Source organism: Roseateles sp. FW301-B2 (assembly GCF_058788955.1).
On the sequence record NZ_JBYTBE010000008.1, the window covers coordinates 79034 to 160672 of the forward strand.

The following is an 81639-nucleotide window of genomic DNA, read 5'->3' on the forward strand; positions in this document are numbered from 1 at the left end:
CAACGAGTGGGCGCCTTTGGGGGCCTCACCCGGTGGGGGCGGGGGGCGGGGGGCGACGCCGCGCGGCGGTGAATTAGTTCACGCCACGGGCGCTCGCATCGGCGCCCTCCCCCGCGCCTGGGGGGCGGTTCGTGGGTTTCGTCACTGAGATAGGGCGCACGCGGCGACGATACTCGCGCCAATCTTCAACACCAGACCACACACCATGAAGCGCCGCCTGCTCGCCATCGCCTCGTTCGCCATCGCCTGTGGCGCCCAAGCCAGCGTCATCAGCTTCGAGACCGCCACCTCGGGTGCCGGAGCGCAGGCCAGCGCGGCGGCCTATCTCAGCGTCGTGAGCGGCGCGATGGCCGATGCCAGCCATCAGCAAACGGTGCTGAGCCTGTATGACGGCGTGAGCAACCACTCGGTGTTCGGCGGCAGCGTCAGCAACGTGGCCTATATGTCGACCATCGACTTCGGCGTCAGCGATGCCCTGGCCGGCCTGTGGTCGCTGCGCGCCGGGGTCGACTTCGGCCACGGCGGCGCCATATTCCTGGACGGCGTCGCCTTGGGCTACAAGAGCACCGATATGTGGTGGGGCGGCAGCTACGCCGATGTGAACCAGTCCTTCCAGTTCAGCAACGTCAGCATCGCCGCTGGCAATCATCAGCTCAAGATCGTGGGCCTGGAAGGCTGCTGCGATGGCGGCACGCAGGCGCAGTTCGCCACCAACGGCCGCAGCTTCCAGACCTTTGGTGCCGACGACGGCCTGGTGCAGCGCCTGCCCGAGCCCGGCACCCTGGCTCTGTTGGCGGGCAGCCTGGGAGCCTTTGGCCTCAGCCGCCGCAAGCGCTGAAGCGCGGCGCTTTCGCCTAGATGCCCTTCGCCACCAGGCGCAGCAGCTGGAAATGCACGCCCGCGCTCTTGGGCTGCACTGAGACCATGCGGAAGTCCTTGTCGGTGCCCACCTTGTAGACGCGCGAGCCGGGCTTGGGCGTTTCGTCGCCACAGCTCAGGGCATCGTCATCGCCGCGCTTGTGCTTCGCAGCGCGCCTGGGCTGAGGCTTGCTGCAATCCAGCACCTCGCCGTACTGCGCCAGGGCGTCCTGGTAGAACGCCGCCACCGTCTCCAGTGCATCGCCGCTGGCGAATTTGCGCACCTGCAGCTTGAAGCCGAGGCTGCCACCCCACAGGCCCAGGGTCACGGCCGCCTTGTCGTCGGCCTTGTCGCGCTGCTCGGTCGCGCCCGGGTAGGCGGGCAGACCGATCTCGCTCAGGGAGGCCTGCTCGCGCAATTCCACCCCGGCCTTGAAGCCCTCCGCCTGGGCCGGCAGGGCCACCAGGCAGGCGGCGCTGAGCAGGGCAAGGCCGAGGGTGGGGGCAAACAGATGGCGGCTGGCGCTTGGCATGGTGAGTCTCCTTGGCGGGCCCCGCCACCAAGCGGCTGCCCATGGCTGCGCACTCTAGGGAAGATGGCGGCTGGCAGCAGCCGGCTTGCGACCAGTTGCACGCTGCGCGGCATGAGCGGCATGGACGTCGCACGGCGCGGCGTCCCTACAATGGCGCCAGGCCCCGCTTCGGGGCTGAACTCATTTGTGCGCCATGCAGCTGCCCCTGATCTCCCCCGGCAAGAAATTCAACCAGCCCCGCCCCACCGGCTCGGCCGATGCCCTGCTGCTGGCGCGTTTCATCCGCCAGCAGCGCGAGGCCGGCCGGCTCAGCGCCATCGTCACCGCCGAACCGGGCGATACCCAGCGCCTCGAAGACGAGCTCAAGTTCTTCGCCCCCGAGCTGCGCGTGGCGGTGTTCCCCGACTGGGAGACCCTGCCCTACGACACCTTCAGCCCGCACCAGGACCTGATCTCCGAGCGCCTGGCCACGCTCTGGCAGCTGCTGCAGTCGCAGGGCAAGCCCATGGACCAGCGCGAGGTCGATGTGGTGCTGCTGCCCGCCACCACGGCCCTCACGCGGCTGGCACCGCCGAGTTTCCTGGCCGCCACCACCTTCAATTTCAAGCTCAAGCAGCGCCTGGACGAGGCCAGCCTGAAGTCCCAGCTGACCCTGGGCGGCTACAGCCATGTGAGCCAGGTGGTCTCGCCGGGCGAGTACGCGGTGCGCGGCGGCCTGATCGACCTGTTCCCGATGGGCTCGCCGGTGCCCTACCGGGTGGACCTGTTCGGCGACGAGGTGGACTCGATCCGCACCTTCGACCCCGACAGCCAGCGCAGCCTCTATCCGGTGCCCGAGGTGCGCCTGCTGCCCGGCCGCGAGTTCCCGATGGACGAGGCGGCGCGCCAGGCCTTCCGCGCGCGCTGGCGCGAGAAGATGGACGGCGACCCGACCAAGTCGCGCCTCTACAAGGACATGGCCCAGGGCATCGCCACCGCCGGCATCGAGTACTACCTGCCGGTGTTCTTCGAGCAGACCGCCACCATCTTCGACTTCCTGGGCAGCGACTGCGCGCTGGCCCTGCATGGCGAGGTGGACGAGGCACTGAAGCGTTTCTGGACCGACACGCGCGAGCGCCATCGCTTCCTGCAGCACGACCCCGAGCGGCCGCTCTTGCCGCCCGAGGAGATCTTCCTGCCAGTGGAAGACTTCTTCAGCCTCACCCATGCGCATGCGGTGCTGGCGCTGCGCGGCAGCGAGCCGGTGGACTATGCCCGGCCCCTGCCGGATGTGAGCGTGGAGCGCGGCGCGCAGGAGCCGCTGGCGCGCCTGGCCGCGCACCTGAAGAGCACGCCGCACCGCGTGCTGCTGCTGGCCGAGAGCGAAGGCCGGCGCGAGAGCCTCTTGGAGCTGCTGCGCGACAACAAGATCGATCCGCCCTCGGTGTCAGGTCTTGCCGAGTTCGAGGCCTCGGACGAGAAGTTCGCCATCACCGCCGCGCCGCTGGCGGCCGGCTTCTTCTGGTACGAGCCGGAGGGTGGCAACGTCATCCAGCTCTTTACCGAGACCGAGCTCTTCGCCACCACGCCGACGACACGCCGGCGCCGCAAGCAGGAGCAGGTGAGCGACGTCAACGCGCTCATCAAGGACCTCTCCGAGCTCAAGGTGGGCGACCCGGTGGTGCATGTGAACCACGGTATCGGGCGCTACCAGGGCCTGATCAATATCGACATCGGTGACGGCGCTTCCGAGTTCCTGCACCTCGAGTACGCCGACAAGGCCACCCTCTATGTGCCGGTGGCCCAGCTGCACCTGATCAGCCGCTACACCGGCGTGAGCGCCGAGGAGGCGCCGCTGCACCGGCTCGGGTCCGGCCAATGGGAGAAGGCCAAGCGCCGCGCCGCCGAGCAGGTGCGCGACACCGCGGCCGAGCTGCTCAACCTCTACGCCCGCCGGGCCGCCCGCGAGGGCCATGCCTTCCGCTATTCGCCGCACGACTACGAGGCCTTTGCGGCCAGCTTCGGCTTCGAGGAAACACCCGACCAGCGCGCCGCCATCCATGCGGTGATCCAGGACATGATCTCGCCCAAGCCCATGGACCGCCTGGTCTGCGGCGACGTGGGCTTCGGCAAGACCGAGGTGGCGCTGCGTGCCGCCTTCGTCGCGGTGATGGGCGGCAAGCAGGTGGCGCTGCTGGCGCCCACCACGCTCTTGGCCGAGCAGCATTACCAGAACATCGCCGACCGCTTCGGCAAATGGCCGGTGAAGGTGGCGGAGATGAGCCGCTTCCGCTCGACCAAAGAGATCAAGGCGGCGATGGAGGGCCTGGCCGACGGCACCATCGACATCGTCATCGGCACCCACAAGCTGCTCTCGCAGGAGGTCAAGTTCAACCGCCTGGGCCTGCTCATCATCGACGAGGAGCACCGCTTCGGCGTGCGCCACAAGGAAGCGATGAAGGCGATGCGCGCCGAGGTCGACGTGCTGACGCTCACCGCCACGCCGATCCCGCGCACGCTGGGCATGGCGCTGGAAGGCCTGCGCGACCTCAGCGTGATCGCCACCGCGCCGCAGCGCCGCCTCGCCATCAAGACCTTTGTGCGCGCCGAGAGCAGCGGCACCATCCGCGAGGCGGTGCTGCGTGAATTGAAGCGCGGCGGCCAGGTCTACTTCCTGCACAACGAGGTCGAGACGATCGAGAACCGGCGCCAGAAGCTGGAGGAGCTCTTGCCCGAGGCGCGCATCATCGTCGCCCACGGCCAGATGCCCGAGCGCGAGCTGGAGCGGGTGATGCGCGAGTTCGTGGGCGGCAAGCACAACGTGCTCTTGTGCTCCACCATCATCGAGACCGGCATCGACGTGCCCACCGCCAACACCATCGTCATCAGCCGCGCCGACAAGTTCGGCCTGGCCCAGTTGCACCAGCTGCGCGGCCGCGTCGGCCGCTCGCACCACCAAGCCTATGCCTATCTGATGGTGCCGGACATCGAGGGCCTCACCAAGCAGGCGGCGCAGCGCCTGGAGGCCATCCAGGCGATGGAGGAGCTGGGCTCGGGCTTCTACCTCGCGATGCACGATCTGGAGATCCGCGGCGCCGGCGAGGTGCTGGGCGAGAACCAGAGCGGCAACATGATGGAAGTCGGCTTCCAGCTCTACAACGAGATGCTCTCGGAAGCGGTGCGCTCGCTCAAGGCCGGCAAGGAGCCCGACCTGCTCTCGCCGCTCTCGGCCACCACCGAGATCAATCTGCACGCCCCGGCCCTGCTGCCCGACGCCTATTGCGGCGACGTGCATGTGCGGCTCTCGCTCTACAAGCGCCTGGCCACGGCCGACAAGCCGGCGCAGATCGACGCCATGCTGGAAGAGATCACCGACCGCTTCGGCAAGCTGCCGGCGCAGGGCCAGACCCTGTTTGACACGCACCGCCTGCGCGTGCTGGCCAAGCCCTATGGCGTGGCCAAGATCGATGCGGCGCCCACGGTGATGAACATCAACTTCCGCCCGAATCCGCCCATCGACGCGATGCGCGTGATCGAATTGGTGCAGAAGAACAAGACCATCAAGCTGGTAGGCAACGACAAGCTGCGCATCGACAAGGCGCTGAGCGACCCCAAGGACCGCGCGCAAGCGATCCGTGAGGTGCTGCGCCTCCTCGGCAACCCGATCAAGCAAGACTGACAGATATGCAAGACCTGACCCTCGTGACCCAGGGCTTCACGCCCCCGCTGCGTTTGAGCGACTACAAGCTCGCCGCCTTCGACATGGACTCGACCCTGATCAATATCGAGTGCATCGACGAGATCGCCGATGCCGCCGGCCGCAAGGCCGAGGTGGCGGCCATCACCGAGGCCGCCATGCGCGGCGAGATCAGCGATTTCAAGGACAGCCTGCGCCGCCGCCTGGCCCTGCTCAAGGGAGTGCCCGTCGCGGCGCTGGAGGCCGTGCTGAAGGAGCGCCTGCGCTTCAACCCGGGCGCACGCGAACTCTGCGCCGCGCTCAAGGCCGCCGGGCTCAAGCTGGTGCTGGTGTCGGGCGGTTTCACCTTCTTCACCCGTTACGTCGCCGCCGAGCTGGGCATGGACTGGGTGCGCAGCAATGAACTGGAGATCGTCGAAGGCGCCCTCAGCGGCGGCCTGTTGATGCAGGCCTGGGGCGAGATCTGCGACGGCGAGGAAAAGCGCCGCATGCTGCTGCAATGCGCGGCCGAGATCGGCGCCCTGCCGGGCGAGTGCATCGCGGTGGGCGATGGCGCCAACGACCTGCCCATGATGGGCGCAGCCGGTCTCTCGGTGGCCTACCACGCCAAGCCCAAGGTGCGGGCGCAGGCCATGGTGGCGATCAACGAAGGCGGGCTGGACCGGCTGCTGAGCCTGTTCCAGCCCCGGGCCGCCTGACCGGGCTTAACGCCGGCGCCGCGCCAGAAAGCCCACCGCCACCAGACCGGCCAGCAACATCGCATAGCTGGACGGCTCGGGCACCTGCGGTGTGAAGCCGCCGCCGTTGTTGCCGAAGTCCCAGTTGGTGTTCTGCGCATCGACGGTGGCGGAATTGAACACGGTGCCAAAGATGCTCACCCCGCCCAGGCCGTCCTGCTGCGCGCCGGAGTCCAGCGAGGCGCCGTAGGGCAACTCGATCGAGCTGATCTTGCCGGTGTTGAAGAAGTCGGCCGAGCCATTCGACCAGGCCCAGTTGTACTGGTAGAGGTCGATCGAGAACGGCGTGCCGTACTGGAACAGCAGCTTCTTGAACACCGTCCTGGAGCCGCTCCAGTCGGGATCGCCGGCCGCCGCGTTGACGTAGAAATCGCTCTGGTAGCTGACGCCGGCGGTGTCGGTGAAGGACGAGTGCGCACGCGCCGTCAGGCTGGCCGAACTCGACCAGTTCGGATCGCTGAGACCCGGGAAGCTGCCATCCACCGTGAGGCCAACCAGGATGGCGCCATAGCTGCCCAAGGGCCGGTCCGCCGTGGGCGCGATATACATCTGCTGGCTCCACGAGGCATAGGCGTAGGCGCTCAGGTTGCTGTTGGGCGAGTTGGCCAGGTTCGCGCCCGCGTCCACGGTGCTGACCTGTATCGCGGTGCGCAGCTTCAGGCCATCGGCCTCGGCCTTGCCCTGGTAGGCAAAGCCGTACTGGCCGTTGCTGGTGACGATGTCGTAGATCGGATCGCCGGTGCCGCCATTGCCGGCCGGCACGCTGTAGTTGATGCTGGCCACGCCGGTGGAGGTCTGCCCGGCCTGCAGCCCGCGGTAGTCCGCGGGCAGGTTGAGCTGGAAGCTGACGTCGCCCAGCAAGGGGCTGGAATAGCTGGTGTAGATATAGCCGTAGACCTGCGCATAACTGCTGAAGCTCAGCTCGGGATTGGCACTCACGGCCGATGCGCCCAGCAGGATGGCCAGTGGCAGGGCCACACGCAAGTTCGAACGAGCCGCCATCGAGACCGCGCGCAATGCGCCGCAAATGTGCTGCATGCTGAACTCCCTGAGTTTGGTAGGTGCCGGCGCATCCTATGCCTCTTTGCAAGCCGCACGGGCCCCTAAGGCGTGGGACCGACGTCCCCTGTGCGGGCGACGGCTGCAGCGCTGGCGCGCGACCGATCGAGGCCGGCATGCGCCCAGTGCGGCCGGCTTCGCGCCGGCGCAGCACCTTGCCGCTATGCTGGCAGGGCGATGCCAGCCCTCGGAACTACTCGTTTGCGGCCCTGGCGCCCGGAGCAATGGGTGCTGGCAGGCTTGCTGTTCGCGGCCATCGGCGGCGCGACGTGCCGGGCGCAGGCGCCCGAGCGGCCCGAGCTGGTGTTCATCGCGCCCACCAGCAACACCCTGCCGCTGGCGGAATTCGAAGGCAACCGGCTGCGCGCCGGCATTCTGAAGGATCTGGGCGAGGCCATCGCCGCGCGCCTGCAGCGGCGCGCACGCTTTCTGCCCCTGCCCAGCCGGCGCGTGCGCGCGGCCCTGCGCGATGGTGAGGCCGATGGCCTCTGCTATGTGATTCCGGGCTGGCTCGATGGCCAGCACGACTGGAGCAGCGTCGTCATTCCGGACGCCGCGCTGCTGGCCGGCACGCAGCAGGCGCCCGAGCTGGCGCAGTTGCAGGAGCTGGAGGGCCAGGCGATCGGCACGGTGGTGGGCTACCGCTACCCTGAGGTCGAAGCCCTGCTGGGCGCGGGCTTTGTGCGCGACGACGCCCCCACCATGCTGGCCAATCTGCGCAAGCTGGCGGCGCAGCGCCTGCCCTACGCCCTGGCCGAGCGCACCTCGCTGGCCTACTTCCTGCGCCAGCACCCCGAGGCCGGGCTCAGGACCGTGCTGACGCTCGGGCGCATCGACGCGCGCTGCGCCTTTTCACGCAAGGCCAGGCTGCCATTCGGCCAGGTCAACCAGGCCATCGACGACTTGCTCGCCGATGGCTCGGTGGAGCGCATCCTGTCGCGCTATCGCTGAGGGTGGGTCAACGCAGCGCCCGCGCGCTGATCACCACCCCGTCGGCATCGGCATACAGCCATTCGCCCGGCCGTATCCAGCAGCCGTGCAGTTGCAGCGGTAGGTCCGCCGAGCCCTGGCCCTGGCGATCGGTGGGCATGGGCACATGGCCCAGCGCCAGGATGCCAGTCTGGGCCTGGCGCAGCTCGGCCAGGTCGCGCACGCAGCCATGGATCAGCAGGCCGGCCCAGCCGTTGCGCGCGGCCGCCGCCGCCAGATTGCCGCCCAGCAGGGCGCGCTGCATCGAGGCGCCGCCGTCCACCACCAGCACGCGGCCCTGGCCGGGGCTTTCCACCGCGGCCTTCACCAGGCTGTTGTCGTCCAGGCAACGCACCGTGCTGATGGGGCCCGCAAAGCTGTCCAGCGCACCATAGCTGCGGTACAGGCCGCCAGGGATGACGCGGAAGTCGCCGCTGGCATCGTTCTTGTGCGCATCGCAGAAGTCGCAGGTCGAGAATGGCTGCGCCATGGGCAGGCCTCCAGATAGGTCAAGCTTGGGTCGGATCGGCCAGCACGCGCACCTGGGCGCCATGCAGGCTCACCACCTGGCCGGCGCGGATCTTGGCGGTCTTGCGTGCCTCGGGCCGGCCATCCACCTGCACCATGCCCTCGGCCACCATCATGCGGGCGCGCCCGCCGCTCTCGGCCAGGCCGGTGGCCTTGAGCAGGCTGTCCAGCGGGATGAACTCGCCGCGCAATTCGAAATCAATCTTTTCCATGCCCCGATTGTCCCAGACGCTGGCGCGCCGCCTCGCGGATGCTGCTCAGCGTGGCCCGGCTGGTCGAGACGTCGGTGGCCAGGCGCAGATGGATCAGCGTCGGCTTGCCGGCCTGCAGTGCCGCATCCAGCGCCGCCGCGAACTCCTCGGTGCGATCGACGCGTGCGGCGGCCCAGCCATAGGCCAGCGCCAGGGCGGCGAAGTCGGGGTTGAAGAGATCGCTGCCCGAGACCCGCCCGGGGTACTCGCGCTCCTGGTGCATGCGGATGGTGCCGTAGGTGCCGTTGTCCACCACCACGCTGATGAGCTTGCGCGCGCCATAGCCGGTGGCGGTGGCGAGCTCCTGCCCATTCATCAGGAAGTCGCCGTCGCCGGCGATATTGACCACCCAGCGCTGCGGATCCAGCAGGCTGGCTGCCACCGCGGCCGGCAGGCCATAGCCCATCGCGCCGCTGGTGGGCGCGAGCTGGGTGCGGCCATGCTGCTGCAGCGCCGGGTATTGATGGAAGCGGTGCAGCCAGCCGCTGTAGTTGCCGGCGCCATTGGTGAACACCGTGCCCTCGGGGCAGCGGCTGGACAGCAGCTTCACCACCTCGGCCATGTCCAGCGGGCTCACCGCCTGCGGCACGAGATTGGACTGGTAGTCGGCATGGGCCTGGGCGGTCCAGTCGCCCCAAGGCAGCGAGGGCGGCGCGGCCAGGGTTTCGAGCGCCTGGGCGGCACAGGACATGCTGGCATTGATGAGCAGATCGGCCGCATAGACGCGGCCCAGCTCCTCCGCGCCGGCGTGGATGTGCACCAGGGTCTGGGCCGGGCGCGGCGCCTGCAGCAAGGTGTAGCCGCCGGTGGTCATTTCGCCCAGGCGCGGGCCGATGGCGATCACCAGGTCGGCCTCGCGCACGCGCGCCGCCAGCTTGGGATTGATGCCGATGCCGACGTCGCCGGCGTACTGCGGATGGCGGTTGTCGAACAGGTCCTGGAAGCGGAAGGCGCAGCCCACCGGCAACGCCCAAGCCTCGGCAAAGCGCTGCAGCGCGGCGCAGCTCTCGGGCGTCCAGCCGCCGCCGCCGGCCAGCACGAAGGGGCGCTTGGCGGCCAGCAGCTTCTCGCGCAGATCGGCCAGGGCGGCCGGCGCGGGCCAGGCCTGGGCGGCCTCGGCGCGCGCCAGCACCGGGGCGCTGGTGCTGCGCGTCAGCATGTCCTCGGGCAGCACCAGCACCACCGGGCCGGGCCGGCCCTGCATGGCGGTATGGAAGGCGCGCGCCACATACTCGGGCAGGCGATCGGGGTCGTGCACCTCGCCCACCCACTTGGCCATGCCCAGGGTGCCGGGGCCGAACATCTGGCGGTAATCGACCTCCTGGAAGGCCTCGCGGTCGCGCTGGTCGCTGGCCACCTGGCCGATGAACAGCACCATGGGCGTGGAGTCCTGGAAGGCGGTGTGCAGGCCGATGCTGGCATTGGTCGCGCCGGGGCCGCGCGTCACGAAGCAGATGCCGGGCCGGCCCGTCAGCTTGCCCTGGGCCTCGGCCATGAAGGCCGCCCCGCCCTCCTGCCGGCAGGCGATGAAGCGAATCTGTTCACGATGCTCGTGAAAGCCGTCCAGCACGGCCAGATAGCTTTCGCCGGGCACGCCGAAGGCGCTGTCCACGCCCTGGGCGATGAGGGCCTCGACCAGCGCATGGCCGGCCAGTCGGGACGAGGGGGTGTTGGGGGTAGTCGTCGTCATGCCGGCGACTGTAGCGCCGGCTTCAGGCGCTTTTCCTGCGGACAAGCCCCACCATGCTGGCCGCCATGATGCCCATCAACAAAGCGATCGCCGCGCCGTAGAAGATGCCGCCCGCCAGGCCGCGGTCCATCAGCGCGCCGAAGATCGGCGCGGCCACTGCAAAGCCCACGTCCAGGCCCGAGTACACCGTGCCATAGACCCGGCCGGTGGCGCCGGGCGGCGCCGCGCGCTTGATCAGCATGTCGCGCGAGGGGCCGGCCAGGCCGGTGCCAAAGCCCGCGAGCGCGGCGACGCCGGCGGCCAGCAGGGGCGGCAGCAGGCCGGTGGCGGCCAGCACCAGGGCCAGGGCCGCGCCCGCCATCGCGATCGAGATATTGCGCTCCAGGCTGGCCGAGCGCGCCACCCAGAAGCCGCCGATGAACATGCCCAGCGCGCCGCTGAGCATATAGCCCGTCACCACGAAGGCGGTGGCCTTGATCGGCAGGCCGTAGAGGCTGGCCAGGGCCGGGCTGGCAAAGCTCTGGATCGCGCTCAGCGCCGCGGTGGTGAAGAAGAAGAAGGAGAAGCACAGCCACACCGAGGGCAGGCGCAGAAAGGCCATCGGGTGCTCCTCCTTGAGCGCCGCGGCGCCGGCCTTCTCATGCGCCCACTCGCCCTGGGCATCGTCGATGGCGTCGCGCTTGAGCGCCAGCAGGCCCATCACCGCCAGCGCCACCAGGGCCGTGCCCAGGTAGGCGACACGCCAGTTGCCGCTCAACTCGGCAATGCCGATGGAGAACACCGGCGCGATGGCCCAGCCCAGATTGCCCGAGATGCCGTGCACCGAGAAGGCATGGCCCAGGCGCGGCGGCGAGACGCGCTTGTTGAGGATGGTGAAGTCCACCGGATGGAAGGGTGAGTTGCCCAGGCCGGCCAGCGCCGCGGCCAGCATCAGGCCCATGAAGCCGCCGGCCAGGCCCGCCGCCACCGAGGCGAGCACGAAGCAGCCGAGCGCGGCGAACAGCACCGGGCGCGCGCCGGTGCGGTCCACCAGAAAGCCGGCCAGGGCCTGGCCGATGCCGGAGATCACGAAGAAGGTGGTGACTAGGAGGCCCAGCTCGGAATAGCTCAGGCCGAAGTCGCGGATGAAGGCCGGGAACAGCGGCGGCAGCAGCATGTGGAAGAAATGCGAAGTGCCATGCGCCAGACCGATCAGGACTATGGTGCTGAAGTCCTTGCGCGCGGCCTCGGCCGCGGCCGGCAGGGAGAGGGTTGCGGTATGCGTCGTCATGGCCACGATATTGGCAGGATGAACGCGGCCGGGTTGCGATAGTTCGCCAATTTCTGTTGAAATCCGGCCATGAGCCCAGTCAAGCCCCGCCCCGCCCCGCCGCGCGCGCGCACCAGCGTGCCGCCCCTGGACCCGCTGCGCTATGCCCCCAGCACGGAGCGGCCGGTGCGCGCCAAGGCCCGGCTGATGGCGCACCACATGGACATCCAGGCCCATCACCACGACTGGGGCCAGCTGGTGTTCTCGATCAATGGCGTGGTGCGTGTCAACACGGCGCACGCCACCTTTCTGGTACCCCCCTCGCGCGCGGTGTGGATACCGCCGCGCGTGGTGCACGCGGTGACGGCGGTGGAACGCTGCGACCTGCGCACGCTCTATCTGCATGGCAGCGCGGGCGAGGCCGGCGGGGCCCAGGGTGTCTGGGCCGACTCTCGCGTGCTGGAGGTGTCGCCGCTGCTGCGCGAGCTGGTGTTGCAGCTGGCCATACACCCGGAGGATCCCGAGGGCCCCGCCACCACGCCGCAGGACCAGGCACGCGAGCGCTGCATTGCCAGCCTGGTGCTGGACGAGCTCGGCCGCGCCAGCAGCCTGCGCCTGGGCGTGGACCTGCCGCAGGACGCGCGCCTGCGCAAGCTCTGCGAGGCCGTGCTGGCCAACCCGGTGCGGCATGCCGCGCTGGCCGACTGGGCCGCCGAGGTGGGGGCCAGCGAGCGCACCATCTCGCGCCTGTTCCGCGAGCAGCTGGGCAGCAGCTATGCGCAATGGCGCTCGCAGGCGCTGCTGGCCCATGCCCTCGCGCTGGCGGCGCGCAAGCGCCCGATGAGCCTGATCGCGGCCGAGCTGGGCTATGGCAGCGCCAGCGCCTTCACCGCCATGGTCAAGCGCACCGTCGGCATGCCGCCGAGCCGCTTCTTTGCCGAGGCCTGAATCAATCGTGAGCCCCCACGCTCACTTCGTTTCACTGCCCCCCACGGGGGCTTCAGCCGCCTTGAGGCGGCTCGGCGGCGGCTGCGCCGCGGCGCTCAGCGATAGCGCGCCTGGGTGTCGCGCCAGGCCGCGCTCTTGGCCACCCGGTTGACCGCGCCCAACAGCCGCTCGGCACTCAGCTGGGTACGCTCGGCCAGCAGGCAATGCGTGCTCACCGAGTCCACCGTCTGCAGCACGCGCAGCTGCTTGTCGGCCGGCAGGCTTTTGTTGAAGGCCACCGCCGTGTAGCGGTTCGCCACCGCCAGCGCGGTACGGCCGCGCAGCAGCTTTTCCAGCACGCTTTCCTGCGTGGGCGCCTCGTCGGCCTGCAGATGGCCCTTGGCCAGCCAGGGCGCCAGGCTGGGGTAGTGATAGTCCACCACCACGCCCAGGCTGAGCTGTCGCGCGGCCTCCAGGTCGACCTGGCCGTTCTTGAGCGGGCCGGCAAAGGTCGGGCCGGCCAGCAGCACATCGTCCAGCGCCAGCAGCGGCAGGCTCCAGCGCGCCGCCGGCGGCACCTTGGCGAACCAGCGCGGGCTGACGAAGCAATGCATGTCGATCTTGCCCTCGGCCAGCGCCGCGTCGACGCGGCGTGGCGGCAAGGGGATGTAGACCGCCTCGGCCTTGGCCTCGCGCGCGATCTGCTCCATCAGCTCGTAGAGAAGGCCGCCGCGCAGCTCGCCGTCCTGCACCAGCGAGAACGGCGGCGCCCAGGCCTGGCCCAGCGCGAAGCGGATCTGCTCGGCCGCCTGGGCTGCCGCGCCCAGGCAGAGCAGCAGCAGACAGGCGCACAGACGCAAGGGCCATGAGCGGCTTGGGCGCATGCCTGGCTTCGACGGTATGGGCTCCCCCTCACTTCGCATGGGCGACAGTCTAGCCTGACGCCAGGGTTTGCCCTGCTGGGCTACCATGGCGACCCGGCCCCGCAGGGCTCAGAGTGCAAGCGCAAGCGCAAAGACGATGGATCAGGTTCTCTACGACTACACCCGCCAGGACGCCGAAGGCCAGAGCTGCACGGCCCATGCCTGGGCCAAGGTGCCCGCCCCGCTCAACAAGCCGCAGCGCGAGGCCCTGAAGCAACGCGCCGCCGAACTGCTGCGCGCCCACAACGCCGTGCTGGTGGCGCATTTCTATGTGGACGGCGACTTGCAGGACCTGGCCCTGGCGACCGGCGGCTGCGTGTCCGATTCGCTGGAGATGGCGCGCTTCGGCCGCGACCATCAGGCCAGCACCCTGGTGGTGGCGGGCGTGCGCTTCATGGGCGAGAGCGCCAAGATCCTCAGCCCCGAAAAGCGCGTGCTGATGCCCGACCTGGACGCCACCTGCTCGCTCGACCTGGGCTGCCCGGCCGACGACTTTGCGGCCTTCTGCGACGCCCACCCCGACCGCACCGTGGTGGTCTATGCCAACACCAGCGCGGCGGTGAAGGCGCGTGCCGACTGGATGGTCACCAGCTCCTGCGCGCTGGACATCGTCAGCGAGCTGAAGGCGCGTGGCGAGAAGATTCTGTGGGCACCGGACCGGCACCTCGGCCGCTACATCCAGGAGCAGACCGGCGCCGACATGCTGATGTGGAACGGCGCCTGCATCGTGCACGACGAGTTCAAGGGCCTGGAGCTGGAGCTGCTGCGCGAGAAGCACCCCGGCGCGCTGATCCTGGTGCACCCTGAGTCGCCGCAAAGCGTGGTGGCCCAGGCCGATGTGGTGGGCTCGACCTCGGCGCTGATCAAGGCGGTGGTGGAAGGCAAGGCGCAGGAGTACATCGTCGCCACCGACAACGGCATCCTGCACCGCATGCGCCAGCTGGCACCGGGCAAGACCCTCATCGAGGCTCCCACCGCCGGCAACAGCGCCACCTGCAAGAGCTGCGCGCATTGCCCCTGGATGGCCATGAACGGCCTGCAAGGCCTGGTGGATTGCCTGGCGCATGGCGCGGGCGAGATCCTGGTGGACGAGGCCACGCGCGTGAAGGCGCTGACCTGCATCACCCGCATGCTGGACTTCACCGCTGCGCGCCGCGCGCAGGCGGCCGGCCTAGTGCCGGGCATCGGCGCCGCCTAGCGTTCGCTCGCCCTAGGACAAGCCCCCAGCGAATAAGCCCGTCGGGGGCTTTCTTTTTGTCCGCTAGGGCGGCTATAAACGTTCTATCGTTCCTGCCCACAACCCTGGGGACAACACCATGCAGACGGTCGACTTCACCTCGCTCTACAACCACCACGAACGCGAGGTCTTCGCCGCCGTGATGCAAGAAGCACCCCGCTTCCCGGCCATCGAGGCCGACGACGATCTGCTCTGCGACGTGGCCTGCGTGGCGCTGAACCGCCTGCCGCCGCGCTACATCCGCCATGCGGTGGATTTCTCCTTCTACCTCACCGAGCCCGAGCGCCTCGAGACCGACGCCGCCATCGCCGAAGCGGTGAGCTATGCCTTCAACTTCGTGCAGGCCCGCACCGCGCTACGCGCCAAGAAGCGCTAGCCCGCGCGGCGTGCCAGCGCTGCGCACCGCGTCATGGCTGGTGGCGGCGCTCATCTGCGCCGCGGCGCAGGCACAGCAGGCGCGCATCGTCTACGCCGACTACCGCCCCTACAGCTGGCCGGAGGCCGGCCGGGCGGCCGGCATCGAAGTGGAGATTGCCGAGGAGCTGTTCGCGCGCCGCCTGGGCCTCAAGACCCAGCATCAGATCCAGCCCTGGGCGCGCGCCCAGGCCGAGGTGGCCGCCGGCAAGGCCGACGCCTTCTTCGCCAGCAGCACACCGGAACGGCTGGAATACGCGCGCCGGGTGGGCGAGCCGCTGCTGGCCTCGCAGGTCAGCGCCTTCATGCGCCAGGATGCCGAGCCTCCGCCCGCGGGGGTTTCGCTCACCCCCACCCGGCTGTGCGCCTACCGGATCGCCGCGGTGCGCGGCAACAGCTGGGTCAAGACCCACCTGGGCTGCGGCGACTACAGCCCCGCCAGCAGCACCGAGGGCCTGGTGCGCATGCTGATGCTGGCGCGCATCGACATGGTGATCGAGGACCGGCTGGTGTTCCTGGATGCGACGCAGCGCCTGCAGCCGGACGTGCAGTTCCGCGAGCATGCGCTGGGTTTCGGCAGTGCCCCGATCTACCTGCTGCTGGGCAAGCGCTCGTCCCTGCTGCCGCTGCTGCCGCGCATCGAAGCCGCGCTGGCCGCGATGCAGAAGGACGGCAGCCTCCAATCGATCCTGCTGCGACACAGCGCCGCGCCCTGATGCCCCGGCTCAGAGCTTGCGCAGCCCGCGCTCGGCGATCAGCACGGTCGGGAAGCTGACCGGCAGGGTGCGCGGGTAGTCGCGACTGAAATGCAGGCCGCGGCTCTCGTGCCTGAGCAGCGCCGAGCGCACGATCAGCTCGGCGCAGTCGACCAGATTGCGCAGCTCCAGCAGATCGCGGTTGACGCGGAAGTTGGCGTAATAGTCGTCGATCTCGCTGCGCAGCAGGGCAATGCGGTGCAGCGCGCGCTCCAGGCGCTTGGTGGTGCGCACGATGCCCACGTAGTTCCACATCAAGAGGCGCAGCTCGTCCCAGTTGTGGGCGATCACCACCTGCTCGTCGGCGTCCTCCACCTGGCTCTCGTCCCAGGCCGGCAACGGCGCGGGGTCAAGTCTTGCCTGGCCGAGGATGTCCTCGGCGCAGGTCTGGCCCAGCACCACGCATTCCAGCAGCGAATTGCTGGCCAGGCGGTTGGCGCCGTGCAGGCCGGTGTAGGCGGTCTCGCCGACCGCGTAGACGCCCGGCAGATCGCTGCGGCCCAGCAGGTCGGTGACCACGCCGCCGCAGGTGAAGTGCACCGCCGGCACCACGGGAATCGGCTCGCGCGCGATGTCGATGCCCAGCGCCAGGCAGCGCGCATGGATGGTGGGGAAATGCTCCTTCAGGAAGGCCTCGCCCAGGTGGGTGGCGTCCAGCCACACATGGTCCAGGCCATGCTTTTTCATCTCGAAGTCGATGGCGCGGGCGACGATGTCGCGCGGCGCCAGCTCCAGGCGCTCGTCATGCGCGGCCATGAAGCGGGTGCCATCCGGCAACTTCAGATGCCCGCCCTCCCCGCGCAGCGCCTCGGTGATCAGAAAACTGCGCTCCTGCGGGTGGTAGAGGCAGGTCGGGTGGAACTGGATGAACTCCATGTTCGCCACCCGGCAGCCGGCGCGCCAGGCCATCGCGATGCCGTCGCCGGTGGAGGTGTCAGGGTTGGTGGTGTAGCGGTAGACCTTGCCGGCGCCGCCGGTGGCCAGCACCACGGCGCGCGCCGCCAGCGTCTCGACGCGCTTGGTGTCGATGTCCAGCGCATAGATGCCGTAGCAGCGCGGTTCCTCCTCGCGCTGCACGTGGCGCGAGGTGATCAGGTCCAGCGCCATCCAGCGTTCGCGCAGGCTGATGTTGGGATGGGCCTTGGCGGCGGCCAGCAACTGGTCGTGGATGGCCTTGCCGGTGGCGTCGGCGGCATGGGCGATGCGGCGCACCGCATGGCCGCCCTCGCGCGTCAGGTGCAGGCCCAGCGGGCCGTCGTCGTCGGGGGTGAAGGGCACGCCCTGCTGCACCAGCCACTCCACCGCCTGCGCGCTGCGCTCGGCGATGAAGCGCGCCGTGCCCTCGTCCACCAGGCCGGCGCCGGCGTCCCGGGTGTCGCGCACATGGCTCTCGATGCTGTCGTCGCGCCCCAGCACGCCGACGATGCCGCCCTGCGCCCAGGCCGTGGCGGCCTCGGTCAGCTCGCGTTTGGCCAGCACCACCACGGGCACCCGGTCGGCCAGATGCAGGGCCACCGTCAGACCGGCCAGACCGGCCCCGACGATCACCACCGGGGACGCATTCGTATCAGCAGCATGCATGAGAAGGGCTTCCTGGCCAGCCGGGCCGCGACAACAAGAGGGCCTGATTCTATGCAGCGCTGCTCTCAGTAACCGGACAGCACGTCATCCTGCACCTTCTGGATGAAGCGCTCTTGTTCCAGCTCACGCATCACCGCCGTGAGTCGCGGCAGCAGGAGCTCGTGCTTCTTGTTCAGGTAGTGGAACACCGGGAAGGCCGCCAAGGCGGGCTGCAGCACGCGCACGCCGTTGAACTGATGCTGGCGCAGGCTGGCCAGCCCGGATATGCGGTTGGCCAGCACGAGCTCGGTGCGCCCCAGCTCCAGCTTGGTAAACGCCTGCTGCAGGGTGGCCACCGTCTCGATCTGCATGCCCACCGTGTTCTCTTCGATGACCTTGATGCCCTTCACGAAACCCAGCTTGTAGGGCCGCAGGCTCTCCCAGCCGCGCACATTGAACTGGCGCGCCTTGCTGAACACCACGATCTCGTACTGCTGCAGGGCCACCGGCACCATCAGCAGATTGGGATAGGCCTTGTCGATGCCGGCGCGGCGGTAGAGCTCGCCATCGGTATCGCCGCTGTTGGCGCTCAGCAGCGAGCGCTCGCCGGGCATCGCCTTCACCTCCAGCTCGCGGCCGATGCGCCGGTAGGCCTCGCGCAGGATGCGCTCGGCGACGGTGGTGGCCGGGTCGGGATCCAGCAGCGTGGACACCTGCATCAAGACCTGACCCCAGGCCGGCCCCAGGGGCAAACCGAGCGTCATTGCGGCGAGGGCTGATCTGCGATTGAGCATGCTGGCTGCCTATGGGAGACAGCCTAGCACAGCGCCGCCGCGCCGCAACTGCGCGGTGCCGCGGCGGTGCTCAGGCCGCCTTCTTCGCCACCAGGGTCAGGATGTCGTAGCTCGCCACCAGCTCGCCGCGCTGGTTCAGCACCTGCACGTCCCAGGCCACCACGCCCTGCGGCGGCTGGTCGGGGCGGTTGCCGCGGTCGATGCGGCGCTTGCAGGTCAGGCGCGCCTGGATGGTGTCGCCGATCGCCACCGGATTGACGAAGCGCAGGGTGTCCAGGCCGTAGTTGGCCAACACCGGGCCGGGTGCGGGCGAGACGAACAGGCCGGCCGCGGCGCTGAGCACGAAGTAGCCATGCGCGATGCGCTGGCCGAACTGCGTGTCCTTGGCCGCGATCTCGTCGAAGTGCATGTAGAAGAAGTCGCCCGAGATGCCGCCGAAGTTGACGATGTCGGCCTCGCTCACGGTGCGGCGATGCGTCAGCAGCGAATCGCCGATCTGGATCTCTTCGAAGTACTTGCGGAAGGGGTGGACCGCGTCTTCCTGCACCTTGGCGCCACGCTGGTATTCGCCGGTGATGGCCGTGATCATGGTGGGCGAGCCCTGCACCGCACAGCGCTGCAGGTAATGCTTGACGGCACGGATGCCGCCCAGCTCCTCGCCCCCGCCGGCGCGGCCCGGGCCGCCATGCTTGAGCTGCGGCAGCGGCGAGCCGTGGCCGGTCGATTCCTTGGCGGCTTCGCGGTCCAGCACCAGCAGGCGGCCGTGGAAGGCGGCGGCGTGATAGACCGCCTGGGCGGCGATCGCCGGCGTCTTGGTGACCACCGAGCCCACCAGGCTGCCGCGGCCCTTGGCGGCCAGCTGCAGCGCCTCGTCCAGCTCGGTATAGGGCATCAGGGTGGAGACCGGGCCGAAGGCCTCGACGTTGTGCACCGTCTCGTTGGCAAAGCCGTCGCGGCACAGCAGCAGGGTGGGCGCGAAGAAGGCGCCCTCGGCCACGCCCTCGCCCACCGGTGCAAAGCCGTCGCGCTCGCCCAGCACGATCTCGTTGCCGGCCGCCAGCAGCGCCAGGCGCTCGGCCACATCGCTCTGCTGGGCCTTGGAGGCCAGCGCACCGATGCGCACGCCCTCCACCGCCGGGTCGCCGACCTTGAGCTTCTTCAAGCGATCGCGCAGCGCCGCGGCCACCGCGTCGATGTGCTGCGCCGGCACGATGGCGCGGCGGATGGCGGTGCACTTCTGGCCGGTCTTGGCGCTCATCTCGCGCGCCACTTCCTTGATGAAGAGCTCGAACTCGGGATCGTCCGGCGTCACGTCGGGGCCCAGGATGGCGCAGTTCAGGCTGTCGGCCTCGCCGTTGAAGGGCACCGAGCGACGCACCAGGTTGGCGTTCACGCGCAGCATCGCGGCGGTGTCGGCCGAGCCGGTGAAGGTGACCACATCGGTCTCCTCCAGGCGGTCCAGCAAGTCGCCAGAGCCGCCCACGATCAGCTGCAACGCGCCGGCCGGCAGCAGGCCCGACTCGTGGATCAGGCGCACGCAGGCCTCGGCCACATAGGAGGTGGCGGTGGCCGGCTTGACGATGCAGGGCATGCCCGCCAGGAAGCTGGGCGCGAATTTCTCCAGCATGCCCCACATCGGGAAGTTGAAGGCGTTGATGTGCACCGCCACGCCGCGCTTGGGCACGAGGATGTGCGAGCCGATGAACTGGCCCTCCTTGCCGAGCTGGATGGCCGGGCCCTCATGCACCACATTGCTGGAGGGCAGCTCGCGCCGGCCCATGCTGGCGTAGGCGAACAGGGTGCCGATGCCGCCCTCGATATCGATCCAGTTGTCCGAGCGCGTGCCGCCGGTGTGGGCCGAGATCGCGTAGAGCGTCTCCTTGCGCTCCATCAGATGGGTGGCCAGCGCCTTCAGCAGGGCCGCGCGCTGCTGGTAGTCCAGCTTCAGCAGTGCGGGCAAGGCCTGACCCCGGGCATAGGCCAGGCTCTCGCCGAAGTCGATCGCGTCGGCATGGGTGAGCGCCACCGGCCGGCCATTCACGGCGCTGTGCAGGGTACGCGCGGCGGTCTGGCCGATCCAGCGGTTGGCAATCAGGCTTTGCAGGATGGGAGGGGTGGCGCTCATGGCAAACCTCGTTCGTTTCGGAGTCAGGATGAAAGGCGGGCCCTCGCGGGCCCGCTCAGACAGGCGCAGCGCGCGGGAGGGATCAGGGCTGGTATTTCCAGCCGCCGTTCTCGATCTTGACCATCACGCGGGCGCGCTGGTCCAGACCCAGGTGGTCCTTGTCAGACATGGTGAACACGCCATGCGCGCCGGGCAGTTCCTTGACGGCCTCGAGCGCGTCGCGCAGCGCCGCGCGGAAGGCCGGCGTGCCGGGCTGGGCCTTCTTCACCGCGGCGGGAATGGCCGCCTGCAGCAGCAGACCGGCATCCCAGGCATGGCCGCCGAAGGTCGAGACATTGCCCTTGCCGAAGGCGGTTTCGTACTTGGCCACATAGTCCAGCGCGCTCTTCTTCACCGGGTGGTCGGCCGGCAGCTGATTGGCCACCAGCACCGGGCCCGAGGGCAGCAGCGTGCCTTCCACATCCTTGCCGCCGACGCGCAGGAAGTCGTTGTTGGCCACGCCATGGGTCTGGTAGTACTTGCCGGCGTAGCCGCGTTCCTTGAGGGTCTTCTGCGGCAGCACGGCGGGCGTGCCCGAGCCGGCGATCAGGATCGCATCGGGCTTGGCGGCCACCAGCTTCAGCACCTGGCCGGTCACCGAGGTATCGGTGCGGTTGTAGCGCTCGGCCGCCACCACATTGATGCCCTTGATGGCGGCAATCTTGGTGAACTCTTGGTACCAGCCCTCGCCATAGGCGTCGGCAAAGCCGATGAAGCCGGCCGTCTTCACGCCGCTGGCGGCCATGTGCTGGACGATCGCCAGGGCCATCATGATGTCGTTCTGCGGCGTCTTGAAGACCCAGCGCTTCTTCGCATCCACCGGCTCGACGATGCGCGCCGAGGCGGCCATCGAGATCATCGGCGTGCTGGCCTCGGAGACGGCGTCGATCATCGCCAGCGAGTTGGGCGTGACGGTGGAGCCGATCACCACGTCCACCTTGTGCTCGGTGATGAGCTTACGGGTGTTGGCCACCGCGGTGGTGGTGTCGGAGGCATCGTCCAGCACGAAGTAGTTGACCTTCTGGCCGGCGATGGTGGCGGGCAGCAGGCTCAGCGTGTTCTTCTCGGGAATGCCCAGCGAGGCGGCCGGCCCGGTGGCCGAGACCGTCACGCCCACATTGATGTCCGCCCAGGCCTGGCCCAGCAGGGTCAGGCCGGCCGCCAGGGCCAGCAGGGACTTCTTCAGAATCAGCTTGCGTTGCATCGTCTTGTCTCCGTTGTCGTTGAAATTTCGCGTGAGGGAAAGCATGCGCATATTCGGGCCGCCAGCCTTCACGAGGCTTGCACGGCGCCCAGGCCGCCGAAAAACAGATCCGCCACCATCGGCGCCAGCGCTTCGTAGGTCAGCTCGCCGTCGGGCTTGAGCCAGGTGAAGGTCCAGTTGATCATGCCAAACAGCAGCATGGTCAGCGGCTTGTGCAGCTTGGCCGCCTGCAGCTCGGGGCGCACCGCGGCCACCGCGTCGGCAAAGGCCGCCACCACGCCGCGCTCGATCGCCAGCAGGCGCTCCTGATCTTCGGGGTTGAGGAACTTGGTGTCCTCGGTAAGTACCCGGTGCTGGTTCTGCGCCTCGCCATAGGCCTGCATGAAGCGGGCGATGAGCGCGCGCAGATGCGCCTGGGGGGCCAGGTCTTGCTCGCGCACCTCTTCCACCAGCGCGGCAAGGTCCTCCACATGGCTCTCGCAGATCTGCACCAGCAGCTCGTGCTTGTCGCGCACATAGTGGTAGAGCGTGGGCTTGCTGACCTCGCAGGCCTCGGCCACCTGGTTCATCGAGGTGCCGGGGTAACCCTGGTTGGCGAACAAGCGCGCCGCCTGCACGAGGATGGCCTCACGCGTTGCGTCGAATCCGGGAGCTCTGCCTCTGGCCATTTAGCGGTTCTTCTTAGCGTTCATCGAAGGAGATCACCACGCGCGGCGTCAGCGCATGGGCTTGGCAGCTGAGGATAAAGCCTGCCGCGACCTCGTGTTTCTCGAGCGCGAAGTTCTTGTCCATGCGCACCTGCCCCTCGACGAGCTTGCAGCGGCAGGTCGAGCACACGCCGCTCTTGCAGGAGAACGGCACCTCCAGACCGGCGCGCGCGGCAGCGTCCAGCAGGCTGGGGTCGCTCTTGCTGAATTCGAACTCGCGCGCCACGCCGTCGCGGATCAGCGTCACGCGGGCGCTGTCGGCGTCCTCGGCACGCACCTCGTGCGGCGCCGGCTTGCCCTGCTGCATCTCCACCGTGCCGAAGCGCTCGATATGGATGCGCTCTTGCGCCACGCCGGCCGCCAGCAGCGCGGCCTCGGCCTCGTCGTTGACCTGGTAGGGCCCGCAGATGAAGGCCTCGGAGACGCTGGCCGGGTCCACCAGGGCGCCGAGGAATTCGGCGATCTTCTCGCGGTTGAGCATGCCGGCCATCAGCGGCGAATCGACCTGCTCGTCGCTGAACACATGGTGCAGCGAGACGCGCGTCAGGTACTGGTTCTTCAGATCCTCGATCTCCTCCTTGAACATGGTGGAGGCCTGGCGGCGGTTGCCGTAGATCAGCGTGAAGCGGCTGGCCGGCTCGCTGGCCAGCACCGTCTTCATGATGGAGAGGATGGGGGTGATGCCCGAGCCGCCGGCGATGCCCAGGTAGTGGCGCTCGGCCTTGGGGTCCAGCGGCACGAAGAAGCGGCCCTGCGGCGGGAACACCTGGATCACGTCGCCGGCCTTCAGGCTGGCGTTGACCCAGTTGGAGAACTTGCCGCCATTGACCTTGCGCACGCCCACGCGCAGCTCGCCGTCGTCGATGCCGGCGCAGATGGAGTAGGAGCGGCGCAGGTCCTCGCCGTTCACGTCGGCACGCAGGGTCAGGTATTGCCCCTGGGTGAACTTGAAGGTGTTGGCGTCGGCGGCCGGCACATCGAAGCTGACGATCACGGCTTCGTCGGTGTCGGGACGGACTTCGCGGACACGCAGCGGATGAAAGTGGAGGCTCATGATTCAGATGGGCTTGAAGTGTTCGAAAGGTTCCAGGCAGGCCAGGCAGCGGTACAGCGCCTTGCATGCGGTGGAGCCGAAGGCCGAGAGCTTTTCGGTGCGCTCGGAACCGCAGCGCGGGCAGGCCAGCTTGGTGAGCGAGGCGCGGTGCACCAGGCGGACGGGCTGGGCCCGGTCCGGACCGGCCGGCCCCGGCGGCGCGATGCCATAGGCCTTGAGCTTGGCTTTGCCGGCCTCGCTGATCCAGTCGGTGGTCCAGGCCGGCGCGCGCTGCATGGTGATCTGGATCTCACCGAAGGCGGCCAGCGCCGCGCGCACATTGTCCTGGATCAGCTCGGTGGCGGGGCAGCCCGAATAGGTGGGCGTGAGCACCACCTCCAGGCCGCCGGCGGTTTCCTTGAGGTCGCGCACGATGCCCAGCTCGTCCAGCGAGATCACCGGCACCTCGGGGTCGGGGATCTGGCGCAGCACTTCCCAGGCCGCCTCGAGGCGCCCGCAGCTGTTGGCGATCGGCAACTCGCTCATGGCGCTCACCAAACTCCGTTCGGATAGGCGCGCTGCAGGTACTGCATCTCGGCCAACATATGGCCCATGTGCTCGCTGTGGATGCCGACGCGGCCGGCCGGCACATAGGCGCTGGCCTTGGGCTGGGCCAGGCCGGCCTCGCCGAGGATCTCGTCCATCGCGGCCTGCCAGCCGGCCTTCAGCTCGCTCCAGGCCGGGCCCAGCTTGCTGCCCACGGCGGCGGCGTCCACCGCGTCGTCGGCGAACAGCTCGTTGAAATAGGGCCACAGCGTGGCCAGCGCCGCTTCCAGGCGCGCCCTGGACTCGGCCGTGCCATCGCCCAGGCGCAGCACCCAGTCGGCCGCATGCTGCTGGTGGTATTGCGCTTCCTTGACGGCCTTGCCGGCAATCGCCGCGACCTCGGCATCGCTGGACGACTGCAGGCGCTGCCACAGCCCCAGCAGCCAGCTCGCCACCGCGAAGTTGCGCAGCGTGGTGAAGGCGAAGTCACCGCGCGGCAGCTCCATCAGCACCGGGTTGAAGTACTGGCGCTCGTCGCGCAGAAAGGCCAGCTGGTCCTCGTCGTGGCCCTGGCCATCGAGCTGGCCGGCGCGGGTCAACAGGCCGCGCGCCTGGCCCACCAGGTCCAGCGCCATATTGGTGAGCGCCAGATCCTCTTCCAGGATGGGGCCATGGCCGCACCACTCGCCCAGGCGCTGGCTGAGGATCAGGCAGCTGTCGGCAATGCGCAGCAGGTAGCGGACGTCGGCCTTGTCGCCGACCTTGATCGATTGAGTGCTCATCGCCCTGCCTTACATGTGGTTCACGGATTCGGGCAGCTCGTAGAAGGTCGGGTGGCGGTACACCTTGTCTTCCATCGGATCGAAGTACATGCCCTTCTCGCCCGGGTCCGAGGCCACGATCTGGCTGGACAGCACCACCCAGATGCTGGTGCCTTCCTGGCGGCGCGTGTAGACCTCGCGCGCCAGCTGCACGGCCATCTTGGCGTCGGCGGCATGCAGGCTGCCGCAATGCTTGTGGTCCAGGCCGGCCTTGCTGCGCACGAAGACCTCCCACAGAGGCCATTCGTTCTTCGGGGCTTGTTGTGCGTTGCTCATGGTGTCGTGCTCCTCGGGGCTCAGGCGGCTTGCGCCTTGGTGGCTTGTTTGCTGGCATGGGCGAGTGCGGCTTCGCGCACCCATTCGCCCTCGTCCCAGGCCTTCACGCGGGCGGCCAGGCGTTCGCGGTTGCAGGGGCCGTCGCCACCCACCACGCGCCAGAACTCGGCCCAGTCGATGCGGCCGAACTGGTAATGCTCGGTCTCGGCGTTCCATTTCAGATCGGGGTCCGGCACGGTCACGCCCAGCACCTCGGCCTGCGGGATCGTCGCGTCCACGAACTTCTGGCGCAGATCGTCGTTGGAGATGCGCTTGATGCCCCAGCGCATCGACTGCTCGGAGTTCGGCGAGTCCTTGTCCTCGGGGCCGAACATCATCAGAGACGGCCACCACCAGCGGTTCACGGCGTCCTGCACCATCGCCTTCTGCTCGGACGTGCCGTTCTGCATCATCACCAGCAGGCTCTCGTAGCCCTGGCGCTGGTGGAAGCTCTCCTCGCGGCAGATGCGGATCATGGCGCGTGCATAGGGCGCATAGGAGCAGCGGCACAGCGGCACCTGGTTCATGATGGCCGCGCCATCCACCAGCCAGCCGATCACGCCGATGTCGGCCCAGCTCAGCGTCGGGTAGTTGAAGATCGAGCTGTACTTGGCGCGGCCGGTGTGCAGGGCCTCCAGCATCTGGTCTCTAGAGGTGCCCAGGGTCTCGGCCGCCGAGTACAGATACAGGCCATGGCCGCCCTCGTCCTGCACCTTGGCCAGCAGGATGGCCTTGCGCTTGAGCGTGGGCGCGCGCGTGATCCAGTTGCCCTCGGGCAGCATGCCGACGATCTCGGAATGCGCGTGCTGGCTGATCTGGCGCACCAGGGTCTTGCGGTAATGCTCGGGCATCCAGTCCTTGGCCTCGATGAAGTCGCCCGCATCGATGCGCGCCTCGAAGGCCTCGCTGCGCTGCTTGTCCTCGGCGCTCTGGACTTTCGCGGCGGTCTCCTGCGGGCCGACGCTCATGGCTTGGGTGTACATGCGGGTACTCCTTACTTAGGTCTTTGGTCGATGACCCGGCGGGCCTTGCCCACCAGCGTGCGTTCAATCGATTCCGGCGCCCCGATCACCACCTTGGTGGAGACGCCGATCAGGGTCTTGATGCGGTGCTGCAGCGATTTGGCGATCTCGCCCACATTGGCGCTGTTGACGGCCACCGGCTGCAGCTCGCAGCGCACCTCCACCGCGTCCAGTGGGCCGTCGCGCGTGATGACGATCTGGTACTGGCCCGAGAGCTGCGGCTCCTGCAGCACCAGCTCTTCCACCTGGGTGGGGAACATATTGACGCCGCGGATGATCAGCATGTCGTCGCTGCGGCCGACGATCTTGCCCATGCGGCGCATGCTGCGCGAGGTGGGCGGCAAGAGGCGCGTCAGGTCGCGGGTGCGGTAGCGGATGATGGGCAGCGCTTCCTTGGAGAGCGAGGTGAACACCAGCTCGCCCTCCTCGCCGTCGGCCACCACCTCGCCGGTCTCGGGATTGATGATCTCGGGATAGAAATGGTCTTCCCAGATCACCGGGCCGTCCTTGGACTCCACGCATTCGCTGGCAACACCTGGCCCCATCACCTCGGAGAGGCCGTAGATGTCCACCGCGTCGATGCCGGCCTTGCCCTCGATCTCGCGGCGCATCGCCTCGGTCCAGGGCTCGGCGCCGAAGATGCCCACCTTGAGCGAGCTGTCGCGCGCGTCCAGGCCCTGGCGCGCGAACTCCTCGATGATCACCTGCATATAGCTGGGCGTGACCATGATGGCGTCGGGCCGGAAGTCCTGGATCAGCTGCACCTGCTTCTCGGTCTGGCCGCCCGACATCGGGATCACCGTGCAGCCCAGCTTCTCGGCGCCGTAATGCGCACCCAGGCCGCCGGTGAAGAGGCCGTAGCCGTAGGCGATGTGCACGATGTTGCCGGGGCGCACGCCGGCGGCGCGCAGCGAACGCGCCACCAGGCCGGCCCAGGTGTCGATGTCCTTGAGCGTGTAGCCCACCACCGTCGGCTTGCCGGTGGTGCCCGAGGAGGCATGGATGCGCGCCACGCGCTCGCGCGGCACGGCGAACATGCCGAAGGGGTAGTTGTCGCGCAGGTCCTTCTTGGTGGTGAAGGGGAACTTCGCCAGATCGGCCAGGGTCTTCAGATCGCTGGGGTGCACGCCCTTGGCGTCGAAGGCCGCCTTGTAATGCGGCACGTTGTCGTAGGCCTGCTTGAGCGACCATTGCAGGCGCTGCAGCTGCAGGGCCTGCAGCTCGTCGCGGCTGGCGGTTTCGATGGCTTCCAGATCGCCGGGGGCGGGGGACTTGACGGACATGGGGGCTTACTCCTGAGCGCCCGAGGCAAGACCTGGCACCACGGGCTTCCCCTTGATGCGATAGGACTTGCCGCGGAACACGGCCACCAGCTGCTGCTGCTGGTTGCGAATGGTGATGTCATAGACGCCGGTGCGGCCGGCAAGCGAAATCTCGCTCGCCACCGCGGTCAGCGTGTCGTTCAAGCGGGCCGGCGCGACGATGTCGATCGCGAAACCCGAGGCCACCGTCAGCTCGTTGTACGAGTTGCAGGCGAAGGCAAAGGCCGAGTCGGCCAGGGTGGTGATGAAGCCGCCATGGCAGATGTCGAAGCCATTCAGCATGTCTTCGCGCACCCTCATGGTGAGCGTGGCGGCGCCCGGCGCCACCGCAGTGATTTCCATGCCCATGCCCTTGGAGGCACGGTCATTGGCGAACATGCCGTCGCGCACCGCTTCGGCGATTTGTTGAGGCGTCATGGGATTCAGCGGTCGGTGAACTGCGGGGCGCGCTTTTCCATGAAGGCCTGCACGCCTTCCTGGTAGTCGGCGGCAAAGCCCAGATGGCTCTGCATCACCGCCTCGAGCTTCATGGCGTCTTCGTAATCCAGGCTCATCGCCTCGTCGAAGGCGCGGCGCGTCTCCACCAGGGCGCGCGTCGGCAGGGCGGCCAGCTTCAGCGCCACGGCCTGCGCGGTGGCGGCCAGGTCGGCGTCGGGCACGCAGCGGGCGATCAGGCCCATCTGCACCGCCTCGGTGGCGCTGAGCTTCTCGCCCATGAGGGCCAGCTGCAGGGCGCGGGCGCGGCCCACCAGGCGCGGCAGCAGCCAGGTGCCGCCGCAATCCGGGATCAGGCCGATCTTGGCAAAGGCCTGGATGAAGTTGGCCGACTGGGCCGCGATCACGAGGTCGCAGCCCAGCGCGAAATTGGCGCCCGCCCCGGCCGCCACGCCGTTCACCGCGCACACCACCGGCACCGGCATGGAGCGCACGCGCAGGGCGAGCGGGATGTAGTAATGGTCCAACAGGGTGCCGATGTCCTTGGGCTTGCCGCCGGGCTCGAACTCCGGCTTGATCATCGCGTCGGAGAGATCCTGGCCGGCGCTGAAGGCGCGGCCGGCGCCGGTGATCACCACCGCGCGCACGCTGTCGTCGCGCGCCGCCTCGTCCAGCGCCGTGCGCAGCATCGAGAGCAGCTGCGTCGTGAAGGCATTCAGGGCGGCCGGCCGGTTCAGCGTCAGGGTGCGCACCGCGTCATCCTGGGTGATCAGCAACGGCGACTCGGCGTTTTCTAGCGTCATGGGCACAAACCTCAAACACGAAGAACAGGGAGATGCTTTGATCAGTCACAAACACTCTTGACCGACCGGTCGGTAGATCGTAAGGTCCAGCTTGATTCAACACAAGACCTATTCACGTCGGGGTAAACCCTTGACGCATATCAGGAGAGCGAAGCCATGCCCTGCTACTCGATCGACGGCGTGATCCCCGTCGTCCATCCCGACGCCTTCGTCCATCCCACGGCCGTGCTGATCGGCGACGTGCATGTGGGGCCGGGCTGCTATATCGGCCCGCTGGCGTCGCTGCGCGCCGACTTCGGCCGCATCGTGCTGCACGAGGGCGTGAACGTGCAGGACAGCTGCGTGATCCACGGCTTCCCGGACTCGGAGACCCTGGTCGAGCGCAACGGGCATATCGGCCACGGTGCGGTGCTGCATGGTTGCGTGGTGCGCCACGACGCCCTGGTGGGCATGAACGCGGTGGTGATGGACGAGGCCGAGGTGGGCGCCTACAGCATCGTGGCCGCCTGCGCCTTTGTGCGCGCCGGGCTCAAGCTGCCCGAGAAGTCGCTCATCGCCGGCCTGCCGGCCAAGGTCATGCGCCCGCTCAGCGAGGACGAGATGCGCTGGAAGCTGGAAGGCACGCAGACCTATCAAGACCTGACCCTGCGCTGCCGGGCCACGCTGCAGGAGGTCAGCCCGCTGGCCGCGCCCGAGCCCGGCCGCGCCCGCCTGCAGGTGCGCGGGCCGCAGACCCTGGTGGCCAGCAAGCGCGGCGAGAGCGCCTGAGCCGGGTCGCTAGCCTTACAGTGCGGCCATGGATGGCGCGCCTGTACTCATCAGCTTTCTCAAGGCCCTGCTGATCGGCGTCTCGATCGCCGCCCCGGTGGGGCCGATCGGCCTGCTGACGATCCAGCGCAGCCTGCAACTGGGGCCGCGCGCCGGCCTGGCTACCGGCCTGGGGGCGGCGGTGGCCGATGCCCTCTATGGCGCGGTGGGCGCCTACGGCGTGCACACGCTGATCCAGGCGCTGACCGCCGCGCGCCTGCCGCTGGCCCTGGGCGGCGGCGCCTACCTGCTGTGGATGGCGCTGCAGCTGCTGCGCGCGCCGGTCGGCAGCGCGGCGGCCCAGGCCGGCAAGCCGGCATCGGCCTGGCGCCATTTCGGCAGCACCCTGCTGCTGACCCTGGCCAACCCCGCCACCATCTTCTCCTTCATCGCCATCTTCGGCGCGCTCGCCGGCAGCGGCGCGGCGGCCAGCCCGGCGGCGATGGTGGCGGGCGTGTTCATCGGTTCGGCGCTCTGGTGGCTGCTGCTCAGCAGCGGCGTGGGCCGGCTGCGCGGCCGCTTCGACGCGCGCTGGCAGCGGCGCGTGAACCGGCTCAGCGCCGCCGTCCTGGGCGGTTTTGCGCTCTGGCAGCTGGCTCAGGCGGCCCAGACCTTGACCTGCGGCGCCAGCTGTTCCAGCTGAGTCAGGCTGGGCGGCGCGGCACCGGCCGCGGTGCAGGCCGCGGCGCCGGCCGCCACCGCCCAGCGCAGATGCTGCTCGGGCGCGGCCTCGGCATGGTGCATCAGGCTGTAGAGCAGGCCGGCCATCGAGGCATCGCCCGCGCCCACGGTGTCCACCACCGCCACCGCGGGCGGCTGGGCATGGAAGTCTCCGCGCGCATGGAACAGGCTGGCCCCCTCGGCGCCGCGCGTCAGCATCACGGTGGCGAGCGGGTTCCAGGCGCTGATCTGGGCCAGGCCGGTGTGGTAGTCCGGGCTGCGGAACAGGCCGCACAAGTCCTCGTCCGACACCTTGATGACGTCGGCAATGCGGCACATGCGCTCCAGCGTCTCGTCATAGCTGGAGTCCATCAGGCTGCGATAGTTCGGGTCGAAGCTGATGCGCTTGCCCTGGCTCTTGAGCTTTTCGGCCAGCTCCAGCAGGCGCCGCGCGAGCGGCTCGCGCACCAGGCTGATGCCGCCGAAATGCGCCCAGCGCAAGGCCCTGCGCCAGCCCGAGGGCAGGCCGTCGGGCTGGAAATGCAGGTCGGCGCTGTCGTCGCCGATGAAGAAATATTGCGGCGGTTGGGTCTCGTGCACCACCGCCAGCAGCGGCGACTTGGCGAACTGCTGGATGAAGCGGGGGTCCAGGTTGGCATCGGTGCTGGCCTGCCAGAGCTCCTGGCCGAACACATCGTTGCTGATGCCGCCGGCAAAGGCGCTCAGCTCGCCCAGGCGCGACATCGCCGCGGCCACGTTCCACGGGGCGCCCCCGCAGACCGAGCGCCAGGTGTCGGGGCCGGTTCGTATCAGGTCGGTGAGTGCTTCGCCGAAGGAGACGAAGCTGGGAAGGTCCGGGTGCAGGACCGAGGTAATCACTGTCATGCCCGCATTCGACCCGCTGCCGGCCTCGACCGCAAGCCCCTCTAAGGTGGCCCCACACTTGATCTAGGGCAAAACCGACCAACCCCAGGCCCGCCAGGGACGAGCGCAGAGGGCACAATCCGCCGCATGACAGACGGCGTGATTCCCCTGATCGACCAGCGCTTGGTGGCGCTGGTGCCGGCCGTGCCGCGCGAGCTGCCCGCCGCCACCGGCCTGCTGGCCGATGCGCTGGGCCGGCCGCTGCGCGATCTGCGCATCTCGGTCACCGACCGCTGCAACTTCCGCTGCAGCTACTGCATGCCCAAGGAGGTGTTCGATCACTACCACGAGTTCCTGCCGCATGCCGAGCTGCTGAGCTTCGAGGAGATCACCCGGCTGGCGCGCATCTTCGTGGCCCAGGGGGTGCAGAAGCTGCGCCTCACCGGCGGCGAGCCCTTGTTGCGCCGCCACCTCGAACGCCTGATCGAAATGCTGGCCGGCCTGCGCACCGTCGAGGGCGCGCCGCTGGACCTGACCCTCACCACCAATGGCTCGCTGCTGGCCAAGAAGGCGCGCGCCCTGAAGGATGCCGGGCTGCAACGCGTCACCGTGAGCCTGGACGCGCTGGACGACGCGGTGTTTCAGCGCATGAACGATGTCGGCTTCCCGGTCGCCGAGGTGCTGCGCGGCATCGAGGCGGCGCAGGCCGCGGGCCTCACGCCCATCAAGGTCAATATGGTGGTCAAGCGCGGCAGCAACGACGACCAGATCCTCGCCATGGCGCGGCATTTCCGCGGCACCGGCGTGGTGCTGCGCTTCATCGAATACATGGACGTGGGCGCCAGCAACGGCTGGCGCATGGACGAGGTGCTGCCCTCGGCCGAGCTGCTGGCGCGCTTGCGGGCCGAGTTCGCGCTGCAGCCGCTCTCGGCCAGCGCGCCGGGCGAGACCGCCGAGCGCTGGGCCTATGCCGACGGGGCGGGCGAGATCGGCCTGATCTCCAGCGTCACCCAGGCCTTCTGCGGCGACTGCAACCGCGCGCGCCTGTCCACCGAGGGCAAGCTCTACACCTGCTTGTTCGCGCACCGCGGCCACGACCTGCGCGCGCTGCTGCGCGAGCAGGGCCGCAGCGATGCCGAGATCGCCGGCGCGCTGGCGGGCGTGTGGGCCGGCCGCAGCGACCGCTATTCGCAGCTGCGCGGTGCCAACGCGGGTGATGCCGGCGGCGAGGCGCGCGGCGAGCGCCGTATCGAAATGCATTACATCGGAGGCTGAGCATGAGCCCGGCGCTGCCGCCCCTGCCCTCCGAGCCCTTCACCGCCTGGTTCACCGCGCGCCTGCGCCGCCGCCTGGCCTGGGCGCTGGCGGCTTCCCTGGCCCTGCCCTGGGCCGGCAGCGAGTTTGCCAAGCAGTTCGTGCAGCCCGGCCTGCACAACGACGCCGCCCGCGCGGCCCTGCTGATCGACTACATCGCGATCGGCACCGCCCTGTTCGGCCTCAGCATGGTGCTGACCTGGCTGGTGGGGGCCTGGGTCACCGCGGTGATGAAGGGGCCCACCCATCTGGGCGACGCCTTCCCGCCCGGCAGCCACCGGCCCAGCCCGCGCGACGATGACCAGCAGCAGCGCCGCTGACATCACCGGCCTGCTGCTCTGCGGCGGCCGTGGCAGCCGCATGGGCGGGGTCGACAAGGGCTTGCAGCCCCTGCAAGGGCGGCCGTTGGTCGAGCATGTGCTGGAACGCCTGGGCCCCCAAGTGGGCACGCTGCTGATCAATGCCAACCGCAACCTGGCGCGCTATGGCGCCTATGGCCATGCGGTGCTGGCCGATGCCTCCGCGGACTATGCCGGCCCGCTGGCCGGGCTGCTGGCCGGCCTGCAGGCCTGCCGCACGCGCTGGCTGCTGGCCGTGCCCTGCGACGCGCCACGCCTGCCGCTGGACCTGGCGGCTCGGCTGCTGCGGGCCGCCGAGCGCGAAGGCGCGACCGTCGCCCTGCCCGTCACCGAGCGCGTCCAGCCGGTGTTCTGCCTGCTCAGGCAAGACCTGGCCCCGAGCTTAAGTACCTACCTGGCGGGCGGCGGCCACCGCGTCGAGGCCTGCCTGCGTGCCCAGCCGCATGTGCTGGTTCCCTTCGACCGCGACGGCGATGCCGCCGCCTTCTTCAATGCCAACAGCCTCCATGAACTCCAGCGCCTTGCCGCAGACTGAGCAAGCGCAGCTGCGCCTCATGCAAGCCGCCGACCTGGCGGACTACAAGGCGCTGCGCGATGCCATGCTGCTGCGCCACGAGGACGCCTTCACCTCCGACGCCGCCACCGAGGCCACCCGCCCCGCCGCCAGCTACCAGCCGCGCCTGCACGCCAGCGTGGGCGGCAGCGCCCTCTTCACCCTGGTGGCCTGGCAGGGCGGCCGCATGGTGGCGGCGCTCACCTGCGAGCGCGAGCCGCGCCAGAAGGTGCGCCATGTGGCGCATCTGGTGGGCATGATGGTGGCCGACGCGAGCCAGGGCCAGGGCCTCGGCCGGCGTCTGCTGACCCAGGCCCTGAGCCTGCTGCGCAGCGAGCCCGAGCTGGAGCTCGTGACGCTCAGCGTCAGCGCCGGCAATGTGGCGGCGCTGCGCCTTTACGAAGGCGCGGGTTTCACGCGCTACGGCCTGCTGCCGCGCGCCATCCGCCTGCCCGACGGCCGCTACATCGACAAGGCCTTGATGGTCTGCCCGTTACGCAAGCCATGACGCACCTCATGACACTCAGCCTCCAAGACATCGCCAGCGGCCTGCCCGGCTACGAACCCAATGACCTCGAAGTGGGCCTGGCCCAGGCCTTCATCGCCCGCCTGCTGCCGCGCGTGCAGGCGGTGGAGAAGTTATCGCTGCGCAGCGCGCTCGGTCGCGTGCTGGCGGCCGACCAGATCTCGCCGATCGCCGTGCCCGCGCATGACAACTCGGCGATGGACGGCTACGCCCTGCGCGGCAGCGAGCTGAATGCCGCCGGCCCGACCCGCCTGCGCGTGGCCGGCACCAGCCTGGCCGGCGCCGGCCAGGCGCAAGACCTGCCCCCCGGCTGCTGCCAGCGCATCATGACCGGGGCCCTGATGCCCGCGGGGCTGGATACGGTGGTGCCGCAGGAGCTGAGCGCACGCGACGGTGATGCGATCGTGATCGCGGCCGGCAGCCTGCAGCCCGGCGCCAACCGCCGCCGCGCCGGCGAGGACCTGGCCCTGGGCAGCGTGGCCCTGCCCGCCGGCCGCATCCTGCAGCCCGCTGATCTGGGCCTGCTGGCCTCGCTGGGCCTGGCCGAGGTGCCGGTGTTCCGCCGCCTGCGCGTGGCCTTCTTCTCCACCGGCAACGAGCTGCGCTCGCTGGGCGAGCCGCTGCCGCCCGGCTGCGTCTACGACAGCAACCGCTACACCCTCTGGGCCATGCTGCAGCGCCTGGGCGTGGACGCGCTGGACCTGGGCGTGGTGCCCGACGATCCGCAAGCGCTGCGCAGCGTTTTCGCCCAGGCCGCCGCCTGTGCCGACGCCGTCATCACCTCGGGCGGCGTGGGCGTGGGCGAGGCCGACCACACCAAGCGCATCATGAGCGAACAGGGCGAGGTGCTGTTCTGGCGCCTGGCGATCCGCCCGGGCCGCCCGATGGCGATCGGCCGGCTCGGCAAGAGCCCCGACGCCCCCCTGCTGTTCGGCCTGCCCGGCAACCCGGTGGCGGTGATGGTGGCCTTCTACGCCTTCGTGCGCGAGGCCTTGCTGGTGATGGGCGGGGCAAGACCTGCCCCCCTGCCCCTGCTGCGCGCCGCCAGCACGCGCGCGCTGCGCAAGCGCCCGGGCCGCACCGAATACCAGCGCGGCATCGTCAGCCGCGGGCCCGACGGGCGCTGGCAGGTGGAGATCACCGGCGACCAGGGCTCGGGCATCCTCTCCAGCATGAGCCGCGCCAACGGCCTGGTGGTGCTGGGCCACCGGCAGGGCGAGGTGGCGGCGGGCGACGAGGTGGACGTGCTGCCCTTCGAGGGCCTGATCTGAGCAAACACGCTCTAGGCCCTGCCTCGCCGGACGCATAAGCGTCTGCGCATTGCGCATTTGGGGCCGGGGCAGCGGCCGCCTAGAGTCCGGCCACCCCCATTGCCGGACCCACCCATGAGCCCCTACCGCCTTGCCGTCGTCGTCGGCAGCCCCAGCCCCGCCTCGCGTACCAAGCTGCTGGCCCAGGCCCTGGCCGACGCCGTGGCCGCCGCCCTGCCGGTGCGCGTGCAACTCATCGAGCTGGCCACGCTGGCGCCGCAGCTGCTGGCCGGCGGCGAGGCGCGCGCGCTGGCGCCAGCGGCGCAGGCGGCCCTGCAGGCGCTCGCGCAGGCCGACCTGGTGATTGCCGCCACGCCGGTCTACAAGGGCTCGTACACGGGCCTGTTCAAGCATCTCTTCGACCTGCTGGACCCCGAGGCCCTGGTGGGGCGGCCGGTGCTGCTGGCCGCCACCGGCGGCAGCGATCGCCACGCCCTGGTGCTGGATCACCAGCTGCGCCCGCTGTTCGCCTTCTTCCGCGCCCTCAGCGTGCCCTCGGCGGTCTATGCCTCGCCAGCCGATCTGAGCGAGGCCGGCCTGGCCAGCGCCGCCCTGCAGGCCCGCATCGGCGAGGCCGCGGCGCAGGCGGTGGCATTGCTGCGCACGCTGCGCCCACGCGCGCCGGCGGCGCCGCAGCCCGGCCCCGCCAGGGCAACGGTCAGCGCATAAGCAAACCCGCTTTGCTTCGTTCGCAGCGGCCGCGCGCTTGCCTATCGTGCGGGCAGTCCCTTCAACCCGAGCCCCACCATCATGAAGACTCACGCATTGCTCCGCTCTCTCACTCAACGGCTGGGCGCCCTGGCCCTGGCCTGCGCCATGCCGCTGGCGCAGGCCCAGGGCGGCGATCAGCTGCGCATCGGCTACCAGAAGTCCGCCAGCCTGCTGGCCCTGCAGAAGGCCCAGGGCACGCTGGAAAAGAAGCTCGGCGGCCAGGGCGTGAGCGTGAAATGGGTGGAGTTCCCGGCCGGCCCGCAGCTGCTGGAGGGCCTGAACGTGGGCGCGGTGGACGTGGGCTTCGTCGGCGAAGCACCGCCCATCTTTGCCCAGGCCGCGGGCGCCAACTTCGTCTACATCGGCAACGACCCGGCCGCGCCCGAGGCCGAGGCCATCGTCGTCCCCAAGGATTCGCCCATCAAGAGCGTGGCCGATCTGAAGGGTCGGAAGGTCGCCCTCAACAAGGGCAGCAATGTGCACTACCTGCTGGTGCGCGCGCTGGAAAAGGCCGGCGTGAAGTACAGCGAGATCCAGCCGGTGTTCCTGCCGCCCGCCGATGCGCGCGCCGCCTTCGAGCGCGGCGCGGTGGACGCCTGGGTGATCTGGGACCCCTTCCTCGCCGCGGTGGAGAAGCAGACCGGCGCGCGCATTCTGGCCGATGGCCGGGGCGTGGTGCACAACTACGCCTACTACCTGGCCGAGCGCGGCTACGCGCAGAAGAAGCCGCTGGTGATCAAGGCACTGTTCGATGACAGCGTCGAGCAGGGCCAGTGGCTGAAGGCCCATCTGAAGCAGGCCGCCGGCCTGATCGCGCCGCTGCAGGGCCTGCCGGTGGAGGTGGTGGAACTCGCCCTGCAGCGCTACCAGTTCGGCGTGCAGCCCCTCACCGCCGCGGTGGCCGCCGAGCAGCAGAAGATTGCCGACGCCTTCCTCGAGCTCAAGCTCATCCCCAAGCCCATCCGCATCGCCGACGCCCTGCCCGGCGCGCCCCTGCACACCGCTGCCAAGTGAGCCGGAGGCCCCATGTCACTGAAGATCTTCTGGTTCATCCCCAGCCACGGCGACAGCCGCTATCTGGGCACCACCAAGGGCGGCCGCCAGGCCGACTTCAACTACTTCAAGCAGGTGGCCGTGGCCGCCGACTCGCTGGGTTATGAGGGCGTGCTGATCCCCACCGGCCGCAGCTGCGAAGACCCCTGGACGGTGGCCACCAGCCTGATCGACGCGACCCGGCATCTCAAGTTCCTGGTGGCGCTGCGGCCGGGGCTGGTGACGCCGGTGCAATCGGCGCGCATCGCCGCCACCTTCGACCGCCTCTCGGGCGGCCGCCTGCTGGTGAACCTGGTGACCGGCGGCGACGCCGACGAGCTGGAGGGCGACGGCCTGTTCCTGCCCCATGCCGAGCGCTATGAACTCTCCGCCGAGTTCCTCGACATCTGGCGCGAGACGCTGGCACGCAGCCACCGCGGCGAGGCCCTCGACTATGTGGGCAAGCACCTCCGGGTGAAGGGCGCCAAGCTGCTCTACCCGCCGCTGCAGCGGCCCTATCCGCCGCTGTTCTTCGGCGGCTCCTCGCCGGCCGCGCATGAGCTGGCCGCACAGCAGCTCGACACCTACCTCAGCTGGGGCGAGCCGCTGCCCGCGGTGGCCGCCAAGCTGGCCGACATCCGCAGCCGTGCCGCCGCCCATGGCCGCACGCTCAAGTTCGGCATCCGCCTGCATGTGATCGTGCGCGAAACCGAGCAGGCCGCCTGGGCCGCCGCGGCCGAGCTGATCCAGCATCTCGAGCCCGAGACCGTGGCCGCGGCACAGCGCAAGTTCGCGCAGATGGACAGCGTGGGCCAGCGCCGCATGGCCGAGCTGCACGGCGGCCGCTACGACCCCAGCGATGTGCGCAAGGGCCTCGAGGTGGCGCCGAATCTGTGGGCCGGCGTGGGCCTGGTGCGCGGCGGTGCCGGCACCGCCCTGGTGGGCAACCCCCAGCAGGTGGCCGATCGCATCCAGGAATACGCGGCGCTGGGCCTGGAGTACTTCGTGCTCTCCGGCTATCCGCATCTGGAGGAGTCCTACCGCTTTGCCGAGCTGGTGTTCCCGCTGCTGCCGCTGGCGCTGCGCGAGAAGCTCAGCCAGCCGCAGCTCACCGGCCCGTTTGGCGAGATCGTCGCCAACAGCTATGTGCCCAGGCAGACGGCCGCCAGCTGAGGCCGCCATGCAACTGCTCTTGCGCTCCAACTGGCGCGCCCGCCTCACGCCCTGGTTGCTGCCGCTGCTGATCCTGCTGGGCTGGGAGCTCGCCGCCAGCCAGGGCTGGCTCTCCAGCCGCGTGCTGCCCGAGCCCCTGGCGGTGCTGCGGGCCCTCGTGAACCTGGCCGACAGCGGCGAGCTCTGGACCCATGTGGCGGTGAGCACGCGCCGCGCCGCGCTGGGCTTTGCCATCGGCGGCGGCCTGGGCCTGCTGCTGGGCCTCTTGACCGGCAGCTTCCGCGGCGCCGAGACCTTGCTGGACTCCAGCCTGCAGATGCTGCGCAACATCCCGCCGCTGGCGCTGATCCCGCTGGTGATCCTGTGGTTCGGCATCGACGAAAGCGCCAAGCTCTTTCTGGTCGCGCTGGGGGTGTTCTTCCCGATCTACCTCAACACCTTCCACGGCATCCGCTCGGTGGACCCGGGGCTGGTGGAGATGGCGCGCAGCTACGGCCTCGCGGGCTGGCCGCTCTACCGCCATGTGGTGTTGCCCGGCGCCCTGCCCGGCATCCTGGTGGGCCTGCGCTTCAGCCTCGGCCTGATGTGGGTGATCCTGATCGTGGCCGAGACCATCTCGGCCCAAGCCGGCATCGGCTATATGACCATGAATGCGCGCGAGTTCCTGCAGACCGATGTGGTGCTGCTGGGCATCCTGCTCTATGCGGCCCTGGGCAAACTGGCCGATCTGCTGGCCAAGGGCCTGGAACGCTGGTGGCTGCGCTGGCACCCCAGCCATGGCGCCGGCATCTGACGCGTTAGGAGAATCCCATCATGCATCCGCTCAGCCTTGAATTCGAAGCCGGCGCCTGGCTGGCGCCGCCGGCGCGCGACGGCGCCCAGCGCGGCCCGCGCCAGCAGGCGGGCCTGGGCCTGCGCCTGCAAGGCATCGCCAAGTCCTATGGCGCGCGCCAGGTCCTGCAGGGCGTGGACCTGGAGATCGCGCCGGGCGAGTTCGTCGCCGTGGTCGGCCGCAGCGGTTGCGGCAAGAGCACGCTGCTGCGCCTGCTGGCCCAGCTGGAGAGCGCCGACGGCGGCGCGCTCGCCAGCGACGACGGCCAGCCGCTGGCGCGGCACCGCGAGGACATCCGCATCATGTTCCAGGAGGCGCGCCTGCTGCCCTGGAAGACGGTGCTGGACAACATCGCGCTGGGCCTAGCCGGCCCGGACGCCCGCGAGCGCGCCCGCGAAGCGCTGGCCCAGGTGGGCCTGGCCGAGCGCGCGCAGGACTGGCCGGCCCGGCTCTCGGGCGGCCAGCGCCAGCGCGTGGCGCTGGCGCGCGCCCTCGTGCATGCGCCGCGCCTGCTGCTGCTGGACGAGCCCCTGGGCGCGCTGGATGCGCTCACCCGCATCGAGATGCACCGCCTGCTCGAGTCGCTCTGGCAGCGCCACGGCTTCACCGCCCTGCTGGTCACCCACGACGTGGCCGAGGCAGTGGCGGTGGCCGGGCGCGTGCTCTTGATCGAGGATCGCGGCGTGGCGCTGGATCGCCGCATCGAGCTGCCCCGGCCACGCCAGCATGGCGCGCCGGCGTTTGCACGCCATGAGGCGGCGATTCTCGGGCGCGTGCTGCAGCGGCCCGCCGAACCGGCCGAGCCACCGCCGCTGCGGCTGGTGTCGGCGCGCTTCGCGACTTAGGGCCTCAGCCAGAGATCCGCCTCGATGCGCAGCTCGTCCTGCACCGCCAGCAGCCCACCCAGCACGCTGAAGGGCTGGATGCCGAAGTCGCTTTGCTTGATGGCAAAGCGCGCGCGGGCGCGCAAGCTGTGCGCCTGCAGGTCCAGCTGCAGCGGCACGCTGATGGAGCGCGTCTGGCCGTGCAGCGTCAGGTCCAGCTGCAGGGTTTCGCCGTCCCGGCCCCGGGCCTGCAGCCGCACCAGCGGGAAGCGCTCGGCCTCCAGCGCGATCAGCATGTTCCGGCGCGTGGCGGCGATGCTGTCGGCATCCGGCACCGAGGCGAAGTCCGGCCCCAGCGCGGCGCGCCAGGCCGGCCGGTCGAATTCCAGCTCGTCCAGGCGAAAGCTCAGCTCCAGCAGCGCAGCGGGCATTTGCACCCCGCCTCGCAGCGGCGGCAGGCCCAGCACATGGTTGTGGCCCAGGGCCGCCAGGCGGCCGCCGCGAAGCACCAGGATGCGCAGCTGCGAGGCGCTGGCGTCCACCGACCACAGGCCCGGCGGCGCCGGCACGACAGCCTGGGCTGGCAGGTCGACCACCGGGCCGGGTGCACGCGCGCAGGCGGCCAGGACAAACACGAGCAGCAGCGCCAGCGCGCGCCTCACGGCCGGCCCTCGGCGGCCAGCGCGTCCAGGCCCGCCAGGTCCAGCAGCTCGATCTCGGCATAGTGCAGGGCCAGCAGGCCGCGCTCGGCCAGGCTCTTGAGCGCCTTGTTGACGGTCTGCCGGCTCACGCCCAGCATCAGCGCCAGCTGCTCCTGCGGCAGGCGCAGGCGCGACTTGGGCAACTGCATGGCGGCGCTGTCGAAGCCGCGCGCCACCAGGGCCAGGCGCTTGGCCAGGCGCTGCTCCAGCGGCAGGTGGGCAATGTCTTCGAGCACCTCGAAGCTGGCGCGCAGCTTGGCGCAGGCCAGGCGCGCCAGGTCGCGCCAGCAGGCCGGGTGGGTGTTGAGCCAGTCCTGCAGCTCGCGCTGCGGCAGCAGCCAGACGCTCGCCGGGCCGTCCGCCACCGCATCGTGGGTGCGCGGCAGGTCGTCCAGCAGCGAGATCTCGCCGAACCACTGGCCCGGCTCCAGATAGGTCAGCGGCCGCTCGCTGCCATCGCGGCCCAGCGAACCGACGCGCAGCGCGCCGGCCAGCACAAAGCACAGGCCCTCGGGCTGGGCGCCGCGCGCGAACAGGGTCTGGCCGGCGGCCAGGTGCACGCGCCGCCCCGCCTCGCACAGCTGCTGCTGCAGCGCAGCGGCGCAGGCGCGGAACCAGGGGTTGGCCTGCAGGAGGGCCAGTTCGCTGGGATTCAAAAGAAAGGCGGACATGGGCTGACTCAGGGTTTGCGCGCGCCGCGATTGTCGGCATTTTGACAGTCATCAAGGCCACCATCGTCCTACCATGGGGCCATCGACAGCAATGGAGACATCATCATGGCAGCCAGCCCCTTCCGCTCCGCCACCGACCTGATGGCCCAGTACGCGGCCTACCACCGCGACCGCCGCAATATCGCCACCCATTTCGTCGGCATCCCGCTGATCGTGTTCGCGATCGGCATCCTGCTGGCGCGCGCCCAGTTCGGCATCGCCGGCCACGCCCTCAGCGCCGCCTGGCTGCTGTGGGGCGCCAGCACCATCTGGTACCTGACGCGCGGCAATCTGCCGCTGGGCCTGGCGGTGAGCGCCGTCAACGCCCTCCTGATGGCGCTGGCCGAGCCGCTCGCCGCGGGCAGCAGCGCCAGCTGGCTGGGCTGGGGCGTGGGCAGCTTCGTGCTGGGCTGGATCATCCAGTTCGTCGGCCATTACTACGAGGGCAAGAAGCCCGCCTTCGTGGACGACCTGGTGGGCCTGCTGGTGGGCCCGATGTTCGTGGTGGCCGAGGCGATGTTCGCGCTCGGCTGGGGTCAGGCCTTGCTGCGCGAGATCGAGCAGCGCGTCGGCCCCACCATCATCCGCGACCTGACCCACCCCGTCGCCTGAGGTGGCCGACCCCGCGCAAGCCCCGGTGCTCGTGATGGGCGCCGGCGCGATCGGCTGCTTTCTGGGCGGCAGCCTGCAGCGCGCCGGCTGGCCGGTGCTCTATGTGGGCCGGCCGCGCGTGCTGGACGAGCTGGCCACGCATGGCCTGCGCCTCAGCGACCTGGACGGCCGCGACGCGCACATCCCGGCGGCCGAGCTGCAGCTGGCCAGCTGCATCCCGCCCGGCCTGCGCCCCTGCCTGACCCTGCTCTGCGTGAAGACCGGCGGCACCGTGGCGGCGGCCCAGGCGCTGCAGTCGGCCCTGCCCGCCGGCAGCCCGGTGCTCTCGATGCAGAACGGCCTGGGCAATGCCGAGCGCGCCCAGGAGGCCGCGCCCGCGCTGCGCCTGCGCGCCGGCATGGTGCCCTTCAATGTGGCGGCGCTGGCGCCCGGCCATTACCACCGCGGCAGCACCGGCGCCCTGGCGGCCGCGCGCGACGACGCCCTGCCGCCCCTGGTCGAGGCCTTCGCCAGCCAGGGGCTGACGCTGCAGCTGCATGCCGATCTGCGCCCGCTGCAATGGGGCAAGCTGTTGCTGAACCTGAACAACCCGGTCAACGCGCTCTCGGGCCGCCCGCTCAAGGCACAGCTGCTGGAGCGCGGCTACCGCCGCTGCCTGGCCGCCCTGCAGGACGAGGCGCTGGGCCTGCTGCGCGCCGCCGGCCTGGCGCCCGCCAAGGTGGCGGCGGTGGCACCGGCGCGCCTGCCGGCGCTGCTGCGCCTGCCCTCGCCGCTGTTCCGCCTGCTCGCCACGCGCATGCTGCGCATCGATGCCAAGGCGCGCTCCAGCATGGCCGACGATCTGGCGCTGGGCCGCGCCACCGAGATCGACGCGCTGTGCGGCGAGGTCGTGCGCCTGGCCCACCAGCTCGGCCGCCGCGCACCGCTGAACCAGCGCATGTGCGAGCTGGTGCGGGCCTGGCCCGAGCGCCCGCTGCCCTACGCGCCGCGCGAGCTGGAAGAGGCGCTGGGCATTCTCTAGCCGAACTGATAGGCCGAGAAATCGGGCCGCCGCACGCGCCGCTGGTACTCGGCCGTGAAGCCCGGGAAGATCGCCGCGACGCGGCCGTCCGCGCCCTGGTACCAGCTGTGGCATTGCGTCCAGACCGAGCCGCGCAGGCGCGCCTGCAGGCCCTCGTTGTAGGCGCGCTGCGCCTCGGGCCGCACGGCGATCCATTGCTGGCCGCGCTGGCGCAGCTCGCGCATGCAGGCCAGCGCATGCTGCACCTGGGGCTCGATATAGAGCAGGGTCGAGGTGTGGCCGGTGGCGGTATTCGGGCCCAGCATCAGGTAGAGATTCGGAAAACCCGCCACCGTGCAGCCCAGATAGGCCTCGGGGCTGGCGCGCCAGACCTCGCCGAGCAACTGCCCCTGCTGGCCGCGGATCTGCAGCGAGGCGAGCAATTGCTGGGTGTCGAAGCCGGTGGCGCAGACCAGCACATCCAGCGGCCGCTCGCGCCCGTCGGCGGTGACGATGCCGCGCGCGGTGATGCGCGCGATCGCCTCGGTCACCAGCTCGGTATTGGGGCGGCCGAGCGCCGGGTAGTAGTCGTTGGAATAAATGATGCGCTTGCAGCCCAGCGGGTAGCTGGGCGTGAGCCTGGCGCGCAGCGCCGGGTCGGCCACCTGACGCTGGCGGTGCGCGGCCGCCGTGGCCAGCATGCCGCGGCGCGCCAGCGTGCCCTCGTCGAAGCCGCGCCGCCCCCATTCCAGCGCCTGCACCCAGGCCCAGCGCACCGCGGCGCTGTAGGGCGGCAGGCGCGCCAGCAGGCGGTCGATGCCGAAGTAGCGGCGGTCCAGCCGCGGCAGCACCCAGTTGGCGGTGCGCTGGAACACATGCAGCTGCCCCGCCTGCGCGGCGATCGGCGCCACCAGCTGCGAGGCGGTGGAGCCCGTGCCTATCACCGCCACGCGCCGGCCCTGCAGCGGCACCGTGGCATCCCAGCGCGCCGAATGCAGGCGCTCGCCCTGGAACTCGGTCAGGCCGGGGATGTCGGGCCAGCGCGGCTGGTTCAGCGGCCCGGTGCTGCAGACGAAATGGCGCGCGCGGTAATGGTCGCCACGGTCGGTGCGCAGCGCCCACTGGCCGCTGGCCGCGTCGAAGCCGGCCTCCTGCACCGCCGTGCCCAGGCGCAGATGCGGCAGCAGCCCATGGCGCAGTGCCAGGTCTTGCATATAGCGGTGGATCTCGGGCGCGGAGGCAAAGCGGCGCGTCCAGCGCGGGTTGGCCGCGAAGCTGAAGGAATAGGCGGGCGCCGGCACGTCCACATGGGCGCCGGGATAGCGGTTGTCCCACCAGGTGCCGCCCAGGCCGGTCTGCTTCTCCAGCAGCACGAAGTCGTGCATGCCGGCCCGCTTGAGCTGGATCGCCATGCACAGGCCCGACATGCCGGCGCCCATGATGACGACCTCGTGCGTGGCTTGCACCGGCGCGCGCGCGGCCGCCATCGGCGGGGCGATGAAGGCGGCGGCGCGCGCCAGCGCCGCGTCGGCACTCGCCAGCACGCCGCCATGCAGCTGGAACACATGCCAGCGCGCCTGGTCCACCTCGCAGCGCACCGCCACGCCGGCGGCCCGCAGCGCGGCCTCCAGCGCCAGCGCCTGGCCGTGCAGCATCTCGTCGGTGCCGGCCTGTATCAGCGTGGGTGGCAGGCCGCGCAGATCGGCCAGCAGCGGCGAGCACCAGGGGTGCTCGGGCGCGGTCTTGCCCAGGTACTTGGCCGCGCAATCCAGCACCCAGGCCGAGCTGAGCATGGCCTCGCCCGGCACCGGCCGCGCGGGCGCGGCCTCGGCGCGCATATCGGCCCAGGGCGAGATCAGGTAGAGCGCGGCGGGCGCGGCATCGCCGGCCTCCCGCAGCGCCAGCGCGCAGGCCAGCGCCAGGCCGCCGCCGGCCGAATCGCCCGCCAGCACCACCGGCCCCTGGGCGCGCAGCGCCCGGTAGGCCGCCAGCGCGTCGTCCAGGCCGGCCGGAAAGGGATGCTCGGGCGCCAGCCGGTAGTCCAGCGCGAACACCGGCAGGCCGGTGGCCAGCGCCAGCCGGCCGGTCAGCGCGCGGTGCGTGGCCGGCGCGCCCACGCAATAGGCGCCGCCATGCAGATAGAGCACGGCGCCGGGCGCGATGGCCGCATCGGGCGCCGCGCTGCGCGCCCGCAGCCACTCGCCGGGCCGGCCGCCCAGTTGCGCGGCCTCGCGCCGCACGCCGCGCGCCGGCAGCGTGCTGTGCGCCAGCCCGCGCAGCCAGCGGCGCTGGAAGGGGATGGAAAAGCGCGGCGAGAACACCGGCTTGAGCAGGGCCTGCAGGGTGCCGCGCAGCATTGCGGCGCTGCAGGCCTGCAGCCAGCCAGGGGAGCTGAATGTTTGCATGTGCGGCCCAGGGTCGCGTGATTCGCAGCGCTCGATTGTGGCGAACTGTGGCCCGAACGGGCCACGGCACAGACCCTTGGCATCGCTTTCGGCATGGGTGGCCCCGGCCATGCGCCGTGGCCCGTTCAGGCGATGCGCGCAGAGGGCGCAATCCCGACACTGGCGTCACTTCATCGCTCAGGGAAACAATCATGAAACTCCGTCACCTCTACCCGCTCGTCACCACCCTGGCCCTGGCCGCCGCCGGCCTGTGCATCGGCAGCAGCGTCCAGGCCGCCAGCTACAACTTCAGCCAGGGCGGCTTCGCCGATGGCGCCCGCATCACCGGCCACTTCAGCGGCGAAGACCTGGACGGCGACGGCTATCTGTACGGTTACGAGCTGAGCGACTTCGAGCTGTTCTTCTCGGGCAACCGGGCGGTGGGCGCCTTCCACCACGGCATGGCCAACCTCAACGGCATCGTCTACGCGCTGGGCGAATACCGTTTCGACGGCGGCTCCGACACCGTCGAGCACATGGCCAGTTCCAACCATGAGGAGGCGCCCTACACCGAGTACGACGCCTTCGGCTGGCCCGGCTACAACCTGCCCGGCCGCGTCAGCGACAACCTCAACAACACCATCTCCTACACCTGGGAGCCGCTGCTGGTGACGCCCGCCGTACCCGAGCCCGCCAGCGGGGCCCTGCTGCTGGCGGGCCTGGCCACCGTGGGCCTGCTGCTGCGCCGCAAGCACTGAGGCCGCGCCCGACGCAGGGCCCCGCCGCCGGGCTTGACCTTGCCCCCATGGCAAGCCCGAACATGCACGGCTTCACTTAGAGTGAGGTCATGTTGTTGAAACGACTCGGATGGATGGCGCTGCTGGGCTGCACCCTGCAGGCGCTGGCGCAGCCCGGCGACCCGGCGGACGCGCAGGCCCGCGTGCCCAGGGCCGAGGCGCCCAAGGCGCTGAGCGCCTACCGCCGCCTCGACGAGGCCCCGGCCACGCCCTGGCGCGAGGCCAATGAGCAGGTGCTGCGCAGCGGCGGCTGGCGTGCCTATGCGCGCGAGGCGGCCCAGCCCACTGCACCGGCCAGCGCGGCCTCAGCGGCCTCAGCGCCGCGCGGAGCCGATTCGCCATGAGGCGCCTGCTCGCGTCTCTGAGCCTGACCCTGCTGGGCGGCTGCGCCGGCTTCAGCGCCGATGGCGGCTTCGGCCCGGTGCAGCAGAGCGCCCGCACCCATCTGGACAAGGAGCTGCGCTGGGCGCGCAGCGACGCCGAGCGCGCGGCGATCCAGCAGCGCGTGGCCGAACTGCTGACGCAGCCGCTGGACGCCGAGGCCGCGGTGCAGCTGGCCCTGCTCAACAACCGCGGCCTGCAGGCCAGCTTCCACGAGCTGGGCATCAGCGAGGCGGACTTCGTGCAGGCCGGCCGCCTGCCCAATCCGGGCCTCAGCCTGGCCAGCCTGCAGCGCGGCGACGAGCATGAGCTCGAGCGCGGCCTGCACCTCAACCTGGCCAGGCTGCTTGCCCTGCCCTGGGCCGGCCAGCTCGAGGCGCGGCGCTTCGAGCAAAGCAAGCAGCGCGTCGCCCTGGAGGTGCTGAGCCTCGCGGCCGAGACCCGCAAGGCCTGGATTGAGGCGGTCGCCGCCGAGCAAGCGCGGCGCTATGCCGCCCAGGTGATGGAGGCCGCCGAGGCCGGCGCCGAGCTGGCGCGCCGCATGGCCCAGGTGGGCAACTTCAACGCACTGCAGCGCGCCCGTGAGCAGGGCTTTTATGCCGATGCCGCGCTCGGGCTGGCGCGCGCCGAGCAGCAGCAGCGCGCCCGGCGCGAGCGCCTCACCCGCCTGCTGGGCCTGTGGGGCGAGCAGGCGACGCGCTTGGCCCTGCCCGAGCGCCTGCCCGAGCTGCCCGCCCAGGCCGACGAGCTGCCCGAGATCGAGCGCATCGGCATGGCCCGGCGCCTGGATGTGCAGGGCGCCAGGCTGGCCAGCGAGGCGCTCGCGCGGCAGCTGGGCCTGAGCCGCGTGACGCGCCTGGTGAACGTGCTGGAGCTGGGCCTGGTGCGCAACAGCTCGAACCAGGCGCCCACCCAGCGCGGCTGGGAGCTGAGCCTGGAGCTGCCGCTGTTCGACTGGGGCCAGGCGCGCGTGCAGCGCGCCGAGAGCCAGTATCTGCAGGCACTGGAGCGCGTCGCCGAGACCGCCATCAACGCCCGCTCGGAGCTGCGCGAGGCCTATGGCAATTACCGCTCCGCCCATGCCATCGCCCAACACCATCTGCAAGAGATCGTGCCGCTGCGCCAGCGCATCGCCGAGGAAAACCTGCTGCGCTACAACGGCATGCTGATCGGCGTGTTCGAGCTGCTGGCCGACACGCGCGCGCAGATCGCCAGCGTGGCTTCAGCGATCGACGCGCAGCGCGATTTCTGGCTCGCCAAGGCCGATCTGGACCAGGCCCTGCTGGGCAAGCCCGGCCTCGCCCAGGCCGGCGCAATCACCGCCACACCCGCCGCCGCTGACAGCGGTGGCCACTGAAAGAAGCCCATGGTTTCCCGCAGAAACTTTCTCGGCGGTGCGGCGCTTGCGGCCGGCACGGTCAGCAAGGTGGCGATGGCCGCCCTGCCCGAACCCGTCATCCAGACCTCGCCCGACACCCAGCCGCCGCTGCAACCCGCCAGCGGCCGCCCCTACAACCCGGTGGTGACGCTGAACGGCTGGACCCTGCCCTGGCGCATGAACGGCGGGGTGAAGGAGTTCCATCTGGTGGCCGAGCCGGTGGTGCGCGAGATGACGCCCGGCTTCAAGGCCCATCTATGGGGCTATAACGGCCAGAGTCCCGGCCCCACCATCGAGGTGGTGGAGGGCGACCGCGTGCGCATCTTCGTCACCAACAAGCTGCCCGAGGTCACCAGCATGCACTGGCATGGCCAGCGCCTGCCCTGCGGCATGGACGGCGTCACCGGCCTGACCCAGCCGCCGATCGCGCCCGGCAAGACCTATGTCTACGAGTTCGTGGCGCGCCGCCCGGGCACCTTCATGTACCACCCGCATGCCGACGAGATGGTGCAGATGGCGATGGGCATGATGGGCTTGTGGATCACCCATCCCAAGGGCAAACATCCGCTCATCGACCCGGTGGACCGCGACTATGTGTTCCTGCTGAACGCCTACGACATCGAGCCCGGCAGCGCCACGCCCAAGATCATGACGATGCTGGACTTCAACCTCTGGACCTGGAACAGCCGCGTGTTCCCGGGCATCGCGCCCCTGGTGGCGCGCCAGGGCGAGAAGGTGCGCATCCGCGTCGGCAACCTCACCATGACCAACCATCCCATCCATCTGCACGGCCATGAGTTCATGGTCACCGGCACCGATGGCGGCCCGGTGCCCAGGAGCGCGCGCTGGCCCGAGGTCACCACCGATGTGGCGGTGGGCCAGATGCGGCAGCTGGACTTCATTGCCGACGAGGAAGGCGACTGGGCCTTCCACTGCCACAAGAGCCACCACACCATGAACGCGATGGGCCACAACGTGCCCACCATGATCGGCGTGGACCACCGCCAGCTGGCGCGCAAGATCACGCAGCTGGTGCCCGACTACATGGTGATGGGCGAGCGCGGCATGCACGACATGACCGAGATGGAAATGCCCCTGCCCGACAATACCGCCGCGATGATGACCGGCCACGGCCCCTTCGGCCCGGTGGGCATGGGCGGCATGTTCAGCATGCTGAAGGTGCGCAAGGATCAGAAGGCGGGCGACTACAGCGACCCCGGCTGGTTCAAGCATCCGCCCGGCACCCTGGCGCATGAATGGCAGGGGCCGCTGGCCGAGCCGGCGCGGCCGGCCGCCAGTGCCGGCACGCCGGCGGTCGAGGTGAACATACGCAAGCCGACGGGAGCACACCATGGGCATTGAAAATAGGCGCTGGCTACTGGCCGCGCTGCTGAGCCTGGGCGCGCTCGGCGGCGCGCAAGCCCATGGCGGCGAAAAGCACGCCGGCCCGCTGCGCAAGGAGCAGAAGGCCTGGGGCATCGCCGCCGAGCCCAGGGCCGCCGGGCGCACGGTGCGCTTCGTGATGAGCGACGACATGCGCTTCACGCCCGACCGCCTCGAGGTGCGGCGCGGCGAGACCCTGCGCATCGTGGTGAAGAACGAGGGCGCGATGCTGCATGAGTTCGTGCTGGGCACCAAGGCGGAACTCGATGAGCACGCCGCGCTGATGCTCAAATTCCCGAACATGGAGCATGACGAGCCCTATATGGCCCATGTGCCGGCGGGCCAGCAGGCCCAGATCGTCTGGACCTTCAACCGCGCCGGCGAATTCGATTTCGCCTGCCTGATCGCCGGCCATTACCAGGCCGGCATGGTGGGCAAGATCATCGTCAAGGAGAAACAGCGATGACAAGATCGCGCGATAGACGCCGGCTGCTGCTGGCCAGCCTGGTCGCGGCCGCCCTGCCAGCCATCCCGGCCCGCGCCGCCAAACCCGCCCTGCCGGTGGTGGAGGTCTGGAAGGGCCCGGCCTGCGGCTGCTGCAAGGACTGGATCAAGCACCTGGAGGCCCATGGCTTCAAGGTGCGCAGCTTCGACAGCGGCAATACCGACGCGCGCGCCCGCCTGGGCGTGGCGCTCGACTATGGCTCCTGCCACACCGCCCAGGTGGGCGGCTACGCCATCGAGGGCCATGTGCCGGCGCGCGAGATCCTGCGCCTGCTGCGCGAGCGCCCGCGGGCGATCGGCCTGGCGGTGCCCGGCATGCCGGTGGGTTCGCCGGGCATGGACGGCCCCGAATACGGCGGCCGCAAGGACCCCTACCAGGTGCTGCTGCTGGGCCACGACGGCGGCAGCCGTGTCTATCAACGCTATTCCTGAGGAACGACGATGAAATCCCTGCTGCTGATGCTGGCCCTGGGCCTGGCGAACGCGGGCGCCGCCCCCACCCTGACCGAGGGCGAGGTGCGCAAGATCGACAAGGAAAACAAGAAGATCACGCTCAAGCATGCGGAGATCAAGAACCTCGACATGCCGCCCATGACCATGGTGTTCCAGCTCAAGGACCCGGCCTGGCTGGACAAGCTCAAGGTCGGCAGCAAGGTCCGCTTCGCCGCCGAGAACGCCGCCACCGGCATGGTGGTGACCGAGCTGGAGGTGGCGCCATGAGGGCCGGCCGAGTGCGGTCGGGTACGCTGTTGGGTACGCTGCTGGGCGCATTGCTGCTGGCGGGCGCGGCGCGGGCCGAGCTGATCGAGCTGGGCTGGAGCGATGCCGGCCGCTTCGAGCGCAAGCTGAGCGTGGCGCCCGGCAAGTTCGCCGAGATCTGCGGCCCCCTGAAGGCCGGCCAGAAGGTCGACTGGGCCTACCAGTCGGACGCGCCGCTGAACTTCAACATCCATTACCACCTCGGCAAGGAGGTGCGCTACCCGGCGCGCGTCGAGCAGTCCGCCCAGGAGCAGGGCAGCCTGACGGTCGAGAGCGCGCAGGACTACTGCTGGATGTGGAGCAACAAGTCCAGGCAGGCGCTGCAGCTGAACCTGCAACTGGGCCTCATCCAGTAAGCCGATGCGCGCGCGTTGCGGCCATGTTGGCCTTGCCGCGCTGTGGCTTGGTCTGTGCTTCGGCCTGGCCGGGCCGGCGCGGGCCGACGATGCGCCGCAGCGCCGCAACTGGTTCGACGACCCCTTCTTCCAGATCGCCGCTGCGCTGCCGGCCTGCCCGGTGCCGCGGGGCCCCTTCATCACCGAGGCCGAGCGGCGCGTGCAAGCCCATCACCGCGCCGAAAAGGGCACGAGCTGCTGGCTGGCCGGGCGCTGCGAGCGCGCCAACTTCTATTCTTATGACCAGGACATCGCCGCCGCGCTGCGTGCCGCCCTGCCGCAACAGGCCGACTTGCTGAGCGGCAGCAGCCTCTGGGTCACGGTGCAGGGCCGGGTGGTCTACCTGGAAGGTTGCGTGCCCGAGGCCGCGCGCGCCGCCGCCCTGGAAGCCTGGGCGCGCAGCCTGCCCCAGGTACAGTCGGCCATCGCCCTGGTGCTGGCCGATCTGCGGCTGGCGCCGCCCTACGCCACCGCACCCTGAGCACGCAAACATGCCAGCCGCCCAGCACGAACGCGCCGCAGTGGATGCCTTCATGGCCGCCCTCGAGCATGCGCACAAGCCGGCCATCGAGGCGCTGCGCCTGGCCATGCTGGCGGCCGACGCCAGCATCAGCGAGGGCATCAAGTGGAACGCGCCGAGCTTCCGCACGCGGGAATGGTTTGCCACCACCCATCTGCGCGCCAAGCTGGGGCTGGGTCTGATCCTGCATCGGGGCGCCAAGGTGCGCAGCGGCCCCGGCCCGCAGCTCGAGGACCCGACCGGGCGGCTGCGCTGGCTGGGCCAGGACCGCGCGCAGCTGCTCTATGCCGATGCCGCCGACCTGCGTGCCGGCACGCCCGCCCTGCAGGCCCTGGTACGCGACTGGATCAAGAGCGTTTGAGGCCGCTCTTGACCAAAAGCAAGCCGCGCACCGAAGCCCGGGCCTAGAGTGACGGCAAAGACCAAGAACAGTACAGGGACTGGCCGCCCGACGCGGACCAGCGTATGCATGACAGCAAGGCGAACAAGGCCCGGGCCGCAAGCCCCAGGGCCGGGCAGGGGCAGCGCCCGGCGCTCTATGCGCTGACGGTTTGCCTGGTCGGCCTGCTGATCCTCGGCCTGGCCGGCCTGGCCATCTGGCAGGCCCGGGCCGGCTATCGCGAGCGTGCCGGCCTGGCGACGCAGAACCTGGCGCGGCTTTATGCACAGCGCCTCGGCGACCGTTTCGACAAGCTGGACCTGAGCCTGCAGCTGCTCTCCAGCGCCCATGCCGAGACGCTGAAGGCGGGCACTAGCCCGGCGGCGCTGCTGCCGGGCCTGCTCAGGCAGCACCAGCGCCTGCATCCGGAACTGCTGAGCCTGCAACTCGCCGACGCTGGCGGCCAGGTGCAATGGAGCAGCCGCGCCCTGGCGCTGCCGGCCCCGCAGGTGGCCGAGCGCCAGTTCTTCGGCAGCGCGCGCGACCAGGCTGCAGCGGCGCTGTGGGTGGACGGCCCGCTGCGTGCCGACGATGGCAAGACCTGGGTGATCGTGCTGGCGCGCCGCCTCAACGCAGCGGATGGCAGCTTTGCCGGCGTGCTCTACGCGAATGTCGCCACCAGCAGCCTGGGCCCGGTGCTGGCGAGCGCCGAGCTCGGGCCGGCCGGCGCCGCCACCCTGCGCAACGCCGAGCTGGCCCTGGTGCACCGCCATCCCGACACCCATGGCGCGGTGGGCAGCAAGGAGGTGTCGGCGCAGCTGCGCGAGGCCGTGCACCGCGCGCCCGCGGCAGGCGTCTACCTGGCCAGCACCGCCATCGACGGCATCGAGCGCAGCAACGCCTACCAGCGCCTCGAGCATTACCCCTTCTATGTGCTGGTGGGCCTGGCCACCTCCGCCGACCAGGCCGCCTGGCGGACCGAGGCCCTGACGTTGGCCGGCCTGGCCTTGCTGGCCCTGCTGGTCACGGCCCTGTCGGCCGGCCTGCTGTACCGCCGCACCGCCCTGCTGGCGGCGCGCGAGGCCGAGCTGCGCAAGGTCCAGCACCTCGCCGGCATGGGCAACTGGACCTGGGACTGCCAGTCCGGCGAGCATTACTGGTCGCCGCAGATCTACCGGCTCTATGGCCGCGCGCCGCAGGCCGGGCCGGCCGTCTACCCCGAGGTGCAGCGCTATTTCTCGCCGCACAGCTGGACCGCGCTGGCCGCCTGCGTGGAACGCTGCCTGCAGGACGGCAAGCCCTACCAATGCGATGCCGAGCTGCAACGCGAGGATGGCGCGCGGCGCTGGGTGCATATCTGCGGCGAGGCGGCCCGCGACGCCCGGGGCCGGGTGCGGCGCCTGCATGGCACGGTGCAGGACATCACCGCGCTCAAGCAGACCCATGCCGAGATGGAGCATTACGCCTACCACGATGCCCTCACCGGCCTGCCCAACCGCCTGCTGCTGATGGACCGGCTGCCGCAGGCGCTGGCGCTGGCCGAGCGACAGGGGCGGCGGCTGGCGCTGTGCTATCTGGACCTGGACGGCTTCAAGCCGGTCAACGACCGCCACGGCCATGCCGCCGGCGACCAGGTGCTGCGCGTGGTGGCCCAGCGCCTGGCGCAATGCATGCGCGGCAACGACACGGTGGCCCGGCTGGGTGGCGACGAGTTCGTCATTCTCATGAACCAGCTCGAGCAGGTGGGCGAGGCGGTGGCCGCGCTGCAGCGCGTGATCGCCCTGCTGCGCCAGCCCATCGAGTTGCACGGGCAACCCAGCGTGCGCATCTCGGCCTGCGCCGGCGTGGCGATCTTTCCCGACGATGCCGGCCTGCCGGATGTGCTGCTGGGCCAGGCCGACCTGGCGCTCTACGAAGGCAAGCGACGCGGCCCCGGCAGCGTCTGCCTCTACAGCGAGCTGGTCGCGATGGCGATCCAGACCTGAGCGGCCTGGCTCAGGCGGCGCTGCGCAGCGCCCGGCCGGCGCGCTGCGTGCCGTCCGCCTGATCGAGCCATTGCAGCAGGGTGGCGAACAGCCGCTCCGGGTCCACCGGCTTGCTGATGAAGTCGTCCATGCCGGCCTGCAGGCATTGCTCGCGGTCCTCGGCAAAGGCATTGGCCGTCATCGCCAGCACCGGCAGCTGCGCGCAGCCCGGCAGCTTGCGCAGCGCGCGCGTCGCCTGCAGGCCATCCATGCCGGGCAGCTGCATGTCCATCAGCACCAGGGCATAGGGCTGGCTGGCCAGCAGGGTCAGCGCCTCCAGGCCGGTCTCCGCCACATCCACCACCAGGCCCACCTCCTGCAGCAGGCCCTGGGCCACCAGCTGGTTCACCGGATCGTCGTCGACCACCAGCACGCGCCGGCCGCCGTGGCGCTGGGCCAGGCGCTGCTCGGCTTGCACGCCAGGCTCGGCGGGCAGCAGCCCCGGCACGGTGTGCTCGGCGAGCGCCAGCCTGGCCGTCATCCAGAAGCAGCTGCCCTGCCCCGGCGTGCTGCGCAGGCCCACCTCGCCGCCCATCAGCGCGGCGATGCGCTGGGTGATGGCCAGGCCCAGGCCGGTGCCACCATAGCGCCGCGCGGTGGACTGCTCGGCCTGGCTGAAGGCGCGGAACAGCCGCGCCTGCTGCTCGGGGCGCAGGCCGATGCCGGTGTCCTGCACCTCGAAGCGCAGCAGGCAGTCCTGCGCGCCCTGCTCCAGCAGCTGGCCGCGCAGCGTGATGCCGCCCGTCTCGGTGAACTTGAGCGCATTGCCCAGGTAGTTCAGCAGCGCCTGCGAGAGCCGCGTGGCATCGCCGCGCAAGGCATTGGGCAGGCCCTCCAGCTGCAGCTCCAGCCGCAGGCCCTTGGCCTGGATGGCGTTGCCGACCACGTCGACCGCCGCCGCCACCGCCTCGTCGAGCAGGAAGTCGCGCTCCTCCAGCTGCAGCTGGCCGGCCTCGATCTTGGAGAGGTCGAGGATGTCGTTGATGAGGCGCAGCAGGTGCTGGCCCGAGCGCAGGATCTTGTCCAGGCGCTCGGCCTGCGCGGGCGGCAGGCTGGCACGCCGCATCAGATGGGCCATGCCCAGGATGCCGTTGAGCGGGGTGCGGATTTCGTGGCTCATATTGGCGAGGAACTCCGACTTGGCATGGGTGGCCGTCTCGGCCTGGCTGGCGCGCTGCGCCAGTTCGGCGTTCAACTCCTCCAGGCGCCGCTCGGCCTGCTTGAGCGCGGTGACGTCGGTCACCATCGCGTAGAAGCCCAGCACCTGGCCCGCCACCACATCGGGCATGTACTCGGCCCAGGCAAAGCCCTCACTGCCATCGGCCTTCACCATGCTGCGCGCGAAGCGCTGCCGCTCGCCGCGCAGCACCGCCTGCACATGGGGCTCGGTGCGTGCGAATAGCTCGGGGCCCAGCAGCTCGGCCATCGGCATGCCCAGCATGTCCTCGGGCGCGCGCCCGTACCAGGCCAGATAGGCGCGGTTGGCAAAGCGGCAGGTCTGATCGGCGTCCCAGTAGCTGAGCATGCCGGGCATGGCGTCGGTGACGGCATGGATGAAGCGCTGCTTGCGGCGCAGCTCGGCATTGCTGGTCTGCAGCTCGGCGGTGCGCTCGGCCACGGTGAGTTCGAGCTGGTCGCGCTCGCGCCGTATCAGCTGGTGCTGGGCCCGCAGGCGCGCCTGCATATGGTTGAAATTGCCCAGCAGCTGGCGGATCTCGCGGCTGCCCGACACCGGCAGGCCGGCATCGAGCTCGCCCTGCTGGGCCAGCGCGCCGATGCGCTGCGTGGCCGCGGCCAGCGGCGCCAGCTCGCGCTGCACCAGCCACCAGATCAGCCCCCCCATCAGCAGCGCGATCAGCAGCGCACCGCCATAGATGCGCTGCTCCAGCGCATGCACGGGCGCAAACACCTCCTGGGTCGGCAGATAGGCCACCACGATCCATTCGGCCTGCTTCAGGCGCGCCGCGGCACCGAGGGTTTCGACGCCGCGCGCGTCCGGCCCCAGCAGCGGCCCCAGCTCGCCCTGCAGCCGGCGCTGCAGCACGCTGCCCTCGTCCGCCGCGGGCAGGGCGTTCATGGCGCGCTTGGGATCGGTGCTGGTGACGTAGAGCTTGTCGCGCAGCGACACCACGTGGAAACCGCCCGTCTCGCCATTGCGCACCTCGCCGGCAAAGTGGAAGGCACTGCCCGGCGCCAGCAGCTCGGAGCCGCACAGCACCGCCACCACCCTGCCCGCGGCGTCCTTCAGCGGCAGTGCCACGATCAGCACCGGCTGCTTGGCAAAGCGCCCCATGCGCGGCTGTATCACCGGCTCGCCGCTGCTCAGCGCCTGCTGGAAGTAGCTGGAATCGGCGTAGCTGGTGCCGATGAAGCCGCGCGCCGGCGCCTCGGCAATGCGCAGGCCCGCGCGCGAGATCAGGTAGATGTCGCGGCTGAAGATGGTGGCGGCGACGGGCTTGTCGGCCAGAAAGGCCGGCAGCGCGGCCGGCTGGCTCTGCAGCAGCGTCAGCACCTGCGGTGCCAGCGCCCTGAGCGCCTGGACCCTGAGCTGCAACTGCTCGTCCAGCGTGCGGGCCACGAACAGCGCGGTGGTGCTCTGCCCCTTGGCGGCCAGGGTCTGGAAGTCCTGGCGCAGGCCCTTCACCACATACAGCGACAGCGCACCCACGCCCAGCGCCGACAGCAGGATGCCGAACAGGGCCAGCTTGAACTTGAGCGTCGCGCGCCGCAGCAAGGCTCCGGCCCGGGCTTGCAAGCGATTTGGCATGACACACCTCTCCTACCCTGAAGCCCCCGGGGAAGGGCTGATCGGGCAGCAGCCAGCGTCTAACGCGCCATGTGGCGGCGGCCCATGGCTAGTAAAGCATGCCCGGCGGATTCTGCAAAGCCCAGCATCTCAGGGGTTTGGCGCGGCGCCGGCGGGGCGAAACAGCCAGCGCAGCGCACGCGCGAACTCGGCGCGCCAGGCCGCCTCGTTGTGCTCGGCCTCGGGGGCGACGTGCAGGGTCAGGGCTTGCGGCGGGTTGCGTCGCAGCAGGGTCTCGTGCATGCGGCGCGCGTCCGCGACCATGTCGCCCTCGCGCCCGCCCACATACAGGTACAGGCGCGCGTCCGGCGCCAGCGCACGGGCGGCCACGTCATCAAACAGCGCCGGCGCCACCCAGTACGAGGGCGAGAACAGCCCCGCCTTGGAGAACACGTCCGGGTAGCGCTGGATCGCGTAATGCGAGATCAGCCCGCCCATCGAGCTGCCCATGATGGCGGTGTGCTCGCGCCCGGGCAGGCTGCGGTAGCGCCTGTCGATCAGGGGCTTGAGCACATCGACCACAAAACTCAGGTACTGCGCCCCTTCGGCCGCACCGATGCGCGGGTGCGCGTAGGGGGCGAGCTCGTTCATGCGGCGCTCGCCGCCGTTGTCTATGCCCACCACGATGGCCTCGAAGCCCTCGCTGCGCGCCAGCTCGTTGAGGGTCTCGTCCACCCCCCATTCGCCGGCGTAGGCGGTGGCGGCATCGAACAGGTTCTGGCCATCGTGCATGTAGATGACCGGATAGCGCCGGCCGGGCGCGCTGGCATAGCTGGGCGGCAGGTAGAGGCGCACCAGGCGCTCGCGCCCCAGGCCGGGCATGGCCAGCGGCGCCAGCACGCTGACATTGGGCTGGGCGGTGGAGGCGACGGGCGCCTCGGCGGTGCAGGCTGGCCCGCAGCAGCACAGGGCCAGGACCATCAAGGCGTTTAGGAGTCGGTTCATCGCGCTCAGCCCTGCCCGCCCTGCCAGTCCTGCAAGGCCACATCCACGCCCGCCTTGCGCGAGGGGCCGCTGGCCCGCTTGGCGGGCGTGCCCAGGGCGATCCAGCCCAGCAGGGTCTCGCCGGGGGCGCAGAAGGCGGCGGCGATGTCGGCATTGCGCACCTTGGCGCCGCTGAGCATCTTGCCGCCATAACCCAACAGATGCGCAGCCGTGAGGAACTGCGCCAGCGCACCGCCCACGGCGGCCCATTGCTCATGCGCCGGCACCTGGGGATGGCCCAGGTCGATGCGCGCCAGCACCGCCACGGTGAGCGGCGGCCTGAGCGCGCGCTCGGCGTCCAGCGCGGCGCCGGCCTCGTCCTTGCCGGCGGCGCGCGCCGCCGCCGCGAACAGCTCGGCCATGCGCTGGCGCGCCGCCCCCCGCACCAGCTTGAAGCGGAAGGGCAGCAGCTCGCCATGGTCGGGCGCGCGCAGCGCGGCCTGCACCATCAGCCGCAACTCGGCATCGCTGGGCCCGGGTTCGACCAGGTGCTTGGGGCCGACGGAATAGCGGCCCAGCAGGGCTTGCAGGGCCAGGTCTTGCGGAGCCAGCGGCGCGTTCATGCCGGCCTCAGGCGAGCAGCTCGCGCGAGCTGATCGTGTACTTGAAGCTGTCGGGCGCCAGCTCGTCGAAGCGGCCGCTGGCGTTCTCGCCCTGCGGATACATCAGGAAGGGCAGGCTGGCCTTGCCGGCGCTGCCGGGCAGCTGCAGATCGTGCGCCGTGTTGTAGCCCACCCAGTTGCCCTCCCAGCCGCCGAACAGGCCCTTGGCCACCGGCGCGGCGAGCGGATGCTGCACGTCCTTGATCCATTCCGGCGTCTCCTGGCGCATCACCTTGAGCACATCGGCCGGGTCCATCGCCACCCAGCCGTACTGGCGCAGGAAGACCTCGGCGCGGCAATGCTGTGCGCCCTTGAGGCTGGCCGGGTTGGCGCCCAGCTCGCGGTAACCGAAGGCCGAGGGCGCCACGCGCAGGCCGTAGACATCGCGCGCCGGCACGCCCACCGAGCGGCACATGCCGACGAACAGCGCGTTCAGGTCGGCGCATTTGCCGCTCAGGTTGCCGGTCTCCAGCATGGTCTTGATATCACCATTGCCGCAGCCGCGCACCTTGGGTTCGCGGTGCGCGTTCACCAGCACCCACTGGTAGAGGGCGCGCACCTTGTCCACATCGCTGCCGGCGCCGCGGATGATCCGCTGCGCGGTCTGGCGCACGATGCCGTCGGTGGGCAGCAGCTCGGTGGGCGCCAGGCAGGCGCGCAGCAGGGCCGGATCCTCACTGGCGCGGCCGGGCTTGGCCCAATCCACCGCGCGGCTGCGCGTCTGCACGCGGCTGCTGAGTTGCAGCGTTGGCTCCTTCACGCCGGCCGGGAACGCCGCGTACAGCATGCGCGTGCCGCGCGCCGCATCCGCCACCAGCCTGGCCTCGCCCGCATTGCCGCTCCAGCTCTGGTCCAGCGTGCGCTGATAGTCGGTCTCCAGATCGGGCAGGGGCAGCCAGAGCTTGACGCCCCCCTGCGGGTCGGCCACCTGCACCGAGAGCGTCAGCTCGAACGTGCGCCAGGGGCCCACCTGGGGTTCGAAGCGGCGCGAGGCCTCGGCGGCCAGCGCCGCTGACGCGGCCATGGGCAGGGCAGCGAGGGCGGCGCCGGATTGAATCAGCAGTTGGCGGCGGGTGCAGGTCATGACGGAATCCTCATCAGGAAAAAAGCGGGGCGATCCACTGGCGGGCCTGCGGCCCGGTCCAGTCGAGCTCGCCCATCACGGTGAACAGGGCCTTGCCATCGCGCCCGAGCGCCACGGTGGTGGGCAGCACGCGCGCACCCCAGGCACGCGATGTGCTGCCGTCCAGATCGCGCAGCACCGGCAGGCTGATGGGCATCAGCTGCAGATAGCGGCGTATCGCGGCATCGGTCTCGCGCTGGTTGACGGCCAGCACCAGCAGGCCCTCGCGCTCGTGGCGTTGCGCCAGCAATTCCAGCGAGGGCATCTCGGCGCGGCAGGGCTCGCACCAGCTGGCCCAGAAATTCAGCAGCACCGGCCGGCCCTTGGCCTCGGCCAGGCTCCAGCCCGGGCCCTCGAAGCCGGGCAAGGCCAGGCCGGGGGTGGCCTGGCCCTTGGGCCAGGGGCGCAGCAGCGCGCCCGCGGGCTGGCTGCGGGCCAAGGCCGGGCTTAGCGCGGCCAGCCCGTACGCCAGCCCACCAGCCAGCATCTCACGGCGCCCGCCACGCCCTTTCGCACACACATCCAGACTCATCATTCCTCGTACTGCTCAAGAAAGCGCAGCGGTCAGTCCGACTGCCGCTGCGAGAGCCAGATGCTACGCGATCTGCCCGGGCCGGCTAGCTCAGGCGGAACACCGCCACCGCCTGCACCAGCTGCGCCGCCTGCTGCTGCAGGCTCTCGGCCGCGGCGGCGCTCTGCTCCACCAGGGCGGCATTCTGCTGCGTGGTCTTGTCCATCTGGCTGACCGCATCGCCCACCTGGTGCACGCCGGCGCTCTGCTCGCTGCTGGCGCTGCTGATCTCGCCCATGATGTCGGTGACGCGGCGGATCGCGTTGACGACGTCCTGCATGGTGCTGCCGGCCTGGTCCACCAGCGAGCTGCCGCGCTCGACGCGCTCGACGCTGTCGTTGATCAGGCTCTTGATCTCCTTGGCGGCCTCGGCGCTGCGCTGCGCCAGGCCACGCACCTCGCTGGCCACCACCGCGAAACCGCGGCCCTGCTCGCCGGCGCGCGCCGCCTCCACCGCGGCATTGAGCGCCAGGATATTGGTCTGGAAGGCGATGCCGTCGATCACGCTGATGATGTCGGCAATGCGGCGCGAGCTGTCGTTGATGCCCTTCATGGTGTCGACCACCTGGCTCACCACCTCGCCGCCATGCACCGCCACCTGGCTGGCGTTGAGCGCCAGCTGGTTGGCCTGGTGCGCGTTGTCGGCGTTCTGGCGCACCGTCGAGCCCAGCTGCTCCATCGAGGCGGCGGTCTGCTGCAGGGCGCTGGCCTGCTGCTCGGTGCGCGAGCTCAGGTCGCTGTTGCCCAGCGCGATCTCGGAGCTGGCGGTGGCCACGCCGTCGGCGCCGCTGCGCACCTGCGACACCGCGGTGGAGAAGCGCTCCACCATGCGCGCCAGCACGCCCATCACGCTGGCGGCGTCGCGGCTGGTGTTGGCGAAGCGATGCGCCAGATTGCCGGCGGCGATGGCCTCCACCACCGCCACCACCTCATGCGGCTCGCCGCCCAGGCGCTGCGCGATCCAGCCGCGCGCATACCAGAGTGAGCCCATCGCGGTGGCCAGCAACAGCAGCGTGAGCAGCACGGTGAGCGCGTACCAGCGGTCCTTGGCGGTCTGCGCAGCCTGCACCGCGCCCTCGGTGCGCTGGTCCAGCATGCGCAGGAACTCGTCCACCGGCTTCATGATCTTGGCCTTGTAGGCGTGGTAGGCCTTGTCGTGCATCATCGCCTGGGCCCTGGGCAGATCGGGCTCGCCCTTGCGGGTGAAGCCGCCCTGGCCGTCCTCGTACAGGCCCTTGACCAGATTCATCGCCACGGTCTCGGTCTTGACCAGATCGTCGGAGTTGGCGGCGGCCTCCTTGAGCTTGCCGAACTCGGCCTCGGTGAAGCCGGCCTGCTTCATGGTGTCCAGCAGCGACTGGCTGCGCCCGCGGCCACCGCTCGTGGCCGGATCCACCCCGGCCGCGCGGAAATCCCAGTAGATCTTCTCGTAGCCCTCGGGCCGCGGGCGCTTGCCGTTGCGGATGTCCAGCACCTCGAAGTACTGCTGCTCCCACATCGCGTCGCCCGTCATCACATAGGTGCGCGCCAGCCGGGTCAGATCGTCGGAGCTCTGGCGCAGCTCATCCGCCAGGCTGGCGGAGAGAAAGCGCGCGCTCTGCGCCTGGGTGAGCGTGTCGGTGGCCGCCCCGACACGCCAGATCGCCATGAACAAAAGGGCAATGACAATGCCCGTCGCGAGCAGTGCTGTCGCGAACAGCTGCTTGATCGTCTTCATCTGTAAGGCTCCCTGATACCGTTATGGTCACGGGCACGCCCAGGAGACTCCATGGGCGCAGCACCATGCCTGGACCGAGTATCGGACGCCGGCGCGCAGACTTAACGATTGTTTTGAGCGTCTTTTGGCCCGCTCATATAAAAAGTCAGCCTAACTGTTCTTGGAGATGTTGATGGTCGGGAACTTGGCCGAGTAATCCTTGGCCTGCGCGGCGATCTTGACCGCCACCTTGCGCGCGAGGTCTTTGTAGAGACGCGCAATCTCGCCGTCGGGTTCGGCCACCACCGAGGGGCGGCCGGCGTCGGTCTGCTCACGGATGCTCAGCGCCAGCGGCAATGCTCCCAGGTAGTCGATGTCGTACTGCTGCGCCATCTTCTTGCCACCATCAGCGCCGAAGATATGCTCGGCGTGGCCGCACTGGCTGCAGATGTGCACCGCCATGTTCTCGACGATGCCCAGGATGGGCACGCCGACCTTCTCGAACATCTTCAGGCCCTTCTTGGCGTCGATCAGGGCGATGTCCTGCGGCGTGGTGACGATCACCGCGCCGGTGACGGGCACGCGCTGCGACAGCGTCAGCTGGATGTCGCCGGTGCCGGGCGGCATGTCGATGATCAGATAGTCCAGCTCCTGCCAGCGCGTCTGGCGCAGCAGCTGCTCCAGCGCCTGGGTGGCCATCGGGCCGCGCCAGATCATGGCCTGGTCCTCGGCCACCAGGAAGCCGATCGACATCAGCTGCAGGCCATGGCTGAGCATGGGTTCCATGTTCTGGCCATCCAGGCTCTCGGGCCGGCCCGAGATGCCCATCATGGTGGGCTGGCTGGGGCCATAGATGTCGGCATCCAGCAGGCCCACGCGGGCGCCCTCGGCGGCCAGCGCCAGCGCCAGGTTGGCGGCGGTGGTGCTCTTGCCCACCCCGCCCTTGCCCGAGGCCACGGCGACGATGTTCTTCACGCCCGGCAGCAGCTGCACACCGCGCTGCACCGCATGGGCAATGATCTTGCTGCCGACCTGCACCTCCACCTTGCCCACACCGGGCAGGCTTCGCGCCGCGGCCACCAGGGCCTCGCGCAGGGCGGCATGCTGGCTGGCGGCCGGGTAGCCCAGCTCCACTTCGAAGCTCACATCGGCGCCGGCGATGCGCAGGTTCTTGATCTGCTTGCCGCTCACCAGGTCTTGCTGGGTGTTGGGGTCGATGACGGTCTGCAGGGCCTGCAGCAGGCTGGCTTCGGTGAGGGTGGACATCTTGTGCTGTGCGGATAGAGGCGCTGGAGTCTAGCCCAGCGCCCAAGGCCCTGGGCGCCCTCAGGCCTTGGCGCCGGCCATGGCCACGCCGAAGCCCACGAAGGTGATGGCGCCCGCGCGGTTGAGCGCGCGGCCGGTGCGCTCGGAGCGCAGCCAGCCACGCGCACGCTGGGCCGTGATCGCATAGCCGGTATGGATCAGCACCACCAGGCTCGCATAGCTGCACACCAGGAGGGCGAACTGGGGTCCATGGGCGGCGCGGGCGTCGACGAATTGCGGCAGCACCGAGATGAAGAAGAAGATCGCCTTGGGATTGGTGAACTGCAGCGCCAGGCCTTCGGCAAAGCGGCGGCGCGCCGACTGCGGCGTGGCCGCCGCGGCATCCTGCCAGCCCAGGCCCGGGCTGCGCCAGAGCTTGACGCCCAGGTACACCAGGTAGGCGGCGCCCACCAGCTTGATGATGCTGAAGGCCAGCGCCGAACTCGCCAGCAGCAGGCCCAGGCCGGTGGCCGAGATGCTGGCCACCACCAGGGCGCCGGCGGCGATGCCCAGAATGCCCGGCAGGCTGGCCCGCCAGCCCAGGCGCATGGCGTTGTTGAGCGTCAGCATCACCCCGGGGCCAGGGCTGAACACGGTGGCCGTGGCCATGGCGAGAAACAGCAGATAGAGCTTCAGCGACATGGCGCCATGGTACTCAGGGCGGGCAGGCCCCGGCGCGCTGAGGGGCAAGAATCGCCCACTCCACCTCCAGCTGCGGCCCGGTCTCGCGGCGCGTCCAGGGGATTTGCAGCTCGCCGCTGCTGCCGGCCTGCGCCAGCAGATCGCTCACGCGCGGGTCCAGTGGGTTGGCCAGGTCGCGCCGGTCCACCACCAGCAGGGCGCCGCAGTCGCGCAGCATGGCCTCGTGGATCCAGGGCGACTTGGCCGGGTTGGCGTCGATGTACACCATGGGCTGGTGGCGCGAGCGCACCGAGACATTGCCGGCCAGCCAGGTCTCGCCCACCACCACGCGCAGCGGCAGGCCCGGCATGCGTTGGGCCCAGATGGCATCGAGCTCGCGGCCCAGCCGCAAGGCCGGGAAATTGGAACGCGCCGGACGGGCACTCAGGTCGACCAGCCAGCCGCTGCCGATCGCCATGCCCGAGGCCAGCAGCAGCTCCATCGCCAGCCCCACCGCCAGCGTGGCCTTGGCCAGCCGCGGCGCGCTCACCTGCGGAATCCAGCGCAAGGCGAACACGCCCAGCAGGATGAAGAAGGTGGCGGCCCAGGCCGAGCCCAGGCGCACGCCCGCCACGCCCAGCAGCGAGGTCAGCACAAAGGGGCCGACCGCCATGAAGCTGACGAAGCGCCACTCGGGCCGCGCCGGCCGCTGTGCCACAGCCTCGCGGCCATCCTTGCGCAGCATCAGGTAGAGCGCACCGAGGCCCAGCAGCATGGGCAGCGCGCGCAACAGCTGGATCACGATGAAATTGCCCAGCCGGGCCCAATGGCCGAGGTTGACCGCGTCGTTCTCGCCATGCACCGCCTTGTCGACATAACCCAGCGTAGGCGCGCCCTCGCGCAACAACCATTCGACATGCGGGCCGACCAGCACCGCCATCACCGCCACGGCAATCAGCGGCCCGCCCCAGGCGCGCCAGGAGCGCATGCGCGGCTCGGCCAACAACCAGGCGGCCAGCACCACCAGCCAGATCAGCGCGCTGTACTTGGCCAGCAGGCACAGCGCCGCCGCGGCGCCGGCCAGCGCCCAGCGCCACCAGCGTCCGTCGCGCACAGCCAGCAGCGTGCACCACAGCAGCAGGCCCACCGGCATCAGCTGCAGGGTGTTGTGGTTGGCCATGATGCCGTGCACGCCGTGGTAGACCAGCAGGCTGGTCATCACCGTCGCGCTGAAGGCGCGCAGCGGCGAGGCCACCAGCAGCGCGATGCGCCAGACGAACCAGAGCATCATCACCACGTTCAGCTGCGCGGCGAAGAAGGTGACCCAGATCGAGCGCCCCAGCAGCAGGGTCCAGAAATGCACCCACCAGGTAGGAAACGGCGGGTGCTTGTAATAGCCCCACTCGAGCGATTGCATCCACACCAGCTGCTCGATGTTGTCCCAAGGTGGCGCGCGGTGGCTGATGGTGGCCAGCAGGGTCCAGAGCAGGAGGTGGAAGGCGAGAAAGCCGAGCGTGAGCCGGCCCATGTCGCGGTGGCTCTCCAGGTCAAGGCTCAGCCCGAGCAGGCGCCAGGGCGCACTTGCGCGCGCCGGCGCGGGCGCCGTGGCGCCACCGAACACAGTCATGGGGGTTCCCTCGTCAGCTCATCTCGATGGACGGTTTGACCGTCCGTCGCGCCCTCCTGCGCCCTCTTTTTCGGGGACTTGCGCGACAAAGCCGCAATGGTATCGAAACGTTTCTTTACAGAACACCCGCAACTCGGGAGGGATTACCAGCAAGACCGTGCAATCCGGCAGGAAAGTGTCCAACGAAAAAAGGACCTGTCTTGCGACAGGTCCTTTCGACGATTCGGGATTTTGGTGGGCCCTGAAGGATTCGAACCTTCGACCAACGGATTAAGAGTCCGCTGCTCTACCAACTGAGCTAAGGACCCACGAAACCACATGACTGGTGGGTTGTGCAGGATTCGAACCTGCGACCAACGGATTAAAAGTCCGCTGCTCTACCGACTGAGCTAACAACCCCCGTTCAGCAGAGCCTCAAATTATAGAAGTTTTTAAACGAGGCCTGCAAGTACTATTTCAAAAATTCTTTCACCAACTCGGCCGCCGCGGCCATGCCGAAACCGGCGGTGACGGCCACGCTGGATCCATAGCCGTGGCAGTTGAGGCTGCCGTCCAGATCGCAGGACTCGGCCGGGCGTTGCACCGGCTCGCGCGAGTAGACGCAGCTGACCCCGATCTTGCCCACGCGCGCGGCGCCGTACTGCTTGCGCAGGCGCTGGCGCAGACTGGCCAGCAGCGGGTCGTGGGTGGTGAGGGCCAGGTCCTGCAGCTCGACCAGATGAGGCTGGCGTTTGCCCCCCGCCGCACCCACGGTGACGAAGGCCGTGCCGGTCTCGCGCGCCCAGCCCGCCAGCTTCGCCTTGGCGCGCACCTGGTCGCAGGCATCGACCAGGCCGTCGATGGCGCGGCCCGCCAGCAGGCCCGGCCAGTTTTGCTCGTCGACGAATTCCTCGACCAGATGCACGCGGCAGGCCGGATTGATCTCGGCAAAGCGTTGCCGCAAGGCCTCCACCTTGGCCATGCCCAGGGTCGAGCTGAGCGCCTGGATCTGGCGGTTGATATTGGATTCGGCCACCTGGTCCAGATCGATCAGGGTGAGCTCGGCCACGCCCATGCGCGCCAGCGCTTCGGCCGCCCAGGAACCCACGCCGCCCAGGCCCACCACCGCGAAGCGCGCGGCGCGCAGACGCAGGTAGTCGCGCTCGCCGTAGAGGCGACGCAGGCCGCCGAAACGGCGTTCGCTATCTGCCTCCATGCCAGCCTCCATGTCCATCAGCGCCGTCATGCCATGCGCTCCAGGCGAGCCGCCTGCCAGCGCAGCGCCAGCACCGCGCCGGCCATGATGCCGGCCAGGGCCAGGAAGCTGCCCAGGCTCAGCGTCGAGATGCCCGAGAGGCCCTGCCCGATGGTGCAACCCAGCGCCACCACGCCGCCCACGCCCATCAGCAGCGCGCCCACCAGATGGTTGGCCAGGTCGTCGACATTGCGAAAGCCTTCCCAGCGGAACTTGCGCGTGGCCAGGGCCGTCAGCATGGAGCCGCAAGCCACGCCCAGGGTGCTGACGATGCCGAGATTCAGCAGCTTGCTCTTGTCGCTGTAGAACAGCAGCCAGTCCAGAGTGTTGGCCACCGGCGCGACAAAGCTCATACCCTCCATGCGCTGCTGGCCGTTGCTGCCGACGAACAATTCCTGCAGCGTGCTGGGATCCTCGGCCACATGACCGAGGCGCCCGCTCACCCACCAGAACGCCAGCACCAGCGCACCGCTGCCAAGCCCTCCCAGCAGGGCCGCGCCTTCACGCGCCTCGCTGCGCCACAAGGCCCAGACCAGCGCCACGGCACCGAACAGCAGACCGCAGGCCAGGGCCAGCCGGCGCGCATCCAGGCCCAGCCGGGCGGCCAGCAGGCTGGGCAGATCCTGCCCCGCGCCGAGCGGCAGCACCAGACGGTCCACCGTCTCCACGCGCAGCACCGCGGTGATGCCCTTCATGGTGGCAAAGGCGGCCAGGCCCATCACCAGGAACACCACCAGGGACTTCAGGTTGCCGGCGCCCAGGCGCACCAGGGTCTTGCTGCCGCAACCCGAGGCCAGCACCATGCCGACGCCGAACAGCAGGCCGCCCAGCAGGTTCGAGGCCCACAGCAGCTGCGGCGCCGCATAAATGCTCTTGCCGGCCTCCAGCCAGCCCAGCCAGACCATGCCGTTGAAACCCAGCACGGCCACGCCCATGGCCATCACCCACATGCGCATGCGCGTCCAGTCGCCCATGTTGACGATGTCGGCGAGCGCGCCCATGGTGCAGAAATGGCTGCGCTGCGCGACGGCGCCGAACAGGCAGGCCAGCGCAAAACCCGCCCACAGCACCTGGCGGTACAGCGCGGCGACATCGAGTTCGGTCAGTTCGGGCATCGTTGGATTCTAGGGTTCAATGACAAAGGCCCCGGGTGCGCGGGGCACCCGGGGCCAGGTCTTGCGCGCGAGGCTTGACTACTTCAGCGCCGCCAGGCGTTCCTTGCCGGCCTGCGCCGCCTCGGTGCCCGGATAGGCCTTGAGCAGGTCTTCCAGGCTGCGGCGCGCGGACTTGAGGTCCTTCAGCTCGATCTGGCAATTCGCCAGCGCCAGCAGGGCCTCCGCGGCACGCGGGTGCTCGGGGTTGCTGGCGATGAAGGCCTTGAAGGTCGCAATCGCGTCCTTGTAGTCGCGCTTGCCGTACTGGGCATTGCCCAGCCAGAAACGCACCGCATCGCTGTAGCCGCTGGCCGGGAAGCGCTTCATAAAGCCGGCGAGCGCGTTGCCGGCCTCGGCAAAATCGCCGCGCCGCACCAGCCCCATGGCAGCGTCGAACTGGCGCTTTTCCTCGGGCTCGACCTGGAACTCGCGGCCGTCCAGCGCCACCTTCTGCGGCTCCAGCGGGCGCAGGCGCGATTCCAGCGCCTGGGCCTGGTCGCTGAGCTTGCGCTGCACCTCGGAGAGCTCGCGTGCGAGCTGCTCGTTCTGGCCGCGCAGCTTGGCGATCTCGCCGCGCAAGGCATCGATCTGGCTGTTCAGGTCCAGCAGGCTGCGGCTGAGCGGCTGCACCTGCTCCTGCAGCTGCTTGCTGAGCTGCTCGAAGCGGGCGCGCTGCGCCTCCTCGTTCTGCTGCGACTTGGCGCGCAGATCCAGGATCGCCTTGCGCGCCTCATCGTCCTCGAACAGGGCCGCGCGCGCCGGCGACGCGGCCGCCGCGCCGAGCGCCAGCAGCAGCGTGACCAGACGGACTCGCGTGAGCCTCATCTCACTTGTCCTTCAGCTCGACGCGGCGGTTCTTGGCCCAGGCGGCTTCGTCGCTGCCCTGCACGGCCGGACGCTCCTTGCCGAAGCTCACCGGCTCGACCTGGGCGGTCTGCACGCCGATCAGCGTCAGGCTCTTGGCCACCGCCTCGGCGCGCTTCTGGCCCAGGGCCAGGTTGTACTCGCGGCCGCCGCGCTCATCGGTATGGCCTTCCAGATTCAGGCGGACCTTGCGGTCGTTGTTGAGGCGCTTGGCATGGGCCTCCACCAGGCCACGGTACTCTTCCTTCACGACATAGCTGTCGAAGTCGAAGTAGACGACGCGCTGGTTGGCCACGGCGGCGGTCAGCTGGGTGCCCAGGTCCACGGTGGCGACCTTGGTCTCGCCGGTGGCGGCGCCAGTGGCACCGCCGTTGCTCGGGGCGGTGACGACAGGCGTGCGGTTCTCGACCGGCGCCGGCTCATCCAGCTTGGTGGAGCTGCAAGCCACCAGGGACGCAGCGGCCAGTGCGGACAGGATCAGTTTGTGCATTTGCATTGTGGAGCTCCTACTCTCTTGCAATATCGGGTGAGACGGGCCGACTCGCGCCGGCCATGGAAAGCATTGTCGACGATCAGCGCCCATCAACGACCAAAGGGTCCCCAGGTCGGCTCGCGCACGTCCGCCAGGGTCGAGACCAGCTTGGCCTTGATCCTGCCGTCCAGGGTGCTGGTCATCAGCACGTCGCGGCCGCCCGAACGGGTGGCGTAGACCAGCAGACGGCCGTTGGGCGAGAAGCTCGGGCTCTCGTCATCGCTGGTGTCGCTGATCTGTTGCACGCTGCCGCTGGCCAGCTCCATCACGCAGACGCGGAAGGCCCCGCCGCCGATGCGCGTGATGTAGGCCAGGCTGCGTCCATCGGGGCTGATGCTGGGGCTGATGTTGTAGGCGCCGCTGAAGGTGACGCGCTCGGCGCTGCCGCCCGCCACCGGCATGCGATAGATCTGCGGGCCGCCGCCGCGGTCGCTCACGAAGAAGAGCGTGCGGCCATCGGGCGCGAACATTGGTTCGGTATCGATCGCCTGCGTCTGCGTGAGGCGCCGCAGGCCATCGCCGCTGCGGTTCATGATGAAGAGCTGCGAGCCGCCCTCGCGCGACAGCGTCAGCGCGATCTGCTGCCCATCGGGCGAATAGGCCGGCGCGCTATTGCTGCCGCGGAAGTCCGCCAGCACGCGGCGCCGCCCGCTGGAGAGGTCCTGCACCCAGACCACCGCCTTGCGCGTCTCGAAGGACACATAGGCCAGCTCCTTGCCGTCCGGCGACCAGGCCGGCGAGATGATGGGCTCGGGGCTGGCCAGCGCCACCTGCCCCCCCTCGCCATCGGCATCGGTGATGCGCAGGCTGTAGCGGCCGCCGGCCTTGGTGACATAGGCCATGCGGGTGGCAAACACGCCGCGCTCGCCGGTGAGACGCTGGTAGATCGAGTCGGCGATGCGGTGCGCGGCCAGGCGCAGATCGTCGGGCACCACGGCATGGCTTTCGCCACCCTGGTCCGCCCCCTTCACCACGTCCCAGAGCTTGTAGCGCACATCCATGCGGCCATCGGCCAGGCGCGTCACCGAACCCGCCGCCAGCGCATCGGCCTGGCGCGCGCGCCAGTCCACAAAGCTCGGCTGGCTCAGCTCGGACAGGCCGGTAGGCCCGTCGACGATGCGGAACTGGCCGCTGCGCTCCAGATCGGCGCGGACGATGGCCGAGACCGGCTGGCCGGCGCGCGCCTCATCGCGGAACTCGGGCACGGCAATCGGCAGCTGGGTGCCGCCCACGCCGGCGATCTCGACCCGGAACTGGGCCCAGGCCGGCAGGCTGAGGGTGGAAACGCCGGCCGCCATGAAGCGGCGGCGCGCGGAAGAGTGCAATGCGGACTTGCGATGCGGGTCGGTCATGTTCTCGACGAATGACTCCTGAGGCCGGAGTCTTGCAGGCGTGATTGTGCATGAGCCCGCAACGCCAATATGAAGGCGGGCCAAGCCGGCTTACAAAGGCAAACCTTGTCGTGCAGCCTGACCCCTCCAGGCCGCCGTTCGTCGCAAGCGGCCGGCCGGCGCCGGCGCGCCGGCGTATGTTCAGAGGCACCGCTGCGCGAGCCCTGACACCGGGAGAGCATGATGCCGAGACTGCTGAAGATCTGCCTGTTGTGGATGATGCTGGCCCTGCCCGGCCTGCCATCGCTGGCCCTGGCGAGTGACGCCGGGCCGCAGGGCCGGCTGGTCAGCGCGGGCTGGCTGGCACAGCGGCTGGGGCGGCCGGACCTGCTGGTGCTGGACGCCTCGCCCGCGCCACTGCACCGCAAGAGCCATATCCCGGGCGCCGTCAACGCCGACCTGTACGCCTACACGCAGGCCGAGGTGACGCCCGCGCAGCTGGAGCAGCGCCTGCGCGCCTGGGGCATCCGGCCCGACCAGCAGCTGATCCTCTACGACCAGGGCGGCACCTGGGCCGCCACCCGCTTGTTCTGGGATTTGCTGCATCGTGGCGTGCCTGCCGAGCAGCTCTACATCCTCGACGGCGGCATGGCCAAATGGAGCGCGCTCGGCCAAACCGTCACCCAGGAGGCCACGCCCGCGCCGCCGGCCGGCACCATCAGCCTGGGCGCGCCGCGGCAAGACGTGCGCGTGCGGTTGCCCGAGTTCCTCGCCGCCACCGGCGACCCCGCCCACCATGTCATGCTGGAGGCGCTGGACCCCAGCTACTACTACGGCGGCGCGGCCTTCTTCGATCGCGCCGGCCATGTGCCGCACGCCACGCTGATGCCGGCCGGCGACTTCTTCAATGCGGACAAGACCTTCAAGTCGCCCCCGGAGCTGGAACGCATGCTCAGGCATCTGGGCGTGCGGCCGGAGCAGCAGATCCACGCCTATTGCGGCGGTGGCGGTGCTGCCGCGGTGCCCTTCTTCGCGCTCAAGTTCATGCTGAACTATCCGCAGGTCAGCTTGTTCCAGGAGTCGCAGATGGGCTGGCTGCAGGACCCGCGCGAACTGCCGGTCTGGACCTATGCCGACCCGCATCTGCTGCGCGACGCCGCCTGGGTGAAGGCCTGGAACAGCCCGATGCTGAAGGCCTTCGGTCTGTCAAAGACCAGCATCGTCGATGTGCGGGCGGCCGACCAGTTCAAGCTCGGCCATGTGCCGCAGGCGCTGAACCTGCCGGCCGCGCAACTCGCTGAACAGCTGCGCAGCCCGGCACAGCTCGCCGGCCTGCTGGGGCGTGCCGGCATCAACGCGGGGCATGAGGCGGTGCTGGTCTCGGAGGGCGGGCTCAACGAAAGCGTGGCCCTGGCCTACCTGATGCTCGACGGGCTGGGGCAGGCCAAGGTGTCGCTGCTGCTGGACAGCATCGAGCGCTGGGCCGAGCAGGGCCAGGACGTGGCCCGGCCGAACCCCAACGCGGCGCCCGGCGCGGCCATCGCCTTTGCAGCCAAGCCGCGCCCCGGCCTGCTGCTGACGCGCCTGGCCGGCGCCCAGGGTCCGCGCGTGTTCGTGGCGTCGGGCCCGCAGCCACCGGCGCAGGTGCCCGATGGCCCCCTGCTGCACCTGCCCTACGCCCAGTTCCTGAACGCCGACGCCAGCCCCAAGCCGGCCAAGGAGATCTGGCGCCTGCTGGAGAAGGCCGGCCTGCCGCGCTACACGGAGATCGTGCTGCTGGGCGACCAGCCGGGCGCCGCGGCCGTCAACTACGTCATCCTCAAGCTGATGGGGCTGCAGAACGTCAAGGTCTGGCTGCGCGAGGGTGCCTAGAGCAGCACGATGTCGTAATGCTCGGTCTGGTTGGCCGGCTCGGCGGTGAGCGAGATCGGCTTGCCGATGAAGTCAGAGAGCCCGGCCAGATGCTGGCTCTCTTCGTCGAGCAGCATCTCCACCACATTGGCGGCGGCGACGACGCGGAACTCCTTGGGCGAGAACTGGCGCGCCTCGCGCAGGATCTCGCGCATGATGTCGTAGCAGACGCTGCGCGCGGTCTTGATCTGGCCGCGGCCCTCGCAGGTGGGGCAGGGTTCGCACAGCATGCGGGCAAGCGATTCGCGCGTGCGCTTGCGGGTCATCTCCACCAGGCCGAGCTGGGTGAAGCCGCCCACCGTGACCTTGGTGCGGTCCTTGGCGAGCTGTTTGCGGAACTCCGAGAGCACCGCGCTGCGATGCTCGTCGCGCGTCATGTCGATGAAGTCGACGATGATGATGCCGCCCAGATTGCGCAGGCGCAGCTGGCGCGCAATCGCGCCGGCCGCCTCCAGATTGGTCTTGAAAATGGTGTCGTCGAAATTGCGCGCCCCGACGAAGCCGCCGGTGTTGACGTCCACCGTGGTCATGGCCTCGGTCTGGTCGATGATCAGGTAGCCGCCCGACTTCAGGTCCACCCGGCGCGCCAGCGCGCGGTCGATCTCGGCATCGATGTTGTGCAGATCGAAGATCGGCCGCTCGCCGCGGTAATGCTCCAGCTTGGCGGTGGCCGCGGGCATATAGGTCTCGCCAAAGCCACGCAGCACGTCGAACTGCATCTTGGAATCGATGCGGATCGAGCCGGTGCGCTCGCTCACCAGATCGCGCAGCACGCGCTCCACCAGGCTCAGATCCTGATGCAGCAGGGTGCCGGGCGGCGAGCGGAAGCTGCGCTCCTTGATGGTGGCCCAGGTCTTCTTCAGGTAGGCGATGTCGGCGCCCAGCTCCTCGTCGGAGGCGTCTTCGGCGTTGGTGCGCAGGATGAAGCCGCCACCGCCGCCCTCCTCCGGCTTGCCCACCAGCGTTTGCATGCGCTGGCGCAGCTGCTCGCGCAGCTCGGGCGAACCGATCTTCTGCGAGATGCCGATGTGCTCGTCCTGCGGCAGATGCACCAGCATGCGGCCGGCGATGGAGATCTGCGTGGACAGGCGCGCGCCCTTGGTACCGATCGGGTCCTTGATGACCTGCACGGTCAAGGCCTGACCCTCGAACACCAGGCGCTCGATCGGCGTAGGCGGCGTGGGCGCGTCGCCATGGTGCGAGCGCGGCGTGGCGCCGTTCACATGCAGATCGGCCACATGCAGAAAGGCGGCACGCTCCAGCCCGATGTCGATGAAGGCCGATTGCATGCCCGGCAGCACGCGCGCCACCCGGCCCGAGTAGATATTGCCCACCAGGCCGCGCTCCAGCGTGCGTTCGCAATGCAGCTCCTGCACCGCGCCGTTCTCCACCACCGCCACGCGCGTCTCCTGCGGAGACCAGTTGATCAGGATGTCTTCCATGGGCTCAGCAATCTATTCCACATTGACGCAGCAACTGCGCGGTCTCGTAAAGAGGCAGGCCCATGATGCCCGAGTAACTGCCCTCCATATGCTCGATCCAGCCGGCGATCTGGCTCTGGATCGCATAGGCCCCCGCCTTGCCCATCGGCTCGCCGCTGGCCACATAGGCGCGCAGCGCGGCCTCGGGGATGGCGGCGAAGCGCACATGCGAGACGCTCACCAGCTGCGCCTCGCGGCCCGCCCAGCTCAGGCTCACCGCGGTGAGCACGCGGTGCGTGTGCCCCGACAGCCGGCGCAGGATCTGCAGGGCATCGTCGGCATCCACCGGCTTGCCCAGGATGGCCGTGCCCAGGGCCACGGTGGTGTCGGAGCACAGCACCGGCAAGGCGCGCAGCCTACGCCGCGCCAGGCGCGCCTGCGCAGCCTTCAGCTTGTTGTGGGTGACGCGCCGCACATAGGCGTCGGGCAGCTCGCCGGGCTCCTGCGTTTCCAGCGCCTCGGCATCCTCGTCGGGCCCCGGCAGCAGGGTCTCGTGGGCAATGCCCAGCTGCTCAAGCAGCTGACGCCGGCGCGGGCTCTGGGAAGCGAGATAGATCAAGGCCATGCGGCCGATGCTAACCCAGGCCCGGGCCCGCTCCGGCGCGCTATTCGCGATGGTAGGGATGACCTTCCATCACCGACCAGGCGCGGTACAGCGCCTCGGCCAGCAGCACGCGCACAAAGGCATGCGGAAGGGTGAGGTCGGAAAGGCGCAGCATCTCGTCGGCCTTGTCCTTCAGGTCCGGATGCAGGCCATCGGGGCCGCCGATGAAGATGGCCACATCGCGGCCATCGCCCTTCCAGCGCTCCAGGCGTTCGGCCAGTTGCTTGGTGGTCTGGCGCTCGCCGCGCTCGTCCAGCACGATGCGGCGCACGCTCTTGGGCAGGGCCGCCTCGAGGCGCTGCGCCTCGGCCGCCATCAGCTGCTCGGCGCTCTTGCCGCCGCGCGGCTCGGCCTTCACGGCCTTGAGCTCCAGCCGCATCTCGGGCGGGAAGCGCTTGGCGAAATCCTCGTAGGCCGCGTCCGCCCAGGCGGGCTGACGCTGGCCCACGGCCACCAGCAACAGGCGCATGCCTGCTTAGGCCTTGCTGCGGCCGGCGGGTCGCTTGGGCGCAGCTTTGGCCGCAGGGCGGGCGCTGCTGACCTTAGGTGCGGCCTTCTTGGCGGCCGGCTTCTTGCCGTTCACGCCGACCTTGATGGTCTTGGTGGCGGGCGCCGTGACGGCCTTCACGCCCACGGTGCGGCTGACGGCCTTCTTGGCGGCGACCTTCTTGGCCGGCGCTTTGGTCGGCGCCTTGGCAGGCGTTTTGGCCGCTGCCTTGGCGGCGGGCTTGGCCGGCGCCTTGGTAGCGGTCTTGCTAGCAGTCTTGGCGGGCGCCTTGACCGCAGCCGTCTTCTTCGCCGCGGGCTTCTTGGCCGCGGCCTTCTTCGCCGGCGCGGTCTCGTCCTCCGAGGCCTTCACCAGCTTGGTCTCGCTGCTGCCCAGCTTGAGCTTGACGGGCTTCTCGCCCCAGATCTCTTCCAGGTGGTAGTACTCGCGGATGGCCGGCTGCATCACATGCACGACGGCGGCGCCGCAGTCCACGATGATCCATTCGCCGTTGTCTTCGCCTTCCGTGCGCATCACCTGCAGGCCACGGCCCTTGACCGTCTCCCGCACGCTGGAAGCCAGCGCCTTGGTCTGCCGGTTGCTGGTGCCCGAGGCGATGATGACGCGCTCGAACAGCGGCGACATATGCTCGGTGTTGAACACCACGATGTTCTGGGCCTTGACGTCTTCCAGACCATCGACGATGGCACGTTGCAGTTTACGAATGTCCATTCAGTACTCGCTGTAAAGATGGTGCTGGGCAATATACCCCGCAACCCTCTCGCCCACCATGGGCTTGATATCCCCGCCACGCAAGACTTGCTCGCGCACGAGGGTGGATGAAATATCCATGGCCGGCATGTCCAGCCGCTGCATGCGGTGGGCCACCAACTCGACTTCGGCCGCGGCACGGATTTCTTGACCCGCCCTCGCCGCCACCGCCAACTCCACCAGGCCCAGCAGCTCGCGCCATTGGTGCCAGGTGGGCAATCTCGCGTACTGGTCCTGGCCGAGGATCAGCACCGGCGTGATGCCCGGCTCGCTCGCCAACCAGGCCCGCACCGTGTCTATCGTGTAGCTGGGGCCGTCGCGATCGAGCTCGCTGCGGTCCAGCTCGAAACGCGGCTCGCCCTCCAGCAGCAGCGCCACCATGGCGGCGCGATGCTCGGCCGCGCTCAGCTGCCGCTGCGCCTTCTGCCAGGGCCGCCCCGCCGGCACCCAGCGCAACCCGTCCAGGCCCAGCTGCCGCAGCGCGCTGCGCGCCAGGGCCAGATGCGCCAGATGAACGGGATCGAAGCTGCCGCCGAACAGCCCGATGCGCCGGGCGCTCAAAGCCATAGATGGGTGGCCGTCTCGTCGGCCCAGTCGCGCGGGCGCAGGAAATCGCTGTACAGCCTGGCTTCGGGTGTGCCCTCCTCGGGCTTCCAGTCATAGCGCCACTTCACCAGCGGCGGCATCGACATCAGGATGGACTCGGTGCGCCCGCCCGACTGCAGGCCGAACAGCGTGCCGCGGTCGAACACAAGATTGAATTCGACATAGCGCCCGCGCCGGTAGGCCTGGAAGTCGCGCTCGCGCTCGCCATAGGCCAGGCCCTGGCGGCGCTCGACGATGGGGCCATAGGCCGGCAGGAAGGCATCGCCCACCGACTGCATCATGCCGAAGGCCGCGTCGAAGCCACCCTCGGCATAGTCATCGAAGAACACCCCGCCGATGCCGCGCGGCTCGTTGCGGTGCTTCAGGAAGAAGTACTCGTCGCACCAGCTCTTGAAGCGCGGGTAGAGCTCGGGGCCATGCGGCTCCAGCGCGCTGCGGCAGGTGCGGTGGAAATGCTGCGCATCGCGCTCGAAGCCGTAGTAGGGCGTGAGGTCCATGCCGCCGCCAAACCACACCACCGGCTCGCGATCGGCCGGCAGGGCCGCGAACATGCGCACATTCATGTGCACGGTCGGCACGAAGGGGTTGTGCGGATGCAGCACCAGCGAGACGCCCATCGCCTCGAAGGGCGCGCCGGCCAGCTCGGGCCGGTGCTGGGTGGCCGAGGGGGGCAAGACCCGACCCTTGACGTGCGAGAAATTGCAGCCGCCACGCTCGAACAGGCCGCCCATCTCGATCAGGCGCGTCAGGCCATCGCCCTCCAGGCGGCCGCCCGGCTCGCGCTGCCAGCCATCGGTGATGAAGGGTTGGCCATCCAGGCGCTCCAGCCCGCTGATGATGCGCTGCTGCAGACCCAGCAGGTAGTCGCGCACGAGTTCTGTGTTCATGTCTTGAGCCTCACCGGGCTGGCCAGTTCGGGCCGCTTGCCGCGGCAGCTGGCCAGGTAATCGGCGAACAGGGCCAGGTCTTGCGCCGGGTCGCCGCTGAGTTGCACAAAGCAGGTCAGGCCCACGCGCTTGCGGCCGAAATCGAAATAGGCCAGGCCCACCGGCACGCCGGCCTGCACCGCCACATGGTAGGCGCCGGAGCGCCAGCCATCCACATAGGCGCGCGTGCCCTCGGGCGCCAGCGCCAGCCAGAACTCCTCGTCGGCCGCCTGGGCCGTGCGGACGCGCGCCACCGTGTCGGCCACCAGGCCGGAAGCGCTGCTGCGGTTCACCGGCACGCCGCCCAGCCAGCGCACCCAGGCGCCGAACAGGGGCACGCGGAACAGGCTGTCCTTGCCCCAGAACTTGACGTTCAAGCCGAAGGCCCATTTGGCCAGCAGGCCCAGCACGAAGTCCCAGTTGGAGGTGTGCGGGTAGGCCATGATGACGCCCTGCTTGCCCGGCAGGCCGTCAAAGGCGAGCTCCCAGCCGGCCAGTTTCAGCAGGCCGCGCGCCAGCTTGCTGCCGCGCGCATGCACCGGCATGGCACCGGTCAGGACACGCGGAGGCAGCTTCATGGGCTCTCGAGGGCTCAACGCTTCACCGCCCGGTAGCCGATGTCCTGGCGGTACTGCTTGCCCTCGAACTGGATGCTGGTGAGGGTGTCGTAGGCCAGCTGCTGGGCGTTGCGCACCGACTCGCCCAGCGCGGTGACGCAGAGCACACGCCCGCCGTTGGTGAGCAGCTGACCGTCCTGCTCGATGGTGCCGGCATGGAACACCATCGCGTCCTCGGCATCCGCCGGCAGGCCGGTGATGGCATCGCCCTTGCGCGGATTGAGCGGATAGCCGCCCGCGGCCATCACCACGCCCAGCGCCACGCGGCGATCCCACTGCAGCTCGACCTGGTCCAGCGTGCCGTCGGTGGCGTGCATCAGCACCTCGAACAGATCGCTCTTCAGCCGCATCATGATGGGCTGGGTCTCGGGGTCGCCCATGCGGGTGTTGAACTCCACCGTGCGCGGTTGGCCGCTAGCATCGATCATCAGGCCGGCGTAGAGGAAGCCGGTGAAGGGATGGCCATCGCGCGCCATGCCATGGATGGTGGGCATGATGATCTCGTGCATTGCCTTGGCATGCACATTGGGCGTTACCACCGGCGCGGGCGAGTAGGCGCCCATGCCGCCGGTGTTGGGGCCCTCGTCCTTGTCGAGCAGGCGCTTGTGGTCCTGGCTGGTGGCCAGCGAGACCACGTTCTTGCCGTCGCACAGCACGATGAAGCTGGCTTCCTCGCCCTGCAGGAACTGCTCGATGACGACGCGCGCGCCGCCTTCGTTGTGCACCACGCCGAGTTTGTTGTCGGCCAGGATCCAGTCGATCGCCTCATGCGCCTCGGCCAGCGTCATCGCCACCACCACGCCCTTGCCGGCGGCCAGGCCATCGGCCTTGATGACGATGGGCGCACCCTGGGCATCCACATAGGCATGCGCCGCCGCGGCATCGCTGAAGGTCTCGTAGGCCGCGGTGGGAATGCCGTGGCGCTGCATGAAGTCCTTGGCATAGGCCTTGGACGACTCCAGCTGCGCGGCCGCCTTGGTGGGGCCGAAGATGCGCAGGCCGCGCGCGCGGAACTCGTCCACCACGCCAGCCGCCAGATAGGCCTCGGGGCCCACCACGGTGAGCGTGATCTTCTCGGCCTGGGCGAAGTCCGCCAGCGCCTTCACGTCGGTGATGGGGATGTTCTTCAGGCGCGCGTCGCGCGCCGTGCCGCCATTGCCGGGGGCCACGAAAACCTGGCTGACCCGCTCGCCCTGGGCCAGCTTCCAGGCCAGGGCATGTTCACGGCCGCCGTTGCCAAGCACCAATACTTTCATTCGCTGACTTTCATTCACCCAGGCTGGCGTTGTGATAGACCTCTTGCGTGTCATCCAGGTCTTCCAGCACGTCCAGCAGCTTCTGCATGCGGACGGCGTCTTCACCGGTCAACTCGATGGTGTTGTCGGCGCGCATCGTCACCTCGGACAGCTCGGGCACCAGGCCGGCGGCTTCCAGCGCCGCCTTCACGCCTTCGTAGGCGGCCGGCGAGCTCAGCACCTCGATCGAGCCGTCTTCGCCGCTCACCACATCGTCGGCGCCGGCTTCCAGCGCCACTTCCATCAGCTTGTCTTCCGAGGTGCCGGGGGCGAACAGGAACAGGCCGCAATGCTTGAACTGGAAGGACACCGAGCCGTCGGTGCCCATATTGCCGCCGTACTTGCTGAAGGCATGGCGCACCTCGGCCACGGTACGGACCTTGTTGTCCGTCATGGTGTCGATCATGATGGCCGCGCCGCCGATGCCGTAGCCTTCGTAGCGGATTTCCTCGTAGCTCACGCCGTCGAGATTGCCCGAGGCCTTGTCGACGTTGTACTTGATGCGGTCGGCCGGCATATTGGCGGCCTTGGCCTTTTCGATCGCCAGGCGCAGGCGCGGGTTGGCGCTCAGATCGGGGCCACCGGCCCGTGCCGCCACCGTGATCTCACGGATGATGCGGGTCCAGATCTTGCCGCGCTTCTCGTCCTGACGGCCCTTGCGATGCTGGATATTGGCCCATTTGGAATGCCCTGCCATTGCCTTGATGCTCCTGCGCGTGCTGGCGAATGCGGGCGCCCGCCGAACGGTCCGCCGCATTCAATCTTGTTGGATAGACTGCGATTTTAGCCGCCGCCCCAGGGCGCGCCCTTTTTGCACCGGAGACCCACCGCATGGCCGACCCCATCCTGCTGGCACGCCACGACCAGATCGAGTGCCAGCTGCTGCCCGCGCTCGCCAATCGCCACGGCCTCATCACCGGCGCCACCGGCACCGGCAAGACCATCAGCCTGCAGAAGCTGGCCGAGGAATTCAGCCGCATCGGCGTGCCGGTGTTCCTGGCCGACGTGAAGGGCGACCTCACCGGCATCTCGCAGGCCGGCAAGCCCAGCGACAAGCTGCTGGCCATCCTGAAGGAGCGCGGCCTCGAGCCCTCCGCCCCGCTGGCCTGCCCCACCACCTTGTGGGACGTGTTCGGCGAGCAGGGCCACCCAGTGCGCGCCACCGTCTGCGACATGGGCCCGCTGCTGCTGGCGCGCATGCTGGCGCTCAACGAGACCCAGCAGGGCGTGTTGCAGATGGTCTTCAAGATCGCCGACGATAACGGCCTGGCCCTGCTGGACCTGAAGGACCTGCGCGCCATGCTGCAGCATGTGGGCGAGCATGCGAGCGACTACACCACCCAGTACGGCAATGTCAGCGCCGCCTCGGTGGGCGCGATCCAGCGCGGCCTGCTGCAGATCGAGGCCCAGGGCGGCGACCAGTTCTTCGGCGAACCGATGCTGAACATCGCTGACTTCATGCAGACCGATGGTGGCGCCGGCGTGGTCAACATCCTCGCCGCCGACAAGCTGATGGCCGCGCCGCGCCTGTACGCGAGCTTCCTGCTGTGGATGCTGTCCGAGCTGTTCGAGACCCTGCCCGAGGTCGGCGACCTGGACAAACCCAAGCTGGTGTTCTTCTTCGACGAGGCTCACCTGCTCTTCAAGGAGGCGCCCGCGGCGCTGGTGGAACGCATCGAGCTGGTGGTGCGCCTGGTGCGCTCCAAGGGCGTGGGTGTCTATTTCGTGACCCAGAACCCGCTGGACATTCCCGACGCGGTGCTGGGCCAGCTGGGCAACCGGGTGCAGCATGCGCTGCGCGCCTTCACCCCGCGCGACCAGAAGGCCGTCAAGGCCGCGGCCGACACCATGCGCGCCAAGCCGGGGCTGGACATCGCCACGGCGATCGGCGAGCTGGCGGTGGGCGAGGCCCTGGTGAGCCTCCTGGACGAGAAGGGTCGGCCCAGCATCACCGAGCGCGTCTATGTGCTGCCGCCCGGCAGTCAGATCGGCCCCATCACCGCGGCGCAGCGCCAGGCCCTGCTGCAGGCCTCGCTGGTGGCCGGCGTGTACGAGAAGACGGTGGACCGCGAGTCGGCCTACGAGAAGCTCAGCGGCCGCGTGGCCGGTGCCGCCGCGGCGCCGGCACCGGCCGGCGGCAGCCTGGCCGACGAGGCCACGCGCGCGGTGAACCACGGCCAGCCCCCGGCGCCCGCCCCTGCGGACGAGGGCGGCGGCCTCGGTGGCGCGCTCAAGGACGTGCTGTTCGGCAGCACCGGCCCGCGCGGCGGCCGCAAGGAAGGGCTGGCCGAATCGGCCGCGCGCTCGGCCATGCGCTCGATCGGCTCGGCGGTGGGCCGCGAGATCATCCGCGGCGTGCTCGGCAGCCTGCTGGGCGGCAGCAGCAACCGGCGCCGCTAGGCAACCGCTGGCGCCAGCCGGCTGCGCTTGGTCGCAGCGCGCTCGGCCGTTCGCTCCCTGGTGGGCACAGTTCGCTCCATACCAACCAGGAGCCCGCCATGAACGCACTGATGATGATCGTCCAACACACGCCCGCCTGGGTCTGGGGCCTGCTCGCAGCGCTGCTGGCGCTTGGCCTGAGCCAGACCCGCACGCAGCAGGTTTCGGAAGGCCGGCTGCGCCTGCTGCCGCTGGCCTTTGTCGGCTTGGGTGTCTGGGGTACCTTGTCGGCCTTTGGTTGGCACAGCGGCGTGGCCCTCGCCTGGGCGGGCAGCTTTGTGCTGAGCTACCGGCTGGTGCGTGGCAGCGGCTGGCCCGGCGCGGCACGCTATGTGCCGGCACAGCAGGGCTTCCATGTCCCCGGCAGCTGGCTGCCCCTGGCGCTGATGATGGCCATCTTCGTGCTCAAGTACGCCGTGGGCGTGACGCTGTCGATGCAGCCCCAGTTGGCACAGACGGCGGACTTCGCCATCGCGGTCAGCGCCGCCTACGGCGCGCTGAGCGCGGTGTTCATGGGCCGCGCCCGCAACATCCTGGCCCGGGCCCCGGCCCAGGCCGGTGCCGCCGCGACACTGGCAGCCTGAGCCCCTCCGCGCACGCGCACAATCCCGCCCCATGCACACCACCC

The 81639-nt window shown here is 69.7% G+C and carries 83 protein-coding genes and 2 tRNA genes; 36 read left to right on the forward strand and 49 right to left on the reverse strand.

Annotated features, from left to right (window positions below):
- Nucleotides 1–205 precede the first annotated feature (205 nt).
- The gene (locus tag AC3WQY_RS07765; RefSeq protein WP_492707198.1) at nt 206–838 is read left to right on the forward strand and encodes a CCXG family PEP-CTERM protein; all 633 of its coding nucleotides are present in this window, start codon (nt 206–208) and stop codon (nt 836–838) included.
- A gap of 16 nt (nt 839–854) precedes the next feature.
- Here AC3WQY_RS07765 and AC3WQY_RS07770 read toward each other — a convergent pair whose 3' ends face one another.
- Nucleotides 855–1391, reverse strand: a complete 537-nt coding sequence (locus AC3WQY_RS07770; protein ID WP_492707200.1) for a hypothetical protein — start codon at nt 1389–1391, stop codon at nt 855–857.
- 193 nt (nt 1392–1584) lie between these two features.
- Between AC3WQY_RS07770 and mfd the strand changes: the two genes are divergently transcribed.
- A complete protein-coding gene (gene mfd / locus AC3WQY_RS07775; protein WP_492707202.1) occupies nt 1585–5049 on the forward strand; it encodes a transcription-repair coupling factor in 3465 nt (1154 codons plus the stop codon).
- Nucleotides 5050–5054: 5 nt separating this feature from the next.
- Nucleotides 5055–5765 carry a phosphoserine phosphatase SerB gene (serB, locus tag AC3WQY_RS07780; RefSeq protein WP_492707204.1) on the forward strand — a complete coding sequence of 237 codons (711 nt, stop codon included), beginning with the start codon at nt 5055–5057 and terminating at the stop codon, nt 5763–5765.
- Nucleotides 5766–5771: 6 nt separating this feature from the next.
- Here serB and AC3WQY_RS07785 read toward each other — a convergent pair whose 3' ends face one another.
- Entirely contained in the window at nt 5772–6842 is a 1071-nt protein-coding gene (locus AC3WQY_RS07785) for a PEP-CTERM sorting domain-containing protein (RefSeq protein WP_492707206.1), read from the reverse strand.
- A gap of 249 nt (nt 6843–7091) precedes the next feature.
- On the opposite strand from AC3WQY_RS07785, the gene AC3WQY_RS07790 reads away from it, so the two are divergent.
- Nucleotides 7092–7814, forward strand: a complete 723-nt coding sequence (locus AC3WQY_RS07790; protein ID WP_285231507.1) for a substrate-binding periplasmic protein — start codon at nt 7092–7094, stop codon at nt 7812–7814.
- Between the two features lie 7 nt (nt 7815–7821).
- Here the strand turns inward: AC3WQY_RS07790 and rraA are convergent, their stop codons facing one another.
- The 4 genes from rraA to AC3WQY_RS07810 are packed head-to-tail and all read right to left on the reverse strand — an operon-like array spanning nt 7822 to nt 11571.
- Entirely contained in the window at nt 7822–8322 is a 501-nt protein-coding gene (gene rraA / locus AC3WQY_RS07795) for a ribonuclease E activity regulator RraA (protein ID WP_492707209.1), read from the reverse strand.
- Nucleotides 8323–8341: 19 nt separating this feature from the next.
- The gene (locus AC3WQY_RS07800; RefSeq protein ID WP_285231505.1) at nt 8342–8572 is read right to left on the reverse strand and encodes an RNA-binding S4 domain-containing protein; all 231 of its coding nucleotides are present in this window, start codon (nt 8570–8572) and stop codon (nt 8342–8344) included.
- Nucleotides 8559–10301 carry a thiamine pyrophosphate-binding protein gene (locus tag AC3WQY_RS07805; protein WP_492707212.1) on the reverse strand — a complete coding sequence of 581 codons (1743 nt, stop codon included), beginning with the start codon at nt 10299–10301 and terminating at the stop codon, nt 8559–8561. The genes AC3WQY_RS07800 and AC3WQY_RS07805 overlap by 14 nt, the downstream gene beginning before the upstream one ends.
- A 22-nt stretch (nt 10302–10323) precedes the next feature.
- The gene (locus tag AC3WQY_RS07810) at nt 10324–11571 is read right to left on the reverse strand and encodes an MFS transporter (protein WP_492707214.1); all 1248 of its coding nucleotides are present in this window, start codon (nt 11569–11571) and stop codon (nt 10324–10326) included.
- 69 nt (nt 11572–11640) lie between these two features.
- Here AC3WQY_RS07810 and AC3WQY_RS07815 point away from each other — a divergent pair, with 69 nt between their 5' ends.
- Nucleotides 11641–12498 carry an AraC family transcriptional regulator gene (locus AC3WQY_RS07815; RefSeq protein WP_492707216.1) on the forward strand — a complete coding sequence of 286 codons (858 nt, stop codon included), beginning with the start codon at nt 11641–11643 and terminating at the stop codon, nt 12496–12498.
- A gap of 95 nt (nt 12499–12593) precedes the next feature.
- Here the strand turns inward: AC3WQY_RS07815 and AC3WQY_RS07820 are convergent, their stop codons facing one another.
- Nucleotides 12594–13361, reverse strand: coding sequence for a substrate-binding periplasmic protein (locus AC3WQY_RS07820; RefSeq protein ID WP_285231501.1), 768 nt, complete (start codon nt 13359–13361; stop codon nt 12594–12596).
- Nucleotides 13362–13497: 136 nt separating this feature from the next.
- Here AC3WQY_RS07820 and nadA point away from each other — a divergent pair, with 136 nt between their 5' ends.
- The 3 genes from nadA to AC3WQY_RS07835 all read left to right on the forward strand — a co-directional run bounded on the left by nadA (nt 13498) and on the right by AC3WQY_RS07835 (nt 15767).
- Nucleotides 13498–14598: a quinolinate synthase NadA gene (gene nadA / locus AC3WQY_RS07825; protein WP_285231500.1), complete on the forward strand. Its 1101-nt coding sequence runs from the start codon at nt 13498–13500 to the stop codon at nt 14596–14598.
- A 118-nt stretch (nt 14599–14716) separates the two neighbouring features.
- Entirely contained in the window at nt 14717–15013 is a 297-nt protein-coding gene (locus tag AC3WQY_RS07830; RefSeq protein ID WP_285231499.1) for a late competence development ComFB family protein, read from the forward strand.
- Nucleotides 15014–15023: 10 nt separating this feature from the next.
- On the forward strand, nt 15024–15767 hold the full coding sequence (locus AC3WQY_RS07835) for a substrate-binding periplasmic protein (RefSeq protein WP_492707220.1): 744 nt from the start codon (nt 15024–15026) through the stop codon (nt 15765–15767).
- 9 nt (nt 15768–15776) lie between these two features.
- Here the strand turns inward: AC3WQY_RS07835 and nadB are convergent, their stop codons facing one another.
- From nadB to AC3WQY_RS07900, 13 genes are all read right to left on the reverse strand, one after another.
- Nucleotides 15777–17387 carry an L-aspartate oxidase gene (nadB, locus tag AC3WQY_RS07840; protein ID WP_285231497.1) on the reverse strand — a complete coding sequence of 537 codons (1611 nt, stop codon included), beginning with the start codon at nt 17385–17387 and terminating at the stop codon, nt 15777–15779.
- A gap of 65 nt (nt 17388–17452) precedes the next feature.
- Nucleotides 17453–18130 (reverse strand): substrate-binding periplasmic protein, encoded by a 678-nt coding sequence (locus tag AC3WQY_RS07845; RefSeq protein WP_492707223.1) that lies wholly within the window; start codon nt 18128–18130, stop codon nt 17453–17455.
- A gap of 100 nt (nt 18131–18230) precedes the next feature.
- Nucleotides 18231–20285: a phenylacetic acid degradation bifunctional protein PaaZ gene (gene paaZ, locus AC3WQY_RS07850; protein WP_492707225.1), complete on the reverse strand. Its 2055-nt coding sequence runs from the start codon at nt 20283–20285 to the stop codon at nt 18231–18233.
- A gap of 82 nt (nt 20286–20367) precedes the next feature.
- Nucleotides 20368–21528, reverse strand: a complete 1161-nt coding sequence (locus AC3WQY_RS07855) for an ABC transporter substrate-binding protein (RefSeq protein WP_285231494.1) — start codon at nt 21526–21528, stop codon at nt 20368–20370.
- Nucleotides 21529–21596: 68 nt separating this feature from the next.
- Nucleotides 21597–22196: a TetR/AcrR family transcriptional regulator gene (locus AC3WQY_RS07860; RefSeq protein WP_285231493.1), complete on the reverse strand. Its 600-nt coding sequence runs from the start codon at nt 22194–22196 to the stop codon at nt 21597–21599.
- Between the two features lie 13 nt (nt 22197–22209).
- The gene (paaE, locus tag AC3WQY_RS07865) at nt 22210–23289 is read right to left on the reverse strand and encodes a 1,2-phenylacetyl-CoA epoxidase subunit PaaE (RefSeq protein WP_285231492.1); all 1080 of its coding nucleotides are present in this window, start codon (nt 23287–23289) and stop codon (nt 22210–22212) included.
- Between the two features lie 3 nt (nt 23290–23292).
- The gene (paaD, locus tag AC3WQY_RS07870) at nt 23293–23814 is read right to left on the reverse strand and encodes a 1,2-phenylacetyl-CoA epoxidase subunit PaaD (RefSeq protein WP_492707228.1); all 522 of its coding nucleotides are present in this window, start codon (nt 23812–23814) and stop codon (nt 23293–23295) included.
- Nucleotides 23815–23819: 5 nt separating this feature from the next.
- A complete protein-coding gene (paaC, locus tag AC3WQY_RS07875; protein ID WP_285231490.1) occupies nt 23820–24596 on the reverse strand; it encodes a 1,2-phenylacetyl-CoA epoxidase subunit PaaC in 777 nt (258 codons plus the stop codon).
- 9 nt (nt 24597–24605) lie between these two features.
- Nucleotides 24606–24911 carry a 1,2-phenylacetyl-CoA epoxidase subunit PaaB gene (gene paaB / locus AC3WQY_RS07880; RefSeq protein ID WP_285231489.1) on the reverse strand — a complete coding sequence of 102 codons (306 nt, stop codon included), beginning with the start codon at nt 24909–24911 and terminating at the stop codon, nt 24606–24608.
- Between the two features lie 20 nt (nt 24912–24931).
- Entirely contained in the window at nt 24932–25933 is a 1002-nt protein-coding gene (gene paaA / locus AC3WQY_RS07885; protein WP_492707230.1) for a 1,2-phenylacetyl-CoA epoxidase subunit PaaA, read from the reverse strand.
- 11 nt (nt 25934–25944) lie between these two features.
- Nucleotides 25945–27255, reverse strand: coding sequence for a phenylacetate--CoA ligase PaaK (paaK, locus tag AC3WQY_RS07890; protein ID WP_492707232.1), 1311 nt, complete (start codon nt 27253–27255; stop codon nt 25945–25947).
- 6 nt (nt 27256–27261) lie between these two features.
- A complete protein-coding gene (gene paaI / locus AC3WQY_RS07895) occupies nt 27262–27711 on the reverse strand; it encodes a hydroxyphenylacetyl-CoA thioesterase PaaI (RefSeq protein ID WP_492707234.1) in 450 nt (149 codons plus the stop codon).
- 5 nt (nt 27712–27716) lie between these two features.
- Nucleotides 27717–28532 carry an enoyl-CoA hydratase-related protein gene (locus AC3WQY_RS07900; RefSeq protein WP_285231485.1) on the reverse strand — a complete coding sequence of 272 codons (816 nt, stop codon included), beginning with the start codon at nt 28530–28532 and terminating at the stop codon, nt 27717–27719.
- 156 nt (nt 28533–28688) lie between these two features.
- Here AC3WQY_RS07900 and AC3WQY_RS07905 point away from each other — a divergent pair, with 156 nt between their 5' ends.
- Nucleotides 28689–29300, forward strand: coding sequence for a phenylacetic acid degradation protein PaaY (locus tag AC3WQY_RS07905; protein WP_285231484.1), 612 nt, complete (start codon nt 28689–28691; stop codon nt 29298–29300).
- 28 nt (nt 29301–29328) lie between these two features.
- On the forward strand, nt 29329–29982 hold the full coding sequence (locus AC3WQY_RS07910; RefSeq protein WP_492707237.1) for a LysE family translocator: 654 nt from the start codon (nt 29329–29331) through the stop codon (nt 29980–29982).
- Here the strand turns inward: AC3WQY_RS07910 and AC3WQY_RS07915 are convergent.
- A complete protein-coding gene (locus AC3WQY_RS07915; RefSeq protein ID WP_492707240.1) occupies nt 29937–30884 on the reverse strand; it encodes a carbohydrate kinase family protein in 948 nt (315 codons plus the stop codon). The genes AC3WQY_RS07910 and AC3WQY_RS07915 overlap by 46 nt on opposite strands.
- Before the next feature lie 126 nt (nt 30885–31010).
- Here AC3WQY_RS07915 and moaA point away from each other — a divergent pair, with 126 nt between their 5' ends.
- The 10 genes from moaA (at nt 31011) to AC3WQY_RS07965 (ending at nt 39518) form a co-directional block, all read left to right on the forward strand.
- Nucleotides 31011–32138 (forward strand): GTP 3',8-cyclase MoaA, encoded by a 1128-nt coding sequence (moaA, locus tag AC3WQY_RS07920; RefSeq protein WP_492707242.1) that lies wholly within the window; start codon nt 31011–31013, stop codon nt 32136–32138.
- Nucleotides 32139–32140: 2 nt separating this feature from the next.
- The gene (locus tag AC3WQY_RS07925; protein WP_492707244.1) at nt 32141–32497 is read left to right on the forward strand and encodes a hypothetical protein; all 357 of its coding nucleotides are present in this window, start codon (nt 32141–32143) and stop codon (nt 32495–32497) included.
- Complete coding sequence (gene mobA / locus AC3WQY_RS07930) at nt 32475–33071, forward strand: molybdenum cofactor guanylyltransferase MobA (protein ID WP_492707246.1); 597 nt, start codon at nt 32475–32477, stop codon at nt 33069–33071. The genes AC3WQY_RS07925 and mobA overlap by 23 nt, the downstream gene beginning before the upstream one ends.
- Before the next feature lie 19 nt (nt 33072–33090).
- Entirely contained in the window at nt 33091–33597 is a 507-nt protein-coding gene (locus tag AC3WQY_RS07935; RefSeq protein ID WP_492707248.1) for a GNAT family N-acetyltransferase, read from the forward strand.
- Nucleotides 33594–34886 (forward strand): molybdopterin molybdotransferase MoeA, encoded by a 1293-nt coding sequence (moeA, locus tag AC3WQY_RS07940; protein WP_492707250.1) that lies wholly within the window; start codon nt 33594–33596, stop codon nt 34884–34886. Before AC3WQY_RS07935 ends, moeA begins: the two co-directional genes overlap by 4 nt.
- A 114-nt stretch (nt 34887–35000) precedes the next feature.
- Complete coding sequence (locus AC3WQY_RS07945) at nt 35001–35594, forward strand: NAD(P)H-dependent oxidoreductase (protein WP_492707252.1); 594 nt, start codon at nt 35001–35003, stop codon at nt 35592–35594.
- An 81-nt stretch (nt 35595–35675) separates the two neighbouring features.
- Nucleotides 35676–36650: a sulfonate ABC transporter substrate-binding protein gene (locus AC3WQY_RS07950; protein ID WP_492707254.1), complete on the forward strand. Its 975-nt coding sequence runs from the start codon at nt 35676–35678 to the stop codon at nt 36648–36650.
- Nucleotides 36651–36668: 18 nt separating this feature from the next.
- Nucleotides 36669–37841, forward strand: coding sequence for an FMNH2-dependent alkanesulfonate monooxygenase (gene ssuD, locus AC3WQY_RS07955; RefSeq protein WP_492707324.1), 1173 nt, complete (start codon nt 36669–36671; stop codon nt 37839–37841).
- A 7-nt stretch (nt 37842–37848) separates the two neighbouring features.
- Complete coding sequence (gene ssuC, locus AC3WQY_RS07960; protein WP_492707256.1) at nt 37849–38634, forward strand: aliphatic sulfonate ABC transporter permease SsuC; 786 nt, start codon at nt 37849–37851, stop codon at nt 38632–38634.
- Nucleotides 38635–38654: 20 nt separating this feature from the next.
- Nucleotides 38655–39518 carry an ATP-binding cassette domain-containing protein gene (locus tag AC3WQY_RS07965; protein WP_492707258.1) on the forward strand — a complete coding sequence of 288 codons (864 nt, stop codon included), beginning with the start codon at nt 38655–38657 and terminating at the stop codon, nt 39516–39518.
- Here the strand turns inward: AC3WQY_RS07965 and AC3WQY_RS07970 are convergent.
- Nucleotides 39515–40159 carry a YceI family protein gene (locus AC3WQY_RS07970; RefSeq protein WP_492707260.1) on the reverse strand — a complete coding sequence of 215 codons (645 nt, stop codon included), beginning with the start codon at nt 40157–40159 and terminating at the stop codon, nt 39515–39517. The two genes, AC3WQY_RS07965 and AC3WQY_RS07970, sit on opposite strands and share 4 nt — an antisense overlap.
- Nucleotides 40156–40869 (reverse strand): Crp/Fnr family transcriptional regulator, encoded by a 714-nt coding sequence (locus AC3WQY_RS07975; protein ID WP_492707262.1) that lies wholly within the window; start codon nt 40867–40869, stop codon nt 40156–40158. The genes AC3WQY_RS07970 and AC3WQY_RS07975 overlap by 4 nt, the downstream gene beginning before the upstream one ends.
- 105 nt (nt 40870–40974) lie before the next feature.
- On the opposite strand from AC3WQY_RS07975, the gene AC3WQY_RS07980 reads away from it, so the two are divergent.
- Nucleotides 40975–41520 (forward strand): Mpo1 family 2-hydroxy fatty acid dioxygenase, encoded by a 546-nt coding sequence (locus AC3WQY_RS07980; RefSeq protein WP_285231471.1) that lies wholly within the window; start codon nt 40975–40977, stop codon nt 41518–41520.
- Nucleotide 41521: 1 nt separating this feature from the next.
- Nucleotides 41522–42541 carry a 2-dehydropantoate 2-reductase gene (locus AC3WQY_RS07985; RefSeq protein ID WP_492707264.1) on the forward strand — a complete coding sequence of 340 codons (1020 nt, stop codon included), beginning with the start codon at nt 41522–41524 and terminating at the stop codon, nt 42539–42541.
- Here AC3WQY_RS07985 and AC3WQY_RS07990 read toward each other — a convergent pair.
- A complete protein-coding gene (locus AC3WQY_RS07990; protein ID WP_492707266.1) occupies nt 42538–44925 on the reverse strand; it encodes an alpha/beta hydrolase fold domain-containing protein in 2388 nt (795 codons plus the stop codon). The two genes, AC3WQY_RS07985 and AC3WQY_RS07990, sit on opposite strands and share 4 nt — an antisense overlap.
- 191 nt (nt 44926–45116) lie before the next feature.
- On the opposite strand from AC3WQY_RS07990, the gene AC3WQY_RS07995 reads away from it, so the two are divergent.
- The 11 genes from AC3WQY_RS07995 (at nt 45117) to AC3WQY_RS08045 (ending at nt 53385) form a co-directional block, all read left to right on the forward strand.
- Nucleotides 45117–45662, forward strand: a complete 546-nt coding sequence (locus AC3WQY_RS07995) for a PEP-CTERM sorting domain-containing protein (RefSeq protein ID WP_285231468.1) — start codon at nt 45117–45119, stop codon at nt 45660–45662.
- Nucleotides 45663–45751: 89 nt separating this feature from the next.
- The gene (locus tag AC3WQY_RS08000) at nt 45752–46045 is read left to right on the forward strand and encodes a hypothetical protein (protein ID WP_492707268.1); all 294 of its coding nucleotides are present in this window, start codon (nt 45752–45754) and stop codon (nt 46043–46045) included.
- Nucleotides 46042–47439, forward strand: coding sequence for a TolC family protein (locus AC3WQY_RS08005; protein ID WP_492707270.1), 1398 nt, complete (start codon nt 46042–46044; stop codon nt 47437–47439). Before AC3WQY_RS08000 ends, AC3WQY_RS08005 begins: the two co-directional genes overlap by 4 nt.
- A 9-nt stretch (nt 47440–47448) precedes the next feature.
- A complete protein-coding gene (locus AC3WQY_RS08010) occupies nt 47449–48822 on the forward strand; it encodes a multicopper oxidase family protein (protein ID WP_492707272.1) in 1374 nt (457 codons plus the stop codon).
- The gene (locus AC3WQY_RS08015) at nt 48812–49309 is read left to right on the forward strand and encodes a cupredoxin domain-containing protein (RefSeq protein ID WP_492707274.1); all 498 of its coding nucleotides are present in this window, start codon (nt 48812–48814) and stop codon (nt 49307–49309) included. The genes AC3WQY_RS08010 and AC3WQY_RS08015 overlap by 11 nt, the downstream gene beginning before the upstream one ends.
- A complete protein-coding gene (locus AC3WQY_RS08020) occupies nt 49306–49779 on the forward strand; it encodes a DUF411 domain-containing protein (RefSeq protein WP_492707276.1) in 474 nt (157 codons plus the stop codon). The genes AC3WQY_RS08015 and AC3WQY_RS08020 overlap by 4 nt, the downstream gene beginning before the upstream one ends.
- A 9-nt stretch (nt 49780–49788) precedes the next feature.
- Nucleotides 49789–50067, forward strand: a complete 279-nt coding sequence (locus AC3WQY_RS08025; protein ID WP_285231462.1) for a copper-binding protein — start codon at nt 49789–49791, stop codon at nt 50065–50067.
- Nucleotides 50064–50462, forward strand: coding sequence for a hypothetical protein (locus AC3WQY_RS08030; protein WP_492707278.1), 399 nt, complete (start codon nt 50064–50066; stop codon nt 50460–50462). The genes AC3WQY_RS08025 and AC3WQY_RS08030 overlap by 4 nt, the downstream gene beginning before the upstream one ends.
- Nucleotides 50463–50466: 4 nt before the next feature.
- Nucleotides 50467–50982, forward strand: coding sequence for a BON domain-containing protein (locus AC3WQY_RS08035; RefSeq protein ID WP_285231460.1), 516 nt, complete (start codon nt 50467–50469; stop codon nt 50980–50982).
- 10 nt (nt 50983–50992) lie between these two features.
- On the forward strand, nt 50993–51382 hold the full coding sequence (locus tag AC3WQY_RS08040; RefSeq protein ID WP_492707280.1) for a DUF1801 domain-containing protein: 390 nt from the start codon (nt 50993–50995) through the stop codon (nt 51380–51382).
- A gap of 104 nt (nt 51383–51486) precedes the next feature.
- Entirely contained in the window at nt 51487–53385 is a 1899-nt protein-coding gene (locus AC3WQY_RS08045; protein WP_492707282.1) for a sensor domain-containing diguanylate cyclase, read from the forward strand.
- 10 nt (nt 53386–53395) lie between these two features.
- Here the strand turns inward: AC3WQY_RS08045 and AC3WQY_RS08050 are convergent, their stop codons facing one another.
- The 16 genes from AC3WQY_RS08050 to tolB all read right to left on the reverse strand — a co-directional run bounded on the left by AC3WQY_RS08050 (nt 53396) and on the right by tolB (nt 69895).
- Complete coding sequence (locus AC3WQY_RS08050; protein WP_492707284.1) at nt 53396–56191, reverse strand: response regulator; 2796 nt, start codon at nt 56189–56191, stop codon at nt 53396–53398.
- Between the two features lie 129 nt (nt 56192–56320).
- A complete protein-coding gene (locus AC3WQY_RS08055) occupies nt 56321–57175 on the reverse strand; it encodes an alpha/beta hydrolase (protein ID WP_492707286.1) in 855 nt (284 codons plus the stop codon).
- A gap of 5 nt (nt 57176–57180) precedes the next feature.
- Nucleotides 57181–57777, reverse strand: a complete 597-nt coding sequence (locus AC3WQY_RS08060; protein ID WP_285231455.1) for a nitroreductase family protein — start codon at nt 57775–57777, stop codon at nt 57181–57183.
- Nucleotides 57778–57784: 7 nt separating this feature from the next.
- Nucleotides 57785–58900: a transglutaminase-like domain-containing protein gene (locus AC3WQY_RS08065; RefSeq protein ID WP_492707289.1), complete on the reverse strand. Its 1116-nt coding sequence runs from the start codon at nt 58898–58900 to the stop codon at nt 57785–57787.
- Between the two features lie 13 nt (nt 58901–58913).
- Nucleotides 58914–59378, reverse strand: coding sequence for a TlpA family protein disulfide reductase (locus AC3WQY_RS08070; RefSeq protein ID WP_492707291.1), 465 nt, complete (start codon nt 59376–59378; stop codon nt 58914–58916).
- A 178-nt stretch (nt 59379–59556) separates the two neighbouring features.
- Nucleotides 59557–61227: a methyl-accepting chemotaxis protein gene (locus AC3WQY_RS08075; protein WP_492707293.1), complete on the reverse strand. Its 1671-nt coding sequence runs from the start codon at nt 61225–61227 to the stop codon at nt 59557–59559.
- 150 nt (nt 61228–61377) lie between these two features.
- Nucleotides 61378–62472 carry an iron-sulfur cluster carrier protein ApbC gene (gene apbC / locus AC3WQY_RS08080; protein ID WP_285231451.1) on the reverse strand — a complete coding sequence of 365 codons (1095 nt, stop codon included), beginning with the start codon at nt 62470–62472 and terminating at the stop codon, nt 61378–61380.
- Between the two features lie 60 nt (nt 62473–62532).
- Nucleotides 62533–63153, reverse strand: coding sequence for a LysE family translocator (locus AC3WQY_RS08085; RefSeq protein ID WP_492707296.1), 621 nt, complete (start codon nt 63151–63153; stop codon nt 62533–62535).
- A 13-nt stretch (nt 63154–63166) separates the two neighbouring features.
- Complete coding sequence (locus AC3WQY_RS08090) at nt 63167–64759, reverse strand: glycosyltransferase family 39 protein (protein WP_492707298.1); 1593 nt, start codon at nt 64757–64759, stop codon at nt 63167–63169.
- 232 nt (nt 64760–64991) lie between these two features.
- Nucleotides 64992–65067, reverse strand: a tRNA-Lys gene (locus AC3WQY_RS08095).
- 15 nt (nt 65068–65082) lie between these two features.
- Nucleotides 65083–65158 (reverse strand) — tRNA-Lys (locus tag AC3WQY_RS08100).
- A gap of 52 nt (nt 65159–65210) precedes the next feature.
- On the reverse strand, nt 65211–65984 hold the full coding sequence (locus AC3WQY_RS08105; RefSeq protein WP_285231448.1) for a tRNA threonylcarbamoyladenosine dehydratase: 774 nt from the start codon (nt 65982–65984) through the stop codon (nt 65211–65213).
- The gene (locus tag AC3WQY_RS08110; RefSeq protein ID WP_492707326.1) at nt 65981–67099 is read right to left on the reverse strand and encodes a YeeE/YedE family protein; all 1119 of its coding nucleotides are present in this window, start codon (nt 67097–67099) and stop codon (nt 65981–65983) included. Before AC3WQY_RS08110 ends, AC3WQY_RS08105 begins: the two co-directional genes overlap by 4 nt.
- 87 nt (nt 67100–67186) lie before the next feature.
- Nucleotides 67187–67972 (reverse strand): tol-pal system protein YbgF, encoded by a 786-nt coding sequence (gene ybgF / locus AC3WQY_RS08115; protein WP_492707301.1) that lies wholly within the window; start codon nt 67970–67972, stop codon nt 67187–67189.
- Nucleotide 67973: 1 nt separating this feature from the next.
- Nucleotides 67974–68507, reverse strand: a complete 534-nt coding sequence (gene pal / locus AC3WQY_RS08120; protein WP_492707303.1) for a peptidoglycan-associated lipoprotein Pal — start codon at nt 68505–68507, stop codon at nt 67974–67976.
- Between the two features lie 86 nt (nt 68508–68593).
- Nucleotides 68594–69895 carry a Tol-Pal system beta propeller repeat protein TolB gene (gene tolB / locus AC3WQY_RS08125; RefSeq protein WP_492707305.1) on the reverse strand — a complete coding sequence of 434 codons (1302 nt, stop codon included), beginning with the start codon at nt 69893–69895 and terminating at the stop codon, nt 68594–68596.
- 222 nt (nt 69896–70117) lie between these two features.
- Here tolB and AC3WQY_RS08130 point away from each other — a divergent pair, with 222 nt between their 5' ends.
- Entirely contained in the window at nt 70118–71746 is a 1629-nt protein-coding gene (locus tag AC3WQY_RS08130; RefSeq protein ID WP_492707307.1) for a rhodanese-like domain-containing protein, read from the forward strand.
- On the opposite strand, the gene rng is transcribed toward AC3WQY_RS08130, so the two are convergent.
- Genes rng through AC3WQY_RS08175 form a run of 9 tightly spaced genes read right to left on the reverse strand, consistent with a single transcriptional unit; the run spans nt 71743 to nt 79269 of the window.
- A complete protein-coding gene (rng, locus tag AC3WQY_RS08135; protein ID WP_285231444.1) occupies nt 71743–73227 on the reverse strand; it encodes a ribonuclease G in 1485 nt (494 codons plus the stop codon). The two genes, AC3WQY_RS08130 and rng, sit on opposite strands and share 4 nt — an antisense overlap.
- A 4-nt stretch (nt 73228–73231) precedes the next feature.
- Nucleotides 73232–73831 (reverse strand): Maf family protein, encoded by a 600-nt coding sequence (locus tag AC3WQY_RS08140; RefSeq protein ID WP_492707310.1) that lies wholly within the window; start codon nt 73829–73831, stop codon nt 73232–73234.
- 40 nt (nt 73832–73871) lie between these two features.
- Nucleotides 73872–74339: a 23S rRNA (pseudouridine(1915)-N(3))-methyltransferase RlmH gene (rlmH, locus tag AC3WQY_RS08145; protein WP_285231442.1), complete on the reverse strand. Its 468-nt coding sequence runs from the start codon at nt 74337–74339 to the stop codon at nt 73872–73874.
- A 6-nt stretch (nt 74340–74345) separates the two neighbouring features.
- Nucleotides 74346–75089 carry a ribosome silencing factor gene (gene rsfS, locus AC3WQY_RS08150; RefSeq protein WP_492707313.1) on the reverse strand — a complete coding sequence of 248 codons (744 nt, stop codon included), beginning with the start codon at nt 75087–75089 and terminating at the stop codon, nt 74346–74348.
- Nucleotides 75090–75695 (reverse strand): nicotinate-nucleotide adenylyltransferase, encoded by a 606-nt coding sequence (nadD, locus tag AC3WQY_RS08155; protein WP_285231440.1) that lies wholly within the window; start codon nt 75693–75695, stop codon nt 75090–75092.
- Nucleotides 75686–76621, reverse strand: a complete 936-nt coding sequence (gene hemF / locus AC3WQY_RS08160) for an oxygen-dependent coproporphyrinogen oxidase (RefSeq protein WP_492707316.1) — start codon at nt 76619–76621, stop codon at nt 75686–75688. The genes nadD and hemF overlap by 10 nt, the downstream gene beginning before the upstream one ends.
- Nucleotides 76618–77238 carry a 1-acyl-sn-glycerol-3-phosphate acyltransferase gene (locus AC3WQY_RS08165; protein ID WP_492707318.1) on the reverse strand — a complete coding sequence of 207 codons (621 nt, stop codon included), beginning with the start codon at nt 77236–77238 and terminating at the stop codon, nt 76618–76620. The genes hemF and AC3WQY_RS08165 overlap by 4 nt, the downstream gene beginning before the upstream one ends.
- A gap of 14 nt (nt 77239–77252) precedes the next feature.
- The gene (gene purD, locus AC3WQY_RS08170; RefSeq protein WP_285231437.1) at nt 77253–78533 is read right to left on the reverse strand and encodes a phosphoribosylamine--glycine ligase; all 1281 of its coding nucleotides are present in this window, start codon (nt 78531–78533) and stop codon (nt 77253–77255) included.
- Nucleotides 78534–78543: 10 nt separating this feature from the next.
- A complete protein-coding gene (locus AC3WQY_RS08175) occupies nt 78544–79269 on the reverse strand; it encodes a YebC/PmpR family DNA-binding transcriptional regulator (RefSeq protein ID WP_285231436.1) in 726 nt (241 codons plus the stop codon).
- A gap of 134 nt (nt 79270–79403) precedes the next feature.
- On the opposite strand from AC3WQY_RS08175, the gene AC3WQY_RS08180 reads away from it, so the two are divergent.
- Complete coding sequence (locus AC3WQY_RS08180; protein ID WP_492707320.1) at nt 79404–80972, forward strand: helicase HerA-like C-terminal domain-containing protein; 1569 nt, start codon at nt 79404–79406, stop codon at nt 80970–80972.
- Nucleotides 80973–81070: 98 nt separating this feature from the next.
- Nucleotides 81071–81595, forward strand: coding sequence for a DUF6622 family protein (locus AC3WQY_RS08185; protein ID WP_492707322.1), 525 nt, complete (start codon nt 81071–81073; stop codon nt 81593–81595).
- Nucleotides 81596–81639 lie beyond the last annotated feature (44 nt).

Coding starts and splice junctions, on each gene's coding strand:
- AC3WQY_RS07810 (WP_492707214.1), bottom strand. CDS start 11,571: ATGACGACGCATACCGCAACCCTCTCCCTGCCGGCCGCGGCCGAGGCC.
- serB (WP_492707204.1), top strand. CDS start 5,055: ATGCAAGACCTGACCCTCGTGACCCAGGGCTTCACGCCCCCGCTGCGT.
- paaZ (WP_492707225.1), bottom strand. CDS start 20,285: ATGAGCGCCACCCCTCCCATCCTGCAAAGCCTGATTGCCAACCGCTGG.
- AC3WQY_RS07905 (WP_285231484.1), top strand. CDS start 28,689: ATGCCCTGCTACTCGATCGACGGCGTGATCCCCGTCGTCCATCCCGAC.
- AC3WQY_RS07860 (WP_285231493.1), bottom strand. CDS start 22,196: ATGGCCAGAGGCAGAGCTCCCGGATTCGACGCAACGCGTGAGGCCATC.
- AC3WQY_RS07855 (WP_285231494.1), bottom strand. CDS start 21,528: ATGCAACGCAAGCTGATTCTGAAGAAGTCCCTGCTGGCCCTGGCGGCC.
- AC3WQY_RS08085 (WP_492707296.1), bottom strand. CDS start 63,153: ATGTCGCTGAAGCTCTATCTGCTGTTTCTCGCCATGGCCACGGCCACC.
- AC3WQY_RS08060 (WP_285231455.1), bottom strand. CDS start 57,777: ATGAACGCGCCGCTGGCTCCGCAAGACCTGGCCCTGCAAGCCCTGCTG.
- AC3WQY_RS07785 (WP_492707206.1), bottom strand. CDS start 6,842: ATGCAGCACATTTGCGGCGCATTGCGCGCGGTCTCGATGGCGGCTCGT.
- AC3WQY_RS07925 (WP_492707244.1), top strand. CDS start 32,141: ATGAGCCCGGCGCTGCCGCCCCTGCCCTCCGAGCCCTTCACCGCCTGG.
- AC3WQY_RS07995 (WP_285231468.1), top strand. CDS start 45,117: ATGAAACTCCGTCACCTCTACCCGCTCGTCACCACCCTGGCCCTGGCC.
- tolB (WP_492707305.1), bottom strand. CDS start 69,895: ATGACCGACCCGCATCGCAAGTCCGCATTGCACTCTTCCGCGCGCCGC.
- rlmH (WP_285231442.1), bottom strand. CDS start 74,339: ATGCGCCTGTTGCTGGTGGCCGTGGGCCAGCGTCAGCCCGCCTGGGCG.
- AC3WQY_RS08130 (WP_492707307.1), top strand. CDS start 70,118: ATGCCGAGACTGCTGAAGATCTGCCTGTTGTGGATGATGCTGGCCCTG.
- AC3WQY_RS07910 (WP_492707237.1), top strand. CDS start 29,329: ATGGATGGCGCGCCTGTACTCATCAGCTTTCTCAAGGCCCTGCTGATC.
- moaA (WP_492707242.1), top strand. CDS start 31,011: ATGACAGACGGCGTGATTCCCCTGATCGACCAGCGCTTGGTGGCGCTG.
- paaI (WP_492707234.1), bottom strand. CDS start 27,711: ATGACGCCTCAACAAATCGCCGAAGCGGTGCGCGACGGCATGTTCGCC.
- paaE (WP_285231492.1), bottom strand. CDS start 23,289: ATGAGCCTCCACTTTCATCCGCTGCGTGTCCGCGAAGTCCGTCCCGAC.
- AC3WQY_RS08010 (WP_492707272.1), top strand. CDS start 47,449: ATGGTTTCCCGCAGAAACTTTCTCGGCGGTGCGGCGCTTGCGGCCGGC.
- purD (WP_285231437.1), bottom strand. CDS start 78,533: ATGAAAGTATTGGTGCTTGGCAACGGCGGCCGTGAACATGCCCTGGCC.
- paaA (WP_492707230.1), bottom strand. CDS start 25,933: ATGTACACCCAAGCCATGAGCGTCGGCCCGCAGGAGACCGCCGCGAAA.
- AC3WQY_RS08055 (WP_492707286.1), bottom strand. CDS start 57,175: ATGAACCGACTCCTAAACGCCTTGATGGTCCTGGCCCTGTGCTGCTGC.
- AC3WQY_RS07900 (WP_285231485.1), bottom strand. CDS start 28,532: ATGACGCTAGAAAACGCCGAGTCGCCGTTGCTGATCACCCAGGATGAC.
- paaB (WP_285231489.1), bottom strand. CDS start 24,911: ATGAGCAACGCACAACAAGCCCCGAAGAACGAATGGCCTCTGTGGGAG.
- pal (WP_492707303.1), bottom strand. CDS start 68,507: ATGCAAATGCACAAACTGATCCTGTCCGCACTGGCCGCTGCGTCCCTG.
- AC3WQY_RS08000 (WP_492707268.1), top strand. CDS start 45,752: ATGTTGTTGAAACGACTCGGATGGATGGCGCTGCTGGGCTGCACCCTG.
- AC3WQY_RS07935 (WP_492707248.1), top strand. CDS start 33,091: ATGCAAGCCGCCGACCTGGCGGACTACAAGGCGCTGCGCGATGCCATG.
- moeA (WP_492707250.1), top strand. CDS start 33,594: ATGACGCACCTCATGACACTCAGCCTCCAAGACATCGCCAGCGGCCTG.
- AC3WQY_RS07845 (WP_492707223.1), bottom strand. CDS start 18,130: ATGACGCTCGGTTTGCCCCTGGGGCCGGCCTGGGGTCAGGTCTTGATG.
- AC3WQY_RS07770 (WP_492707200.1), bottom strand. CDS start 1,391: ATGCCAAGCGCCAGCCGCCATCTGTTTGCCCCCACCCTCGGCCTTGCC.
- ybgF (WP_492707301.1), bottom strand. CDS start 67,972: ATGAGGCTCACGCGAGTCCGTCTGGTCACGCTGCTGCTGGCGCTCGGC.
- AC3WQY_RS08075 (WP_492707293.1), bottom strand. CDS start 61,227: ATGAAGACGATCAAGCAGCTGTTCGCGACAGCACTGCTCGCGACGGGC.
- AC3WQY_RS07990 (WP_492707266.1), bottom strand. CDS start 44,925: ATGCAAACATTCAGCTCCCCTGGCTGGCTGCAGGCCTGCAGCGCCGCA.
- AC3WQY_RS07915 (WP_492707240.1), bottom strand. CDS start 30,884: ATGACAGTGATTACCTCGGTCCTGCACCCGGACCTTCCCAGCTTCGTC.
- AC3WQY_RS07815 (WP_492707216.1), top strand. CDS start 11,641: ATGAGCCCAGTCAAGCCCCGCCCCGCCCCGCCGCGCGCGCGCACCAGC.
- AC3WQY_RS08020 (WP_492707276.1), top strand. CDS start 49,306: ATGACAAGATCGCGCGATAGACGCCGGCTGCTGCTGGCCAGCCTGGTC.
- AC3WQY_RS08065 (WP_492707289.1), bottom strand. CDS start 58,900: ATGACCTGCACCCGCCGCCAACTGCTGATTCAATCCGGCGCCGCCCTC.
- AC3WQY_RS08030 (WP_492707278.1), top strand. CDS start 50,064: ATGAGGGCCGGCCGAGTGCGGTCGGGTACGCTGTTGGGTACGCTGCTG.
- paaK (WP_492707232.1), bottom strand. CDS start 27,255: ATGTCCGTCAAGTCCCCCGCCCCCGGCGATCTGGAAGCCATCGAAACC.
- AC3WQY_RS08185 (WP_492707322.1), top strand. CDS start 81,071: ATGAACGCACTGATGATGATCGTCCAACACACGCCCGCCTGGGTCTGG.
- AC3WQY_RS08140 (WP_492707310.1), bottom strand. CDS start 73,831: ATGGCCTTGATCTATCTCGCTTCCCAGAGCCCGCGCCGGCGTCAGCTG.
- AC3WQY_RS07800 (WP_285231505.1), bottom strand. CDS start 8,572: ATGGAAAAGATTGATTTCGAATTGCGCGGCGAGTTCATCCCGCTGGAC.
- AC3WQY_RS08105 (WP_285231448.1), bottom strand. CDS start 65,984: ATGACGGCGCTGATGGACATGGAGGCTGGCATGGAGGCAGATAGCGAA.
- mobA (WP_492707246.1), top strand. CDS start 32,475: ATGACCAGCAGCAGCGCCGCTGACATCACCGGCCTGCTGCTCTGCGGC.
- AC3WQY_RS08180 (WP_492707320.1), top strand. CDS start 79,404: ATGGCCGACCCCATCCTGCTGGCACGCCACGACCAGATCGAGTGCCAG.
- AC3WQY_RS08175 (WP_285231436.1), bottom strand. CDS start 79,269: ATGGCAGGGCATTCCAAATGGGCCAATATCCAGCATCGCAAGGGCCGT.
- hemF (WP_492707316.1), bottom strand. CDS start 76,621: ATGAACACAGAACTCGTGCGCGACTACCTGCTGGGTCTGCAGCAGCGC.
- ssuC (WP_492707256.1), top strand. CDS start 37,849: ATGCAACTGCTCTTGCGCTCCAACTGGCGCGCCCGCCTCACGCCCTGG.
- AC3WQY_RS08025 (WP_285231462.1), top strand. CDS start 49,789: ATGAAATCCCTGCTGCTGATGCTGGCCCTGGGCCTGGCGAACGCGGGC.
- AC3WQY_RS08005 (WP_492707270.1), top strand. CDS start 46,042: ATGAGGCGCCTGCTCGCGTCTCTGAGCCTGACCCTGCTGGGCGGCTGC.
- mfd (WP_492707202.1), top strand. CDS start 1,585: ATGCAGCTGCCCCTGATCTCCCCCGGCAAGAAATTCAACCAGCCCCGC.
- nadA (WP_285231500.1), top strand. CDS start 13,498: ATGGATCAGGTTCTCTACGACTACACCCGCCAGGACGCCGAAGGCCAG.
- AC3WQY_RS07950 (WP_492707254.1), top strand. CDS start 35,676: ATGAAGACTCACGCATTGCTCCGCTCTCTCACTCAACGGCTGGGCGCC.
- nadB (WP_285231497.1), bottom strand. CDS start 17,387: ATGCATGCTGCTGATACGAATGCGTCCCCGGTGGTGATCGTCGGGGCC.
- rraA (WP_492707209.1), bottom strand. CDS start 8,322: ATGGCGCAGCCATTCTCGACCTGCGACTTCTGCGATGCGCACAAGAAC.
- AC3WQY_RS08050 (WP_492707284.1), bottom strand. CDS start 56,191: ATGCCAAATCGCTTGCAAGCCCGGGCCGGAGCCTTGCTGCGGCGCGCG.
- AC3WQY_RS08035 (WP_285231460.1), top strand. CDS start 50,467: ATGCGCGCGCGTTGCGGCCATGTTGGCCTTGCCGCGCTGTGGCTTGGT.
- apbC (WP_285231451.1), bottom strand. CDS start 62,472: ATGTCCACCCTCACCGAAGCCAGCCTGCTGCAGGCCCTGCAGACCGTC.
- AC3WQY_RS08165 (WP_492707318.1), bottom strand. CDS start 77,238: ATGAAGCTGCCTCCGCGTGTCCTGACCGGTGCCATGCCGGTGCATGCG.
- AC3WQY_RS07820 (WP_285231501.1), bottom strand. CDS start 13,361: ATGCGCCCAAGCCGCTCATGGCCCTTGCGTCTGTGCGCCTGTCTGCTG.
- AC3WQY_RS08040 (WP_492707280.1), top strand. CDS start 50,993: ATGCCAGCCGCCCAGCACGAACGCGCCGCAGTGGATGCCTTCATGGCC.
- AC3WQY_RS08045 (WP_492707282.1), top strand. CDS start 51,487: ATGCATGACAGCAAGGCGAACAAGGCCCGGGCCGCAAGCCCCAGGGCC.
- AC3WQY_RS07975 (WP_492707262.1), bottom strand. CDS start 40,869: ATGTCCGCCTTTCTTTTGAATCCCAGCGAACTGGCCCTCCTGCAGGCC.
- AC3WQY_RS08090 (WP_492707298.1), bottom strand. CDS start 64,759: ATGACTGTGTTCGGTGGCGCCACGGCGCCCGCGCCGGCGCGCGCAAGT.
- rng (WP_285231444.1), bottom strand. CDS start 73,227: ATGGAAGACATCCTGATCAACTGGTCTCCGCAGGAGACGCGCGTGGCG.
- AC3WQY_RS07980 (WP_285231471.1), top strand. CDS start 40,975: ATGGCAGCCAGCCCCTTCCGCTCCGCCACCGACCTGATGGCCCAGTAC.
- rsfS (WP_492707313.1), bottom strand. CDS start 75,089: ATGGACATTCGTAAACTGCAACGTGCCATCGTCGATGGTCTGGAAGAC.
- AC3WQY_RS07965 (WP_492707258.1), top strand. CDS start 38,655: ATGCATCCGCTCAGCCTTGAATTCGAAGCCGGCGCCTGGCTGGCGCCG.
- AC3WQY_RS07830 (WP_285231499.1), top strand. CDS start 14,717: ATGCAGACGGTCGACTTCACCTCGCTCTACAACCACCACGAACGCGAG.
- paaC (WP_285231490.1), bottom strand. CDS start 24,596: ATGAGCACTCAATCGATCAAGGTCGGCGACAAGGCCGACGTCCGCTAC.
- nadD (WP_285231440.1), bottom strand. CDS start 75,695: ATGGCTTTGAGCGCCCGGCGCATCGGGCTGTTCGGCGGCAGCTTCGAT.
- AC3WQY_RS08015 (WP_492707274.1), top strand. CDS start 48,812: ATGGGCATTGAAAATAGGCGCTGGCTACTGGCCGCGCTGCTGAGCCTG.
- AC3WQY_RS07765 (WP_492707198.1), top strand. CDS start 206: ATGAAGCGCCGCCTGCTCGCCATCGCCTCGTTCGCCATCGCCTGTGGC.
- AC3WQY_RS07805 (WP_492707212.1), bottom strand. CDS start 10,301: ATGACGACGACTACCCCCAACACCCCCTCGTCCCGACTGGCCGGCCAT.
- AC3WQY_RS07945 (WP_492707252.1), top strand. CDS start 35,001: ATGAGCCCCTACCGCCTTGCCGTCGTCGTCGGCAGCCCCAGCCCCGCC.
- paaD (WP_492707228.1), bottom strand. CDS start 23,814: ATGAGCGAGTTGCCGATCGCCAACAGCTGCGGGCGCCTCGAGGCGGCC.